Origin of the sequence: Gilliamella sp. wkB18 (assembly GCF_001690875.1) — a bacterium.
Taxonomy (GTDB): Bacteria; Pseudomonadota; Gammaproteobacteria; order Enterobacterales; family Orbaceae; genus Gilliamella; species Gilliamella apicola_A.
Genome location: NZ_LZHM01000076.1, coordinates 1 through 115,343 on the forward strand (window position 1 = coordinate 1; position 115,343 = coordinate 115,343).

The window sequence follows — 115,343 nt, forward strand, 5'->3', positions numbered from 1 at the left end:
TAAAAACTCATATGGATTTCGCATCAACCGCTCAACGGCGGATGCGATTAGCCACGTGCATAAGATATTCTCACGCAAAGGGAGTCAAATGAGACAAACGGCGCAATGGGTATTGGATGCCGACATACAGGGATGTTTTGACCATATAAGCCATGATTGGTTAATTGAAAATATTCCGATGAATAAGCGGATATTAGCAAAATGGTTAAAATCGGGTGTAGTGGATATGGGGCAGGTCAAGCGGACGGAGGAAGGTACACCGCAAGGGGGTATTATTTCACCGACTTTGGCGAACATGGCACTGGATGGTATGGACGAACTATTAACGAAACACTTCGGTGTAGTAGGAAATAGACAACGGCGAGCCAATAAGGTGTATATGGTTCGATATGCGGACGATTTTATTATATCCGGAAGTTCGAAAGAATTACTGGAAAATGAAGTTATACCAGTAATGCGTGAATTTTTGAAAGAGAGAGGATTAACCTTATCTGAAAGAAAGACGCGCATTGTTAATATCGAGCAAGGATTTGATTTCTTAGGGTGGACAGTAAAATCATTTAAAGGCAAATTGTTGATTAAACCAAGCAAAAAGAATGTGAAAGCATTTTATCGCAAGGTAAAAGAGACAATAAGTGCAATGAAGATGGTTAAGCAGGACATACTAATAGCAAAATTAAATCCAATGTTAAGGGGATGGGCTAACTATCACCGTAGCATTGTTGCTAAAGAAACGTACAGTAAAGTAGACCATTTAGTCTGGAAAGCGATTTGGCGTTGGTGTTGTCGAAGACACAGTAACAGACGGAAACGATTTGTAAAAGAGAAATATTTTACAAGGATACAAAACAGGGACTGGATATTTGGCACACACACAATAAATCGACACGGTGAAAAGAAATGGATGGAATTACTGCTGTGCAGTAAGACAGAAATTAAACGTCATGTAAAGGTGAAATCGGAATACAATCCGTTTTTACCTGAATGGGAATTATACGGCGAAACGCTTTACCAAAAACGGATGTACGAAGATTATTCGCACAGAAGTCAATGGCAAAGGCTGTATAAAGAACAAAAAGGGCGTTGTGGATTATGTCAGTTACCTATCACAAAAGAGACAGGTTGGCATGACCATCATATTATATACCGTGTACATGGGGGAGATAATAAGCTGGAAAACAGAATATTATTACACCCTGTATGTCATACTAAAGTTCATGCACTGAAGTTAGACGTATTGAAACCGACTTAGCAATAAGTTAATAGGAAGGCTTGAGCTGTATGCGGAGAAATTCGCTCGTACAGTTCTTAGGGGGCGGCGACACAGTAATGTGTCGTTGCTACCCGACTTTAGTTATCTTAATAATTGAATTGAAATAGCGCCTTTAAGGGCGCTATTTTTTTATTATTTTTGTTGGCATTTGATCAAATTTAATTGAATATTATTCTGATTTGTTCGGTATAATTAACTATATAAAAATTATAGCTGATTAGCATAATCGGTATATGTAATGCATCATCTAAGTTAAAATAAGCTTAAAAGCAATGTGGCAATAACATAGAGAAAAACATTTATGGCACAAAATATTATTATGACAACAAAAGAACCTATTAAAGGTCGTATCCATTCTTTTGAATCTTTTGGTACAGTTGATGGACCAGGTATCAGATTCATTGTTTTTTTTCAAGGTTGTCTAATGCGTTGTTTGTATTGTCATAACCGGGATACTTGGGATTTGAAAGCAGGGCGAGAAGTCACCGTTGATGAGTTGATGAAAGAAATTATTTCTTACAAGAGTTTTATTATGCCAAATGGTGGTGGAGTTACCGCTTCAGGTGGAGAGGCAACTTTGCAATCCGAATTTATTATTGAGTGGTTCGAAGCTTGCCAACAAGAAGGCATTAGCACTTGCTTAGATACCAATGGATATGCAAGGCAATTAGATAATACAATGGACAAGCTGATGGATGTTACTGATTTGGTTATGCTTGACTTAAAACAAGTCAATGATGAAATACATCAAAAATTAGTTGGTGTGCCAAATAAACGAGTTCTTGAATTTGCTAAATACCTGCAAAAAATTAATAAACGAACTTGGATACGTTATGTTGTTGTTCCTGGATGGACTGATGATGATAATTCAGCACATCTGCTTGGTAAATTTATTAAGGGGATGGATAATATTGAGCGTGTAGAATTACTTGCTTATCATAAACTAGGTGCATATAAATGGGATACGATTGGTGATAAATATAAGTTGGAAGGCGTTGAGGCTCCACCAAGAGAAACCCTTGATAGGATCCAAGGTATTTTAGAAAGCTATGGTCATTATGTTACATTTAGTAAATAGTAGATAGGTTGTTTTATAAGAGGCACATTCAATTGTGCCTCTTTAAGTATCTATTGTAATCTTTTTCGTTTTATTGCACGTATAACAAAAATCCCACCTTCAAAAGCTAGAACGCAAACAGATAACCAAATAAATCCATATGACACAATATGCTCTGATGAAACTTTTTCATGCAAAAATAATATTGAAATAACGGTTAGCAATACTGGCTCTACATATCCCAATAAACCAAATAATCCCATGGGCAGTAAGCGACTTGCAACAAAATAGATTGCAAAAGCAATCGCCGTGATGATCCCCAAGGTTGGTATATAAATCGGGAAATGAGCAAGATCACTGGTTATCTTGTCTAAATGATAATTTAAGGCACAATATATAAGACATCCTAGGAAGATAAAGAAAAAGTCAGAAAATGTGCCCACAATGCCATCTATTCGCAATTTGCGCCTTGTTATAAAGTAGATCGGATATCCCAAAGCAATAACAGCGGTTTCCCATGAGAAAGCACCAGTGATGTAAATTTCAATAGCAACGCCTAAAACTGCAAGTGCAACAGCTATTTTTTGTAAGAAGCTGAGTTTTTCTTTATAAAAGATTTGCCCAGAAATCACCATTGCTAGTGGTAATAAAAAATAACCTAGCGATGCCGATAATCCATGTCCGTTAAGTGGTGCCCAAATAAAAATCATCATCTGTATTGTGAGCAAAACAGAAGAAAATAATAACCCTAATAAAAAAAGTGGTTGTTGTTTTATTCGTCTAAAAAGTGCAGTTATAACTGACCACTGTTTTCCAACAATGATTAATATAACTATTGCAGGAAATGAAGTTAGTAATCGCCAACAAAAAATATCAACAACAGATAAGGAGTGTAACAAAACTGGGTAGTAATAAAGTAACCCAAATAGACATGATGCCAGTATTGAAAGCGCTACACCTTTTATCATTTTTTTCACCTTTATTAATAAAAAAATAGCGCTAATAGATAGCGCTATTCTCTAAGATAATGTGAGTTATTTAATAAACTCAACACCATTCATATAAGGTACTAAAACAGATGGAATTTTAATTGAACCATCTGCTTGCTGATAGTTTTCCATAATAGCAACAAGTGTACGTCCAACAGCTAGACCAGAACCATTTAGTGTATGTACTAAATATGTTTTATTATCAGCTTTATTTCGATAACGAGCTTGCATGCGGCGAGCTTGGAAATCCCACATGTTTGAGCAAGAAGAAATTTCTCGGTAAGTATTTTGAGCTGGTACCCATACTTCAAGATCATAGGTTTTACAAGAACCAAAACCCATATCGCCGGTGCATAACACAATTTTTCGATATGGTAATTCAAGTAATTGTAATACTTTTTCTGCGTGAGCAGTTAACTCTTCTAATGCCTTCATCGATTCTTCAGGCTTAACAATTTGAACTAATTCTACTTTATCAAATTGATGCATACGAATTAAGCCACGAGTGTCTTTACCATAAGAGCCAGCCTCAGAGCGGAAGCAAGGAGTATGTGCTGTCATTTTTAATGGTAATACACTTTCATCAAGGATTTCATCGCGCACAAGATTAGTTACAGGTACTTCGGCAGTTGGAATTAATGCATAATTGCTGCTTTCAGTTTCTTCATCAAGCGGTTTAGTATGAAATAAGTCACCTGCAAACTTTGGCAATTGTCCTGTTCCAAAAAGTGTCGCTTGATTGACTAAATACGGTACATAAATTTCGGCATAACCATGCTGTTCTGTGTGTAAATCTAACATGAATTGAGTAATAGCACGATGTAAGCGTGCTATTTGTGATTTCATAACCACAAAACGTGCACCAGTGAGTTTTACCCCTGCTGCAAAGTCAAGATCACCAAAGCGTTCTCCTAATGCAACATGATCTTGAATTGGGAAATCAAATTTTCTTGGTGTGCCAAAGCGAGAAATTTCAACATTATCATTTTCATCTTTTCCATCAGGAACAGAGTCATCAGGAATATTTGGGATAGTGGAAGCGATATCTTTAATTTTGCTTAGTAGGATATCAAGCTCTGCTTTAGCGCTATTGAGTTTTTCACCAAGTTTATTGACTTCTTCACGAACAGCTGTAATATCTTCGCCTCGTGCTTTTGCTTCGCCAATTGCTTTTGAACGAGCATTACGTTCGGCTTGTAAGTTCTCGGTTTCAACTTGTAATACTTTGCGTTTTTCTTCTAAGTGACGAATCGTATTAATATCTAATTTAAAGCCTCGTCGTGCTAATTTGTTAGCAACGAGATCTAATTCATTTCGGAGTAAATTCGGGTCCAACATAAAAAAAGTCCATTGTCATCTATTAGAGGATATCTTTCTACTTTAGTTGTTATTCTAATATAGCTAGTAGAACATTTAAATCAAAAAAGCAGATTGATAATAAATATTAATATTTGTTGGTGTAGTATACTAGATTTATATCGGGATTCAACCGAAATGGCGCACCCGAAGGGATTCGAACCCCTGACCGCTCGGTTCGAAGCCGAGTGCTCTATCCAGCTGAGCTACGGATGCGTGTAAGTTCGTAAAAAAATGGTGCATCCGAAGGGATTCGAACCCCTGACCGCCCGGTTCGTAGCCGGGTACTCTATCCAGCTGAGCTACGGATGCATTTTGAATTTCTTAAAATGGTGCATCCGAAGGGATTCGAACCCCTGACCGCCCGGTTCGTAGCCGGGTACTCTATCCAGCTGAGCTACGGATGCATATTTTAATTTTTAAAAATGGCGGTGAGAGAGGGATTCGAACCCTCGATGCAGCTTTTGACCGCATACTCCCTTAGCAGGGGAGCGCCTTCAGCCTCTCGGCCATCTCACCAAAAACAACTACGACTTCAATTGAACAACAAAATCATAATGTGTGGCGCACATATTACGTTTTACAAAAAATAAGTCAAACATTTTTTTGTTTCCACGTTCTAGTTGTTTATTTCATGCCCAATATTACTCATCGGGCTCAGAATTTTCATCAATTTTGTTTTGCTGAGCTTGATGAATTCTGTTATATATTTCTTCTCTATGAATAGAAACTTCTTTAGGTGCATTGATACCAATTCTTACTTGGTTGCCTTTTACGCCTAAAATTGTAATAACAATATCGTCACCAATAATTAGTGTCTCACCTACTCTCCTAGTTAATATTAACATTAGATCTCCTACTCTCAGTTATTAATATATCCAAATTATTATAAAAGTAGCTTCGTTAGCCACCACCGATAAGAACAAAGATGGATTTTACAGGTTACTCATTTGCTTTTCAAAAACTTGCAAGTTTACTAACCTGCTTGTAATTTTTTACTGATTTCCTGTTTCACAGAAGATAACGCTCCTGGTAATGCCAAAATATCCATTCCACCTGCTTGGGCGAAGTCAGGCCGCCCACCGCCTTTACCACCTAGTTTTAATGCCAATTCAGATACTAATTCGCCAGCTTTAACAATTGTTATTAGATCATTTGTTACACCAGCGGCTAAATTGATTTTGCCATTATTGATAGCAGCTAAAATAATTACTCCAGTTTTCAATTGATTTTTAAGATCATCAACCATTGTACGTAATGCTTTCGCTTCGACATTTTCAAGTTTAGCAATTAGTAAATTTTTATTATTAATTTTTTCACATTGATTGAGTAGTTGAGCACTTTCCTGGCTGGCTTTTTGTGCTTTCAATTGCTCAATTGTTTTTTCTAATACCTTAGTTTGATAAATCAATTGTTCAACCCGCGCTAATACTGTCGATTTATCGCTTTTAACCAGTTGTTCAATCTGATTTAACAAATTGGATTCATGGTGTATGTACTCGATTGCATTTTGCCCTGTTGTGGCTTCAATACGGCGCACACCAGAAGCAATGCTCGATTCAGAAGTAATTTTAAACAACCCAATATCACCAGTTCGATTTACGTGTGTTCCACCACAAAGTTCTATTGAGAAATCACCCATTGTTAAAACCCTAACAATGTTTTCATACTTCTCTCCAAATAGCGCCATGGCACCTTTGTTTTTTGCATCATCTATTGGCATAAATTCGATGTCAACCTGCAAATTATGTCGAATCTGCTGATTCACAAGGTTCTCAATTTCATTAATTTGTTCTGGCGTAATGGCTTGGTTATGTGAAAAGTCAAAACGCAGATAATTTTCATTAACAAGTGATCCTTTTTGATGGACATGATTGCCTAAAATTCTTTGTAAAGCAGCTTGTAATAAATGTGTAGCTGAATGATTACGACGGATACGCTCACGTAACTCAATATCAATTGCTGCTGTGACATTATCACCAACTTTTAAAGATCCTTTGATAACATGGCCCAAATGACCAATACTCTTACCGTATTTTTGGCTATCTAAAACGCTAAATTCTAGATTCGCAGAAGTTAATAAACCTTTATCACCAATTTGACCACCTGATTCACCATAGAAAGGTGTTTTATCTAAGATGACAATAGCATCATCACCGGCATTAATGCATTCAACTTTTTGACCATTTTTAAAAATGGCAATCACTTTGCCTAATGATTCTGTATCTTGATAACCTAAAAATTCTGTTTTATCATCAAGTTTTATAACATTACTATAATCGACACTAAATGAGCTTGATTCACGCGCTCTTTTTCGCTGTTCTTCCATACATTGATTAAATCCAGATTCATCAATAGTAATATTTTTTTCGCGACATACGTCGGCGGTTAAATCTAATGGAAAACCATAAGTGTCATATAGCTTGAATGCAACATCGCCTGGTAATATGGTTCCTGTTATTTTTACTAATTCTTGATCAAGTAAAAATAGGCCACGTTCTAACGTCTTTAAAAATTGTTCTTCTTCAATTTTTAATGTATCTTCGACAATTTTACGATTTTGGTTAAGCTCCGTTGCGGCAATGTCCATTACATCAATTAATGGTTTAACCAGTTTATAAAAGAAAATTCCTTTAGCGCCTAGCATATGACCATGGCGCACTGCACGTCGAATAATACGTCGCAATACGTAACCACGACCTTCATTAGATGGTAAAACACCATCAGATATTAAAAATGCACAAGAACGTATATGGTCTGCAATAACACGTAACGATTTACTTTCAAGATCGCTTGTTTCTATAATCTTCGCTGCTTCTTGGATCAATTTTTTGAACAGATCAATTTCATAGTTAGAATTGACATGCTGTAATACAGCTGCAATGCGCTCAAGTCCCATACCTGTATCTACAGACGGTTTAGGAAGAGGTTCCATAATACCATTAGAATTACGGTTGAATTGCATAAAGACAATGTTCCAAATTTCGATAAATCGATCACCATCTTCCTCAGCACTTCCTGGGGGACCTCCCCAAATATGATCACCATGGTCATAAAAAATTTCTGTACAAGGTCCACAAGGTCCTGTATCACCCATTTGCCAAAAATTATCAGAAGCATAGGGTGCTCCTTTATTATCACCTATACGAATGATGCGTTCTTTAGGTATACCAATTTCATTTTCCCAAATTGAAAATGCTTCATCATCAGTTTCATAAACAGTAACTGTTAATTTTTCTTTAGGAATATTAAACCATTTTTCACTGGTCAGTAATTCCCAAGCAAAATAGATAGCATCGCGTTTAAAATAGTCACCGAAACTAAAATTACCCAACATTTCAAAAAATGTATGGTGTCGAGCTGTATAACCTACATTATCAAGATCATTATGCTTACCGCCTGCCCGTACGCAGCGTTGTGATGTAGTCGCTCTGGTATAAGAACGCTTATCAATACCAAGAAATATATCTTTAAACTGGTTCATCCCAGCGTTAGTAAATAATAACGTTGGATCATTATGTGGAACAAGGGAACTACTAGCGACAACTTCGTGTCCTTTGCTTTGGAAAAAGTCAAGAAAATTTTGACGAATTTCTGCAGTACTTTTCATTTATGCTTCCATATAAAACGATAGATTTTTAAACATAGTATATACCCGTTTACAACTAAAGTTGAAATACAAATATTCTATATATCTGCAGTGAATCTAGCTTATATTACAAGTAAATAAGGAAAAATAAATGACCTAGCGAGCTTTATTCGTAATGGGTATTGTCTTAATTTTGTTGCAAAGTATTTTAGATATTTTATAAGTTCAAGTCAACAAACTGTGCACATTTTTTATATCATCTTGTGTATAGCCTCTTGTTAATAAAAATTGTATGCTTTTTTGCCACAGCTGTTTATTCTTTGGATCAATTTTTTTAAATTTCTTAACTAATTGCTTATAAGCAATATTTGACCATTCTATATTCGACTTATTTAGAAGGTCATAGCTGAGATCTTTTTGTAAACCTCGTTGTTTTAATTCAAGTGCAATTTTATATTTTCCATAACCTTTATTTGCTCGCATAGTAATATACTTTTGAATATATTGACTATCATTTATCCAGTTTTGGCTAACACAGTATTCAATAACATCGTTGATTTCTGTATTAAGTTGATTTAAATGTACTTGATAATCATCGTCATTTGAATGAGCGATTTTGTTGGTAAAATATAATATTATTTTTTTTGTTAATTCATACGATGAATGATCGCGCTGTGCAAGTAATTGCACAGCTTTATTTAAGATTAACTTATTGAGTTTTTTAGTCATTATTCAAAGCTTTTATCCTCTGATGAAATGACCTCATCTTCAGCAGAAAAAATAGCAGGATTATTTAGTAGTAATTCACGTAATTTTATTTCAAGCTCGTTAGCAATCTCAGGATGTTCTTGCAAAAACTTAATTGCATTAGCTTTACCTTGACCTACTTTTTCACCGTTGTAGCTATACCATGCTCCAGCTTTATCTACTAATTTATTTTTTACTCCTAAATCGATCAACTCTCCATATTTAGAAATACCACAGCCGTAAAGAATCTGGAATTCTGCTTGTCTAAATGGTGCTGCAACTTTATTTTTAACTACTTTAACTCGAGTATCACTACCAATAACATCTTCTCCTTCTTTTACTGCACCAGTACGGCGAATATCTAAACGAACAGATGCATAGAATTTAAGTGCATTACCACCTGTGGTTGTTTCTGGATTTCCAAACATGACACCAATCTTCATACGAATTTGGTTGATAAAGACGACTAAGCAATTGGCATTTTTGATATTTGCGGTTAGTTTTCGTAACGCTTGTGACATTAAACGTGCTTGTAACCCCATATGAGAGTCACCCATTTCTCCTTCAATTTCTGCTTTAGGTGTTAATGCAGCCACTGAGTCTACAATAATAACATCAACAGCACCTGAACGAACCAAGGCGTCACAAATTTCAAGAGCTTGCTCTCCTGTATCAGGTTGAGAAACTAATAAGTCGTCAACTTGAACACCTAATTTAGCCGCATAAATTGGATCGAGTGCATGTTCAGCATCAATAAATGCACAAGTTTTACCTTCTTTTTGAGCTTGTGCTATGACTGATAAGGTAAGTGTTGTTTTACCGGATGATTCTGGTCCAAATATTTCGACAATTCGCCCCATTGGTAAACCACCGATACCTAATGCAATATCAAGTCCTAATGAACCGGTAGAAACAGCATCAACGTCTAAAGTTTGAGTATCACCCAAACGCATGATTGAACCTTTACCAAATTGTTTTTCGATTTGACTTAGTGCTGCTGAAAGTGCGCGTTGTTTGTTTTCATTCATATAATAAAATTCCAATGTGTAAGGATATAGTTCTACATTATACTGTATTGTTATACAGTATCAAGTCTTTTTATTTTAAATAAATACCAAATTAGCTAAGCAAATAATTAAGAATACTTATAATAATGCATATTAATAATTATGTTTGAATTTAAAAAATGGTGTTGAAATCGTTATATTCAAGTATGAAGGTGAATAATTATTAATCTTTTTAATTCATTATTAAAATGTTCAAAAAAGGCAGAGGTAAATTGTTATATAGTCTAAATAATATTTTGATTAGAGATTATTTTTTTGTTTAAATTTAGTAAAATTTTTATTAAATCAAATTCTATAGTTTAATTCTGTTGGTTATTTTCTAAAAAATATCATTGGTTCTTATGACAAACAAATTTCCATTTTATAGTAAGCGTATTAATAGAGTTTTACACGTAAGTATTTTAGCAAAAATGTTTAAAGAATCGAACTTAAATGCTATGCTAATCTTAACTATCTTTACATATTAATGTAAGGTTCAAATAAAGGAAAATAATGATACTTGATAAACAACATTACGATTATGTTTTGTGCTCCCACTGCGATTTAGTTGTAGAAGTTTCGGGCGTTATTTTAGAACATAAAGCTGTTTGTCCTCGTTGTAATACGACATTAGCTAAAAATGAGGCTAATATGAAGTTTAAAGCAATTATATATGCCATTTGTTCATTAACAATGATTATAATCGCTTGTAATTTTGTTTTTATTGACATTAGGCTTGTTGGAAATTTTAATGGCGTGAGTATTTTAGATATTCCTGATATCTTATTTTTTGATAAATATAGCTATATTTCAGCGCTTTTTATTCTTTTTGTATTACTTTTTCCTATTGTTAATTTATCAATTATTGCTTTGCTATGTTCTAAAATAAAATTATCTAAGTACCGTAAAAGAGATCTTCTTATTGTTTATAAAAAGCTCCAATACTGGTGTATGCCTGAAATTTTTCTTACTGGTATTTTAGTCAGTTTTGTTAAATTAATGAGTTATGGCGATATCGGGATAACTAGTACTTTTTGGGCATTTTGTTTGTTTGTATTTTTTTATATAAAATCGATAGTTATTTTTTCACCGGAAGCAATTTGGCAAGAAGTTCATCGCAATAATTTTACAGATGGTGTGTTAAAAACTGGTAAAACGGGAATTAGCCAGAATTTAAAACTTTGCGGATGTTGTCAAGCTATTTTACCTGTTTATTATGTAAAATGTCCTAGGTGTAAGCAAAAAAGTAAAATTAGGAATCGTAATAAAATACAATGGACAATTGCTTTATTGGCAACTTCATTGATTATTTATATTCCTTCTAATTTATATGGGATTATGGTTACCGTTGTCTTTGGTTCATCATCAAGTTCAACGATTATGGATGGGGTGATTTATATGTGGCAAGTTGGTGATATACCTGTGGCACTGGTTATATTTACTGCTAGTGTAATAATTCCGATTTTAAAAATCATTTCATTAAGTTGGCTTTGCTATTTTGCTTTGACTGTAAAATGGAAAAATAAAAGTAACTGTCTAAAAATGAAAAAGTTATATAGTGTAGTCGAATTTATTGGCAAGTGGTCAATGATTGATATATTTGTGGTTTCTGTGATTTGTTCTTTAATTAGAAATCAGCAAATGATGGGAGTTTATCCTGATATTGGCGTGACATTTTTTGCAACAGTAGTCATTATTACTATGATTGCATCTCAAAAATTTGATCCTCGATTAATATGGGATCGTAGACCAATTAGAAATTAATGTTATAGGAATAATATGACAAATTCACATAAATTCGCAAGAATAATTAAAATAAGAGCTATTTCAGCAATCTGGATTATTCCGATTGTGACTGCAATTGTTGGGCTTTGGATAATTTATTCCCATTTTGCTGATAGAGGCACTTCATTTATCTTACTTGCTAAAGATGCAAATGGTATTATCGCAGGAAAAACGGTCATTAAAAATCGAAGTGTTGATGTCGGTATTGTCGATGAAGTCACATTATCAAAAGATTATAAACAAGTGGTAATTAAAGGCCGTATTTATAATGATATGGAACCATTATTGAAAAATGATTCTATTTTCTGGGTGGTAAAACCTGAAATTGGTCGAGATGGAGTGACAGGATTAGGTACTATTTTATCTGGGGTCTATATTGAGTTAGCAGCAGGAAACGATACACATAATTTTAAAAATATCCCTTTCATTCTATCGGATAACCCACCATTGTCAGATCCAAGTATAAAAGGGATTCGGCTGAATTTAGAAAGCGATCAAACTGGTGTGATCCCAAGAGGTGCATCTGTTATGTTTCGTGGGTATAGGGTAGGTAACGTTGAGACTTCAGTATTTGATGTGGATGCGCGTAAAATGAAATACCAAATTTTTATAACTCAACCTTACGATGCATTAGTGACACAAAATGTTCGCTTTTGGAAAGAAGGTGGCGTAAATTTAACTTTATCTTCAGCTGGTGCAAGATTAAATGTCCCTTCTTTAGATGTTTTAATGTCAGGTGGTATTAGTTTTGATTTGCCAGATGGCTCTAAGTTAGGTGCGCCAGCAAAACAGTATGCCATATATACATTATATGATGATAAGAAATCGATACAAGAATCACAGTATACGGATTATAAAGAGTTTCTTATTATGCTTTCAGACTCAATATCTGGATTAAATGTAGGTGCCCCTGTTGAATATCATGGTATAAGGCTAGGTACAGTAAGTAAAGTGCCATTTTATACAGATGAAATGTTAAAAGAATCATCAATATTAAATCAAAAAGTTCCTGTATTAATTAAAATTGAACCTGAACGGCTAACAGAATTGGTTGATGAAAAAATCGATATTTCAACATTGATAATGAAAGAACAAGAAAAAGGTTTAAGAGCTTCATTAAAAACATCAAATTTGTTCACAGGAGCTCTTTATATTGATCTCGATTTTTACCCTGATTTAAAAGATCAATATAATGTAAAAACATCAAGGCAGTTTGGTTATGATACTATTGATACAACATCAGCAGGTATCGCTCAGATACAATCAAAAATATTACAAGTGTTGGACAATTTCAATAATTTACCATTAAATAAAACAATGAATCAACTTAATCGATCTTTGGCTTCAACTGAGCACTTGATGAACTCATTAAATCAGATTATGTCTAGTAAAGAGATGCAAAATATACCAAAAGATATGCAAAAAACATTACGATCATTAAGTGATACTTTACGAGAGTTGCAACCTGGATCAGATATGAATAATCAAATAAAAGAAAATCTACAAAAATTACAACAAATGATGGATGAACTTACTCCATTACTTAATACACTTAATGATAAGAGTAATGCACTTATATTTTCAGCACCAACTAAACAAGATGAACAACCAAAAGCAAAAGGTAGAAAATAATGAATAAAATTATGAGAAGATTTTTGGTGATAGTAACTGTTACATCATTAATAACTTTAGTGGGTTGTTCTTCAGGAGGAGTAGATAAAAGCTATTTTCAATTAACTAGTGATGTGAATAAGCAACCTTCTAACACACTAAAAACAGCTAATCGTTTTATTTGGATTGAATCAGTTAATGTTGCTAGCTTTTTGAATAAACCAGGTATTGTTTTACAAACTGAAAATATTAAGTATGTTACTGCAACACAAAATTTATGGGCATCTTCATTATCACAACAGCTAAGTGGGCGTCTGGAGCAAGATTTGACAGTATTTTTGCCTAATTATCTAATTTCAAGTAAATCAATCACTACGCCCACGTTAACAGTTAAATTATTTATTGATGGTTTTCATGGAAGTTATACTGGTGATGCGGTTATAAAAGGGCGCTGGGTAGTCATAGATAGTCATAATAATATTTGGGCTAAATCATTTGAACATTATATTCCTTTAACCAATAACGGTTATGATGCTTTAGTCAAAGCGTTATCAAAAGGTTGGCAGGATGAAGAATTAGATTTTGCAAATTTAATAAAGCACTAATAAAAAATATTAATAAAACAAAATTTTTCAGTCATAATCAATACGGAGGTTTTAATATTAATTATTAAATTATGTTAATTGATTTTTAAATTGATTAAATACATTATCATCGATAGTTACCCATTTGCGAATACTGTTTATAAAAGCGATTTTTTCAGCGAATAAAAGCTCATCTTTTAAAACGGTTTTTTCTACCAGCAATTGATGTTTTTCCAAATAAAATTGTCGCATTGTGCCTGCGAGTAAACCGGATGATGTTTTAGGTGTCACCCATTGATTATTAATTAGTAATGCGATATTACCATTGACAAATTCAGTTATTTCATTGTGTTGATTGAAATTAATAAATTCTTTGCCAACAGTTAACTTAGGAAAATGGTGACGGTTAGATGTCTTATGATATAAATAAACATTATTATTATCAACACAATGTGGTGCTAAGGCAATCTTATTAATACTAATAGGTTTATTTATAAGGTCACTGTCGATACTAAATTGTCCGTTTTTTTTAAGTAACACCCTAATTTTATAACTGTTTTTAGATAAGGAGTTGGTTAAATTTATAAGTGTTAGTTTGATTACATTAATATCACACTTAAAATCAAAATAGTAAGCAGATTCTGCGAGTCTTGCTAAATGTTCATCTAGTAAAAACAGTTCTCCTTCTTCAAGTAATACTGATTCAATTATATTTTCTGGTATTGAAGCTATACGATTTAATATTGCTAATTTTGCCAAAATTTCATTGTATTCATCTTGGGCTGTTGAATCCCATGTAATTCCGCCACCAACACCATAATGCATTTGTTGATTATGAATGGTTAGTGTTCGAATTGGGATATTAAATATCGCTTTTTTCATATATGGTTCAATATAACCAATGGTTCCGCAGTAAACTCCTCTTGGTGAATTTTCAATTTGTGTAATAATTTTCATTGTGCTTGTTTTTGGGGCTCCAGTTATTGAACCACAAGGGAATAAAGCTTGAAAAATTTGATATAAACTTGTGTTTTCTTTCAATTTACCTTGAATTGTCGAAGTTAATTGCCAAACGGTAGGATATTTTTCAATAGAAAATAAATTAGGCACTTCAACAGAGCCAGGGAGTGAAATTTTGCTTAAATCATTACGCAATAAATCAACAATCATCATATTTTCGGCTTGGTTTTTCTCAGATAATAAGTGGACTAATTGTTGCTCATCTTGTTGATTATTCATACCGCGGGCAGTTGTGCCTTTCATTGGTTTTGTTATTATGGTTTTATTATTTAATTTAAAAAATAGCTCTGGTGAAATGGATAAGATATGGGAATCCTCAAATTCAAGGTATGCACAATAATGTGCTTGATTATTTTTTTGTAAAAAATGGTAGTAATCAAGCGGGGTTGCATTAAAGGCTGTACTGAATTGAATCGTATAATTAGTTTGGTAGGTGTTACCCAACTCTATTTGTGAACGAATGAAGTCAATTTTTTTATGATATTCTTCAATTGATGTATCACATTTTAAATCAAATTTAAAAGGATCATAATCGTTTATTATTGTTGATTCAGTAATTGAAAAATTTTGGTATATACCAAATAAAAGTAATGGTAGCCCATTATTGGTTGAATTATGAATAAATTTAGTTCTGTTTGATTTATTGAACCCCATTGCACATTCATAGGTAAGATAGCCCACCGCATAATAACCTTGCTGAGTAAACTTTTCTATCTCATCTAATTGTTGTTTTACAGTTGTATAATCATCTGCTTTTAAAATTTTTATTGGATCACAAAAGCATTTATGCTGACCTTCAAAATCAATATAGATTTTCATATTAATAGCACTTGTGAACAAAGTTATACATCATTTGCAATCCTGATTCGGTTTTTATGGCTTCTGGGTGAAATTGAACTGATTCAATTGGTAGTGTTTTATGACGTAGACCCATGATTAGTCCTTGTTTGTTACGTGCAGTGACGATTAGTGGTGAATTTTTTTGCAAAAGCTTATTGTAAGCAATTAAAGAGTGATAACGTACTACAGAAAGAGGGTTTTTAAGTCCTAAAAATAAGCCTTGCCTATCATGAGTGATTTCATCGATTTTGCCATGCATGGGAGAGGGGGCTTTAGTTATCGAATAGCCAAAATGTTGTGCGATAGCTTGGTGCCCTAAGCAAATTCCAAGAATTGGACAACAGTGAGCAAACGTGTCAACCACTGAAAGTGATATACCAGCATCATTGGGTGTTCCAGGACCAGGTGAAATAACAATTTTAGAAAAAGTTAACTTTTTTAACTGTTCAATCGTCATTTCATCATTTTTGATAACAGCAACCTTAACACCTGCTCGACAAAGATAATCGTAAATATTAAACGTAAAGGAGTCATAGTTATCAATTAATAAGATCAAAATATTTGCCTACTATTTACTTAAATTTTTTATTGCTGTATTGCCAATTAATAGATCTTATTACATTTCTATCTGATTAGAAAATTTTTTTAATTCTTTAATATTTTTATAAAGTTAAATAGATAATAAAATTAATATAAACTTAACCGAGAATATAAAAATAATAGCAAATGCCTTAGAAAAAATGAAGTTATATATGAGGTAGATGATAGAAGAAATACCAAATAGTAATGCCGAGTATTTATTAGGGAAACGTTAATCCGTTGGACAATAGGTATAAAAGGCTACCGACCTGTTGATTATTACTACATGTTTGCAGATATTCCTTTGCATGATTAATAAATTGGATACTACTGTGTGTGGAAAATTAAGTAATCCATTATTAAATGAATAGTGTGATAAAAATAAAAAATTATAAATAAAACCTTTGACCAAATATTATTTTAATGATTATCATATCAAGGTTGGATTATCTAAATAGTGTTAAATTTCTTTACTATTAATTACAAAAATTAAAAGTATAAGAAGCTCATTGAATGAGCGAGTTGTAGTAAATGACATATATGAGTTTTTGATATTTTTAGATGTATTGACATAGTAGATTTCAGTGAGAAATTATGATACGCACAATAAAAGATAACTATGTTATTAATTATATTTAATAACATATTAATAATTAAATTTTTTATTAAATAGTGATTTGGAAATAATTGAATTTTTAAAACTGAATTCATCACTCTTAAAATATAGTTTTCTTAATAGTTTAGATAGATTTTCAATAAGCTAATGGCAAGATTGCTTTAATTGAGAGTAATAACTTGTAGTAAAACATTAAAAATTATGACTAGTTTTATCTAGCTATAAATGAATTATATAGTGCAGATGTTATTTTTTTATGTAGTAGGGAACTAATATTGCGTATTTGGTAAGCTTGTAATATTAGTTGTTATCTTTGTTGTTTAATTGTGGATATATATTAACTATAAGTTTTTTTAAAAATAAAAGTGAATATGCTCTTATTTTAGAAAATTTAGGTGAAAAGAAATAAAAGGTGAAATAAATTATGAACAAAAGTTTTTATCGAATCGTTTTTAATAAAGCGCGTGGATTATTTATAGTTGTATCGGAAATTGCTAAATCACATCAAGTAATTGCAAGCAATAGTTGTAAAGCAAAAACTAATAATATCAAAGAAGACATGACTAAAAGAGCAAAATTATGCGCTTTAAAACCATTGATTTTTCTGTCTTATGCTACATTAGGGATGATCAGTATAGTTGAATCAAGTTATGCTAACAATATTGTTGTCGATTCATATGCAAATCAATATCAACAACCTCATATTCGACAACTGAATAATGGTACCACAATTATCAATATTGCAGCACCAAATAATCGAGGTGTATCGCACAATAAATATACTCAATTTGATGTGTCAAAACACGGAGTAATTCTTAATAACTCTGTTAATAATTCAAATACTCAGTTGGCTGGATCAACTATTGGTAATCCATTATTAAAAAATAGTGCCAAAGTTATTTTAAATGAAGTTAATTCGCGGAATATTAGTAAATTAAATGGGGCTATCGAAGTAGCTGGTCAAAAAGCACAAGTAATTATAGCTAATCCAGCGGGTATAACCTGCGATGGCTGTAGCTTTATAAATGCCGAACGAGCGACGTTAACCACAGGTAAGCCTATATTACAGGATGGAAATTTAAAAGGTTATCAAGTTGATCGTGGGCATATTGAAATTACAGGTAATGGTCTAAAAAATACTGGACAAGATTATACAGATATTATAGCGCGTAGTGTAACTATTAACGCTGATTTATGGGCAAATAAAGAAATAACTGTTGTAACAGGCAGAGGTTATGTAAATGCTGAACTTAATAATATCGAGAAACACGGATTTAATAATCTAGATCAACCAGAGTTTGGTATTGATGTTTCAGCTTTAGGTGGTATGTATGCAGGTAAAATAAAAATGATTGGTACTGAAGATGGAGTAGGAGTGCGTAATAATGGTCGATTAGGAGCAAGTGCTGGTTCAATTTTGATTTCTGCTGACGGTAAAATAATTAATTCAGGCAATATCAATGCAGTACAAGATGTGGAGTTAATTAGTAATAAAGGTATTGAAAACCATGGTAATGCAATAAGCAAAAAAAATATTACTTTTACGAGTAAAGAAGAAATTAAAAACCTAGGTAGTGTTGTTGCTCAAGAAAATCTTGATTTAAAAGCAGGAAGCTGGATAGGAAATCAAGGTAAATTGACTGCAATAAAAACTATTACAACTGATAGTAAAGATTTTACAAATAGTCATAATGGTGAAATCTCAGCAAAAAATATTGCTATTAATAGTGATGTAGGAAAAAATTATGGCGTTATCAAAGCAAATGGTGAAGTTAAAATTACTGCGTCAGAGACCGAAAATAACGGTAACTTATCAGCAGAAAAAATAACCATTTCAAGTGGCAAAATTAAAAATGATTGGTATGGCGTTATTGACTCAATTGATATTAATTTGATAGGAAAAGCTATTGAGAATTATGGTGAGATTAATGCTAGCTCTAAATTAGAGATCCATACAAATGATTTAAGTAACTTTAGTAAGTTATTCTCAAAATTTAATATCGCTGTATATGGTCAAAATATTATTAACCAACAAAAAGGAACGATTTATTCTGAAGACTTTATGACTTTTAATACAGAAAAATTATTCAACGATGGAAATATACATGGTGAAATAATAAAAGTTTCTGATGCTGAAGAGTTTGTTAATGGTAGTCATGGTGAAATTTTAGGCCGACAATTATATATTGATTCTAATAAAGTCAAAAATGAAAACATTCTTAAAGTATCTCAGATTTTGCGTATGACTGGTAATTACTTACTAAACGATTGGTTTGGTAAAATAGAAGCTAATCTTGTTAACTTATTAACTAATAAATTTGAAAATTACGGATTAGTCAGCGGTGTTGATGAAGTACATTTAGACAATAAAGAGCAATATAATTTAGGCGAAATATTGGCAAGAAATAATTTATTAATAAAAGGTAATAACTTTAAAAATGACTGGAACGGCAAATTAAAGGCTAATAACATTAGGTTAACTCAATACGATATGGGGGGGGATTTTAATTTAACAAATTATGGTACATTTAATGCAATTAATAAACTAACTATTGACCTTCAAGATATCAATAATCATGGACAATTATTAGCTAATAGAGATGTTACGATTAAAAGTAATAATTTCAAGAATGATTGGAATGGTGTAATAAAAGCTGATTATATTTCTATAGTAGGTGGAAAATTTGATAATCATAAAGAAGTCAGTGCTGTAAAAGAGCTAAATATCAATGCTTATGATGTGTATAACCAAGGCACATTATCCTCAAATAATTCGTTAGGAATAAGTAGTAATCGATTTAAAAATGATTGGAAAGGTGATGTTATTGGGCAATACATTGATATTATTGGTGGAGTGTTCCAAAACTATAAAAGTATATCTGCTACAAATGATCTAAATATAAATGCTGATAATATATATAATAATGGAGAAATTTTGGCTAACAATAATATAATTGTAACAAGCGATAAATTTAAAAACGATTGGGAAGGAAATATAAAATCGGAAAATATCAATATTAATGCGACAGAGTTCATTAATTATGGCTATATAAATATGGGTAATATGATAAATATTAGTGCAAAGGATATATATAATGAAGGAAAATTACTATCAGATATGCATATCCGTTTAAAAGCTGATAATTTTAAAAATGATTGGCATGGTCTAGTCAATTCGATCTATATTCAATCTAATGTTAAAAATATAATTAATTATGGCTCAATTATAGGTATAGTTAATGAAGAAAACATGTTATAACCAACCCCAATTATTACGTTTATAAATTCTGTTATTTATAAGTAGCATTGAGATTCTAGTTTACCGATCATTTTTATGATCAGGTAAGTTAGAATCTATAACTTTTTGTACAGAAAGATAATTTATTTTAAAAATAGCTTGTTACAATCATTTAAAAGAATATTGGAGGAATAATTAAATATGTTCGTAAATAACCTAAAACGCTATAATTCTCTATTATCCATTTTCCATTTTTAAGTACTAAAGTCGAAGTTGCTGCACTGCTTACATTTGGTATGGAATTTCGTTGTCAGTTACCTTACTTACCATGGCAACATGTCCATAGTTATTTTGAATAATTTATGATTAACACACTGATAATAATAGATTTTTATAAATCCAACATGTTGATGTTTTTGGCCTAAGTTATAACCGTTCTTAGTAATATTTCTTCCAATTACATTATAGATGTTACCGTTATAATAGGCTTTCCACCATTAAATTCATCAATAACTCTGCCAATTTCTTTGTTTAATCAATTTTAGTATTGGCAAAAGAATATGAATCAAAGGTATAGTAGCTTAATATTGAAAATAGCTAAATAAAGAGCAGGCTTTTTCTATATTTTAATAACATTTTTATTTCTATCGTTTTAATTATTTATTCGTGTTTATTTTATTGAGAAATAAATTTAGTTCATAATTAAAAGTTTAGTAATAGTAAAGTTATTAATGAGTTTAAAATTAAACTAGAAATTTAGTATTTATTTTTTATATAAATTATTTACCATGGTAAGAAATTATATTTCGTATTTAGAATCTAAATTAGTATTTTATCATTAAAATAAATATGTTCGAATTATAATAAAATAAGGTTACAAAATGATTAAGAAAGTTAAAATAAATGTTGTCGGTCGTATGTAAGGTGTAGGGTTTCGTTTTTTACTTATCAGTAAACCCAAAAACTAAGTTTAGTTGGTTATGTTTGAAATTTATCTAATGGAGATGTTGAGATTATTGCTCAAAATGATAGCTGACAAATAAACAAATTAATAAAATGGGGATCCTGGTTCTTCGTTCATCTCACATGTTAATAATTTTGATTTATTGCCAAAAAACGATTTAACATTATTTTAATGTTCGATATTAATTTAATAAAAAATAAAGTAGAATAATCGAAGTTTTTATTTTATTAAAATAATAATTTTCCCTAATTTCAATTAACTTTAATTGCGTGATTAACTTATGTTATGAATAAAAAAAATTTAATCTATATTTTACTTCTTATCATAATTATTGGTGCCTATTATAATTATCAAAAAAATGATGATGTAACTACACAACCAACAGCAATTTTACCTAATACGCCGATCTATCAAAGTGATGATATGATTACAAAAGTTTATGATATATCAGGCGAAATTCTTTATGAAATTGAATCTGTCCATGTTTGGTATTTTGATGATACGGAAAATACAGAGTTTGATTTACCTAATTTAACACTTTATGATAAAGATCATGTAGCAACATGGCATATCCGTGCTAAAAAAGCAACGTTAACTAACGATAAACTCATTTACCTTTATCAAGATGTTCAATTGGATAATTTGATTCCCGATGCACAATTACATCAAGTAATTACCGATAATGCGGTAGTTGATTTAACAACACAGCATGTGACATCAAAAGATCCAGTTATACTTAAGGGAGCCGGATTTTATTCAACAGGAATTGGATTAAATGGAGATTTACAAGCCAAAACAGCCGATATTCTAGAAAATATAAAAACATACTATAATACTGAGGTAAAGTAAAACATGAGTTCGCAAAAAAAGGTCGTTATTTCACTATTTTTATTGCTGCCTGTAACATTTAGTTGCTTTGCAACTGATTTTAACAATCAATCACCGGCTGAAAAACAAGAACAAAAAACACTTGTTGATAATAAGCCGATTACCATTGACGCCGACAATCAACAAATTGATATTGAAAAAAATATGATTACTTTTAGTGGAAATGTGCATGTTGTGCAAGAAGGGCTAACCATTATTGCAGATAAAGTCGTTATTACGGATATGCAAGATTCATCAAAACAAAAAATTACTGCTTATGGCAAACCAGTTAATTTTAAACAGATACTCCCTGAAAAGAATAAAATTGTTACGGGGCATTCTGCTCTAATTATTTATGATGTGAAGCAAAATAATGTGACATTAAAAGGTAATGCTGAATTATTTCAACAAGATAATCACATTACTAGTCAACTTATTAGTTATGATGTGAAAAAACAACAAATTTCTGCGCACCCAGGCAAAAATGAAAGAGTAAAAAGTACTATCATCCCAAACCAAATTAAAGAGATGAATAAATAAAATGTCAATTTTAAAAGCGGAAAATCTGGTCAAAGTATATAAGAAAAAACGCGTTGTTGAAAATGTCAGCTTAACTGTAAATTCAGGTGAGATTGTTGGATTATTAGGACCAAATGGCGCAGGTAAAACCACAACTTTCTATATGGTAGTTGGTATTGTTACTTTAAATGCTGGAAAGATTTATCTTGATGATCATGATATTAGCATTTTGCCTTTACATGAACGGGCGCAAAAAGGTATTGGTTATTTACCACAAGAAGCGTCTATTTTTAGAAAGCTTTCGGTTATTGATAACATTATGGCGATTTTAGAAACGCGCAATGATATTGATAAAAGAGAAAAAATTAATCGAGCTGAAGAATTACTTGAAGAATTCCATATTACTCATATTCGTGACAGTATAGGGCAATCTTTATCTGGTGGTGAGAGACGTCGAGTTGAAATTGCTCGAGCATTGGCGGCCAATCCTAAGTTTATTTTACTTGATGAGCCTTTCGCGGGAGTTGATCCGATTTCAGTAATAGATATAAAACATATTATTAAACATCTTAGAGATCGAGGGCTGGGTGTTTTGATTACCGATCATAATGTGCGTGAAACGCTTGATGTTTGTGAACGAGCTTATATTGTCAATAAAGGGCATTTAATTGCTGAAGGTACCCCAAATGATATTCTAAGTAACGAATATGTTAAAAGGGTTTATCTAGGTAATGAATTTAGATTATGATAAAACCAAGTTTACAACTGAAAATTTCTCAACAGTTATCGATGACGCCACAATTACAATTGGCGATTAAATTACTACAGTTGTCAACTTTAGAACTCCAACAAGAAATTCAAACTGCGCTTGAAAACAATCCATTGCTTGAAATTGATGATCAATATGACGAAGTTAACGTTAAACAAAATGATGAAACAGAACACATTGATACGCGTGAGGCTTTAGATAGCAAAGAAATTCCTGATGATATTCCACTGGATGCATCTTTAGATGACATTTATAGCGCTGGAACTCCATCTGGAACTAACTCAGATTATCGTAATGATGAATTGCCTATCTATCAAGGTGAAACTCACGAAACATTACATGATTATCTAGAATGGCAACTTGAACTAACACCCTTTAGCGATACTGATAGGGCGATAGCAGTATCTATTATTGAAGCTATAGATGAGAGAGGCTATTTAACAGTTTCAACAGAAGAAATACTTGAAGAGCAAGGTAATGATGAAATTGAAATCGCCGAAGTTGAAGCAGTATTGAAACGAATATGGAATTTTGATCCTATTGGTGTTGGAGCCAGATCGTTGCAAGAGTGTTTGTCTATTCAAATTCAATATTTAAACACTCCCCCGTTAGCTAAACAAATTATCGATAATCATTTAGACTTATTAGCCATACGCGATTATAGAAACTTAAAAAAGGTGTTAAATACAACAGATGAACAATTAAAGTATGCTATTGATTTTATTAAAAATTTACAACCTTATCCTGGTGATTTAGTTAATACTGCTTCTCCAGACTATGTCATACCTGATGTTATGGTAAAAAAAGTACAAGGAAAATGGGTTGTGTATCTAAATAGCGATACTGTACCAGCTTTACGCATTAATCAGCAATACGCCGATATGGTAAAATTAGCTAATGAAAGTGATGGGCAATATATTAGATCTCATCTGCAAGAGGCCAATTGGTTTATTAAAAGTATCGAAAATCGTAATGAAACCTTATTAAAGGTTAGCCAATTTATTGTTGAGCATCAACAAGCCTTTTTTGAACACGGTGCTGAATACATGAAGCCAATGATTTTGTCTGATGTTGCAACGGCCATTGATATGCATGAATCGACCATTTCTCGTGTAACAACTCAAAAATATCTGCATTGTCCAAGTGGAATTTATGAACTTAAATTCTTTTTCTCAAGTCATGTTAATAATGATTCAGGCGGTGAGGTTTCATCTACTGCTATCCAAGCATTAATTAAAAAATATATATCGACAGAAAATACTAAAAAGCCATTAAGTGATAGTAAATTAGTTTCGATGCTTGAAGAACAAGGTATTATTATTGCACGTCGCACCATAGCAAAATACCGTGAAGCCTTATCAATTCCACCATCAAGTCAACGTAAACAGCTTTAAAGTTGAATTTAAATTTTTGGATATATATCGCTTATTTTAAACATGGGCGCAAATAAGCGCCCAAAAGTTAAAGTTAAGCTAAAAATGAAGGGATCTTATGTTCAAAGTCGCTAATCGCTTCTTCATGTTGTAAAGTTAAGCCAATATTATCTAACCCATTTAACAAGCAATGACGTTTAAATGCATCGATTTTAAATGTATATTGCTTGTCGCCGGCAATGACCACTTCATTAACTAAATCGATGGTAAATTCAATGCCTTCATTTGTCTCGACAATTTTAAATAGCTCATCGATATCTTCTTCGGATAAATTAACCAACAATAATTGATTGTTAAATGAGTTATTATAAAAAATATCGGCAAAGCTTGAACCAATAATGGTTTTAAATCCATAATCAGCAAGTGCCCATGGAGCATGTTCACGAGATGAGCCACATCCAAAATTTTCACGTGTTAATAAAATACTGGCACCTTTATAGCGGGGTTTATTCAAGACAAATTCAGGGTTAGGCTGCTCGCCAGCATCATCTAAAAAGCGCCATTCATGAAAGGCATGTTTACCAAATCCAGTACGTGTTACTTTCTGTAAAAACTGTTTTGGAATGATTGCATCTGTATCAACATTAGCCGCATCCAAAGGAACGACTAGCCCAGTATGTTTTGTAAATTTTGCCATGACAAGTCTCTCCTTAAAATGGTTTGCGAATATCTGTAAAATGGCCAGTAATAGCTGCAGCTGCAGCCATAGCAGGACTAACTAAATGTGTTCTAGCATCGCGTCCTTGGCGACCTTCAAAATTACGGTTGCTGGTTGATGCACAGCGATCTCCTGGTGCTAATTTATCATCGTTCATTGCAAGACACATAGAGCAACCTGGTAAGCGCCATTCAAATCCTGCATTAATAAAAATCTTATCTAATCCTTCAGCTTCAGCTTGTTCTTTCACTGGTCCTGAACCAGGTACAACTAATGCTTGTACACCTTCAGCTACTTTACGACCTTTAGCAATTTGCGCAGCTGCTCGTAAATCTTCTATACGTGAGTTTGTGCAAGAACCAATAAACACTTTATTGATCTTAATATCAGTCATTTTGGTGCCAGCGGTTAATCCCATATAAGCTAATGCACGCTCTGCAGAGTGTTTTTCAATAGGATCAGCAAAATCATTAGGACTAGGTACTGTTGTATCAATTGACGTTACTTGACCAGGGTTCGTTCCCCAAGTGACTTGTGGTGCGATATCTTTTCCTTCTAACGTCACAACTGTATCAAAATGTGCATCTTTGTCGGTTTTTAGCGTTTTCCAATAAGCAAGCGCTTTGTCGAAGTCTTCACCTTTTGGTGAAAATTGGCGATCTTTTAAGTACTCAAAAGTCACTTCATCTGGTGCAATAATGCCAGCTTTAGCTCCCATTTCAATTGCCATATTACACAACGTCATGCGTCCTTCCATTGATAATGATTTAATAGCATCACCACAAAACTCAACTACATGACCTGTACCGCCAGCACTGGTTGTTTTGCCAATGATAGCTAAAATAATATCTTTAGCGGTAATGCCGTCAGCAACATGTCCTTTAACTTCAATTTTCATGGTTTTAGCTCGACTTTGTTTTAAGGTTTGAGTTGCTAATACATGCTCAACTTCTGAAGTACCAATACCGAAAGCTAATGCACCAAATGCACCATGTGTTGCAGTGTGCGAATCACCACAAACAATAGTCATACCGGGTAAAGTCATACCTTGCTCAGGGCCGACTACATGGACAATACCTCGTAATGGACTTTGTAAATCATATAATGAAACTCCAAACTCTTTGGCATTTTTTGCCAGTTCGGTTAATTGAATGCGAGCCATTTCGCTACAGGCACTTAAATCATTACTTTGGGTTGAAGTGTTATGATCCATAGTAGCAAAAGTCTTATTGGGCTGGCGAACTTTACGATTCATTGCACGTAAGCCATCAAAGGCCTGTGGAGAAGTAACTTCATGAACTAAATGACGATCGATATATAAAATAGGCGTTTCATTTGGAGCTTCATAAACGACATGTGCATCATATAATTTTTGATATAGTGTTTTTGACATTGCATATTCCTTATGATTTTTTACAACTGGTATTGGTTTTAAGTTTTGATATTATTTATTAATACTATAATTAATTGAATTAAAAAGGATACAAGGAGCAGTTTATTTTGCATACTTGAGTATCTCTTTACTACACATTTAACATAACTAATTCAATTAAATAAGCTTACAAATAATGTCTCCCATTTCATCAGTTGAAATGGCTTGTTCTTTTTGCGCAAGATCGATAGTACGATAGCCTTGCTCTAATGCTTTATTTACTGCTGTTTCAATAGCTGAGGCAACATCATCACGTTTAAAGCTGTAACGGACTAACAAGGCTAATGACAAAATTTGTGCAGCAGGATTAGCAATATTTTTGCCAGCAATGTCAGGTGCGCTACCACCAGCAGGTTCATATAAGCCAAAGCCTTGTTCATTAAGGCTAGCAGAAGGTAACATCCCCATTGAACCAGTTATCATGGCACATTCATCGGATAATATATCCCCAAATAAATTTGAGCATAAAATAACATCGAATTGAGACGGATCTTTAACAAGTTGCATTGTGGCATTATCGATATACATATGCTCAAGCTCAATATCAGGATAGTTTTTAGCTACTTCATTGACCACCTCGCGCCACAAAATTGAGGTTTGTAATACGTTGGCTTTATCAATTGAAGTTACTTTTTTGCGACGTAAACGCGCGGCTTCAAACCCCATTTTTGCGATACGTTCTATCTCAAAACGATGATAAACTTCAGTATCAAATGCTTTTTCTTGAGCTCCACTACCTTCACGTCCTTTAGGTAATCCAAAATAAATACCGCCAGTTAATTCTCGCATACATAAAATATCAAATCCACGCTCAGCAATATCGGTGCGTAATGGGCAAAGATCTTCTAAGCCTTGATATAAACGAGCAGGGCGCATATTAGCAAATAATTTGAAGTGTTTACGTAGTGGCAATAACGCACCACGTTCAGGTTGTTTTTCAGGTGGTAAATTAGACCATTTAGGACCACCCACTGAACCAAATAAAATAGCGTCAGCTTTTTCACAGCCTTCAAGTGTTTCATTAGGTAATGGGCAACCATGAACATCAATTGCTGCGCCACCCACATCATATTCACTAGTAGTAATAGAAAGTTGATATTTTTGGCGGATAACATCTAATACTTTATAGGCTTGTCTCATTACTTCAGGGCCAATACCGTCGCCGGGAAGTACTGCAATATGGTAGTTTTGTGACATTTTTTATTCCTTTACAATCTAAATTAATTTTCATATTTTGCTGTTAAACCGCAAAACAAATTATTTTTTAGTCATGATGTAATTTTTGTTTTTCTTGTGCAACTTGATTTGCTCTATACACATTATTCAATACATTAATTAAAGCCAAAGCCGATGAGTGAACAATATCAGTTGCAAGCCCCACACCATGGAACTTACGACCTTTATATTCGGCAACAATATCAACTTGTCCTAAAGCATTTTCACCTTGTCCTTTAGAAGCTAATTGATATTTTACAATCGAAATAGGTTCGTCAGTAATACGGTTGATAGCTTGATAAACAGCATCAACAGGACCGTTACCCGTTGCAGCATCAGAATACTTTTTATCACCAATTAACAAGCTAACCGAAGCGGTTGAAACAACCGTCGAACCTGATTGAACATTAAAATAATCTAAAACATAATGTTCTTTTTCATCTTTTAATTGATTGATAAATATTAATGCCTCTAAATCATAATCAAATACTTGACCTTTTTTATCAGCTAATTCTAAAAATGCCTCATAGACTTGATCTAAGTTATAATCTTTATCGTGATAACCAAGTTCTTCTAAACGATGTTTAACGGCGGCTCGTCCTGAGCGAGAGGTTAAATTTAATTGGATTTGATTTAATCCGATTGATTCAGGGGTCATAATTTCGTAAGTTTCACGATTTTTTAAAACCCCATCTTGATGAATTCCTGAGGAGTGGGCAAAAGCGTTACTACCAATAATTGCTTTATTACCTGGAATTGGCATGTTAGTAATTTGGCTAACAATTTGGCTGGTACGATAAATCTCTTGATGATTAATATTTGTGTGAACGTTTAAGATATTTTGACGAACTTTAATCGCCATAATAACTTCTTCAAGTGCGGTATTACCCGCACGTTCGCCTAAACCATTCATCGCCCCTTCAATTTGCCGAGCACCTTCTTGAACCGCGCTAATCGAGTTAGCCACCGACATGCCCAAGTCATCATGACAATGAACAGAGATAATCGCTTGATCAATGTTCGGGACACGTTCAAATAGGGTACGAATAATGCCACCAAATTGATAAGGGACAGTATAACCGACAGTATCCGGAATATTGATCGTTCTTGCCCCTGCTTTAATTGCTGCTTCAACGATACGACATAAGTTATCAATTGGGGTACGGCCTGCATCTTCACAAGAAAACTCCACATCATTAGTATAATTACGTGCACGTTTAATACAGTGCACAGCTCTTTCAATGACATCATCAAATGTCATTTTTAATTTATCTTTAACATGTAAGGTTGATGTTGCCATAAAAGTATGAATTCGAAACTGATCTGCAACTTTTAATGCTTCGGCAGCAACATCAATATCTTTATCAACACAACGAGACAATGCACAAACACAGCTATCTTTAATGGTCTTAGCAATCGTTTGAACTGATTCAAAATCACCGGGAGATGAAATAGGAAAGCCAACTTCCATCACATCGACCCGCATTCGCTCCAAAGCAAGCGCTATTTGTAACTTTTCTTTAACGCTCAAACTTGCTTGTAATGCTTGTTCACCATCGCGTAACGTTGTATCAAAAATAATGACTTGATCGCTCATTGTTTTTCCTTTTATATATTTTAGCGCTATCTCGGTATTTCAAGTTAAAAAAACAAAAAACCCGCACTTTAGCGCGGGTTCTTGTTAATTTGTTGAGTTGTTTATTTAACTACTTCTTTTTACTCCACACACAAGCTATCCGCGCAAGTTGATGCGAGGAGGAAACTGAGGTCGAGTAATAAATAGCTAATAAACATAAAAATCTCTATTTATAAATTCAATGAAAAACTAAATTGGTGATATTTTTATCAAATGATGATGATTGTGTCAACGATTATTTCCTCCTGTATTAATAATTTTCAATAGAAGAATACCTATTAACATAGTCTGCACGTCATTTTAAAAAATATAATCAGTTTGATTAGCACTTAAGTATCAAAATGAAACTATTAGATTAATAAGTTGAGCTAGGAATAATTCTAATTATAATATAAATTATTTTTACATCTTAATGGGGACAAACTATGAACATTGTGGATATTTCCGAAAAACGCTACACAGCTAAACATTATGACGAAACACAAAAAATCCCAGCCGATAAAATAGAACAATTATTAACCGTATTAAGAAACAGCCCATCATCAGTTAACTCACAGCCATGGCATTTTTATGTTATTGATAATAACGCTGCAAAAAATAAAATTTTACCGGCTATTACTGAATTTAACCAATCTAAAGTCACTGGATCTTCACATACTATTGTTTTTTGTATCAAAACCCCATTAGATGAAGCACATTTAGTTAACCTGCTTAATCAAGAAGAAAAAGATGGGCGCTTACCTACAGCAGAATTAAAACAGGCTCAAGACCAAGGAAGACGCCATTTTGTCCAATTAAATAGTGCAACACCCGAATCGCAACAGTGTTGGGAAGGAAAACAGGCGTACATTGCATTAGGACAATTACTTTTTGCTGCGGCAGCGATTGGTATCGATTCAACAGCCATTGAGGGATATAATTCTGAAAAAATGGATGAAATCTTAGATCTTAAAAGCAAAGGACTTAAAAGTATTGTTGTTGCCACATTAGGTTATCGAGCCGAAAATGACGGTAATGCCCATCGACCAAAATCACGCTTACCGAAAGAGCAACTTTTTACGTTTTTATAAACAAGAATAACGTTTTCAAATTATCCCACTTAGTAAAGGTGGGATATCTTAAAATAGCTTTATATTATTTCTGATGATAATTTTTATATTGCTTGAATTTATGCTCCAACACTTGTCATTATTCTGGGGATAAATTATTAATAAAAAAGAATTAATCATTATATTTTTGAGTATAGAATAAATAGCCTTTGTTAAATTTTTCAATTTTATAAAATTAAGGATATTTAAAGAGCCAAGATATGCATTCAGATTGGATTTGAGCAATTTTATATAAATCTACAGTTAATATTATTTAATTACTCATATTATTATAAATAACCCTAGACCCAATACTCAGAATCATTACAATATACGCTATCAATTACACATCAACTGATGTGATTTGCTATTTTAAACAAAATTAACGGATGATGCTTTATGGCGCAATATGTTTATACCATGAATCGCGTAGGGAAGATTGTTCCTCCTAAACGCTATATTTTAAAAGATATTTCTTTAAGTTTTTTCCCTGGTGCAAAAATTGGTGTGCTAGGTTTGAATGGTGCAGGAAAATCAACTTTACTTCGTATTATGGCGGGAGTTGATACTGAAATTGAAGGCGAAGCACGCCCACAACCGGATATTAAAATTGGTTATTTACCCCAAGAACCGAAATTAGATCCTAAACAAACTGTACGTGAAGCCATTGAGCAAGCGGTTAGTGATGCTAAAAAAGCGTTAGCTCGGTTAGATGAAGTGTATGCCGCTTATGCCGATCCTGATGCGGATTTTGATAAATTAGCCAAAGAACAAGCAGAGCTTGAAGCCATTATTCAAGCACAAGATGCGCATAATTTAGATAACCAATTAGAACGAGCCGCTGATGCACTGCGTTTACCTGATTGGGATGCGAAAATTGAAAATTTATCAGGTGGTGAACGCCGTCGAGTAGCAATTTGTCAATTATTACTTGAAAAACCTGATATGTTATTAATGGATGAACCGACCAACCATTTAGATGCGGAATCGGTAGCATGGTTAGAACGATTCTTACATGACTACGAAGGTACGGTTGTTGCAGTAACTCACGATCGCTACTTTCTAGACAACGTTGCTGGTTGGATTTTAGAACTTGACCGTGGTGAAGGCATTCCATGGGAAGGCAACTACTCATCTTGGCTTGAACAGAAAGATCAGCGCCTAGCGCAAGAAGCATCAACCGAATCGGCTCGTCGCAAATCGATTGAAAAAGAACTTGAGTGGGTACGACAAAATCCGAAAGGGCGCCAAGCAAAAAGCAAAGCACGCCTAGCTCGCTTTGAAGAACTCAACAGTAACGATTATCAAAAACGTAACGAAACTAACGAGCTCTTTATTCCAGCTGGACAACGTTTAGGCGATAAAGTGATTGAAGTAAGCAATTTAACTAAATCGTATGGCGATCGTATGTTGATTGATAACTTATCTTTTAGTATTCCTAAAGGAGCAATTGTTGGTATTATTGGTCCAAATGGAGCGGGGAAATCAACACTATTTAGAATGCTATCAGGCAAAGAACAACCTGATTCAGGTACAATTACTTTGGGTGAAACAGTGCAACTAGCATCAGTTGATCAGTTCCGTGACAGTATGGACGACAAAAAAACAGTTTGGGACGAAATCTCAAACGGTCAAGATATTATGCGTATTGGCAATTTTGAAATACCAAGTCGTGCTTATGTTGGTCGTTTTAATTTTAAAGGCGTTGATCAGCAAAAGCGTGTAGGTGAACTTTCAGGGGGTGAACGTGGACGTGTACATTTAGCTAAATTATTGCAAGTGGGAGGTAATGTATTACTACTTGATGAACCAACCAATGATTTAGATGTTGAAACGCTACGCGCACTTGAAAATGCATTATTAGAGTTTCCAGGTTGTGCATTAGTTATTTCGCATGACCGTTGGTTCTTAGATCGTATTGCGACACATATTTTGGATTATCAAGACGAAGGACATGTTGAATTCTTTGAAGGTAACTTTACCGAATACGAAGAATGGAAAAAGCGCACATTGGGTGCTGAAGCATTAGAGCCTAAACGTGCTAAATATAAACGAATCTCCAAATAGAATTAATTTTTATTTTATTCCGCCGATTTATATTGGCGGAATAGTTTTATCTTCTTGATAGCTATTTTAAATATTTTTCAAAATGTAATTATCTAAACTAACCCTTTAGATGAACTAATAATTCTCGAAAAAGTATCCATTAGCAAACGCGGTATTGCGTTTATGCCTCGTGATTTTGCATCGTCACAAACTGCAATGGCTAAATCGGGTTTAGAACTTTTGTGGATTGCTTTTTGAATAATTTGATGTACAGGCAGATCAATATGTTGTGTTGTATTATAAGCGGCGAGTTTATAGACATGGCTAAAACCATGTTTAAATAAGAAATTTTCAATGTCTCGCGCAGGTAAAACTGTTAAGTAATCATTAGGATTTTTATCTTCACCACATAATGATTTTACTGTATCGGCATATTTTTTACCCGCCATATCCCCATCGGCAATTACATACCAATGAATTCCCATTTTATTGGCATATTTTATAAGCGGCTTTAAACCACACTGAGCAAACTCAATAAGCTGAACTCCCTCTGAACTCAGATGATAACCACTTTGTTCTGCTAGTTCACGTAATAACCACACTTCGGTTTCGCCTTCGACTAACAACCAACATCGTGCAAATAAGGCATTTGATCGGCGATAAAGAATATGAAACGCAATACGACGACTATCACTAACGCTTAATGAATGAGGTTCAATGTATTTGGCAATAATTTCATCTGGCAGACGAATTAAGCGATAAAGGTTTTCTAATGAAAATAATGATACCAAATCACTTGAGTTAGACGTGATAATTTTTTGTGTAGGAAAGTTTTTTAGTAAGCGAAATGCAACGGATAAAATGATCGGATGTAACAAACTTTCAGGCTCTTCTAAAATTAAAATAGGCATTGAACTTGGTGAAAGTGAATAATTTCCTTTAGCACCAATAATAGAGCCAAAAATGCCTAAAAATACAGTTCGTAAATAATCATTATCAAGATTATCCAAGACGTCATTAATTTGTTCCAAAACATTCCAATCTTCTGTTCTTGGTGTACTTTTGGCATTTTTTTGTTTGTAATGATTGCGGTGCGCTTGATCAACAAAATAATACTCTATTAATGATCGTGCGGCTTGTAGGCCTCGAGCTAATTCATCTTGGGTTAATTCGGCTGAATGGGCTTTTAGTTGGTTTGAAAGTTGGCTAATGTAGTATTCGGATAATGGTTCGTTAGTAACCGTTAATTGCTCAGGATTAATTGCGTTTTTAAGTGTCATTACTGGATTTAGTTTGATTAATGTTGCAATTAATAATTTTTCGTTTTCTATATTAAAAGGGTTGCCTTGTGCATTAAGCAATTTATGTTGTGTTATTATTTGGTTATCTTGTTTATTAGCAGAAATTTGATAAGTAATTCGATGCAGATTATCTTGGTGTGATTGATACGAAACCGAGCTTAATGGCTGATAATCTTGATTATTTAATTCATGTAAATGCGATTGGCAATAAGTGATTTTAATAATAATATTATCGCCATAACATTGGTATCGGTCATGATAAAAATCAGAATCGACAAATTGATAAAAAATGTTATCCAGTGATAACAATTGCAAAGCGCTGATTAAACTTGACCGCCCCCAACGATTTTCACCCATTAGTACGCTAGAACTTGCATTTAATTTTAAAGATAGTTGACTAATACCTTTAAATCCGGAAATATCAATTTGTTCAATAAACATAGTGTATCCTTATTGTTAAAGATGATACTTTTCTGTCCTTTTACGAATTCGTTCAACTTTTCGATGCATGCTAGCGATTAGCTTAGATTCATTGCGCAAAATTGTTTTTAAAGGCTGATTAAAATACACTTTCAAAAAACGCCAAATATCACGATCGGTTAACCCAATATTCATGGTTGAAAAATAAAGCCCGATTAAATCTTTATCACGCCAACGAACAGGAACTGTTTTACGGATCTGAGCACGGTGTAAATCAATTACAGATAATTTTATTTGCTGATGATTTTCAAAAAGCGGAATATCAAGCAAAAAATGGCATAAATAACAATCACGATGATTAACTCCAGCAGCATGCATTTGAGCAACCATTTTTGCCAAATAAATGACTAAAGAACGCTTCATATGATAGCTAGGAGGGTTAGTTAACCACGATTTAGTCAAATCTTCTAAACTAATTGTCGGATTAAGATCTTTTGTCACAATAAATGAATGACGAGTCAGCGGATTTATCCCTTTACGACCAAATGCTCGCCCATCCATCGTATTAACACCAACTTGCTCCAAACGCTCAATCGCATCCCACTCCTGTTTGGCATCTAAAACAGGTAAACGTAACGAAATGAGATTTTTAACAATCTCTTTAACAGTTGTACCACGATGAATTTTAATAAAATACGATTCATCATCAAGCTCAAAATTCAACGTTTTACGTTGTTTTACTGCACGATAAATTTTCCCCGATATTAACTCAACTTCTGCAAATGGATCTTTACCAGCCCATAATTGCTCAAAAGGTGATTTTAGCTTAATTTCATTCATGATTATCACAACCTAAAATAATCTTTGCAGCACGCTCTGCTAAGTGGTATAAATCAGCCGTTTTACCATAATGTATTGCATTGTAATGCCATGTTAATAACTGATCGTGATTTGTTATGGCATTTTTCACGGTCTCGTTTAACGCTGATTGTGCAAAAGGCTCATCAAGCACAACACCAGCATTGGCATCATCAATATGATAAGCATAGCCTGAAATGCTTGACACAATCACAGGCACCCCAGCGGCTAACCCTTCAATAAGCACCATACCGGCTGCTTCTTGTCTTGCTGGATGCAATAGCAAATCTGCCGCAAACAAAAAATCAGGGATATCATTACGACCTGCAAAAAAACGTACTTGATGCTCAATGCCGAGTTGCTTAGCTAGTTTTTGATAAGCCTCAGGGTTATCCTGCCCCACAACTAAAAAAGTCACTTTTTGTTTTAAATCGCAAGGTAGTGCAGCAATGGCGGTTAAAGATCGATCTACTCCCTTACGCTTAAAATCTGATCCAATTTGCACAACAACAAAATTATTCTCATCAATTTGATTTGCCAGTCTAAATTGTTTACCTTTAGCACTTGATTGAGAATGATATTGGCGATCTTTCGCAATACCAGGTGGTAATAGGTAAAAGCGTGATGGATCAGTATGGTAATAACGCTCAAAGTCACTGATTTGCTGTTTTGTTAGTACCATAACTTTGGTTTGGCTTTGTTGATTAAATACCGCATTTTCAAAAGCTAAATAGTGCTTACAGCGTTTTGACAATTTATACAAAAAGCCTTTGTGTGAAACCTTTTCGGCATAACAAGTATCGCCAGCAAAATAAACATCCAAATCAGGCATTTTATTAAAACCAACCACACAATCAACTGGATTTGCTTGTAAATGAGCCTTCACCCAATGGTAATAAGATTGATTACGACTATGGTTGGATAAGCCCTTTTTAGATACCAAAATAATGTCAAACCCACAAGGTACATCGCCTTGCCAATCCATAACATAAACACGAACATTATGTCCTAGATTTTGACAAGCTTTGGCTATTTGCAAAAAATCACGTTGCAAACCACCAAACTGGAAATATTTATAAATACAAAAAGCCAATTGCATGCAGATTGCCTCAAGTTTGAAAGGAGTATTATATACTTGTCGATAAGTAAGGTGCAAAATAGATTTTTTGTTTGTTTTTTATAAGTCATAATTATTTATGATCTTATCAGAGCTCATTATTTGCTTTCATCAAGCGATTAGGAAATAAAACTTGTCTTAAGCAAGGTCATTATTCAATACAAATTTTTGCACAGATAATTATATAGTCGCCTAAATAAAGGCTACATGATAGCTTGATTTTTTAAATATCCAGTTAAAAATAGATATCAATATTATTGTTTATTAATAAGTTAAAATGAAAGTGTAGAAGAAAATAATAGTATATCAATTTAAACAATTTCTACTTTTACCTTGAATGAAATCTAAAATTGGAATTGACAATCATGTTGTTAAAGTTGATGAAATAAATATCACCCTGTTAGGTTATAAAAAACAAAATATTCCTTAAAAAATATTAGTGCATCTATAGCATATAGGTATTATAACGTTAAAAGGCTATTAATAGGGGCCGTATTAATTCTTTTGGAAGTTAATGCGTTTTTCCATGTTATTTCATCATTTGAAGATTTCTGGGCACTTATTTCTTTGCCATTAGGATTATTTATATTTCTTAACAGTATTATTTTAGGATTAATTATACAACGTAGCGGAAATGATTATTTTACTTCCACTTCGTTTATTGAACAAAAAAAATCACATAAAATTAAATTAAGCTTTAATGAACCATACTATTATCTTTAATAAATTAAATATAAAAATACAGTTTATTCTATAAGTTACTACAATTTAAAACAATAACTATCGCCAATAGCACTACCTTGAGCACCAAACTGGCGTAAATTGTGATCAACGGCATTCATCGATTGCCAATGGTTTTCACACCAATCAGGGGCAAGTAAAGTTGGTTTTCTGGCATTAGCTGATACGCGATGATACAAAATATTAGCTGGAGTTTGGCGAATGATATCGCCAGCAATATCGACATATTCATCTAATGACAATACAGCAATCCGCCCGGCTCGCCAAGATTTTGCCATAATACTGCCTTCAACAATATGTAAAGGATGCAGTTTCAAACCATCCACGCCACTTTCAAGCACACGCTCAAGGGTTATAAAATTATCCTGTTTGGTTTCTTTGGGTAAACCAATAATTAAGTGAGTACAGACCTTAATGCCAAGCTTACGTGCTTTTTGAACGGTTTGATAATAATCATCAAAAGTATGCCCTCGGTTAATATCGTGCAAGGTTTTGTTATGAGCAGTTTGCAAACCGAGTTCTAACCAAACTTCATAGCCATTGGATTGATAATGCGCAAGCAAATCAAGTGCTTCATCAGGAACACAATCAGGACGAGTACCAACACAAAGCCCAACAATATCTGCACTATTCAGGGCTTCTTCGTACATATTTTTTAGAATTTCAACCTCAGCGTAGGTGCTTGTATAAGCCTGAAAATAAGCAAGGTATCGTTTAGACTTTTTCATCTGTTTGGCTTGTGAGGTTAATTGTTCAGAAATTGATTTAACCTGAATAGATTCATCAATGATTGAGGCAACATTACAAAAGGTACAACCACCTTGACCAATAGTACCATCTCGATTGGGACAGCTAAATCCACCGTGCAGAGTAAGTTTATAGATTTTTTCGCCATAACGACGTTGTAAATCGGAACCGAATGTATTAACGACTAAATGGAGTTGCATAATCAGATAAAAATAAAATTTTGTTTATTTTACGAAAATAGCAAACTTACTTCAAGTAATGATAATAATTTTAATATAATTACTTTTGTAATCTATAACAATTTTAGGGTTGTTACCATTATTGCCTTTAACTACATGTTGTTAAATATATATGTAATTATATGATTAAAATTTTAATTTTTTAGAAAAATTAACAAAACAAATTTTATATGTAACTGTGTGATATTAAATGATTTTTATGCGATTATTGGTAATAAATATGATTGTTTATATTGATAATTATTATTATTAGCAATAAGATGCTTGCACTAAATAATTACAAAAATGTCAGAGGTTGCTATGCCGTACATTATTCGTAACTTAGTTGTTGCTTTATTCTCATCAATATTCTTAATGTCTTTTTGTTATGCTGATATTAGATTACCAACACCTCAGACTAGTGGGGGAATGAGTTTATTTGAAAGTTTAAAAAATCGGGGATCAACCTCTGGTGCTGGTTTTCCTATGGGTCAAGTTTCAGATAATGAACTCTCAACTGTGCTTTGGGCTGCGAGTGGTTTAAATCGTGGGGATAAGGGGTGGACAGTCCCAATGTTTAAAGGAAAACCACCTTACGTACGAATTTATGTAGCTAGTGAAAAGGGTTCTTATTTGTATGAATGGGAAGGACACTATTTAAAAGAAATTAATAAAAAAGACATTCGTGCCAATATTGGTCTACAAGCTTTTATTAAGCGCGCGGCTTATTCACTGGTTTTTGTTGCAGAAGAAAGTGCATTTAAAGATGTAAAACCTGAGCAAATTAATAATTTTAGTTATACTGCTGTAGGTGCAATGAGTCAAGATATCTATTTAGCTGCTGCAGCTTTAAAATTAAATGCTCGTTATATCCATTCTATAAAACCAGCAGCTATACGCCAAGAATTACAATTATCTGAAGGCGATAAACCGCTTGCTATGTTTATAATAGGAAAATAAGAAGGTATAAAGTGTGGAGAGATTTTTAACACTTGCTTTGCTCCTTATTGGAAGTTTAATGGCTTTGGTTCCATCATCTTATGCTGCCGAAAAAAAGTATGAAAGTTGGAATGCTATTGTTGACGAAATGGACACCATCTTAAATGATGCTTATGATATCTATTTTATGAAAGATGTTGAACGTGCTAAAGCTCGAGTTAATAATGCTTATTTTGGCTTTTATGAAAAGCATGGGGTTGAGCGTGCGGTTATGTCTTATATTTCGGGTAAACGGGGAACCGATACCGAATATCAATTTGCCAAAATTAAGCGCTTAATGACAGATGGTGCGTCGAACAAAGTCGTTAGAAATGAAATTGATACTATTTTAAAAATGTTACATGAAGATGCTAACGAACTAGATGGTAAGCAAGAGAGCGGTTGGAGCATTCTGTTAGCTTCGTTTATTATCATTTTTAGGGAAGGACTGGAAGCGATTTTAGTGATTGCGGCAATTTCAGCTTATTTGGTTCGTTCTGGACATCTTGCCATGGTAAAAGTAGTTTATATGAGCTCACTTGTAGCTATTTTTGCCAGTATTTTAGTGGCAATTGCTCTTCATATTGTGTTTGATATTAGCGGGGCAAATCAAGAAATCATGGAAGGAATTGCTATGCTCCTTGCAACAGTCGTACTATTTTTTATTAGTAATTGGATGTTTTCAAAGGCAGAAGCTGAGGCTTGGAAAAGCTATGTTGAAGAAAAAGTACAAATTGCAGTGTCATCAGGTAGTCGCTTTGCCTTAGGTTTTGCTGCCTTTTTAGCTGTTTTTCGTGAAGGAGCTGAAACGATCTTGTTTTACCAAGCAATGCTAGTTGAAGCTAAAGAACACATGGATATGGTTTGGTATGGACTAGCTATTGGAACGATAATTCTTGCGATTATTTTTGTCGTTATTCGTTTTGGTACCATGAAATTACCAATTCGCCCATTCTTTATTGGTACTAGTATTTTAATGTATATCATGGCAATAGCTTTTGCCGGTGGTGGAGTAAAAGAATTACAAGAGGCAGATATGATTCCAGTTACCTCTGTTGATTTTATACATTCTGTCGAAGTTTTAGGTATTTACCCAACGGTCGAGACATTAGTTCCACAAATAATTATGGTATTTATTGTGGTAGTTTCTGTCATGTATTACAAAGCTAAACATAGTTGTAAAAAGCAATAATTATTAATATTGCCTACTTGTTTAAAATTGCATAAATGCGGATTTAAAAACTGAGATGTGTTAATGCCAAAAAATAAAAGTAATAAATTTTCAAAAAGTAAAAGAAGGAGTTTTCAATGAAAAAGTTAGTTTTATCAGCAGGTATTGCTTCAATACTTGCCTTATCTTCATTTGTTCACGCAGCAGCACCGGCACCAGGCGAACAAAAAGGATTTGAAGAGTTTCCAATTGGTGATGAAGTAACCGTGGGGCCATTACACATTGGTGCTGTTTATTTCCAACCTGTTGATATGGAACCCGCTGGTATGGGTGGTTTACCAGCCTCAAAATCAGACATGCACATTGAAGCTGATATTTCAGCTGCAGAAGGTAATAACTTAGGTTATGGTGTAGGTGATTTTGTTCCTTACTTAACTGTAAAATATAAAATTCAAAAGCAAGGCAGTGATAAAGTGATTGAAGGTAACTTTATGCCAATGAATGCATCTGATGGTCCTCACTATGGTAATAATATAAAACTAGATGGTGCTGGTAAATATAAAGTAACATTTATGATTGAAAATCCAGAAAAACAAGGTTATTTACTACATGTTGATAAAGAAACAGGTGTGGAAGGACGATTTTGGAGCAAACCTATCGAAGTCTCTTGGGACTTTGATTACATTCCACGCGCATGGTAATGATTTTAAAATAACTAATTATATTAAATAATTAATAATCAGTTATTGGTGAGCATTATGCTCACCAATAATATTTGCAATAGTTAGGCAATGAATATGCTTCAATACCTTATCAATATTACCGATAATACTTTCGTTCCTGCAATGATGATGGCACTACTGAGCGCTGCAATTATAAGATCCACGCCTCATCATATTAAAAAAATTATTTTGTTTGGTTTTGTATTGGGCTTTATTGCTGCATTGATTTATGCCATTTTAAAACGCAACACAGGGTTTGCTGTTCGTGAATATTATGATCTTGGCGTGATCATACCTTGGGTTATTATTGCTATACCGCTGATTGTTGCTATTTGCTTGCAAAAATCCACCCATAATCGAACTGGTAAATTCTTTTTTACAATGTTATTTGTGCTCAGTATTAGCTTGATAAGCGCACAGTCTTTACCTAATTTAATGCTCTATCCATTCGAGTTTTCTGTTGGAATGGACTCTATTTTTAATAATGATTACTTGCTTAAATGGGTTGGTTATGGATTTGCTTTACTTATAATCTTGTTAACTGGGCTATTTACTTTCCGTATATGTGGACGATTATCGACAAAATTTATTTTTGCTATTACTTCACTGTCAATTATTATTTTCACTATTCAAAATAGTATTAATATTTTACAAATTTTAATTGTTAGGCGTTTTATTTCATCCCAACCATGGATGATGGAGTTGGTTATTTTTATTCTTGGTCATGTTAATTTCTTTATTTTTATTTTCATGGCAATAGTGCTTTGTTTAGCCATTGTTTTGTATATCAAATCAAAAACAACTTCGTTAATGGGTAATAACCCTGCTCAAATTCGTAAACTTAAAGCGCAATTACGTAGCGATAGAAGATCTGCCCTAATGATTGTGGCTGGTACAGCAATAACCGCATATACTGTGACGCGCGCACGTTACATTTTTGAAAAAGGCGTAGAACTTACACCGGCAGAGCCTATATCGCCTAATGCTGATGGCTTAATTGTTATCCCTCTCGATAAAGTGAACGACGGTAATTTGCATCGTTATGGTTATCAAGCAACAGATGGAACTTTAGTTCGCTTTATTATTATTAAAAAAAGCGATAATGCTTATGGTGTAGGTTTTGATGCTTGTGATATTTGTGGTGCAAGTGGTTACTACCAACGCGGTGATCAAGTTGTTTGTATTTTGTGCGATGTAGTAATGAACATTGCAACGATTGGATTTTCAGGAGGATGTAACCCAGTTCCACTTAAATACGAAATTATTAACGGCAATATGGTGATTCGTCCAGCTAACCTTGAAGCAGAGAAAAGCCGTTTCAAATAAAAGCGTATTAAAAGGAATATTGTATGTTTTGTAGAATGTTATTAAGTGTTTTAATTCGCCAAAAAAAGAAACTTTTTCTTATTGCCTTAACGGTTGCATTGGGTGTTTCGCTTGCTACTGCTATGTTAAACGTAATGTTTGATGTGGGGGGTAAAGTTAATCAAGAGCTAAAAGCTTATGGTGCTAATCTAAATATAGTTCCTCGTGGTAGTGCAGTAATTAGCGAAATGTATCAACTGGATAATAACGATAAACAGCAGGCGATACAGTATATTAAGCAAGATGATTTAGTCAAAATCAAGATGATCTTTTGGGCTTATAATATTGTTGATTTTGCCCCTTTCCTAACGACGCAAGCCACCTTTAACGATAAACCGATTACAGTTGTTGGTACTTGGTTCAATAAACAACTTAATATTCCAACAGGAGATCAAGTTAATACCGGTATGTTAGCTATGAAATCATGGTGGACAATTGAAGGAAACACCATGACCGATGATAATTTGCAAGGAGCTATGGTGGGTGAATCTGTAGCCAAACAGTGGAATCTAAAGCTAGGCGATACGATAGATATAATTTCAACGAAAACAAACAAAAAGTTTACATTAACTATTAATAATATTTTTCATAGTGGTGGTGCTGAAGATACGCGGATCTATGTATCATTGCCTGTTGCTCAAAATATTGCAGATAAATCAGGACTGGTTGAACGTGTTGAGGTTAGTGCATTAACCACTCCAGAAAACGAATTAGCTCGTAAAGCAGCGCAAGATCCAAACAGTTTATCTAGAACAGAATGGGATACATGGTATTGCACTGCTTATATTAGCTCAATTGCATACCAGCTAGAAGAGTTAATGCCCGATGTGCGTGTGAAAGCTATTATGCAAGTTGCTGAGTCAGAAGGATCCATTTTACAAAAAACACAATTACTAATGTTATTACTAACTATCTTATCATTGATTTGTTCGGCGCTTGCTATTTCGAATTTGGTTACTGCTAACGTTATAGAGCGCAGTACCGAAATTGGTCTATTAAAAGCGCTTGGTGCAACTAATACAGCTGTTGCAATGCTAATATTAACTGAAATCTTTATTATTGCCTTACTTGGTGGATTTTTTGGTTACTTTATTGGTTTTGGTTTTGCGCAAATTATTGGTCATACAGTGTTTGGTTCTTTTGTTGAGCCTAAGATGATAATTATTCCTTTAGCCCTAATTATGGTGGTCTTAATTACTTTTTTAGGTAGTTTACCTGCATTACGTATTATGATGTTTTTGCGTCCAACTGATGTGCTACATGGTCGATAAGGTGAAAGGTAAGTCTCATGATCAATAAAAATAGGCGCTTTATAATTAAAACCGTGTTAAGTTCACTTATCCGACGCCGTTCTCGCATTGCCATTGCCTTGCTTGGCGTTGCTATTGGTGCAACAGTGCTTCTTGGTATGATCACACTTTGTTATGATATCCCAAGGCAAATGGGACAAGAGTTCCGTTCCTATGGTGCTAATCTTCTATTGTTACCTGCTAATAACCAGCCAACGGTAGCAATGACGGATGTTAATAACGCAGTGAGTTTTTTACCGAAAGATAAATTACTCGGCGTAACCCCGTTTCGTTATGCGTCAATTCGCAGTAATCAGCATCCTTATACTATTGTGGGCACTGACTTTAAACAAGTAACAAAAACTAGCCCTTATTGGCACATTGAAGGCGCATTGCCACAAAACCCACATGAAATAATGATTGGTATTGATATTGCTAATTTTGCTAACTTAAGCGTTGGTGGTACTATGCCAATTTCAGGTAAATCTAAGCAAAATTCACGTTTTGATGAGGATCTAAAAATAACTGGCATTGTTAAAACAGGACGAACCGAAGATGGTTTTATTTTTATTGATTTACATGATTTACAACAACTATTAGAAGAAAATGAACAAGCCGAAGTGGTTGAAGTAAGCATTACGGCGACTGAAGCTGAGTTAAAGCAGTATATTGAAAATATCAAGCAACAATCCACTACAATAACACCGCATTTGATCAAATGGGTGACAAAATCTGAAACATCGGTACTTGGCAAATTGTCCTCATTACTTTATTTAGTCACTTTTGTGGTATTAGTACTAACGATGATTTGCGTGGCCACAACAATGATGACAGTGGTAATGGAGCGTCGTAAAGAAATTGGGCTTAAAAAGGCAATTGGAGCTAATAACCAAAGTATCGCCAAAGAATTTTTAGCTGAAGGGATCGTTTTAGGTATCCTTGGTGGCATTATTGGTGCAATTTGCGGGCTTATTTTTGCACAAATCATTAGTACCAATGTGTTTGGCCGTTCAATTATTATTGAGTTTTATCTGATTCCAACCACAGTTATTATCTCAGTGATAGTTACGGTAATTGCGTGTTTAATTCCAGTAAAACGAGCACTACAAGTCGAACCTGCGTTAGTTTTACGTGGCGAATAGGATATAAAGTATGAATATACTCGAAGTAAATAATGTGTCTAAAATTTATGGTTCACTACATGCACTGTCTGAAGTAAATTTAACAGTTGAAGAAGGTAAATGGCTATCAATTATGGGACCTTCTGGTAGCGGTAAAACAACTTTGATGAATATCATTGGTTGTATGGATAAACCTTCACTTGGTTCGGTTATTTTAGACGGGCAAGATATTACTCAGCTTTCTTTGTCACAATTAACTGAAATACGTCGAGACAAAATAGGTCTAATCTTTCAACAATTTCACCTAGTATCGTATTTAACCGCACTCGAAAATGTCATGCTTGCTCAGTATTATCATAGTATGGTCGACGAAAAAGAAGCCATGCAAGCGCTTGAACGTGTTGGGCTTGCAGCTCGTGCTAAACACTTACCAAGGCAGTTATCAGGTGGCGAACAACAACGTGTTTGTATTGCTAGAGCATTGATTAATTATCCAAAATTAATTCTAGCCGATGAACCAACAGGTAATTTAGATGAAAGCAATGAAGCGATGGTCATGAATTTACTGCATCAACTGCACGAAGAAGGCAGTACAATCATTGTGGTTACTCACTCACTAGAAGTGTCAAAACATGCACAAACCACCGTAGTACTAGAGCACGGCAAAGTCGCGCGTGTAATTAACAACTAACCAACAAAAGGTTGTCGTATATGAAAAACCGTCTTATTTCATCAAGTACCTTTATTATTATTGGCGTATTAATTATCTTATTTCCATTATATATATTGCCAGTTTGTCCACCGCCAGAGTCTGTTGTAACACCTGTTGACACTATGGGCCATAGTATGAGTAATACAATGAACGGTGTTAGTGGTGAGCGTGCACATAGTGGACATATGCACGCTAGTACAGGAAAAATTATGAAATGTTTTTGGACAGCAAGGGCTGAAATTGGCATTGGTTGTTTAGTAATAGCCGTCGGAGCATTACTGCTGATTAGTCGTACGGCTTTTGTGAGAATAGGGTTAAGTATGGCGACAGCTTGCATATCGTTGTTAGCCGCTGCAATTCCAACGATCCTAATTGGCGTTTGTTCTAACGAAATGATGCGGTGCAATATGGGCTCTAAGCCTGCCTTAGTATTATTATCGGGTTTATTATTTATTGCCTCAGCAGTTAATATTTATTATTTAAATAAAAAAACAAAAAATCGATAGCCTTTGTTAGCAAACAAATACCATATTTATCTTTACCTGATATAGGTAAAGATAATATTCAAATCCAACAAGCAGGAAAGTCAATATGCACGAAAAACCGATTACCATGGCAAATTTAGCATGGCGAAATATTCAGCGGCGACCATTTAGAAGTTGCTGTTTGATTATCATCATTACGCTTTTTTCGGCAACGCTGTTTGGTGGAAGTATACTGATGAAAAATCTCAGCCTTGGTATTTCAGGCATGGCTAACAGGTTAGGTGCAGATATTCTTATTGTGCCTAATGGTTACGAAAAAAATATGGAGGTTGCCTTATTGCGTGGTGAACCGAGTACTTTTTATTTAAAAGTAGATTTGATTGATAAAATAAAAGGTATCAAAGGTATTGAGGCCATTTCACCTCAGCTATTTATTGCTTCATTAAATGCAGGATGTTGTTCGTCTAAAGTCCAATTAATTGGTTTTGAACAGCATACTGATTTTATAATTAAGCCTTGGTTACAATCACAACTTTCAGAGCCACTTACTGATAATCAAGTCGTTGTTGGTTCTAAAATTAGTTCTGATGTGGGCGATGAAATCTTATTTTTTAATCATCCTTTTAAAATTATTGCTAAAATGGATAGCACAGGGATGGGATTTGATACCTCTGTCTTTATGACTATGCCAGCAGCACAATCATTAATGAAAAATGCAAAATTAATTGAAGGAGATGTTGACCATTTTACTGATTATGCCTCATCGATTTTTATTAAGGTCAATTCAGATTATCAACCTAAAGATATTGTTAATCAAATTATGCCCAGATACGCTATTGACTATAATATTGATTTTATTATGACCAAAGGTATGCTAAGTAATATATCTAAATGGTTAACTAGCTTTTCAACCATTGTATATAGCCTATCAGCTATTTTTTGGGTTTTAGCCATTATTGTGATCTTTGTTATCTTTTCTTCAACATTAAATGAACGCAAGCGTGAAATTAGCTTATTACGGGTATTAGGCGCGTCACGGCGTGATTTAGTTAAAATGTTGCTTCGTGAATCTTTAATAATTAGTGGATTAGGCGGAGTTAGTGGCATTGTTATCGCCTCGGTATTACTTTATGCATTTAGTTTATTAATCTGCCAATCTATTGGTTTGCCGTGTGTAAATATCTCACTATTTGATGCATTATTATATGCAATTGTTGTTTTTATTCTTACGCTAATTATAGGACCTTTATCAAGTATCTATAGTGCCTTATCTATGACTAAATTTGATACTTATAGTACCCTTAGAGAGGGCGAATAATGTTACTGAATGTTAAAAACCTACGTAAAGATTACACAAGAGGGCAACAAACCTTTTCAGCTGTGAATAATGTTAGTTTTTCAATGGCAAAAGATGACTTTATATGCATTATGGGTAAATCAGGCAGTGGTAAAACGACTTTGCTAAATATGATTGCTGGTTTACTTACACCAACGCAAGGAAAAATCACTATTAATAATACAAATTTGTTTGATCATAATGATCAGCAAGTATCTGCCTTTCGTAATCAGCATATTGGTTATATTCCTCAAGGTAGCAGTTTACTACCTAATTTAACAGCAATTGATAATATTCGTCTGCCTTTTTATTTAACCAAGCGAGAAAACCAAAATCCCTTAAATGAAGCTAATAGGTTGCTTGAAAAAGCCAAAATAAGCCATTTGCAAGATGCATACCCAGCTAATATGTCTGGAGGTGAAATGCGCCGTATTGCGATATTGCGAGCACTGATTTGTAAACCACAAATGATTATTGCTGATGAGCCAACCAGTGATCTTGATGAAGAAAGCGCAGCTGAAATCATGCAACTACTGTCTGAAATTCATCAACAAGGTACAGCATTATTAATTGTCACTCATGATCATGATGTTGCTTGTTATAGCCAAAAAATCATGAAAATGTCAGCAGGACGATTTATTGACTAATGGGTCTATTTATTAACTAAATTATTATATTAAAAGTGGATTACAACCCATGTCGATCATAATTTTATTGAGTTTTAATAATGGCAACCCAACTAATGAATTAATATCATCACCTTCAAGTTTATCAAACAGGGTGATGCCCAGTTCATCACATTTAAAACTACCAGCACATTGTAGTGGCTTCTCTTTGCTAATGTAAGCATCAATTTCTGAATCAGTTAAATGCCGAAAAGTCACCTTAAATGGTTCGCAAATAGTGGTTTGTTGTTGTGTTTTGGTATTAATTACTGTCATACCAGTATAAAAATAGAAAGCTTTACCGCTGCTTTGTCGAAGCTGTTTACGGGCATTATCAATTGTATGTGGTTTGCAAACAATATTACCGTCTAACACACCAACTTGATCAGAGCCAATAATTAAACTATCAGCAAACTGCGTCGCTAATGATTGGGCTTTAAGTTTAGCTAACCGAACCACCAATTGCTTAGCTGATTCACCGACTAGCGGTGTTTCATCGCATACAGGCGGTACACACTCAAAAGGGATAGCTAATTTTTCGAGCACTTTTTTACGGGATACAGATGTTGATGCTAATATGATTCTCATATTAAATTCCTCTTATAGATCCAAGATGAAAGATGCGTATTAAATTCGATATGCCCATAATAATCAAAGGTCTGTTATGCAGTAGGATAATTGAACATGTTTGCCACTATTTTTCTTCACTTGTCTTAATTAATTTTTACTGATGCCTTGCCGTTGGTAACATTCATCCATAAAAAGGCTAGCTAGAATAAGTAATATATACAAAATCCGTTAAACAACTTGTAATGCTAATTCGCTTTTCATCATGTCAAGCTATTATAACCAATCTGGCATAATTTGAAATTGTATAGTATCAGTAATAGGAAGGCATTTTCCTAATGGCTATTGGCGATAAAACAGAATAATTTGTTCAAGTGTTGGTTTTATATTAAACCAATGAATGATCGTGCTCTCCCGCTATTAAACTAACAAAAAATATTTTACTTTTTCAAAAAAATTCTAGAATATTATTGTAATGTATTAAGATAGTTAACCATGAAAAGTAATTAAAGATTAAATTTAAAATTAGCATCATACTAATTCAATATTGCTAGTTGACAAAATAGATAGACGATAAATGCTTTAGTTTCTTAAGGGGATAATTATGTACAAACAGATTTTAGTTCCTATTGATGTATTTGAAGATGAATTAACTAAAAAGGTAATACCACATGTAGAGTGTTTAGCTAAATTGTCTAATGCCCATGTAATATTCTTTCATACATTGCCAGTCGCATCAGCTATTGTGAATGCGTTTTCTTTTGGTTTTGATGAATTTAAAGATAAAGCAACCATTGAAACTGAACAATGGTTAAATAACTTGATGGATTTGATAGATTTACCAAAAGAAAATCTATCCTTTTCGATAGCTTTTGGTAACCCACGGGACGAAATCCTAAACTTAGCGGAAGAAATGCAACCCGATTTAATTATTTTGGGATCTCGTCGCCCAAATATTGCTACGCATCTATTAGGATCAAATGCTTCAGGTGTAGTCCGTGGCGCTAAAACATCGGTATTAGTAGTGCGTTAGCGTCAAAAATGACCGCATATTATAAAATAACAAACGTTTTTAAATGATTTTTAAAGATCAAATTAGCTTTATTTCTGAATTTAAAAATCTGAATGCCTCTTTGGTTATTGGTTTAACTGATTTTTGCTGTATCTAAGTTGTATAAAATTTTGATTCAAGGTTTTTTTATTGCCCAAAATGTAAAAACCCCATATCATTAACAAGATTTAATATTAGGAATTATTGTATGAAAAAATTATTATTTATAACCCTATTAAGCTTTATTTTAGGTGGTTGTAATTCAGTAAAATACAATTATGTTGTAGACAAAAAACAATTTAGTTATCCAGCATTAAATGTTATTACTAAAACTTTTGTTGGCGATGACATCGTAAGGCAAGGTACAGTAGCCGCAAGAGATGTGATCGAATTTCCTCATACTACGGTTATTAGCCGAATTGTCGATTATACTATACAAGCAGGGGAATATCCTAAAGTAGGTGAAGACGAAAATTATATGTTTTTTGGTTTGAAAGAGTTGAATTCAGGTGCTGCTGTGGGTAAATCGATTTTTGCTGATATTCCCGCTGGTATTAGAACAGATAAAAGAAATAACGATTTATGTATTATAACCACTAAAGGTGGATCGCTTTGTAACAGCAATATTATATTTTCTTACCATAAGAAAAAAGCTACCAATCAAAATACCTTCCAACAGGTATTAATTTATAATGGAAAAATAGGAAACAAAATTAATATCGCTTATAAAGAATTTAATGATGATTATGCTCGCCCTGCATTTTCGAATAATGTTGAATATGATTTATCAAATTCAAGAAATATCAGATACAAAGGCGTTGAATTAAAAGTTATAAGAGCAACAAATCAATATATTGAATACAAAGTACTAAGTAACTTTAATTTTAAATAACGAATCAATTCACGCATTTTTAAACCCTCATATGAGGGTTGTTGTTTTGATGAGTAAAATATTTATTTCGTTAAGTATTATTAGGTAAGTTTTTATGTTTACTTAAAGAAAATTACCTAACAATACAAAGTATTGAGCTTAATTAAGCTCCCAGACGTTTGGTAAAAATTACAATGATTGATGCTTAATAATAAAGCAACAATGTATTTGCTTGTTGCGTTTAAAATCCAGCGATAGCGTTTTATTGGTAATTTCTTGATAGACTAGCCCTAGGTTTTGCATACCGATACTATCCATTTTAAAACCACGCTTATTATTCGAAAAGATAATCGTTCCATTAGGGCGTATCAAGCGTTTTAAATCGGACATCAATTTTAGATGATCACGCTGAACATCAAAGGTATCGTTCATGCGTTTTGAATTTGAAAATGTCGGTGGATCGATAAAAATTAAATCGAATTGTTCATCAGCTTGAGATAAATAGAGCAAACAATCCGCCTGAATTAATCGATGTTTTTTACCTGTTAAACCATTTTGTTTTAAATTACGATCTGCCCATTCCAAATAGGTGCGAGACATATCGACCGTGGTGGTTGATTTTGCTCCGCCAAGTCCAGCATAAACCGTTGCACTACCTGTATAGGCAAATAGGTTTAGAAAGTCTTTTCCTGCACTCATTTCACCAATCATTTTTCGTGCTAAGCGATGATCTAAAAACAATCCTGTATCTAAATAATCGGTCACATTAACCCAAAATGTGGTTTTGCGCTGATTAATCGGGTATTCATGGACTAAAAAATAGTCCTGTTTTTGTCCTAGCTTTTGGTACTGCTGTTTACCTTTTTGCTTTTCTCTTGTTTTTAATACTAACTGATCGGCGGTAAGCTCAAGCACTGACATGGTGGCATTAATAATATCAAAAAGCCGTTGGCGAGTTTTTTGTGGATCAATGTTTTTCGGCGCTGCGTATTCTTGCATCACTATTTTATCTTTATAACAATCGATAGCGACATTGTATTCAGGCAAATCTGCATCATAAAGCCGATAGCATTCTAGTCGTTCTTGAGCAGCCCATTTTTCTAACTTTTGTTTATTTTTCCGTAATCGGTTAGCAAAATCAGTAGCCGGCATTGTAGAATTTGTGATTGCTTCTTCAGTGTTACGCTTGGCAATGACATAATTTTTTTGTATACAGTCGAGTGGTCCATTTTTTGCTTTGAATTGTCTTTCTGCTCTCATTTGTAAGCAATCTAACAACTGTGGTGCACCGCTAAATAATGATAATCGCCATCCACCAAAATTTTGTTTGATCTGTCGACCAAGTGCCGTATGCAAAGCAATAAGCGCTGGTTCGCTTTCTAAGCGTTCTCCATAAGGTGGATTACTGATGATCATGCCTACCGTTTCAGTTGGCAATGGATTGGTCAGTTGTGTCACATCTTGCATCGAAAAAGTAATTAAATCTCCCACTCCTGCTTGGAGGGCATTTTGTTTGGCCCGTTCAAGTACTGTAGCATTATTATCATAACCGATAAATGGTGTGTTTATTTTGGATACGTTATGCTTTGCGGTGAAAAGTAATTCGTTCCACAATGTCGGATTAAAGCCTTTCCAAGCAAAAAATCCCCACTGTTTACGATGTAAACCGGGAGGGATTTGTGATGCGATCATTGCGGCTTCAATTAGTAATGTACCTGAACCACACATCGGATCGAGCAATGGCTCAGTTATTTTCCAACCAGAACGCATAATAATAGCTGCCGCTAGGCTTTCTTTTAGTGGGGCTTTCCCTGTTTGCTCTCGATAACCACGCTCATGTAAACTATTACCACTTAGATCTAAAGATAGTGTGACACGGTTTTTATTTAAATAAGCATGAAGTCGAATATCGGGATCTTGTTTTGCTACATTAGGACGTTCATTAGTATGACGCAAAAAGTGATCAACAATAGCATCTTTGATCTTTAGCGCACCATATTGACTATTACGGATAAATTCGTTTACGCCAACAAAATTAATCACGAAAGAGTTATCAACAGCAAAAATATCTGGCCATTTAATATTAAACACACAAGAGTACAGATCCAAATCGCTATAGATGTCGAACTCGGCAATAGGTAGTAAAATGCGAGATGCCAAACGCGACCATAATAATGATTGATATAGCGTTTTGTCATCGGCATCAAAATAAACACCACCTTGCGCAATTTTACAATTAATTGCCCCAGTTTGTTCTAACTCTTTTTTTAATAACTCTTCAAGCCCGCGAGATGTACTGGCAAATAGCGTTTTCATGCATAATCCACTTAACAATAAAATTGCTGGCATTATACCGGCTAATTGCAATAGTGGGAAATGAAGACAATTTTTTATTGTTGGTATTAAGGTTAAATTTTTGGTTTTTTTCATTTTTTTAAGATAAAAATATCTATCGATAATCTTTTTTATCTTAAAACATGACCAAGAAAGCCGTTTTTAACACGATTGTTTTGTCCTAATAACATATTTCAAAAAAATCAGCGATGCCTTTACGTCCATCCAATTTGATATCGCGATACTTTATAAGAAAACCCAACAATTTAATGTCTTTGATATTTTAATTATCTATATCATAATTATTGTTCTAAAATAGATTGATTTCGTCTTTGGCTTCATAGCCCAATAGATTGGTAAGTGAACATGTGTTTTCGGTAAACGAGATAAATATATCGGGGCTTTTTCAACTGAAAAGAGACAGTTAAATTAAGTGGCGTGTTGGCATTATTACCGGCGACAAAGGTAAAAAGGATATATTTACGTACAGTTTGCGGCACCTCAAACAATTCACATGTGGAAAAACATTAAATAATCGCGTCGGCATTGTTGTTTTGTTTCTTGTCCTAATTTTTCATAATTCAAAACTGGTTAAATTGATGCAAATTTCTTTGTCTCTTTTGTCCCCCTCAGAATATAAATAATTCCTTGGTGTAAATGGAAAAATTGATTCAAAAATATCCGTATTATATTTAGTTTAGAAGAGGAATGCTATTAAACTACTGACTAAGTTCAAGGATTTTAATGGATTGAGATAAACCTTCACCATATGGCTATTGCCAAATTTTGGTTTGTAATTAATAGGCAAATTTCCTAACAAGCATTGCCAGCCAGATTCAGAGCAATTAATGGTTTGCAAATAGTTATCAACAATTAATGCAGCGAGTGCTGGATTTTGCCTACCTAATAGGCTACACATCATTAATGTTGGCATTGCCAACTAATACATACAGATCATCAATAGTGGTTAATTTGCTATGTACATAGATTTATTTGGTGACAGTGCGGTAGCCTAACAGCTCAAATTAAGTAAGATAACATATTTGTTATACTCTTTTAACTCTATTTTTTGTATTCTTGGTCCATTTTATCGTAATAGATAGGGTCCAATTTTGCCAATCTTTATGTGGTATTTTATTTTTAATCAGTTGTTAATAAATCTATAAATGTTTGCGAATGCGGCTAAGAAAACTATCATGACAAACTACAATAGTTTGTACGGTTTGATGAATGGTAGCCATAATATATTCTGTATTTAATAATCCTTCGGGATATACAGGTATAGTTATATAGACATGAAAAGGTTCAGGCTTAAAGGAAAAAATTACACTGGCAAATTTATTGCTTAATGTTTGAATAATTTTATTTTCAGGCAAGCTATCAGCTGTATTAGATAACAGTGTTGTTGCTCAAGGTTTCAATGGCATTTATGTTATTGTTGCCTCTGATAGTTCATTATTTAATGGATTATTATAAGGGTGCTATATTCAAAAATAACAAATTTATTTTCCAGATAAATATCAGATTGCGGCTTCGATGAAAGATGCTTTTAAAAGATAAGCTGTTTTAAATTATTGATATAAAGGTTTTTTATATATTGGAATATTTTTATTCTAATTAATCAAATAATATTTAACCTAATAATATTATAATTAGCTTGCTTCGGGTGCTTCATGATTGGTTTGATATCAACTAGATACTTGTTAGCCTCTTTAAGCCTTTAATACAGCCAATTTATTCAGCTGTTACTGTTTGCCAAGTTTTGCAGTGGATCAATACCTGTCATTTCAATGTGCTACATGATACGCCAGTAGCTGCATTATCTTCAATATGGACAAACCGACTAAGCTGTTTATAGATAATTTTTGCATGTTATGGTTATAGCCTGCTTTGCTATCTGAATTATATTTAATATCAATATTTATATTAAGTTAAGGTGATTAACAGACATGTTGGCTTTTTCAAAAGATCGATTGCTTGGAATGTAATAATTGTAATGTCACTACCTTATAAGAAAGTAAATTGGTTTCCGAGAATAGCGCAAAATAAAGAGAAGGGAAACAAAGTTTTTATCTTTAAATAGCTAATTATTAAAGAACTGCTAGAATAATGTACAACGATTCATTGAGTCGCGTTTTTTAAGTGTTTAAATTTTTTCTATTCAGTTAAATCCTTGAAGTTCACTGAATAGAAAAATTATGATAGAACCTTTGTTACACCATAGCTAGTGATAGTATCAAAAATACTACACTTAGTTTAAACTTTGTTAGTTAGATTTTATTGGTCGTTTCCAATCAGCAATTTGTCTTTGTTTTACACGACTAACCACCAATTCGTTCTCATTCACATTATTGGTAACCGTTGTTCCTGCTGCAATAGTTGCTCCTTTACCCACTTTTACAGGTGCAATTAATTGCGTATCAGAACCGACAAACACATCATCTTCAATAATAGTTTTAAATTTGTTTGCACCGTCATAATTACAGGTGATGGTGCCTGCACCTATGTTGACGTTACTACCAATTTCGCTATCGCCAAGATAGCTTAAGTGTCCCGCTTTGCTTGCTTGGCCTAGATGTGCTTTTTTTAATTCAACAAAGTTGCCAACATGGGCTTGTTCATCAAGCTGTGAACCAGGTCGTAGACGGGCGAAAGGCCCGATAGTGCACTGTTTAGCGATAGTTGAATCTTCAATAATGCTATACGGACTGATTGTTGAATTGTCATCAATTGAGCAATTTTTTAAGACACAGCCTGCACCAATAAATACGTTATTGCCTAGTTTGACATTTCCTTCAATAATTACATTACAATCAATCGTAACATCTTTACCATGCGATAGTGTGCCTCGTAAGTCAAAGCGATTTGGATCAAGTAGTGTTACACCAGCTAGTAATAAATTCTGAGCTTGCAGTTGTTGATATTGCCTTTCTAACATTGCCAATTGCAGGCGATTATTAACACCTTCAACTTCAAATTGTTGAACTGGGTATGAGGTTAAGATTTCATAACCATCTTGATGCGCAAAAGCAATAATATCGGTTAAGTAGAATTCTTTTTGTGCATTATTGTTGGTTAAACGTAATAACCAATTTTTCAATAATTTTCCATTAACTAGCATTATACCGGTGTTAATTTCGTTGATTTTTTGTTGCTCTGATGAAGCATCTTTTTGTTCAATAATAGCAACAACTTTGCCATTTTTGCGTTCAATGCGCCCATAACCAGTTGGATCTTTAAGAATAACGGTTAATAAAGCGATACCTTGTTGAGGTTTATTAGCAATTAAAGTTTGTAGTGTTTGAGCCGATATAAGTGGGGTGTCACCATATAAAATTAAGATATCTTCGTCATCTTGAATGTAAGATATGGCTTGTTGTACAGCATGGCCAGTGCCGAGCTGTTCAGCTTGATAAATGAGCTGAACATTTTGATCTTTAAGCGCTTTTTCAAGCTGTATTTTGCCATGCCCATAAACAATATTGATATGATTAGTATTAAGTTGTTGAACTGTATCAATAACATGTTGTAACATCGGTTTAGATCCGATTTTATGTAAAACTTTAGGAATGTTGGAATACATTCGTGTGCCTTTTCCTGCCGCCAAAATAATAGCACTCAGTTTTGGTGGTGAAATTGCCATAATTGGTTCCGAACTGGTTAAATTAACTTAACACTATAATCAAAAATTTTAATAAAATCATCCTTATTTTGTTACTTTTTTGATAAAAAAGTATTATTAGAATTGAACAAGTGTTTTTAAGAAGGAAAAATGATGAGCACTGCAATAAAAGTTTTATTACTCTATACAACTCATGAGAAGCAAACGCTTAAAATTATGAAACGCATAAAGAAACAAATAGAAGACCAATGTGATTGTGATGTGATCGAGCTTTTACCTAATACAAAAATCGATTTATCAAAATATCAATCCGTCTTATTAGGAAGTTCTATTCGCTATGGTTTTTATAGTAATGTAATGAAAAAGTTTATTAATGATAATTCTCAAGAATTAAATCAAATTAAATCAGGTTTTTTTGGAGTAAATATGGTTGCAAGAAAACCTAATAAAAATACTCCTGAAACTAATTTATATACTAAAAAATTTTTAGCTAAGATTGCTTGGAAACCAACTTTAACAGCAGTATTTGCGGGCGCTTTATATTATCCACAATATAACTGGTTCGATCGTAATATGATCCGTTTTATTATGTGGTTAGGCAAAGGGGATACCGATGTGACAAAGCCTGTTATTGAATACACAAATTGGGAAAAGGTAGATGAATTTGCGTATCAATTTTATACACAAATAGCAAATTAATCTAAAAACTTTAACAAAAAAATTCAATATTTTTCTGATTTTTTCAAGTTATAAAGTTCTTTTCAATAAACTTTGTGATATAGATCAACATTTCAACTAAAAAGGTGTACAATACTGCGCCTAAAGAATCTATCTCCTAATTGGGATTTTAATTGTGATTGAAAATTTAAGAAATATAGCCATTATTGCCCATGTTGACCATGGTAAAACTACTCTGGTTGATAAATTGTTAAAACAGTCAGGTACGCTTGATAACCTACGTGGCGATGACAATGAACGTATAATGGATTCGAATGCGCTTGAAAAAGAGCGTGGTATTACCATTTTAGCTAAAAATACCGCAATTGATTGGAATGGTTATCGAATAAATATCGTTGATACACCAGGGCATGCTGATTTTGGCGGTGAAGTTGAGCGTGTTATGTCAATGGTTGATTCGGTATTATTGCTTGTTGATGCAATGGATGGACCAATGCCTCAAACCCGTTTTGTAACGCAAAAAGCATTTGCTTATGGTTTAAAACCGATTGTCGTTATCAATAAAGTAGACCGACCAGGAGCTAGACCTGATTGGGTGGTTGACCAAGTGTTTGATTTGTTCGTTAATTTGGGGGCGACTGATGAACAGTTAGATTTCCCTATCGTTTATGCTTCTGCATTAATGGGTATTGCGGGCTTAGAACATGAAAATATGGCTGAAGATATGACGCCACTATTTGAAGCGATTGTTAAACATGTTGAACCACCAAAAGTGGATTTAGATGGTCCATTCCAAATGCAAATTTCACAACTTGATTATAATAATTATGTTGGTGTTATTGGTATTGGACGAATCAAACGTGGTCGTGTTAAACCAAATCAACAAGTGACTATTGTTGATAGTGAAGGTAACAAACGTACAGGTAAAGTAGGACAAGTGCTAGGTCATTTAGGCCTACAACGTTATGAAGCAGAAGTTGCTGAAGCTGGTGATATTATTGCATTAACAGGTCTTGGTGAGCTCGGTATCTCAGACACGATTTGTGATAATAGTTGCGTTGAAGCTTTACCAGCGCTAACTGTTGATGAACCAACAGTAACTATGTTCTTTAATGTTAATAGCTCACCATTTGCTGGTAAAGAAGGTAAATTTGTGACATCGCGTCAAATTCTTGAGCGTTTGAAAAAAGAACTTGTACATAATGTAGCACTTCGTGTTGAAGAAACACCTGACCCCGATGCCTTTAGAGTATCTGGTCGAGGTGAATTACACTTGTCAGTGTTAATTGAAAATATGCGCCGTGAAGGCTATGAGTTAGGGGTTTCTCGTCCTAAAGTTATCTTTAGAGAAATTGATGGTAAAAAACAAGAACCATTTGAACAAGTTACGCTTGATATTGAAGAGCAGCATCAAGGTTCAGTAATGGAAGCACTAGGTTTGCGTAAAGGTGATCTAACAAACATGTTACCAGATGGTAAAGGCCGTGTGCGTTTAGATTACGTCATTCCAAGCCGTGGACTTATCGGTTTCAGAACTGAATTTATGACGATGACTTCAGGTACTGGTTTACTTTACTCTACTTTTAGCCATTACGATGATGTTCGTCCAGGTGAAATTGGTCAGCGTAATAATGGTGTAATGATTTCAAACGGTACAGGTAAAGCATTGGCTTATGCGCTTTATGGCTTGCAAGACCGTGGTAAATTATTCCTAGGTCATGGTGCTGAAGTTTATGAGGGTCAAATTATTGGTATTCATACTCGTTCAAACGATTTAACTGTTAACTGTTTAACGGGTAAAAAATTGACTAATATGCGTGCATCTGGCACTGACGAAGCAACAACACTTTCACCACCAATTAAAATGTCATTAGAACAAGCGTTAGAGTTTATTGACGATGATGAATTAGTTGAAGTAACACCGTTATCTATCCGTCTTCGTAAACGTCATTTGACGGAAAATGACCGAAAACGTGCATTTAGAAGTGGTAACAAAGACTAATTAATATTTGTTCTATCGTAATATGAAAACCTCGCTATTTAGCGAGGTTTTTTTTGGCTTTTACTCTAGCAATGGCATCGGCGATAGACTGTTTTCGGTCGATCGATGTGCTAGTTTTGTTTGCCATCGGTGTGGTCCGAGGAAACAAAATTGTTGGCGGCACCAATTGGTTGTGATTTAATCGCTGTTGCTTTTTCTCAGTTAGCGCTAACTCTTCTGATTCACTTAATACAGTGCCTAAAGTGCTTAATGTAATACAGTCTGTTGGACAGGTATTAATACAATTACTACACGAAGTACATAACTGTGGCAAAATAGTGTGTAATACTTGCTTACTGCCCACTATAGCATCGGTTGGGCAAACACGAATACATTTGCCACAGCCAATACAGTTTTCTTCGTCAATAAATGCTTTATATTGTTCTTGGGTTTGCATAATTACTTCTTGCATTAACTTAAACCTACAATATTACCATCTTTGTCAATATCGATTTGTCTATAAGCAGGATTAGTACCTAGCCCAGGCATGGTCATCACATTACCCGCATAAACACGAATAAAACCAGCGCCGGCAGATATCGCTAAATGACTGATATCGACATCAAAATCGGTAGGAACATTTTTTAAGTTTGCATCAGCACTAATTGACATTGGCGTTTTAGCAATACAAAGTGGCAAATGATCCAGTTTTAATTCTTCGATCTCTTTGATGTTTTCCAGTGCAGTGGCTGATAAATTAGCCTTGTTAGCACCATATTTTTTTACCATGGTTTGAATCTTATCAGCGAGAGGCATATTATCAGGATAAGGCAATTTGATTTCACTTGGCATATCACATGCTTTAATAACATGTTTTGCTAATTTTTCAGCGCCTTTACCGCCTTGAGTAAAGACTTCGCTTACTTCACAGGCAAATGCACCTTGTTCAATCGCATATTTTTGTAAAAACGCTAATTCTTCTTCACTGTCGTGTGGAAAGCGATTAATAGCGACAATTACTTGTAAGCCATAACTTTTGGCATTGTTAATATGCCATGCTAAATTAGCTGCACCAATTTCCAGTAATTCAACGTTGGGTTCTGAAATTTCTTTCGGAATAGCTTGCCCCGGTTTAATATTATACTTACCGCTATTGGATTTTAGGCTTCGCACCGTTGCAACCAATACCACACACGAGGCTTTGATGCCGGATTGGCGGTATTTAATATTAAAGAATTTTTCCATGCCCATATCCGAACCAAATCCTGCTTCGGTCACAACATAATCGGCAAGTTGTAACGCAATACGATCAGCAATGACAGATGAATTGCCATGGGCAATATTAGCAAAAGGACCTGCATGAATTAGTACTGGTGTATGCTCAACAGTTTGCATTAGGTTTGGATTAATGGCATTTTTAAGTAATACCGTCATAGCGCCTGCAACTTCAAGTTGTTCAGCAGTAATGGCTTCGCCTTTCGTATTATAAGCAAGAATAATACGACCAATACGTGCACGTATGTCGTGTAAATCTGAAGCTAATGCCAAGATTGCCATAAGTTCTGATGCCGCAGTAATTTCAAATCCATCTTGGCGTTCAACACCATTAAAGCCACCACCAACACCAACTATAATTTTACGAAGTGCACGATCATTATGATCAATTGCCCTTTTCCAAACAATGCGATTAACATCAATATTTAAACGAGGCAAACCAGTTTGTGCGGTAAATTCATCGCCTAAACGCTCTTCATGATAAAGGCGTGAATCTAATGCGGTCGATGCCAAATCATGCGCCGCAGTAATTGCATGAATATCACCTGTTAAATGTAAATTTAATGTTTCCATCGGTAATACTTCAGCTTGCCCCCCCCCAGCAGCGCCACCTTTAACCCCAAATACAGGACCTAAACTGGGTTGACGGATACAAGCGATTGCTGACTTACCAATATAATTTAATCCCTCACTTAGCCCGATAGTATTAACTGTTTTACCTTCACCAAGTGGAGTTGGCGTGATAGCAGTAACTAATACCAATTTACCTTCAGGTTTGTTTTGGTTTGTTTTAAGAATGGATAAATCGACTTTTGCAGCATGTTTGCCATAAGGTAGGACAAATTCTTCGGGAATGTTGCATTGTTTAGCTATTTCGGTAATTGGTCGTAAAGACATATTTTTCTCATATAACTGTAATTTGGGCTATCAGTATAAATAATTTGATTTGCCGAATAAAGCGACAATTATATCTTTATTGATTTTCGGCACAACTTTCAATTATCTTGTTATAATAACTAAATACATTCAATTAAAGTATATTTCATCAAAGGGTAATAATTAAATGAATTGGTTTTCTATGTATTCACTTTTCTTAGCTGAAACAGTAACAGTGGTTATAGCTATTCTAGCCGTGCTTATTTTTATATTAAGCCAACGCCGTAAGTCCATAACAGCGGCAGGGCGTTTATCAGTTAAAGATATTAGCCAAGAATATGAGCAAGTCAAAGATGATATGTTAATGTCAAGTATGGACGAGCTAGAAGCTAAACTGTTTATGAAAGATCTTAAAAAACAGAAAAAAAATGAGAGAAAGCAAGCGAAATTAGTAGCTAAACAAAAAAAGAAACAAGATAAAAAACAAGAAAAATCTGCCGAACAAACATCGTCAGATAATGTAGTTAAACCAGTAGAAAGTAATACAAACCAACAAGTAAAACCTAAATTATTTGTATTATCTTTCAATGGCAGCATGGATGCACACGAAGTTGAAGAATTACGCCAAGAAATTACTGCTGTATTAGCTGTTATTAAGCCTGAAGATAAAGTTGTCATTAAGCTTGAAAGCCCAGGTGGTGTTGTTCACGGTTATGGTCTTGCTGCATCGCAATTATTACGGTTTAGACAGCGTGATATACCTTTCACTGTAGTGGTTGATAAAGTTGCGGCGAGTGGGGGATATATGATGGCTTGTACCGCTAACAAAATTGTGGCAGCACCATTTGCAATTGTCGGGTCAATTGGTGTGGTTGCGCAGATCCCTAATTTTAACCGCTTACTCAAAAAACATGATGTAGACATTGAATTACAAACGGCAGGCGCTTATAAGCGTACATTGACAATGTTTGGTGAAAATACCGAAGAAGGACGTCAAAAATTCAAACAAGAATTAGAAGAAACTCACCTTTTATTTAAAGACTTTGTTAAAGAGTATCGCCAAAATGTCGATATCGAACAAGTTGCAACAGGCGAACACTGGTTTGCAACACAAGCTAAAAATAAAGGCTTAGTTGACGAAATTAGCACTAGTGACGACTTTATTTTATCTCACTTAGAAACACATAAAATTATCTCAGTCTGTTATAAACGTAGGCAAAGACTATCGGAAAGAATTTCGAAGAACGTGATAAAAAGTGTAGAAAGATTATTTTTTAGACAAGAAAACGGGCTGTAATAGTCCTTTTTTGTGATGAATGTCAACTTTTTAATTGATTTTTTGAGCTAATTATACTGATAGTTATAATTAGCTACCTTTTATCGTTATGGTGTTGATTAGATTAAAGTCTTTTGATGATAATTGAAGTATTTATCCCCCCAAATGCAAAATTGTTGGTTTGAAAATACTCAATATCTAAATTTCGACCGGTTCCTATTATATAGTCAAGCTCACCACATGCTGGATCAATATTATTTAGGTTAATTGTTGGATTGAACCAACCTGAGTGCATCATTTCAAGTGTTAGCCAAGCTTCTAATGCCCCACATGCACCAAGAGTATGACCGAAATAACTTTTTAACGATGAGATAGGTGTTTGATTACCAAATATTTCAGAAGTTGCATTACTTTCAGCTATATCACCGCGATCGGTAGCTGTACCATGAGCACTGATGTAACCAATATCCGCTGGTGATAAATTAGCTTTTTTTAACGCTTGTTCGATACATAGTTTCATTGTTTCTTTACGTGGTTGAGTAATATGGCTTGCATCACAATTTGTCATAAAACCGACTATTTCACCATATATTTTTGCTCCTCGTGCTTTTGCATGCTCGTATTCTTCAAGAATTAAAGCACCAGCTCCTTCACCAATTACCAAGCCATCGCGATCTTTGTCAAATGGACGAGGAGAGCTTTTAGGATTATCATTCTGTTGACTGGTAGCAAATAAAGTATCGAAAACGGCTGCTTCTGAAGGACATAACTCTTCTGCACCACCAGCTACCATTGCTGTTTGTATACCGTATTTGATGGCTTCATAAGCATAACCAATTGCTTGACTACCTGATGTACATGCACTCGACGTTGTAATTAAGCGGCCTTTTAAACCAAAAAATAATCCTGTGTTTACCGCTGTCGTGTGAGGCATCATTTGTATATAAGTGGTTGCTGTAATATTATTGGTATTTTTGTCATTTAACATAGCACCAAAGGCGGCTACTTGGTCAGTACTTCCTGTTGATGAGCCAAATGCAATTCCTGTATCGCCATTAGTTATCATTGGGTCATCTAATAATCCGGCCTTTTCAAGGGCAATTTCTGTGGCTTTTGTTGATAGTAGAGAAACACGTCCCATTGAGCGTATTTTTTTTCGTGTGTAGTGCTCAGGTATTTCAAAGTTGTCAATAGGTGCACCTAACTTAGTGTGCAAACCTTCATAAACTTCCCATTCTGGCATATACCTTACAGCATTTTCTAATTTTTTTAAGCTTGACTCAATACTATTCCAATCATTACCCAAGGAGGTAACTCCCCCCATTCCAGTTATGACAACTCTTTTAGTCATATCATTCCTCCATTGATTGAAATTACTTGTTTGGTTATATATCCTGACAAATCAGACATTAAATAACTAGCCAGACCTGCTACTTCATCCACTTGTCCCATGCGTTTTAATGGGATCATTTTCATTGCTTCTTGTAATGCAATAGGCTCCATATCTAAAATGCCGGTATCAATTAAACCTGGAGCAATACAATTCACGGTTATTTTTCGCTTAGCTAGTTCAAGTGCCAATGCTTTACTTGCACCGATTACTCCCGCTTTTGCTGCGCTATAATTAACTTGGCCACGGTTACCCGCTATACCTGACACTGATGAGACGATAATGATTCTTCCGCCACTACGTAGCCCTATCATTGGCATTACACAAGGATGTAGTACATTGTAAAAACTGTTGAGATCAGTATGGATAACTTTAGTCCAATCATCTTCAGTTAAAGAAGGAAAAGCGCCATCTCGAATAATACCAGCATTGTTGATAACACCATAGTAAGCACCATATTGTTCTATATCGGCGTCGATATTTTGTTTGCACTGTAAACGATTGCTCACATCAAATTGTATTAATCGAGCTGTTCCACCTGCCTGTTCAATGATATGTTGTGTTTCTAGTGCACCTTGTTTATCACTATGGTAATGGACAACAATATCAAACCCATCTTGCGAAAGTTTACAAGCAATAGCTTTACCAATTCCTTTACTTGCACCAGTTACAAGGACTGTTCGTTTCATTATTCTTCTTCTCCTAATCGTGTTTTACCAAATAATTGATCAAGTTCTGATAAAGTTGGTTCGTAAACATTAAGTTTACCTGTCGCTACACATTGTTCATCAATCATTATATTACAGTCAAAATTGGCTAATCTAGCATCGTTAAGCACTAAATTAGTATGTATCATTAAGCGACAATTATGAGGGAAGTTTTGTAATGTTGTTTTTATTGATCGTCCACCTAATAGCATTCCTAAAACTGGTTTACTATTCTTCATTAAGCCATAGTATCCATTCCATACGCCAATTGTTTGAGCCATTAATTCAATGGCGTAAAAATTAGATAACGAGTAATCGCTATTTAAAAATGGTGCTAAAACGCTGGTTTTGCTTACTTGTACACTACAAATACATTGTTCATCTGTGATTAGATGAACCTTTTCTATCATTACCATAGGACTTTCATGTGGTAAATAATAATTTGCTGGAGAATATCGCATTATATTTTTCCAATAATAAGTGATGAGTTGTTACCACCAAAAGCAAATGAATTTGACATTATAATTGGGGTTTTTAACATCATGTTTTCAGTAACTATGTTGATTTCATCAAGATTTTTATCAAATGCTGATTTTGAAAAATCTTGCTGTGGTAAATAAATATCTTGATCTAATAATAGGTAACTAATAGCCAATTCTGTTGCCGCTGCACTACCTAAAGTATGCCCCGTTAAGTGCTTTGTTGAACTACAGGGAGCCAAGTTTTGGCTAAATAACCTATATACCGCTTTACTTTCAGCAAGATCATTTAATATGGTTGCTGTGCCATGTAAATTAATGTAACCAATATCATTTAAGGATAGATTTGCATTATCTAATGCTGCTCGCATGGCTTTTTCTGCCCCTAACCCTTCAGGGTGAGGGGAGGATATATGATAAGCATCAGACGATTCCCCCGTTCCTAATATTGCATAATCACTTGTTTTTTTATTAGTCAGTAAAAATATAGCACTAGATTCTCCAATGTTTATGCCATTACGGCTTTCTGCAAAAGGCATACATGGAGTGGTAGAAAGTGATTCAAGCGCATTAAAGCCATTAATTGGCATTCTTGCTAAACTATCGGCGCCACCAACAATTGCTGCATCAACTAACCCTGCTTCAATCAATCTTTTTCCACTAATAATCGCCCTTGCACTTGAGGTACAAGCAGTTGATATTGTGTAGCTTGGGCCTTTTAATTCAAGTAATGCCGTTAAGAAACATGAAGGATCGCCTAATTCTTGTTGATTATAGGTGAAAGAAGAAGCACTGTTTTGTGTTTGCAAATAATGTTTTACATTTATATCCCCTTCATGAATCCCTGAAGTACTTGTACCCATAATAATAGCAATTCGTTTATGACCATACTGTTTAATAGCTGATTCAATTTCTGATTGAATTTGTAAGTAAGCAGCATAAAGTAATTGGTTGTTGCGTGTTACGTATTTTTGCAAGTGTTCAGGGATGCTAGGTAAATTAGCATTAACTTTTCCTAACCAAGTTTTCTGACCATCTAGTAGCCAACCCTCTTGTTCAATTAAGCAATGTTGAGCACAATAGTTTTTAGTTAAACCCTGCTTAATTTCAGTTAAATTATTACCTAAAGAATTAATTGCACCAACGGCAGTAATATAAACCATTTTAATTTGTGTCCATGCTTTGTATTGTAATTTGATAACCAAATATGTGATGTTCAATTTGAATAGGTTTTCTAATATGCTCTGATGCTTTTTCAGTATAAGTAATATCAACGATAATTTGTTGTTTATCATCGCTTAGTGTTCTATGCAGATCTCTATCAACAAGCTGCCAACCTTGAGGTAACACAGTTTGCCATTCTGAAATCGGTAAGATACTTAACATAATATCTGATAATACTTGTTCAGGCGGGGGGAGCTCTTTAACAAAGATATTATTTTTTGAGTTAATAAGCTCACCATTATATTCAATTTCAAAAAGCCGAATACCAAGAGCTGAAAGACCAACAACTTTTAATTGATTATCGTTTACATCAACTAAAGTAATGATTGAATTTTCCTGATCATTATATTTAAACTTTAATAGCTGTTGATCATGATAATTTTGTTTCAAATTGATCATTGGGAGGTTAATTTTAACTTCTTTCGTTAACCATGCTTCTGATTGAGTTTTGGTTGCACAAGCTGAGACAAGCATTGTTAACAAAAATAAAATTAATATCGTAAATCTTTTCATCCTTAATTACCTGATTATTATTTATTTTAATACACTGTATATTTTTTTATGGCTAGTGGAGCAAATAAAAAAGCGGCAAGAATACCACTGGTTAGCACTAGCCCAAACCCCATGATTGCATTTGTATGACTTATTATAAGTAATCCAAAAGACAATAAAGTTGTTAATGCCGCCATTGTTACAGCTAATAAAGCACTTCGAGTTTGGCTTTTATAATTACTTAAAAAGAGACTATAATCTATACCGATGCCAATGACAAGAATGAGTGCTAACATCGAAAATAAATTAAGTGCTTGATTGATAATACCATGTACAGAAAGTGCAATACCGATTGATAATAATGTTGGTAGCACACTTTTTAATGCAGTTTTTAAACCATATTTACGATTGTGGAAAACAAAACATGAACATATTATTACTACAGCCCCTGTAAGTAGTTGGGATAGATGAATTCTGTAGTTAGTAAACATATTATTAAATTCAGTACGACGATCTAACCAATAAACTCCTTTATTTTCATAAGATAATTCCCTGATTTTATCTAATTTATTTATACCACTGATCGGAATAAGTGTGGCGCTTTTGCCATTTTTTCGCGTTAACCAAAGTAGTTTTCTACCTTGGCTAATTTCACTATTTTCCCATAATGTTGGTGTAATAAGGGTTTTTGTGTCGTTCAAATTTAGTAATTGAGTTTCTATGCCAATTTGTTTAAGTGAAGATATTATTTCAGGCATGTATTGATCGACTAATTCTATATTCTGTTGCTGTTTTGCAATGGACGGTAAATTTATGGATTGATATTGTTTAAATAAACCAGCTTGTTTTGCTTGTTCTAATTTCGGTAAAAATTGTTCCAATCGCTGTAATGTCTGTTCTGCTGTATCACCAAACACAATGAACCATTTTTGATCTGTTGTTTGATGCGTTATATCTATAATAGCTTGTTCTTCTTTTTGTAGTTGAACAGGCAAAGCTTGTAGTTTACCTATATCATCATCTATAGTTAGGTTGTTTATACCATATCCTATAAATATTATTGCTGATAATATCATTGACCATTGAACGCCTTTATTTTGCCAAAGATTAAGCCAAAAGGTCAAAAACTGAGAAGCCACATTTTCGCGAGCAGGTAATTTGGGGGTTAAGAAAGGATACCAAAAAATAACAGTTAGAAATGCACCTATTAATCCAAATATAGCAAAAACTGAAAGCTGCTTTAATCCTGGAAATGGTGCTATTAATAAAATTAAGTAAGCAATAAGGCTTGAGCATAAAGCAATAGTTAATGTTACTAGCAATTTTTTTAAGCTAACATAGGTTGAATCTTGATTACCATGTAATAATCGCTCAGTTAGATAATGTAATGAGTAATCAATTGTAATGCCTATTACACTGGTGCTCATAACTAGCGTCATGACATGGATTTCACCAAAGATGGTTAATACAGCTACTGCACCGCAAACTATACCTATAAAAATGGATAATAGTGACAGCAAGATTGGTATAACAGATCGGAATACTATAATAATTAATATAATGATACCAATTATTGATAAACTGCCTATTGTTGAAATATCTTCTTTAGCAGCTAAACTTGCATTATCGCTATAATATAATACGCCGCGTTTTAAGATTTCTGTATCTGGCCACTTAGCTTTTAATTGCTCACTAAGTTTATTTAGTTGCGTAACAATTTGGTGTGATTGTTGCATATTAAACGATGAGCCATTTAATTCTGCATAGATCATGTACCACACATTACCTTGCTGATCTTGGCTTGATAACCAGCCATTTTTGACGGTTAGGCTACCTGTGTTGCCAAGTTGATTTAATTGCGATGAGCGCGTTAAGAGAAGTGGATCGCTATTAAGCTCTTTTGCGCTTACACCACTAAATGGTGAATATATTTGGCTTTGAATCCAAGCAAACTGTTTATGAGCTTTAAGTCGTTCGATCGTTTTTTCATCCATAAGTTGATAACGATATTGATAAGCAAATATCCCCCAGTTTTGTTGAAATTGCTCATCCATAAGCCCACTGATTATGTGGATAAATGGTTGTTTATTTAGATTTTGATACCACCATTTTACTGATTCTAAATTATTAGGATCGGCAGGTTTAATTAACCATACTAATTGTTTATCAAGTCTGTCTTGAAATCCATTGATAAACTCCATAGGAATATTGTTTGTTTGCTCTTGAGGAAGCAAAGATAATACGCTGCTATTAATCTTACTATTAGAAAAAAGATAAGATGCAGTTAGCAGTAAACAAACTACAGTAATAAGCCATACAATAGCACAATTTTTTAATTTTTTTATATTATTATTTGAATAATGATTGTTCATGTTGTGCTAATTTCGTTGTTTGATGATTCAAAAATTCAAGGGTAGTTTTATCATGTTGCATATCATTTATGGTAATTTTTTCTAAATGTGTTGCTCCAATGAGTATTATTTGTTTAAAAATTTTATTTAATGGTGTTACTTTTGGGGTGAGTGTAAGAATCCAATGTTTATTTTGTTCAGATAATTCGATATCAAAATTAGTTTCTAGCATCTCTTTATCAGCAATAAAAAGACTTGTAAGCAAATTGTTAAACTGAAAGAGTTGGGGTTGGCTTTCAGCAGTGATGATTTGAGGTTTTTGATCTTCAATACTTTGTTCCATTCGTTTTGAATTTATCTTTAAGGTAATGACAAAAGGCGTTTGCTGTTGCCACCATAAACCTAAATCTTGGGATATTATCATTTTTCCAGTTGAATGTAATGGGTTTGGTAAACCATTTATATAGCGATATTGTATAAAATCAGCTCGCATAATTTTATTTTTGCTAAATTGCTGTTGAATATCTTCAAGTGTAATTGCTTGTGCAACAGTCGTAAAAAAAGCTATAAAAAAAGTTAATAAAGCGACTAAGTAATTTTTCATTTTAATAATCCGAACTGTTCTAAAAAAATTGTAGGTGTAACAAAACTCATCTCTTTCGTTGTCATGCATACAGCCACTTGAATGGTATAACCAGACGTTGTTTTTTTACCAGTTTTACTGTCCCTAATGGTATAGTTAATTTTTATTCGATTTTCATACTCTTCTAATTGAGCCGTAATTAGTAGAGTTTGTTCTACAAAAGTTGAATTAGTATATTTGATACGAGCATCAACTATTGGCCAAATATATCCTGACTTTTGCATATCCATATATCCATAATTATATTTCTGGAATAATGCTTCTCTAGCTCTTTCAAAAAGTTTCAGATAATTACCATGCCAAACTACACCCATTGCATCGGTATCATGAAATGATGTTGTATATTCAATTGTTACACTGTGGTTAAAATTATTCTTCATCTTTATTATTACTTATGTGTATGTCATTTGTTTTAGGTTGAGTAAATTGCCAAAAGTCGTAAAAATTAAACCAATCGAGAGGCGATAATAGGCAATAATGTTCTAATCTTTTTGCATAATTTTGTATGATTAAATCAAGTTCAGCTTTACGGTTTTTTCTTGATATTTTTAATTTATCGGCAAAATGCTCAAAGTATATTTGAAAACGTCCGTTTGGTTTTAATCCCCAGGCTAAATAAACAGGAACACCTAAAGCTGAAGATAATATGAATGGTCCTTTTGGAAAAGGAGCTGGTTTGCCTAAGAAATCAGCCCAGCTTACTGATTCATCAAGCATTCTTTGGTGTGGATTGCTTGATGTTCTGTCACCAACAATCGCAACCCATTCGCCTTGTTCTAATTTTTGTTTAAGTAAAATTGCAGTGTCAGCACCAATTGAATCTACTTGTATTAGATTGAAGGTTGATGCTTGATTAGTTTCTTTAAGAATTTGATTAAAACGAGCAGCGTGTTTTCTAAAAACAAGAGTATTAATTTTGATATTATGTGATAGTTGAGCAAGCGCTCTGCATATTTCAACATCTCCGAGATGTGAGCATATTAAGATAATACCCTGTTTATTAGATATTAAATCTAAGTAAGTATCCATATTGGGCGAATAAATATCGTCTATTTTTATGTCTCCTTGCCAACATGCTATTTTATCTAGAAACGATTCACCAAAGCGCTGAAAATGGTGAAAACTAGTGAGCTGATTTTTATTAATAAGAGGAATATTTTTATAATAATTACTTATTATTTCTATATACTGCTTAGATGCTTGACGTTGTTTTTTTCCTGTTAGCCAAAAATAGGTGATAACAGGAAACATAATTAATTTAGAGGTTTTTCTACCAAATATGCGGTAAAACTTCAGAATTAATCTAATTCCAAATAAGCCCTTTCGTTCTTGTGTTTGCGACCAATGAATTTGCTCATCGTTTTTTTTATAATTCCTTTTTATTAACGGTAGTATGCGTGGAAGCATTCCCAAAAATAATTTAGTATGCATCTTGGTAATGAGTAAATTATCTTTAAACGCTTTGAAATGTGATATGCCATCTTTAGGATATGTGACTTTAGTTGGCACAAAAATAGACGGTATACCTTTCCAATATAATTGGACCATGATATCTGTATCGAAATCCATTCTTTTTCCTATATTGGATTGCTTAATAAGATTACATGTTGCTTGTAAAGGATAAACACGAAATCCACACATACTATCTTTTATTGAAAAAGATAAGGTTTCAATCCATACCCAAAAATGCGTTATATATCGGGCAATAAGCCGATGTTTAGGGACACTATTATCATATATTGGACAACCAGATATTAAGGCATGAGGATTTTGTAATGATTGTTCAATAAGTTTTTTTACAATCTGGCTATCATGTTGACCATCCGCATCTACTTGTATTGCATAGGCATAACCTTGGTTATATGCATATTCCAATCCTGTCATAACTGCCGCACCTTTTCCTTGGTTTGTTTTTAAACGGAGTAGCGTGACCCACGGAAACAAGGCGATAATTTGATCCATTTTTTGAACTTCATTAACTGAACTTCCATCATCGACTAAAATGCAATTTATCTCATAAGATGCAAGATGTTTGAGAACACCAAGTAATGCTTCACTGTGGTTATAGCAAGGAATAACAAAGCAATAATTAGAAGGAATAAAAAATGGAACTACCGACATAATGTTAATTTTCCTAAACTTGCTATTTTTGCATTATCATTAGGTGTAATAAATGTGTAAGTAAACTCTAATTTATTAGTATCTTTATCCCATTTCAAATGCAGCATTAAATGATCTTCTGGTAGGACAGGGCATTGAAATTTAATCACATCTACTGATGATAAATATAATGCTGAATCAAAACATTTTTTAGCATAATGTACAACCCAATTAAGCTGAGTTACGCCAGGTAGTAATGGTTGGGATGGAAAATGTCCTTTAAACCAGAACAGATCTGGTGATATATGCAGTTCAATGTCAGCTTGCGTGTCACTAAAATTAATGCTAATTTCCTTTGAAAATTCTTTTTTCATTCTTTTCTCTGATGTTTCAAATAATTTCTTTAATTCAATATAAGTACACTTCCCTTGAGAATTTTTAGGTAAAGAATCAATAAATCGCCATTTTTTAGGCATTTCGTTTAATGATAATGTATCTATCAATAAATGTCGAAAATATTGTGTTAATTTGAAATGATCATTGTGCTTTAGTTGTTGTTTGTATTTCGGCGATAATTCGATAATTGCCCCCAATACTGTTCTATTATTTTGTTCTATTGGGATAATAATTGCCTGTTGTACTTCATTGAGCTGGTTAATTTGGTTTTCAATATAAGTTAGCGAGACTCTATTTTCAGAAATTTTAATAATTTTATCTATTCTACCAATCAAGTGAAAATGGTTATCATCAACCTTTTTTAGTTTATCGTTTAACGGCTCAGGTTGTGCTAATAAAGGTGAAATTAGCTGAGGTCTTTCTGAGATATATTCAATTTTCATTGAAGAAAATAATTGCCAAGCAGTATTAATATGTTCTTGCTGGCGAGTTGCGATAATGCCTGTTTCGCTAGAACCATATATTTCATTTGGGAGTACATTAAAATTTTGTTTACAGAATTGAGCCTCTTCATAAGTGAGTTTCCCTCCAGAAGAAATAACTTTGTCACAATCAATTTTTGGTAATTTACTATCTAAAGTTTTAATAATGGAAGGCGTTGTAATATAAATAATTTTTTTATTATTATAAGTTATGAGCTGTTCTTGGTAGAGTATTGCTTCACAAACAAAAGGTATTTTACTACATAGAGATAACATTATTTTAAATGTTAGACCATACATATGTTCGTGTGAAACTGATGAAAGAAATAAATCATTGTTAAATTCCCCCCAATTGTTTTGGAGTTCTTGAATTTCGTACTCAAGCTGTAAAATTGATTTGTCAATTGATTTAGGTAATCCTGTCGATCCAGAAGTAAATAGTGTTAATGTTTGTTGTTTAAAATCATTGTTAATTAATTGAGAATCCTCTATTAAGTTATTAGAGTTAATTTGATCTATAGTGACAATCTCTTTTTTCAGAAGCTCTTTTTTATTAATCTCTACGTTGTCTGTTAATAATCCTTCAAAATGATGCTGTAATTCTTGATAATGTGGATTAAGTAAATATGGATGTTTACCAACATAGAAAAGAGCAAGCAACCCCGCAACGAAATTAAAACTGTCTTGCATATATAACGCCCAATGTTTATTAGGGTTATGATGTAATGCGTTGCTTAGTAGTAAAACTTGTTTTTTTAAATCACGTATTGATAATGGTTGCTTATTTCTAAAAGCTATAATTTCATGTTCAGGGCGTGATAACTGTTGTGATAGTTTAACTATTGTTGAATTCTTCGACGCAAAAGCCATTCTCCCCCCATAAATACTCCAATTAATACATAACTAATTAAACCATTATAGATTGTCCACCAATATGTATTATTGATTAAACAAGTGATCAAGGCTACTGTTCCATTGAAAACAAAGAATAGACACCAAAATATAGTAACTTTTCTTGTATATTGAATCGCATCAACCGATAAGTCTGGATTCTTGATTCTGGCAAATGTCTCAATAATAGTTTGAGATTGCGATAAAGAGTAGCTAAAAAAAACAAATAATACTACATTGACCATGACTGGATAATAAAGTAGTAATTGATATTTAGAAAATAACCAACTGGTCAATGCTAAGATCATGCCTATACAAGCAATAATCTTAGCCGTCCATTTTATATTAGATATTACATTCGGTAATGTTACTAACCGTATAAGAAATAAAATAATTAAACATAAAATGGCTAAATTTATATGTTTATTTTGCATAGATAAGTAGATAATAAAAGGGTAACAAACGATTAAAATACTTGTTACACATTTTGTTATTAACTTAATTTTTTTCATGCCAATTATTTTGTATTTGATAGATTATATACGGCTTCAACAACATCTTGTACCGTTCTAACTGATTTAAAAGTTTCAGGCTCTACTTTTTTACCAATCAGCTTTTGTAGATGCACAACTAAGTCAACAGCATCAATGCTATCAAGATCTAGTTCTTCAAATAGTTTTGATTCAGGTTTTATGTCACCTTCAGGTAGTTCAAAAATTTGCACTAGTACAGATTTGACTTGTTCAAAAATTTGTTGCTTTTCCATACTATAATGCTCCTTATTGTTTTTGTGATAAGATAAAACTAGCTAATGTCTTGACTGAATAAAACGCTTTTTTAGTTTCGTCACTTTCAGCCGATAAAACAATACCATATTCTTTTTTAATAGCTAAACCAAGCTCTAATGCATCTATTGAATCTAAGCCTAATCCTTCGACGAATAATGGCGCTTCAGTTTCAATATCATCAGGTGTGATATCTTCAAGATTAAGAACTTCAATTATAAGTACTTTAATGTCATGATGTAAGTTTTCCATTAGGTTTCCTTTTTCTATTTGATCAATATTAATTTATCCTACTTTTAGTAAAAAATGAGGTTAAATAGCTGGTTAATCTTCTTGCTGCAATAGTTGTATTTTGATCCATAAAATCATCAATCAAAATCTTTTCTCCAACTGTAATTTTAAAAGAAGCTTTTTGGGTTGGTATGTCATACCACCTTTGATGTTTAATTAGATAAGGTGGATCACATTGAATATGAACTACACGGATGTTTGCATGACAGCGTAAAGCAATATTAGCAGCACCTCTATGTAATTTTATTGGTTGATTAGGGACAGTTCTTGTTCCTTCTGGAAATATTAATATTCGGCCTCCATTTAGTAGTATATTCTGGCACTGTGGTAATATTTTTTCAGATTCAGCATTTAGGATATAGCCTGCTGTTTTAATTATTCGGCTGACAAAAACATTATGAAGTAATGCTCCCTTAACCAAACAATCACAACGAGGCATAACAGATGCTAAGAGTACAAAGTCAAGTAAAGAAGGATGATTAGCAACGATTAAGCAACTTTTATCTTGATTAAGTTTTTCGAGGCCATCAAATTGATATTGAATGACGTTTAAGAATTTTAATATCCTTATAAAAATTCTAAAACTAAAACTGATACTTATTTGAACAATAACGATTCGTTTGTTTTTATTCCAAACAAATAGCCTTAATAAGCTAAACCACAATATTGATAATACAATTAAACCACATAATCCAAAAAGCATGAATCCTAATGCAGTAGCAAATAATCGCCACCATTGGTTGATGCTGTAATTATTTTTTTTTACTAAAGGTTTAATGTCCATTGCCAATCCTGAGTATTTCCTTGTATTGTAAATTGTTTTTGTTTATTCAAATATGCATGCAAAAAAGCAAGAGATTGAGGATAATCGGGCTGATAAATCTTCGGTGTTTTTTTGATGCTTTGGCAATTAATTTCATTACCTTTTGCCAATATATATCCAACTGCATAAGCAGGAACTAACGGTTTGATTTCTTTGTGGTATGCTTCAGGAACCAATCCATCAAAGTCAATCAATAAGACTTTTTTATTTCCTTGATGCAATACTGCAAGAGATTCAATCAAGCCTTGTTGGAAGCTGTCATTATGAGCTGAAAGTGAGCTTATCGGTATCGTTTTATTACTAACGATAGTCAATAATCCAGAGGCGGTATTATGAACAGAAAGAGTAAAATCAGTTGGCGAGATATCTATATTTCGATTCAGTGTAGATAAAATTTTATAGGTTCTTTCTAATTCGCCATGTTGGCTAGTGAAAATAGCTAAATCCAAATTATTATTCTCAATAAGATTAAGCCCTACTTCAACAGCAAATCGTGATGCGATACTCATTCTTCGAGATTGCATCATAGGTATTTTTGTTACTTTAGGTAATGGTAAACTCCAATCATGAACGGGATTTTTAGACCATAATTCCCAATCATGTTTCTTTGATAATCCTGAAGATAAAGCAAACCAACTCTCAACTGCAAAAGAAAAATTCATTTTATTAATATTTTTATTAATTACTTATATTAACTATAATTTGTTAATTTATTGACCAAATTATTACATATATTTATAATTTGTAAATACTACATCAAAATTTAAAAAAGGCAATACTATTGGCTACACAAGAAAATTCAAAATATGGATATGATAAAGATATCTATACCGCATTAGAGGCAATTACTGAAGCGCAAAAAATAGCATTTTCACCAATTTTATTTCAAGCAATTGTTTGCATGAAAAATAAGGGAATTTTGGCGTGTTTAGACCGAGCAGGTCAAAAAGGAATCAGTATTGATAACTTAGTCAAAGAAGTTTCTTTATCTCCTTATGCAATTCAACTTTTGTTAGATGTTGGTTTGAGCATGCATGTTATTTATCAACATGATTCGCATTATATCTTAGGTAAAATAGGTCATTATTTATTACATGATAGAATGACTCATGTTAACCTTAATTTCACTCAGGATGTTTGTTATCAAGGTATGTTCTATCTTCAAGATTCTTTAGAAAGCGGTTGTCCAAAAGGATTAAAGGTTTTTGGAGATTGGAAGACAATTTATCCAGCATTACAGCAATTACCTGAAAAAGCTAAACAAAGTTGGTTTGAGTTTGATCATTTTTATTCCGATCACTCATTTCCTAGCGCTTTTCTTTATGTTAACCAGCTAAACCCCAAACATATATATGATGTTGGTGGAAATACCGGAAAGTGGGCAATTTATTGTGCAAAACACAATCCTGATATTAAGGTGACATTACTTGATTTACCAGAACAAATTACTGTTGCTGAAAAAAATATTAAGCAAATTGGTTTAGAACATCGCATTGATGGTTATGCTGTAGACTTATTATCTGCTGAAAGGCTACCTAATAAAGCAGATGTTTGGTGGATGAGCCAATTTCTAGATTGTTTTAGTGAAGAGCAAATTACAAACATTTTAAAGTTAGTTCACCGTAGTATGAAAGATGATGCTACAGTTTGCATAATGGATATTTTTTGGGATAGACAAGATTTTGAAGCGGGTGCATTAAGCTTGAATGCTTCTTCTTTATATTTTACGTGCTTGGCAAATGGCAATAGTCGTTTCTATCACTCTAAAGTATTTTATAAATGTCTGAATGATGCAGGTTTTCACGTCGAGAAAGATATCGATGGCCTAGGTTTTGGTCATTCATTATTAATATGTAAAAAGCGTTAAGTGAACATAATTAACAATAATTCAAGGAGTAATAAATGAAGTTATTAAAATATTTATCGATACTTTTATTCATCTCATTTTTATTTGGTTGCGGTAATAATAAATATGGCACTCCAAAAAATACTTATACACAAGTGAATGGTCTTACTAAAGAGCAAGTAAAAGCAGCTATTTTAGCATCTGCCACTAAAGAACCATCCAGATTTAGTAATTGGAAAATGACTGTTGCTGATAAAAATACAATTCGTGCTACTTTAGTCAATCGCGAGTATCAAGTTGTTGTTAATATACCTTATTCTGCTGAAGGTTATGCAATTAATTTTGTTTCTGGCAGTACAAATTTAACCAATAATAAAGGTCAAATTCACCGAAATTATAAACGTTGGATAAAAAAACTTGATAATAATATTAAGTTAAATCTTGCTAAGGCGAAATAATTAAGTTTCTTACATTTTATTCACTTATATTTAAGTTGTTTTGAGATATGCAATAAGCCCAATTTGTTATTGGGCTTATTAATATAGTCAACTTTGTTATATCTGTTTTTAAATAAAAAATGCATAATTATTGATTAATCATTTTTCTAACAATGATATCAATTGTTAAAATTGACTTTCTATTCTTTCAATAACAGTTTAGTATAAATACGTATTCATAATATTTTAATGAATATTTTTTAAACCCCTTTTTGTATCTTTTCTTATATTTTTAATTCACCATTTTTAGCACTTGAGGACAATTATTATGTTTCAATGGCTTTCAAATTGGATTTTAGATGGACTAAAACACTCACCGGAAATTCTTTTATTTCTTTCTTTGAGTTTGGGTTATTTAATTGGCAGTATTCGTATAGGTAAATTTCAGCTTGGTGGAGTTGCAGGCTCATTGCTTGTTGCTGTTGCACTAAGTGTTTTTGGCGTTACAGTTGATTCTGGTGTTAAAGCAGTTCTTTTCGCACTGTTTATCTATGCTGTTGGTTTTGAAAGTGGTCCACAGTTTTTTCGATCACTAGGTGTTAAAACATTACGAGAAATCTTTTTAGCATTGTTTATTGCTATAATTGGTTTTGTGACAGTGGTAGTATTAGCAAAAGTTTTCAATTTAGATAAAGGGTTAGCTGCAGGATTGGCTGCAGGTGGGTTAACTCAATCAGCTATTATGGGTACAGCTTCTGATGCTTTAAGTCAGCTGGGTTTAAGTGCCGAAGAGCTCAGGAGATTGCAGGGTAATGTGACAATTGGCTATGCCGTTACTTATATCTTTGGTTCGCTAGGGGCAATCATTGTTTGTGTTAATATTTTACCAAAAATAATGGGGCGAGATATTAGTGATGATGCCATAAAAGCTCAATCAGAACAGCTTAATGGCTCGCTATTATTAGGCGCTAATCAAAATTTCGCTTTATCTGATATTAGTGGTCGTTTATATCATGTAACTAATAAGATTAATCAAAGCGTTTCTGATATTGAAAAAATGGTTAATGGTATTAGCATTGAACGAATAAAACGTGACAATAAAATTTTAGAAGCAACTCCAGATGTTTTAATAAAAGAAAAAGATATTATTTTGGTTGTTGGTCATCGCGATGCCATGATTCAAGCAAATGATCTTCTTGGCACTGAGGTTAATTCTGCCTCAGGGATGGATGTTATTATGAATACGCAAGATGTTGAGATGCGTAACTCTCGTTATGTTGGTGAAAACTTAATGCAGGTGCTTTCCTCTGATGAAGTTATGAAGCTAAAGCATGGTATTTATTTAGTCGCTATTCATCGAGATGGTCAGCCTCTTCCACTTAATAATGATATTGTTTTAAAACTTGGTGATGTGATAACTATTTACGGTGCTGATAGTGATCTTCGGCGTGTAATTGATAAAATTGGTGCACCAATTACCAAAAGCGAGAAAACTGATTGGATATTTCATGGCCTAGGTTTGGTCGTTGGACTTATTATTGGTTTAATTGTTATTCATGTAAGTCATATCCCAATTACATTAGGGGCTGGCGGAGGAGCATTACTTTCTGGTTTATTATTTGGTTGGTATCGTGCTCTGCATCAAACTTATGGAAACATTCCTTCCGGAGCGCTACAACTTTTAAAAGATTTTGGTTTAGCTGGCTTTGTTGCTGTAGTTGGTTTAAGTTCAGGGCTTCAAGCAATTGATACTATAAAAGAACAAGGGATTTCCCTATTTTTAATAGGTGTGATTGTCACATTATTACCAATGTTACTTGCTATCTATTTTGGTAAATATATCCTTGGTTATAAAAATGCGGCAGTATTTGCTGGTGCCTTAGCTGGTTCTCGAAGTGCTAATCCAGCTTTTGGGGAAGTGCTAAATAAAGCCGGCAACTCAATACCAACTAACTCTTTCGCTATTACTTATGCATTAGCTAATGTTTTCTTAACACTTTTAGGTCCATTTGTAGTTGCTTTTGTTTAATTGTAATATCAATTTAAAGGTAAATTCTTATGAAGACTAAATCAGAGTACGCTAAATATGCTAATTTAAGCCCTTTTGAATTAAAAGATAACTTAATTAAACTTGCACAAAGCCATACAGATCATGTGATGTTAAATGCTGGACGTGGAAATCCTAATTTTCTAGCTACTTGGCCAAGACAGGCATTTTTTCAATTAGGTGTTTTTGCGGTGCAAGAATCAGAAATGTCTTATTCTTACTTGAATGAAGGGATAGGGGGCTTTCCAATTAAATCCGGATTAACTGGGCGTTTTGAACATTTTATCTATCAAAACTATAACACCCCTGGTGTCTCCTTTTTAGGTAAGGCCTTTTCTTATATTCGTGATCAATTAGGGCTTGACGAAAATGCCTTTTTACAAGAAATGGTAGAAGGTATTTTAGGGTGTAATTATCCTGTTCCGGATAGGATGTTACAATTTAGTGAAGAGATAGTAAAAGCCTATGTTTTGCAGCAAATGGGAGCTCAATATCTTGATCGTGGTGATATTGATCTGTTTGCTGTAGAAGGTGGTACAGCAGCTATGGCTTACATATTTAATTCAATGAAAGAAAATGGTTTGATTGAAAAAGGTGATAAAATTGCAATAGGAGCACCTATCTTTACGCCTTACCTTGAAATTCCATCTTTAAATGATTATCAATTAGTTGAGATATTAGTTAATTCTGATCCTAACTTAAATTGGCAGTATCCTGAAGCAGAATTACGTAAATTAGAAGATTCTTCTATCAAAGCTTTCTTCCTGGTGAATCCTTCAAATCCTCCTTCTGTGAAAATTGATAGTAAAAGCCTGAAAATTATAGCTGATATTGTTAAAAAACGTCCTGATTTAATTATTTTAACCGATGATGTTTATGGTACATTTGCCGATGATTTTCAATCTTTGTTTGCTGTTTGTCCCCAAAATACTATCCTGGTCTATTCATTTTCTAAATATTTTGGTGCAACAGGTTGGCGTTTAGGAGTTATTGCAATAAATAAAGATAATGTTATTGATAAAACTATTAAAACTTTACCAAGTAAAACAAAACAAATTCTGAATAAGCGTTACAGTTCAATTGTTACTGATCCTGAGAATCTTAAATTTATCGATCGGCTAGTTGCTGATAGTCGTGCTGTTGCATTGAATCATACCGCTGGACTTTCTACCCCGCAGCAGGTACAAATGGTATTATTTGCATTATGCGAAATGATGGATGCCGATGAAAGTTATAAATCTATATTAAAATCATTAATTCGCCGTAGAGCAGCTTCACTTTATCAACATGTTGGTCTTAAACATCAAATAGATGAAAATAGTGTCGATTACTATACATTAATCGATCTTGAACATATTTGCCGAGAACTTTATGACGATAAATTTGCAAAATGGATCTTAAAAAATAAAAATCCTTCTGAAATGCTCTTTAGGATTGCTGATGAAGCAGGTGTAGTTCTTCTGCCAGGTAAAGGGTTCGCTGTTCAACACCCATCAGCTCGTGCATCTTTAGCTAATTTAAATGAGCACCAATATGCTTCAATTGGTTTATCAATGCGCAAACTTGCTCAAGAGTATTATGATGAATATAATGCAAAAAATAGATAACTAATTTATTTGATAATAAATTTTCAATATAAAAAATATAGCCTTAATTAATTTGGGGCTATATTTAAGTTTTTGTATTCTTAATTAAAAAGTGGCAGATGATGAAAAATAAATATTTTTATCATCTTGTTCACTTATTAATAAACTATTCATTTGCTTCTTTAGCTAATTGTTGCCAAAAAGCTTGTTGTGTTGGTAAAACTTCTTGTGACCATAATCGTGTTACATATTCATTTAAATGGCCGTCATGAGAATATGCAATTAACCCTTTGTAAATAGGCCATTCTTTTCTCGATTTTTCATTTAATCCATTTAATGGATCGAAAAAAATTGCTTTTCCATAAATGGAATTTTGAATCATTGCGTTAGCAAATTTTTCTTGATTAGTAATAAATTTCTTACTTTTAAAAGGTTTATTGTGCAAGAAATAAACCATAAATTTTTCATGCTCTTTAACATTTATCCAAGGTGCTTGGGATAGTACAATTGTTTTTTTATTGTATTTAGTTATATTAGTTGCTAAGTAATTAATTATTAAATGTTGTTGTTTACCTTTTTTATTGTAAGAATATGCATTATATCGTCCTGCGTATATTAGAATTTTTGCTTCTTGTATAGCTTTGGTAACTTCTTTACCTAACCTCAAACATTTTCTTTTAAATTCAGAAGGTATTACATTTAACTTAATTTGTTCAGGTAAAAAAGTACAGGCTGGAGAATTAATAATTTTTACAGCAAATCCATATTTCTTCCCTGCTTCATCAAGATAAGGAGAATAATGCCCAGAATGAGAATCACCAAATAATAATATATTTGCTTGTTTTGTTTTATCACCAAAAATACAATTGCCTTTAATTTCACCCATACAAAAATTTTCTGCTGGATTTAAATATTCTGTTTGTAAATAGTAAAGTTGAAGTCTTTCTAGGCTATGTGTATTTAAAAATTTAGTTGATTTTTGTGCATAATAGATAGTTAAAATTACTGTTACAGGTAGAATGTAATAGACAATTAATGAAAATTTAAAACTTCGTTTTTTCAAACGACAAGGTCGTTCAATAAAATAATAAGTTAATATAGATATAAGCAAAGTACCAACTACAATCCAAAAGTATTGCTTTGGTTTATAAAACTGCTCGACAAAAAGGTATTTTCGCGACAGCACAATTATAGGCCAATGCCATAAATATAGAGAATAGGATATTTTACCTATAAAAACAATGGGTTTTAATGATAGCAATCTAGAGACTATAGTTTTAGGGTGGTAAAAATATAAAATCAAACCTGTGCTAATTGTTGGAAAAATAGCCCAAAAACTAGGAAATAATATTTTATCTGAAAATAAAGTAACTGATAAAGATATTCCGATAAAACCTATCAGTGTTAGTACATTATTTTTTGCAAGATTTGTTCCAATATATTTATCTTTATCTCTATATATCGATAAAATGCCCAAAATAGAGCCTATTAATAGCTCACCAGCCCTCCCAGTAAGTAATGAATAATAATTGTATTTAGTTAATAATCGAGCTAATGGTGAAATTTGAGCTAATAAGAAAGACAGAAAAGCGATAATGACAAAAACAATTAATGCTATTTTAGTCGCAGATTGCTGCTTTAACCTTAATAGTAATAATAATATAAATGGTAATATAATGTAGAACTGTTCTTCAACGGCTAAACTCCAAGTGTGCAAAATTGGCATTGATTCTGCAGATGAATCCCAATATCCGCCAGTATGCTTTGCAAAAAACATATTTTCCCAGAAATAAGTTGTTGATTTTAAACTACGAAAAAACAACATAAAATCATTAGGTAATAATATATACCATGAAAAAAATGCAGTGAAGAGCATGACGAAGAAAAAAACCGGTAATATACGATTAATCCGTCTTTGATAAAAGTTTTTAAAACTAAATGTATTATTGATAATTTCACCATAAATTATTTTGGTGATAAGAAATCCTGAGATAACAAAAAATATATCTACACCAATAAAGCCTCCATGTAGCCAATGATGATTAAGGTGATAAGCAATAACTGCGATAACTGCAAATGCCCTAAGGCCATCAATATCAGATCTGTATTTCAATTCCATCTATAGAACCACCGAATTAAGGTTTCTTAATATTATGCTCTTCATACGTATTACTGGGTGTTGCATATAATTATCTTTTTAGATAAAAAGTTAAATAGCAAAACAACGCCACTTTCAAAAAGAGAGTACTTAAAAAAACAATTTTGAAGCATAAAAATTAAAAATCATAACGTTATGTATTAAATAAAAAATTAATTTGTTTGTGAATGTTAATATTCCCCCTATATTTAAAGAAACTATGTGCAAAATCAAATATGGGGGAACAGTATATTATGATACGAGTGATTTATTCATTTGCTTCTTTAGCCAGTTGTTTCCAAAATTCTTTTTGTTTCGGTAAAACTTCTTTGGACCATTGACGAGTTACATACTCACCTAAATGACCATCATAGCTATAAGCAATTAACCCATTATATATAGGCCACTCTTTTTTAGATTCTTCGCTTAAATCATTCAATGGATTGAAGAATATCGCTTTACCTTTTACTTCTTCTTCAATTAGCTTATTTGATAATTTTTCACTATTAGTGATAAAGTGGTTGCTTGTAAAAGGTATGTCCTGTAAATAATTGGCTATAAATCTTTCATGTTCATTTGTATCAATCCATGGAACTTGAGCTAATACAATAAATTTTTTATTAGTTTTATCGATAAATTTGGGCAAATATTTAACAATTAAAGGTTCCCCATCATAATAGTAACCATTATAACGTCCTGCATATATTATTATTTTTGACTCTTCAATTGCTTTAGTGACATCCCTTCGAAGATCTTCACAATCTTTTTTGAATCTAGAGTCGATCAGATTTAAATCATATTGCTCTGGTAAAAAAGTGCAAGCATGTGCATTTATAATTTTTACAGCAAATCCGTATTTTTTACCCGCTTCATCTAAATATGGCGAATAATGGCCAGAATGAGAATCTCCGAATAGTACAATATTAGGTTTTTTAGTTTTATCTCCAAAAACACAATCACCTACAATTCTACTAATACAAAAATTTTCAGATGGATCTAAATATTGTCCTTGCAACTTATAAAGCTCTAATTTCTCTTTATATCGATAATCTAAAAATTTAGTCTCTTTTTGCATATAATATACAGAAAAGATTACTAAAACGGGAAATATATAATAAGTAATAAAAGAATATTTAAAGCTTCTTTTATTAATCCGGCAAGGCCTCTCAATTAAAAAGTAAGATATTATAGATAAAATTAAGGTAATAAGGAAAACAATAACGTATTGTTCCGCTGAGTTAAACTCTTTAATGAAGAGGTATTTTCGAGTAAGAACAATTATCGGCCAATGCCATAAATATAGAGAATAAGAAATTTTACCAACAAAGACTACAGGTTTTAAAGATAACAATCTTGATACAATGGTTTTAGGGTGGTAACAATATAGAATTGTAGCAGCACTAATAGCTGGTATAACTGCCCAAAAACTAGGAAATAGTATTTTATCAGAAATAAAAGTTATAGATAAAACAATTCCAATCAAACCAATAAATGACATTATATTGCATCTAATAAGCAAAGCTTGTTGCTGTGCTGTGTTGTTAAGGTCATTATGTTTGTTATCTATATTAACTGAAATAATTCCAATAATAGAGCCTATTAATAATTCACCAGCGCGTCCTGTAAAAAGAGAATAGTAGTTGTATTTGGTTAAAAATGCAGATTCTGGTGAAATTTGAGCTAGTAAAAATGATATAAACGCAATTATAAAAAAAACGGTCAATACTAATTTAATTGATCGTTGTTTCGTTTTTAAAAGAATTAATAGAATAAAGGGAAGAATAATATAAAACTGTTCTTCTACAGCGAGGCTCCAAGTATGTAGTATTGGCATAGATTCAGCTGAAGTGTCCCAATACCCACCTGTATTTTGCGCAAAAAACATGTTTTCCCAAAAATAGGTAGTCGACTTTAAACTGCGTAAAAATAACATCAAGTCTTTTGGTAAAAAGAGGTACCATGCAAAAATTGAAGTAAGAAGCATTACACAAAAAAAGACCGGTAAAATGCGATTTATTCGTCTTTGGTAAAAATTTTTGAAACTAAATGTATTATTGCAAATTTCACTATAAATTATTTTGGTAATCAAAAAACCAGAAATCACAAAAAATATATCAACACCAATAAAACCGCCTTGTAACCAGTTATTATTTAGATGGTAAATAATTACAGAAAGTACAGCTAATGCCCTAAGCCCATCAATATCAGATCTATACTTTAATTTCATTGCAGCCACAATACCTTGAGTAAAATTGTAGCATTATATACTTTTTTTAATCATATTAGAATACATCGAAAATGTTTTATACTTGCTAATAAAAAATATAAAAGGTGATATTAAAATAACAAGTTAAACCTAGATAAATAATTATTTATATTACACTTCATATAATTCAATTATTAAAGAAACGGTACCAATAATGATGGAGCTTAAAATTTAATCATTTTAAAGTAAAGAATATATTATGTTTTTCGTTAATGTTATTTGGATAAATAAGATGCACCAATTTTATGGATTTGTTTAATTATAGGTTGCTTACTTTAGGTGTATATAATAAACAAATTTATAAAATAGCTTTTTATTAATGTTAATACAAAATTATTTTTGCTATCACTTTACGAATTTATACATTGTTTCTATATAACAGATAATACACAGATATTTGGTTAAGTTTTAGTTGAATAAAAAACAAGGCGAGATGTTATTTGAAATCTAGAAAAGAATATGGCGGAAGCGCAGAGATTCGAACTCTGGGAGGGTCGCCCCTCGCCGGTTTTCAAGACCGGTGCTTTCAACCGCTCAGCCACACTTCCGCAATGGCTGTGAATATTAAAGGATACGAGTTTATTTGTAAATAGCTTTTTCTAAAAAAAAGATTACTTGCTTTAATTTTCATCTATTTTGAGTGTTTTTAGCGTTTCAGCGATAGTTTTGTCATCAAAATTAGTGTTGGAATCAATTTAATTGAGTATAATATCACGCAAATAAAATAGCATACATTAGAGAAATGTTAGAGCAAATAAAAACTGATAATAATGGTTACTTGAAGAACTGGCAGGACTGGTCCATTGATTTAGTTCCGGAACTGGCGTTAAAAGAATCAATAAGTTTAACTGATGCACATTGGGAAGTTATTTTATTTGTTCGCGATTTTTATTTAGAATATAAAACTTCGCCTGCTATGCGTACTTTAGTCAAAGCAATGGAAAAAAAACTTGGTTTAGAAAAGGCTAACAGCCGTTATTTATATAAATTATTTCCTGGCGGACCAGCAAAGCAAGCGACTAAACTAGCTGGCTTACCCAAACCTGTAAAATGCATATAGATAAAGGGAAATAATGAATTCATGATGCGATGGAAATTACCTTTAATCTTACTGATCTTGTTAGGTTACCTTCAATATTCTTTGTGGTATGGAAAGAATAATGTTTATGATTATAAAGCTAATTTGCAAATGCTATCAAATATGCGTCAGTATAATGATAAGCTAAAAATACGTAATGAACAGATGTTTGCCGAAATTAACGATTTGCAGCGTGGCTTAGAAGCAGTGGAAGAACGTGCCCGTAGCCATTTAGGTATGATTAAACCAGACGAATATTTTTATCGAATTATTATTGACTCTAACACTCATCAACAATAAGGCAATTTGTGAACAACCCTTCTAATATTATTGCAATTGTCCCTGCCGCGGGAATTGGTAGCCGAATGAATAGCCAAATACCTAAACAATATTTGAAAATTGGTTCGATGACGATTTTAGAACATACAGTGGATAAATTATTAACACACCCTAAAATAGATAGAGTGATCGTTGTAATTAATTCTAATGATAATTTATTTAATAAACTCCCTATTGCGACAAATGATAAAATTAGTGTAACTTTAGGCGGTCAAACTAGAGCAGCTTCTGTTTTAGCTGGCTTAAAGCTGTTGCATAGTGAACAATGGGCTTTAGTTCATGATGCAGCTAGACCTTGTATCGATCACCATGATATTAATCGTTTGATTGAAGCAGTGATGAATGCAAAACGAGGTGGTATTTTAGCGATGCGAATTAGTGATACGGTGAAACGATCTTATCAAGATAATGATAGCATCATTGAGCATTCGGAAGATCGTACTCATTTATGGGGGGCTGCGACCCCACAATTGTTTAAAGTAGACGAATTAAAGTTTTGTTTGCAAAAGGCGTTAAATGATAATGTCGCAATTACTGATGAAGCTTCGGCAATTGAATATTGTGGGGGGCATCCTTTATTAGTTGAATGTCGACGCGATAATATCAAAATTACACGTTCAGAAGATATTGCATTAGCGACTTTTTATATAAAAAATCAGATTTCAAAAAGGTAGAAAAGCATGAGAATAGGTCATGGGTTTGATGTACATAAATTTGGTGGGGAAGGTCCAATTACCTTAGCTGGGGTAAAAGTATCTTACCCATATGGTTTAGTTGCACATTCTGATGGTGATGTTATATTACATGCAATCACCGATGCTTTAATTGGGGCATTAGCATTAGGTGATATTGGTAAGCTTTTTCCTGATACTGATCCTAAATATAAAAATATTGATAGTCGAATGTTACTCAAAGAGGTATATCAAATTATTCGGGCTAAAGGCTACGAGCTGTGTAACTTGGATACAACTATAATTGCTCAAGAACCCAAAATGCGTCCTCATATCGATCAGATGCGAGTTAATATTGCAGAAGATCTTAATGCTAATTTTGACCAAATTAGTATTAAAGCGACAACGACAGAACAACTAGGTTTTACTGGACGTAAGGAAGGTATTGCTTGCGAGGCTGTGGTATTGTTGACTAAAAAACGTTAAATAGAATAATTTAAATAGTGAGCCAAATAAGTGTTAGTAGAACTTAATTATTTGTATGGAAAACCAGTAACAACAGGGCAATATAAACAACAAAATAAGGATTTTGAGGTAACTGAAGATCTTGGTTTTGAGTTGAAAGGCGATGGTGAACATGTTTTAGTCTATCTACAAAAAAGTGATTGTAATACTGTTTTTGTTGCTGAACAATTAGCCAAATATGTTGGTATTTCAGCAAAGTTTGTTAGTTATGCAGGTTTGAAAGATCGTCAAGCTATCACTAAGCAATGGTTTAGCTTACATATGCCAGGTCAACAAACCCCGGATTTTTCTAATTTTGATTTGCCTGGATGTCAGATCTTAAATGTGACTCGTCATAATAAAAAATTAAAGATTGGTGCATTGAAAGGCAATAATTTTATTATCACTCTGAGAAAATTAACTAATAAAAGAGAACTTGAATCTAAATTAGCATTAATCAAGCAACATGGTGTACCTAACTATTTCGGTGAACAACGCTTTGGGCACGAGCAAAATAATATTATGCAAGCGATCAAATGGGCTAAAGGCGAGATTTCAGTTAAAAATAGAAAAAAAAGAAGTTTCTATCTTTCGGCTGCTCGTAGTGCTATTTTTAATGATATTGTAAGCCAAAGAATTGGGAGCAATCTGCATCAAACAGTCCTTAGTGGTGATATATTACAGTTTGCTCAGCGAGGAAGTTGGTTTGTAGCACAAGATGAAGAATTGCCAGTTTTACAACAACGCTTACTAAGTGGTGAAATTAATCTTACTGCTCCAATGGTTGGTAATTCCCCTTTTGGAACAATATCCCAAGCACTTGAATTTGAGCAAAACTGTTTACAGCACTGGTCAATCTTTTGGGATTTATTAAAAAAAGAACAAGTTGAAACAGCAAGGCGTTCAATATTATTAAGACCAGAAGGGCTTCATTGGCAATGGTTAGACAATGAAAGTCTGCAAATTTGTTTTTATTTACCTGCTGGTTGTTACGCCACAAGTGTGCTACGTGAATTGATAATAGGGAATAATTAACGTAAATGCAAAGTTTAAAAATACAGTCTCTTATTCAATTATTGTATCAGCAAGGAATTAAAGATGAACGTGTCTTAGCTGCTATTGCTTTAATTCCTCGAGAGCATTTCATTGATGAAGCGCTTTCTCATCAAGCTTATGATAACCGCTCTTTACCAATTGGTAGTGGTCAAACTATTTCTCAGCCTTATATAGTTGCAAAAATGACAGAATTATTAAGGCTAGAGCCTCATTCTAAAATATTAGAAATCGGTACTGGTTCTGGTTATCAAACAGCAATATTAGCTAAACTGGTTAATCACGTTTGTTCTGTTGAACGAATTAAAAATCTGCAATGGAATACCAAAAGGCGCTTAAAACAGTTAGACATTCATAACATCTCAACTCGGCATGGTAATGGTTGGCTTGGCTGGCCTGAGCGAGCTCCTTTTGATGGTATTATTGTGACAGCAGCTGCATCAGAAGTCCCTAAACATTTACTTGAACAGCTAGCAGATAAAGGTCGTTTAATCATTCCTGTAGGTGAGCAAAAACAAATTTTACAATTAATAGAACGTAATGGGGATAAGTTTATCACAAAAAATATCGAAGAGGTGAAATTTGTCCCATTAGTCAAAGGTGATATAGCATAGTAGTTACGCTAAAATAAGTAATACAATAGAGAGTATTTACCATTTATAGAAATATAAAATTATTTATTTCATTAAAACGTATGTATGAATAATTAAAAATATAACAAATAGAAAATAAATCATTTATTTTCTATTTGTTGTATTAAAAACTTATGGTAATTATTAGTGTTTCTATGCGTTTATTTATGGCATTTTAATAAGTATTCATCATAAATCGAATATTATGATTAAAATTCTTTATTGTTTTTGTTCAGATTGTTTCCATTCACAAATACCGTAAATGGCATTGAATAAATAAATTAAGTATTGCGTAGCGATAACAATATTATTAGTATAAATATTTAGCCCAATTACTAGCACATTTAATATTATCCATAAATACCAATTAAAAGAATAACGCATCATTAAAAGTAACTGTGCAACAACCCCTAATCCGAAAATAAAGCAATTAGTAACGAGTTGGTAAATTGTGTTTTCTACACCAATAGCGTGAGTTAAATAAATATTGATAAATACAGCAACTATTAAAAAAATCAAAACATATAAAAATGCAGTTTCACTTAATGAGCGGACTTTAACATTTTTATCATTATCTTGATTTTTCTTCCAAGCCATTAGACCAATAATATGTGATCCAAAATAGTAAAAAGTCGGCAAACCAGCCCCGATATTGTTACCTAAGTAATTGGCATAACATTCTGCCATGACCGCAAACATGCCTAACACATTACCCATATTTTTGCGTTTGGCTAGCAAAATCACACATAATAAACCACAGAAAGCACCAATATAAGAGGAAAAGTAACGTAAATTTAAATAAGTAAAAGGATCTGTATATAAAAAGGCTAAAGTGATACAAATGACGCAAAAATAGGGGTAAAATTTGTTGCGCCCAATTAACATAGCAATATAGCTTAATTTATTCATAATTAATACTCTTCATTATTAATAAGTTGATTCACTAATTCGATGCAACGCAAGTAACGCTCTTCATAATTAGGTGAGTCAATTTGGATGTATTTGATATTATTTTTTTCAAGGATTGAAATAAGCAATTGTTGGAAATCCTTACGTTGTTTGCGGCTACCAAGGGATCGTAAACCATCAGCAATCCATGGTGTGTTATTACCTAACAAGATTACCAAATCAAAACGATAGTTGTTGATCATCGCCTGTAAAAAAGGATGTTCTTTACCTTCATATTTTTTACAAAAAGCTTGGGTAGTTACAAAATCCGTGTCGATAAACGATACTTTGTTAGCATGTTTTATCGCAAAATCAATATACTGTGCATGCCCTAATGCAATCTTATCATAGTCTGCATATTGCAAAGCACGCTCATCACCGCCAAGATGAGAAAAAACATAATTGCGTCCATATTCCCATGCGCTAGTTGTATTAAATACGTTTGCCAATTTATTTACTAAAGTTGATTTACCACTGGATTCCCCACCCAAAATGGCGACAGTTCGAACAAAAAAAGGTCTTACTTCTGTTGGAATATATTGCCAATTTTGAAGTGGTGCTTGGCGGATTTGGGTACCACTAACTTGCATAAACTTGCGCTTTGGATCGATAAGTACAGTATCTAAATTAAATAAATCTTTATACATAGCTACATCTTGAGGTTCACTAGAATAGACGCAATTAGGGTGAATGCCTTTATCAATAAATAGCTTTTTGACACGCTCACTCCATTCAAACCAACCGTTAGGGTAGGCAGGAATACCATCTTCTTCTAATAATTCAATATGAATATTTTTTTGATATTTAAATGTTTGTAATAACCAACGAATTCGATCATTAATAGTTGGCTGGCGAGACATCGCACTTTGCTTAAATAGCGCCATATCACGAAGGGTATCTGAACAAAGAATTACATACAGCTCATCAACTTGACTAATGGCACGTTGGATTAAATGAATATGCCCAGTATGTAATGGATAGAACTTACCAAAAATTACCCCTATTTTTTTATTTTTATCTGATTCTTCAATTTGTAAATACTGGTGAAGTGATTGCAATTTTTGAGCACTTGGATTTTTAATTTTATCATTTATTAGTTGGCTCAAATAACCTTTGGTCATTTGGCAGGCATCAGCAACAGTTTGTAACGATAATTTTTTTCTTTTTATTGCTTTTTTCACATAGCTAAAGCTATTCATATGGTCTCCCTGTTTCTTATATGCGACAAAATTTACACCATTTATTTTAAATGTTCAATATAGTAAACAAAAATATTTATATAAGCTCTAAGCTAATTTATCCAAAAGATAATTCTGAGTATATAATTAGGCTATAGATAATATTAAAATAAAGAAAAGATATGTTAACTCAGTGGTTCAATCAATTTAAACAATATAGTCAAATTAATTTATTAGATATACATATAGCCAAATTTTTAACTGACAAAGCCCAATTAACTGATAAACTAACAGCAAAGCGTTTTGGTTTTTTAATTTTGTCCCTGAGTATGGAGGTAAGAGCAGGACATGTTTGTCTGGATCTCTCATGTCTAAACCCACTAAATACAGAGCCTGAAATTTGGCTTGGCTTGGAGTCACCAACGGATAAAGACTGGATGCTTACATTAGAGGCAGCCAAAAATAGGCAAGTAGTAAGTGATGGTAATATTTTATCTCCATTGATTTATACTAACAATAAACTTTACTTTCAACGGATGTGGTTAGACGAAAAGCTAGTTGCTTATTATTTTAATCATACTAAACTTGATCATAATGAATATGATACTTCTAGTTTAAATGCCATTCTGGATCGGCTTTTTAACAATCAAGAATTACAGATTGATTGGCAAAAGGTTGCAGTAGCCGTTGCATTAACACGCAAGGTCGCCATTATATCTGGTGGTCCTGGTACAGGTAAAACTACTACTGTTGCCAAAATTTTAGCTGGACTTATACAAACTAATTCCTCAGCCCGAATTATAACGGCTGCACCAACTGGTAAAGCAGCTTCAAGATTAACTGAATCATTAAGTCGAGCAATTGATAAATTATCACTTGAATCGTTAAATCTCAAAGCAGAATCAGTCACATTACATCGATTATTAGGTGCAAGAACAGATAATCGTGCCTTTATTTATAATAAAAATAACCCGTTGCATGTCGATGTGCTAGTAATAGACGAAGCTTCAATGATTGATTTAAATATGATGGCACGAATTATCGAAGCATTACCTAAGTCAGCACGTTTAATTTTACTAGGTGATAAAGACCAACTATCATCAGTTGAAGCTGGGGCTGTATTTGGTGATCTGTGTTCATTTATTGCCAATGGGTATAGCCAAATACGAGCAGATGAATTAAGCCAGCTAACGGGCTATATGATACCTGCGCATTCACAAGTAGCCTCAATTACCGACAGCATATGCCTATTACAAAAAAGTTATCGATTTAATGATTCATCAGGAATTAGTATATTAGCTAATGCTGTAAAAGAAGGTCAGAGCTCAATGGCAAAAACGTTGTTAACGGATAATTTATTTGATGATATTCGTTATTACTCATTATCTTCTAAACAAGCTTATCAAACAATGCTACAAGATAGCATCGAACATTATAAGCATTATTTAAAATCAATTAATCGACAAGGTAACAATAATGTTGCGGCTATATTAGATAAATTTGCCCAATATCGCTTACTTTGCGCCTTAAGAGAAGGGATTTTTGGATTAGAAGGGTTAAATAAGCAAATTGAATTATTATTGGTTAAAAATAAATTGATTGAACAGAGAAATAAAGAAAATTGGTATATTGGCCGCCCAATTATGATTTTACAAAACAGTGCCACATTAGGGCTATATAATGGTGATATAGGTATTACGTTGCCATCAGAGAAGGATAGTTCAAAAATGCGAGTTTATTTTCCTTTTGCTGATGGGTCAATCAAAGGTTTTTCACCATTTAGGTTACCAGAGCATGAAACAGCTTATGCAATGACAATACATAAATCGCAAGGTTCAGAGTTTAATCATGTTAATATTATTTTACCAACGGATTATTCACCTTTGCTTAATCGATCGCTACTTTATACCGCAATTACACGGGCTAAAAATAGTGTTTCAATTTATGCAAATGACCATGTACTAATGCAATCAGTAAAAACACAAACAGAAAGACATAGTGGATTAATTAATTTATTGCAGAACAATAATTAAATTAGCTATATGTTTTTTTATGATAAATTGGGATGATTTTTGTAGGAATAGCAAAACAGGGCAACAAAGCCCCGTAATTAAATATTAATGGATAATTTTAGCTAAAAAGTCTTTAGCGCGATCAGACTCAGGATTACTAAAGAATTGCTCTTTTGAAGTATCTTCAATAATCTCACCTGCATCCATAAAGATAACTCGATGTGCTACCTTGCGAGCAAAGCCCATTTCGTGAGTAACCACCATCATAGTCATACCTTCATAAGCGAGTTCAACCATAACATCTAGTACCTCATTTACCATTTCAGGATCAAGAGCTGATGTAGGTTCATCAAATAACATGACAATCGGATCCATACAAAGCGCCCGAGCTATAGCAACACGTTGTTGCTGACCTCCTGAAAGTTGTGCCGGATATTTGTTAGCATGAGCAAGTAGACCAACCCTATCTAAAAGTGAAAGTGCTTTTTCGCGAGCCTCTTTATCTGCTCTTCCTAATACTTTGATTTGTGCAAGCGTTAGGTTTTTTAAAATCGTTAAATGTGGGAACAGTTCAAAATGTTGAAAAACCATACCGACTTTAGAACGTAATTTTGCCAAATTAGTTAATTGACTAGTAACTTCGGTTCCATCAATAATAATTTTGCCTTCTTGTACAGGTTCTAACCCATTTACAGTTTTAATTAATGTTGATTTTCCCGAACCAGAAGGACCACAAACAACTACCACTTCGCCTTTATCGACTCTTGTAGTACAGTTTTTTAATACTTGAAATTGTCCATACCATTTTGATACGTTTTCTAAAGAGATCATCGAGTAATCCTTTTCTTAAAATAATTAACTAAGCGTGAAACAGTGAAGCATATGATAAAATATACTGCTCCAGTAAATAGCACCATTTCAACAATTAAACCATCTCTGTTACCCACAATATTTACAGCTCGGTAGAAGAAATCAGCTAAATTTAGCGTATAAATAAGCGTAGTATCCTGGAATAAAATAACACCTTGTGTTAATAAAAGAGGCGTCATAATGCGAAATGCTTGTGGTAAAACAACCATCCGTAGAGCCTGACCTTTAGTCATACCAAGAGCCAGAGATGCACTGATTTGACCTTTAGACACACTTTGAATACCCGCACGAATAATTTCAGAATAATAAGCAGCTTCAAAAAGTGCAAAAGCGATTAGTGCGGACACAAAGCGTATGTCTGTCGTTGGAGGAAGATTTAATAATTTCCCCAAAAGTTGTGGGACAAGTAAATAAAACCATAATAAAACCATCATAAGAGGAATTGAACGGAAAATATTTACATAACACATAGCGAACCAATGCAAAATTTTGATTGAAGATAAACGCATAATTGCCAGTAGTGTTCCCCACACGATACCAAAAATTACTGCAGTAATTGTTATCTCTAAGGTTAATATCATGCCTTTCATGATATAAGGTAAATTTGGTAAAATTTGCCCCCATTCTAATTCCATCATGATTTACCTCCTAAAATCCCAGGAAGTCGTACTTTTTTTTCTATATATTGCATAGCAAACATAATAACCACATTAATAAGTACATACCCTAAGGTAATGGCAATAAATGATTCATAAGGTTGGCCAGCATGCTCTAATAATTGATTAGCCTGTTTTGTTAGCTCAATATAACCTACTGTAGAGGCAACAGCAGAGTTTTTAACCATGTTCAACATTTCGGATGTTAATGGCGGAATTACTCTTCGATAAGCATTTGGCAATAATATATATAAGTAGATTTGTTTTAGTGTTAATCCTAATGCAATTCCAGCATTTTTTTGTCCTATTGGGATTGATTGGATTGCGGCCCTTATTTGTTCACAAATACGAGCACCAGTAAATAATCCTAAGCCAATTGTTGACATTAATAATGTAAATGTCATTGGATCAATATCATTATATAGCCAATCTCTAATTGATTCTGGTACTAATATTGGCACAACTTCAATCCAAAAGAATAAATGAATAATAAGGGGAATATTTCTGAAAATTTCGACATAACAAGTGCCTAACGTTGATAAAAAACGATTAGGTAATGTTCTCAAAACACCAAATAGTGAACCTACGAAAAAGGCTACTAATCCCGATGTAAAAACTAGCAATATGGTCATTTGAAAACCTAACCACAGCCATCCTAAATAAGTTGTATCCCCAAAGGGAGTTGGTTGCAGAAAAATCCCCCAATTCCAACTTGTTGTCATAAATGCTCCAACATATAAAAAATATTTTTTGTAAATAAGGTGATGAGCGCAGCAACCTGCGCTCTTTTGAAAATATAAGTATATTATTAGTCTAATGCTTTATCATTAGGGTGAGCGAAAAGCTCTTTCATCTCGGGAGACATGTCAAAGTTCATGTTTAATCCTTTTGGTGGAATAGGCTCCTTAAACCATCGATTATATGACTTCTCTGCCATACCAGAAGTTTGAAATTCGGCAATGGTTTTATCTACTAATGCTTTAAATTGAGGATCTTGCTTGCGCAACATACATCCATAGGCTTCATAAGATAGTGGTGTCCCGACAATTTCCCAAAGTTCTGGTTTTTTAGCTTTTGAGCGTTCACCAGCTAAAAGTGCATCATCGATCAGGAATGCCGCTGCTCGTCCGCTTTCAAGTGTGCGAAATGCATCACCATGATCTTTCGTTGCAATAATACGAATATTCAAACCTTTTTCAGAATTGATTTTGTTTAGCATAACTTCAGAGGTTGTACCAGAAGTTACGACTACATTTTTACCTTTCAGGTCGTCAATATCTTTGATTTTGCTATTCGTTTTTACTAAAAAGCGAGTACCAACTATAAAAATAGTATTTGAAAAATCTACTTGTTGTTGACGAGAAAGATTATTGGTTGTTGAACCACATTCAAAATCATAAGATCCATTTTGTAAAAGTGGAATACGATTTTGTGATGTAAGTGGTAAATATTTAACTTGTAAATTTGGCATATTAAGTTCTTTTTTTACCGCATCAACGATAAGATCTGAGTAGTCTTGTGAATAACCAATAACTTTTTGATTATCACCATAATATGAAAAAGGAACTGATGATTCTCTATGCCCAACGACAATCATACCATTTTCTTTCACTTTAGCAAGTGTACCATTAAGTTCCTCCGCAACTGCAGAACCAGCCATTAGACCTAGCATTGCAAATGATAACACTAATTTGGTTAATTTTGTCTTTCTGTTCATACTCATCTCCTACGGTTTGATTTGTATCGTATTAAATAAATTTAATATTTTTACAAGCGATGTATATTATAACTTATTTTTAAACATAAAAGTACTTTTTACTGTTTATTTATATATTATAGAAACTAGATACAACTAATAAATAGTGCTTTATAACTCTCATTGAGGTGCTAAAATTTATTCTAAACTAAATAAGCAATAATTATGCCAGTATTCTAGACCAAAATCGTTCTTTTATAAAAAGAAGAATAAACATTAAAGCCATCATGATCCAATAAGGTTGATTTCCCCAACTAGCATAAGGCGTTAAACCTACCGTAGGTGATAATGTTTGTGTTAATACTGTAGTTTCAAATTGTGGTAATTGTTTAATAATCTCACCATGATGATCAATAATGGCAGTGATTCCTGTATTGGTGCTACGAATTAATGGTCGCCCAAATTCTAATGCTCTTGCTTGAGCCATTTGCAAATGCTGTTTTGGTCCAATACTATCACCAAACCAAGCGTCATTGGAAACAGTAAGTAAAAAATCGGTATCAGCGGTAAAGTTTTGCCAAATCAGATTGGATAAAATTACTTCATAACAAATAGCTGTAGTAAACTTAAAGCCTTTCATTTCAAGTTGTGGCTGCTGTTTTTCACTGGATGTCATTGATGACATAGGGATATTAAGTAATTTAGCAATCGGTTTAAGTACGGATTCCAATGGGGTAAACTCACCAAATGGTACTAAGTGGTGTTTTTGATAACGATTCCTAGTTGGGTATTGGTAGGGAGTTTTTTCTCCTAATACTAATAATGTATTATAAATTTTTCCTTGGGCTTCGGAATTACTGTCATCAAAGCGATAGTCAATGATTCCCACCGCAATTTCAGAATCATTTGCTCTTGCTTGCTCATCCAGATAATTCAAAAAAGATTTTTGATTTAATTCAATATCGGTAATGCTTGCTTCAGGCCAAATAATGATCTTATTGCTACTAATGTTGGCCTGAGTTAGCGTTGCGTAGGTTTTTAACGTATTATTTAACTGTTGATTATCCCAACGCAATGATTGTGGAATATTACCTTGAATTAAAGCAAAATTGGCAACACGTTGATGATCGACGGTGGTCCAGTTAATATTTTTGAATGGAATTGGTGCAATAAAAATCGTAAAAAGTGCAAACCCTGCACCAAATATGTACTTTTTATTAGCATGTTGTTTTATTTTGTATAAACAATAAACGAACAGCCCGCACAAAATAGATGTCAATAAATTAACACCATCTATTCCCATAATTGGAAAATAAGCGCGTAAAGGGCTATCAAGTTGACTATAGCCTAATTGTAGCCAAGAAAAACCTGTCAAGATATAACCACGTAAAAACTCAGTCCCTTGCCAAATGATGGGTGCTGCAAAAACTAATTGTTTAAATGAACATTGTGGGGCAAATCGTTGTACTACTCTAAATCTAAGCAAAAAAGCAAATAACATAGGATAAAGTGACAAATAAAGGATAAAAATCCCCAAAATAATGAGCGCCACAAGTGTAGGTAATTCACCATATTGTTTAATACTAATATATACCCAATGAACTCCAGCTGCAAAGTAACCGATACCCCAAAATAATCCAAGTAGGATAGCTTGTTTACTAGATTTATTAGCAATAAGCCATAATAAACCCGAAAATGAGATAAAAGCTAAAGGCCAAAGGTGAAAAGGGGTATAACTGAAAACAGCTATACTACCTAAAATCATACTAGCTAAGACGTATTTAAGCATTTTCTGATAGCTCAAGATTAGGTACAATAGCACCTTCTGGAATAGTTACATGTAATTGGATGATTCGCCTGCGATCAACAATAGTTACTTTAAATTGATATCCATCAATAGTAATACTTTCACCACGTAAAGGTAAACGTCCAAAATGTTGCATTACTAAACCACCAATGGTATCCATGTCATCATCACTAAATTTAGTAGTAAAGATTTCATTAAAATCTTCAACTGGCGTAAGCGCTTTTACAGTATAAACTGATTGAGTTAAGCGGCGAATATCGCGATCTTCAATTTCATCATACTCATCTTCTATATCACCAACAATAAGTTCTAAAATATCTTCAATAGTAACAAGACCTGATACACCGCCAAATTCATCAATTGCCATTGCCATATGATAGCGCTGCATACGAAACTCTTTTAACATATGATCAACACGTTTACTCTCGGGAACGACAACAGTAGGGCGCAGAATTTTTTTGAGATCAAAATTATCAACGCCTTGACGAATAAATATAAGAAGATCTTTGGCTAATAAAATGCCTTCAATATGATCTCTATCTTCACTAATAACAGGATAGCGCGAGTGCCCATGTTCAGAAATAATATCCAGGCATTCATCTAAAGTATAATTATCTTTAATTGTGATAATTTGAGAACGAGGAATCATGATATCTCGGACACGTTGTTCCGCTATATCCATAACACCTTCAATCATATCAAGGGTATCTGGATCGATGAGATCGTTTTCTTCGGCTTCACGAATGACTTCAATCAACTCTTCTTTGTCTTTCGGTTCAGAATTAAATAATTGATTTAACCATAATGCAAACCCTTTTTTAGGGGACCGGTGATTGTCATCACTCATTTGCTCTCTTCCTTTCTTATTTTGCTATGATAAAAAATGTTAATAAAAACAAATAGTGTAATGAATAGTTTCGATTAGTCAACTAGTTGATAAGGATCATCAAATCCTAACTGCTGCATAATACTTATCTCGATATTCTCCATTTCTTTTGCTTCTTCGTCAAGAATATGATCATAGCCAAGTAAATGCAAACAACCATGCACAATCATATGTGCCCAATGTGAGGTTAATGATTTGTGCTGAGCTATTGCTTCTACTTCTACTACTTGTTTACAAATAACCAAATCACCGAGCAACGGTACAGCAATTTCAATTGGTGACTCAAATGGAAAAGATAATACATTAGTAGGTTTATCTTTGTGTCGATAAGTACTATTCAATTGCTGGCTTTCTTGTTCATCGACAATACGGATAGTAATTTCAGCACTATCCATAAATTGTGGCAAAATAACTTCTAACCATTTTATAATTTGCTTTTCAGTAGGTAGGTTTTGGTGATCTTTTGTAGCAACTTGCAGATCTAAAATAATCTCGCTCATTTTTATTACCTAGTTATTATTCACGATGATATGGATGATTAGTGGTTAAGCTAAAAGCTCGGTAAAGGCTTTCTGCCACGATGATGCGAACTAAAGGATGAGGAAGTGTAAGCGGTGATAGAGACCAACTTTGCTGCGCAGCGGCTTTACAAGCAGGAGATAAACCTTCAGGTCCACCAATTAATAAACTCACATCACGACCATCTGCTTTCCAGTGCTCTAACTGTTCGGCTAAATTATACGTTGTGTAAGGTTTACCTGGAATATCGAGCGCCACAATGCGATTACTTTTACCGCAAGCACTTAGCATTGCTTCGCCTTCTTTATCTAAAATTCGTACAATATCTGCATTTTTAGTACGTTTTCCTGCGGGAATTTCAACAAGCTCCAAAGGCATATCTTTAGGAAATCGTGACTGATAATCATTAAAAGCAATAGTAACCCAGTTTGGCATTTTAGTGCCAACAGCAATAAGCTGTATTTTCACGGCATTAACTCCAAAGTTTTTCAAGTTCGTAAAGCTGGCGACTTTCCTCTTGCATAATGTGCACAATCACCGAGTCCATATCAACCACAACCCAATCAGCATCACCTTGTCCTTCACTGCCTAAAACTAGATGACCTTGTTTTTTTGCTTCATCAATTAAATGACCTGATATTGAAGCTACATGACGGTTTGAAGTACCGGTGCAGATAATCATATAATCGGTAATGCTCGATTTACCTCGAACATCAAGGGTAACAATGTCTTTGCCTTTTAGATCATCAATCTTATCAATAATAAAATCTTGTAACGACTGTTGCAAAATAATCTCTCTATCAATCAAAACAAAGCGCTATTATAGCATATTTTTAAGAATAACGGTGTGGATAACATATAAATCCAACACTCCCTTAAAAAACTTATGATTACAAAATATTTAAATAAAAAGTAATTTTAATACAACCAAGTATTGTAAGATCCAATAAATATTATGTTAACTATTAAAGCTAATCCCTTTTTTAGCCTAAATAATGCATTACTTACCAATATAGCGTTCTAATTATTATTAAAAACATCTATTTTAAAGTGAAACAACCCGATCAAACATTGGATTATCCGTTAAACGATGTGTAACCATAATCAATGTTTTACCCTTACATGTCTGCTTGATTAATTGAATAATTTGTTGCTCTGTTTGTTGATCAAGGCTTTCTGTTGGTTCGTCCATTAAAATTAAAGGGGAATTATGCAGTAATGCTCTTGCAATGCCAATACGACGAATTTCACCGCCAGATAAAGTACGCCCGCCTTGTCCAATTAGCATATCTAAACCTTGTTCTGTAATTAGTAATTTGTCCAATTCAACTTGATGTAAAACCTCAATAAGCTGTTGATCCGTTGCATTAGGATTACCAATGAGTAAATTTTGCCGTAAAGTTTCACTAAAAATAGTAATAACTTGAGGAACCATTGCGATGGCTTGTCGCAAAGTTTTTTCATCCAGTTGATTTATTGGGGTATCATTAAAATAAATATTACCGGATCTTGCCTTCCAAGTTCGATTCACTAGACTTAATAAAGTTGATTTACCACAACCAGTTTTACCAATTATTCCAATATGTTCACCTTGTTCAACCGTTAAGGAAAAATCAGTTAATATCGCAAAAGGTTGATTTGGATAGCTGAAATTAATTTGTTCAAATTGTAATTTTGCCGTAGTTAAATCTATTTTTTTACCTTTAGAAACAAATTGAATGTCGGGTGTTTGATTAAAAATAGCTGTTGTGCGTGTGGCAGAAGTAAGTACTTGCCCTAAAAAGATAAATGCGCCAGGAATTGGCATGAGTATTTCAGCACTTGCAAGACTAACAAATACAAATAACGCCACCAAAGGGGATAGGGTATATTGGGTAATTAGCCATAGAACAAGCAACGTTAAAAATCCAGCAATCAGCACAATCAATGCACTTGATAGTGCCATTAATGTTGATTGACGTTGCTGGTTATAAAGCCAGTTTGATTCAAGCTCATCAAGTTTAGCACGATAGCGTGGTTGTGCATTAAATAGGATAAGTTCAGCTTGTCCTTGTAGATAATTAATTAATAATAAACGATATTCACTTTGTTGTTTAGCTAGTGTTTTGCCGAGTTGCTTTCCTGCTTGATAAAAAATGACCGGAACCACAAGTAAAGTGGTTGTAAGGATAATAGTAATAATTAACGCAATAGGTAAGTTTATATTTGCTAATCCAACAAACAAAACAGCAATGGTAACAAGTGCGGTTACAATAGGTGAAAAAAGTTTTAGGTATAAGTGATCAAGTGCGTCAATATCAACAATAAAGCGATTAAGCAAGTCAGCCCGTTGGTAGTGGGCTAATTGATTGGCACTTAAGGGCAAAATCTTACGAAAAGCTAACGTTCTTAAATAAGCTAAGATTTTAAATGTGGTATTATGATCAACTAAACGCTCCATATAGCGGGCAGCGGTTCGAATAATTGCCGCAGCACGAACACCAGCAGCAGGCAACATATAATTGAAAGTATACAAACCTGCAACGCCAACAAAAGCTGTAGAGGCTAAAAACCATCCTGATAATGATAGCAAAAATACGCTGGCAAATAGGGTAAGAATTGACAAAAATAATCCCAATAAAATTTGCCCAAAATAGTGTTTATATAGTGCGATATAAGGGCGTAATATAGCTAGCATAAATCCCCCTTGATATCACAGTGTAGCTTACCATTAGCCAATTGCCAGATCTGTTTAAAATCTTGCATGTCATCTGTTTGATGAGTAATTGTAATGCTATTAGGGGCAATGTGTTGCTGATCCAAATTTTGGATGGTTTGTTTATCTAAACTAGCAGTTGGTTCATCAAGAATCAATAATTGACAAGGTTTTAGCATTGCTCTTGCTAAGGCGATCCGCTGTGCTTGCCCAATTGATAAACGTACCGCATCTTCGCCAACTTGGGTTTCAATGCCTTGTGGTAATTTAGCAATAACTTCAGTCAATTGGGTTTTGGCTATCACGTTATCAAGTTCATGGTTGGTTGCATTTTGTTTACCCAATAAAATATTTTCACGGATAGTACTATTAAGCAAGTAAGGATTTTGACCAATCCAGCTTACTTGCTGTTGCCAATCATTAATATCTAATTGATTAAATTCAATACCATTAATCTTTAATGAACCTTGATAAGGTAAAAATCCGAGTAGTACTTGCATTAACGAAGTTTTACCTTCGCCACTAGTCCCTATGAGAGCTAATTTAAAAGGTGCCTGCAAGCTAAATGATAATGGACCAACGATAGGTTGTTGTTCATTAGATAATATAATTAAATTATCTGCTTCAATTGTTTTTAATGGCTCAGTCAATTTTATGTTTGTTATATTATCATTGATTTGTTTTGGTGCGATTTTTTTACTTAAAAAAGTTTCGATATTATCTGCTGCTGCAATTGCTTCAGCTTTGGCATGATAGTAAGTGCCCAAATCACGTAAAGGTTGAAAGTATTCAGGGGCTAACATTAGCGCAAAAAAACCAGCAAATAGAGTAACAGTTCCATTATATGCACCAAAATCAAATTCGCCTAAATACGAAAATCCAAAATAAACTGCCACAATGGCGATTGAAATAGAAGTAAAAAACTCCAATACGGCTGAAGATAAAAAGGCTATTTTGAGCACTTGCATAGTTTTAATACGAAAATCTTCAGAGGCAATCGCTATTTCGTTAGTTTGTTTTTCACCTTGGTTGAATAGTCGAATGGTATTGAGGCCTTTTAAACGATCTAAAAAATGACCACTTAAATACGCAAGCGCTTTAAAATGACGACGATTAATATCAGCAGCTCCCATTCCCACTAAAATCATAAAAATAGGAATCAAGGGAGCGGTACAAAGCAAAATTGTAGCTGCTGCCCAGTTAAATGGAAAGATAGCAATACAGATTAATATTGGAGCCATACTTGCCAATCGCATTTGGGGCAAATAACGGGAAAAAAAGTCATGCAATTTATCGACTTGTTCAATAAGTAGCGTACTTAGTGCACCTGTGGTGTTTTGGTTTAAATGAGCAGGTCCATACAACTCAAGTTGATCAATTAATTGCTGTCGAACTTGCTGGCGAACTTTTTTGCCTATGGCAAAGTTGATCTTTTCGCGTAGATAAATTAAGCCTGCTCGACCAAGTAACACTGCAACTAGTGCGCCAAAAAAAGGCAGAATATCCACAAAATAGTGTTGTTCAATAATAATTTTTTGCAAAATTACAGCGAGCAATGCAGATTGAATAATAACTAATATAGTTAAAACCAAGCCGGTTAAAATTGAAGCTCGCAAATTAGTTTTATACATTTTTGCTTGCTGTTTTAACCAGCCAAGTAGATAGGTCTGGCGTTTTTTATCTAATGACATAAAGATCTTTACTGCTTATTTTAAATTATCCAAATAATGTTCTGCATCTAAAGCAGCCATACAGCCTGTACCTGCTGAAGTGATTGCTTGACGATAGACATGATCCATAACATCACCAGCAGCAAAAATCCCTTCGACACTGGTTTGAGTAGCGTTGCCTTGCGTGCCTGATTGTACTTTGATATAACCGCCATTTAGTTCAAGTTGACCTTCAAATATAGCGGTGTTTGGTTTGTGACCAATAGCGATAAACACGCCTAAAACCGACAACTCTTCGGTAGTATTAGGATCTTGTGAGCTACGGATTCTAACTCCAGTTACTCCCATGTTATCCCCTAAAACTTCATCAACTACACGATGAGTATGTAGGATAACTTTACCTTCTTTAATTTTTTGAGCTAAGCGAACCATTAAGATTTTTTCTGCTCTAAAGGTATCTCGACGGTGAATTAAATGTACTTCACTCGCAATATTGGCTAAATAAAGAGCTTCTTCTACCGCAGTATTACCTCCACCCACGACAGCTACTTTTTGATCGCGGTAGAAAAATCCATCGCAGGTTGCACAAGCTGAAACTCCTTTACTTTTAAATGCCTCCTCAGACGGTAAACCAAGATATTGTGCTGAAGCACCAGTTGCAATGATGAGTGCATCACAGCTATATTCAGTCTCACTACCGAAAAGCTTATAAGGCTTAGCGCTAAAATCGACACGCTCAATTTGATCTAAAATAATTTCAGTATTAAATCTTTCTGCATGTTCCTTCATCTTAACCATTAATTCTGGTCCTGTTAAATCAGGAGCACCTGCAGGCCAGTTTTCGATATCAGTGGTGGTAGTAAGTTGCCCACCTTCTTGCAATCCTGTAATTAGCACAGGTGAAAGATTCGCTCTTGCAGCATAAACTGCAGCTGTATAGCCGGCGGGACCAGAACCCAAGATAAGTAAACGTGCATGTTTCGATTTCATTTTTAGAACCTTACTGATTGTTAATAACAGTCATTTTATTTTTAATATTCATTAATTAAACTTTTTAATAAACCGTAGAGTCATCAAACAGTTTTTTAAAATAAGGATGATTTATGACACAAAAGTCTATCATTATCAATCTCTTTCTGGCAAAAAAATTGATTATTACAGTAATAGGTAACCACAATAAATTTTTTACTTTTAAAAAAATAGATTATCTTTCCCTTTTCAGTTTTTTTAATTGAATTTATACTTTTTAAAACAACGTTTGTTTTATTTTTTGCTTTTTTTTGTTTAAAATACGTGCTTTTCTTATTCATGACTTATTGTTAACTTAGATAATCTATTTTCAGCCGCTTAGGCATGAAATCCTAACAAAACGGAGGACGTGTAAAATGAATAATCCTTCAAAAGAAAACGTAGAAGCCGTACTACGAAAAATTAATTGGGCACAAGAAATATTAACCTCATTGCAACACAATGTAACTGATCCGCAAATAGGTAATATTTTATCAGGAGTAGTGTTTATTATGAATTCCGCATCTGCGGATACTGAAACATTGTATCAATCGATTGAATAAAATTAAGTGTTGTTTTTTTCATTTTACCTTCAGCGGCTATAAAGCAACTGAAGGTTTTTTTATTTTAATCAGATAAATAAGTTGTTACCTCATCAAGCGACCAACGAGTTTTAGCTCTTGGTTCATTAAGTCGGTAACCGAAAGCCAGACAAAGTCCCACACCAAAAGATTCGCCACTAAACGCTAGTATATATTTTTCTAGAATCTTAATAATGCCATCATGTTGAAATCCACCAATAGCACATGAATCAATACCATAATAAGCGGCTGCGGTTAACATATTTGCGCAAGCTAGGTAGCTTTGCATTTCGGATGAATGATTGATGGTCAACCCACTTGCTAAACCGTGCTCATAAAAATTGATAATTGATTGACAACCAATATCAATAGCGGTTTGATCTTCAGGATTTGGTAAGTTACGCGCAACTGTTCTACGCAAATATTCGCTTTGTGACGTAAAATTATTAGCTTTACGATAAAGCACAATCACAAAATGTGAACAGCTGGTTACTTGCTCTTGATTGTAACAAACAGCACGTAATTCACTTTTAATTTTATCGTTATCAACAACGACAAAATGCCAAGGTTCTAATCCAAATGTAGAAGGGGATAGTCGACCAGCTTCTAAAATAGATTCAATATCAGTATTACTAATTTTTTTGGTACCATCGAATTTTTTGCATGCATGTCGAAAATTAAGGGCTTGTAATAATTTATCCATGCTCTCTCCTAATTTTTTGTGTTCCATGGAGCAACTTTAAACAATAATAACATACCGGGTATGGCAAGAATTGTACATAAACCAAAAAAGGTCGTCCATCCTAAATAATCAACCATAATACCGGTGGTGGAATTAATCAATGTTCTTGGAATAGATGCAATACTCGTAAACAGCGCAAATTGTGTTGCAGTATAAAGAGGATTGGTTGTTTTAGCGATAAACGCTACAAAGGCAGCTGAACCCAAACCAACGCCCAGAGATTCAAAGCCTATGACAATCGCTAATAATATTTTTGCATAAAAGGTAATTTCAGTAAATGGACCTTCTATAGATAGCCACGCAAATCCTAAAATAGAAATAACTTGAACAAAACCAAACAACCAAAGTGCACGATTAATGCCAATTTTAATCATTAAAATACCACCTAATAAAGCGCCAAATATACTCGGCCATAAGGAGGCATTTTTAGCAATCCAACCAATATCTAAAAGAGTAAACCCCATTTGCATATAAAACAGCGTAGCCAATGATGTTGCCATACTATCCCCTAATTTATATAAAAATATAAAAGTTAGAATCAATACAGCTGTCTTAATACCATTTCGTGTAACAAATTCACTAAAAGGTTTAATAATAATATCTTCAAGCTTATATATTTTAGGTGATTGATTTATTGGCTCTTTTACTTTTAATGTCATGATAATTGCAGGCAACATAAATAGAGCAGTAACAATAAAAACACTGTCCCAGGGTAAATACTTAGAAAGAATTAATGATAGTGAACCTGGTACTAAACCAGCAATACGATAGGCGTTAGTATGAATAGTATTACCAAGTCCTTGCTCATTATCCAATAATAACTCTCGTCTAAAAGCGTCAAGAGCAATATCTTGGGTGGCAGAAAACAGAGCAACGATAAAGCTAATAGATGCAATTAACCAAATATTTAATGAAGGAGAAAGGAATCCTAGTATTGCAATAGATAAAACCAATATAACTTGTGAAGTAAGCATCCAGCCTCGCCTTCTTCCCAAATTAAATAAGGAAATATTATCCATAAATGGTGCCCAGACAAATTTCAAAATATAAGGAAACTGCGTTAACGTAAATGCGCCAATAGTTTTGATATTAATTCCTTCACTTTTTAACCATGCAGGTAATAATTGGGATAATAAATAAAAGGGTAAACCAGAAGCAAAACCAGTGAAAATGCAGATAAGCATTTTAGTGGAAAAAATAGTTTTAAAAATAGAGTTTTGCATATGGTTCATGAATTAATCTTATTGGTTGGTTTTTAGCAAGGTGCTATCATAGCATACAATAATCAAAATAATCACTAATGGTTAACACATACTGCTGGTGAATAATGATATTTAGGGTTAAAAAAGTTAAATATTGTTATATAGCTGTTTTATCTATATTATCGTTGGCTATTACCATATAAAATATTATGTATTTTAACTATGATATAAAAATATCTAACCAGTTAAAAAATTAATCAATCACCGTTAAGAGGGGTGTTGTAATATGAAAAGTTCATTAAAAATCGCTGTTTTTAGCAGTAAACATTATGATAAAGAACATCTAGAAATCGCGAATAAAAAGTATGGTTTTGATATCGAATATTTTGAACACAAATTAAGTCATAAAACGGTAGTGACCGCACAGGGTTACAATGCAGTTTGTGTCTTTGTTAACGACGAAATTGATAAAAAAGTATTGCAAAAATTAGCTGATTACGGCATTAAAATCTTAGCGCTCCGCTGTGCGGGGTTTGACAATGTTGATATAACCGAAGCTAAAAAATTAGGTATAACCGTTGTTCGAGTACCTGCATATTCCCCAGAAGCAGTAGCAGAGCACGCTGTTGCTTTAATGATGACACTCAATCGCCGCACTCACAAAGCTTATCAACGCACGCGTGATGCTAACTTCTCACTTGATGGATTAACCGGTTTTAATATGCATAATCGTACTGCAGGTGTTATCGGTACCGGAAAAATTGGTCAAGCGGCTATCCGAATACTAAAAGGTTTTGGCATGCATATTTTAGCTTATGATCCTTATCCAAACGATACTGTTGTTGAGCTAGGCGCAAGATACGTTGAACTTGATGAACTCTATGCACAATCAGACGTTATCACACTTCATTGTCCAATGACACCTGAAAATTACCACCTCCTTAATAAAGAGTCATTTAACAAAATGAAAAATGGTGTAATGATCATTAATACTAGCCGTGGTGCACTACTTGATGCAACAGCTGCTATTGATGCATTAAAGCAAACCAAAATTGGTGCATTAGGCATGGATGTTTATGAAAATGAACGAGACTTATTTTTCGAAGACAAATCAAATGATGTCATTTTAGATGACGTGTTCCGTCGATTATCCTCATGTCATAATGTAATCTTTACTGGTCATCAAGCCTTTTTAACACAAGAAGCATTATTAAATATTTCTGATACAACTTTAAATAATATTAAACTTATATCTAAAGGTGAGTCTTGTTCAAATATTGTTGAATAACAATCAACAATTTATGATAATGACAATTTTTTAACAATTCAAAATTTGGATAGTCTATGCAGCGTATTCTTCTTTTTATTAGTATGATGCTGATGCTTACGTCTTGTAGTAGCAATAATTATTCAACTTCACCAATGCAAGAGCACAGGGGACATTCTAATGTTGAAGGAGGGGTGTATCTGGAACAAGAACATATCCAACCTGAAACTGACAACATTCCTTTATCAACAGATAAAGAGCAGTTTATTGATAAAATGGTGAGTAAGCATGGTTTTGAACGTCAGCAACTTCATAATATACTAGCACAAGCTAATAAGCTTGATTGGGTGATTAATTTAATGGATAAACAAGCACCCAAATCAAGCACTTCAAATGTGCCTAATGGTGCTTGGATTCGTTACAGAAATAAATTTATTACCCCAAGCAACCTTTCTAAAGGCGTTGATTTTTGGAACCAATACGAAAAAGAATTACAGCGTGCTTATAATGAATATGGTGTACCACCTGAAATCATTGTTGGCATTATTGGTGTTGAGACAGGATGGGGCAGGGTTATGGGTAATACCAAAATTATTGATGCTTTATCAACTCTTGCCTTTTATTATCCAAGACGAGCCCAATATTTTACCAACGAACTAGAAGACTTTCTAATAATGTGTCGAGATGAAGGTGTAGATCCTTTTGATCTAAGTGGATCGTTTGCTGGTGCAATGGGATATGGTCAATTTATGCCCTCGGCCTTTAGAAGGCATGCCGTTGATTTCAATCAAGACGGTCATGTAGATTTATGGGATCCCATTGATGCAATTGGTAGTGTTGCTAACTACTTTAAGGCGCATGGATGGCAACGAGGAAAAAAAGTAGCAGTAATGGCACATGGTCAAGCACTAGCGCTTGAAACGGGATTTCATACCAAATATTCAATTGAAAAGTTAGCAAAAGCGGGTTTAAAACCAAAAAGTTCACTAGAAGGGCACAATCAAGTCAGTTTATTGCGACTTGATGTAGGCGATCGTTATCAATATTGGTATGGATTACCCAATTTCTATGTAATAACCCGTTACAACCATAGTTCACACTATGCCATGGCTATTTGGCAATTAGGAAAAGCAGTTAAAGCGGCAAGATAATCGCATCATTCAATTACAACCGGTTATTATGGGATTTTATACTCAACTTTAAGGTCGCAGCAGTGCGATCTTTTATATTTTATTCATTTTTTTTCAATTTGTTATATACCAATTCATTCCCCTGATAATAATTCATTAAAATTACTATATTCATTTGTCAATTATAGTTAGTTGATATATAATGCCCCGTCGATTTCAACCGCCTATTTTTCATGTTCCTTGCTTTCAATGGGTTGCGGTTGCCCCGACAGAAAGCTGATTAATCCGTAGGGAGCGATAATGCGTCATTACGAAATAGTATTTATGGTTCACCCAGACCAGAGTGAACAAGTACCTGGTATGATTGAACGTTATACTGGTACATTAACCACTGATGGTGGTAAAATCCATCGATTAGAAGATTGGGGTCGTCGCCAATTAGCCTATCCTATCGAAAAACTGCACAAAGCACATTACGTGTTAATGAATGTTGAAGCAACTCAAGAAGCTGTTAACGAACTTGAAGATAACTTCCGTTTTAATGATGCAGTGATTCGCAGTTTAATTATGCGCACTAAACATTCTGTAACTGAAATGTCACCTATGCTAAAAGCTAAAGACGAACGCCGTAGTTCTGAAGATGATTTTAGCGAAGTAAATATGGACGATGATTCCGACGAATAATCGTTTAATGTTATCGGGTATTGTTACTAAAACGCCGATACGAAAAATGAGTCCAAGTGGGATTTCGCACTGTCAGTTTTATTTAGAACATGTATCTGAACAAATTGAAGCAGAACTCATAAGGCAAGCGTGGTGCGTCATGCCCATTATTGTTAGTGGACAACAAGAATTAAGTTACAGTATTAAAAAAGGCAGCAAAGTGTTAGTAAGTGGCTTTATCAGTACACACACTAAACGCAATAAAACAAGCCAACTTGTTTTACATGCTGACCAAATTAAACTATTAGGAGAATAGCCAAATGGCACGTTATTTCCGTCGTCGCAAATTCTGCCGTTTTACAGCAGAAGGCGTTAAAGAAATTGATTATAAAGATGTTTCTTTATTAAAAAGCTATATCACAGAAAGTGGTAAAATTGTACCAAGCCGTATTACTGGTACAAGTGCAAAATATCAACGTCAATTAGCTCGCGCAATCAAACGCGCTCGTTACTTGGCATTATTACCATATACTGACAATCATCAGTAATTAGCAACAGAGGGAACATATAATGCAAATTATTCTACTCGATAAAGTTGCTAATTTAGGCAGCTTAGGTGATCAAGTTAATGTTAAAGCGGGTTATGCGCGTAACTTTTTGATTCCACAAGGTAAAGCAGTACCTGCGACTAAAAAGAATATCGAATTTTTTGAAGCGCGTCGTGCTGAATTAGAAGCAAAACTTGCGGATGCATTAAAAGCAGCTGAAGAGCGCGTTGCTCAAATTAATGCGCTTGAAAAAGTAACGATTGCTTCTAAAGCTGGTGACGAAGGTCGTTTATTTGGTTCTATTGGTGCACGTGATATCGCTGATGCAATTAAAGCTCGTGGTATTAATGTATCAAAAAGCGAAGTTCGCTTACCAAATGGTGTATTACGTACAACTGGTGAGCACGAAGTCTGCTTCCAAGTACATAGTGAAGCTTTTGCTAAACTTATTATTGATATTATTCCTGAATAATCATCAATCAATATCGATAAAAAAACCCGTCTAAGTTGACGGGTTTTTTTATTATGTTTTTTTGATATTGATATCAGTAATTTTTATATATTACATACTAATCTACATACCCAATCATTACGGCTAAAAAAGGGTAAATAGCTAGGTAACAAAATTATTTAATAATAAACGCTTTGCCTCTACCTCGAATATCTGAAACGGCTTCGGGTTTATTATTATTAATTCTTATGGCTTGAATATCACCACTAAAATCTTGCTGTTTAAAATGATAACCCATCTGTTTAAGTTTATCTTTTAACTTCTCTGGCACTTTATTTTGAAAACGCTCAATAAAGATAAGATTCGCTGGTAATAGTTGATGATGATAACGTGGGGCATCCATTGCCGCTTTTAATGACATATGATTATCAAAAACATTTGTCACAACTTGAAAGATTGAAGTGAAAATCCTTGAACCACCTGGTGTACCAATAACCATTGCAACTTCTTTATCTTTAATAAAAATACTTGGTGTCATAGAAGATAAAGGACGTTTATTCGGCTCAATCGCATTAGCATCCTTACCAACGACACCAAATTGATTTGCCACACCTGCTTTACTACTAAAATCATCCATTTCATTATTTAATAAAATACCTGTACCTTTTATTACAACTGCCGATCCAAACCAACCATTAAGTGTATAAGTATTGGATGCGGCATTACCCCATTTATCTACAATAGAAAAATGCGTTGTCTGTAATTTTTCATGATTATTATCTAATCCTGGTTTAACTTGTTCAGTAATCGAAATAGTTTTAGGATTAACTTGTTTGGCTCTTTTTGCTAAATAATTACTATCAATTAATTGAGTAACAGGAACAGAAATAAAATCGGGATCGCCCATATATTCAGCCCGATCTGCAAAAACACGTTTTTCTATTTCTGCTAATAAGTGAATATATTGAGGTGAGTTCACTTTAACATGCTTAAAATCATTCGCTAAATTTTGCTTCATTAATAATAGTTGAATTAAACCAACACCACCAGAGCTTGGAGGCGGAGCAGTAACAACTTGCATATCGTGCCAGTTAGCAATTAAAGGTTCTCGCCATTTAACTTGATAATTAGCAAGATCACTTTCCGTAATCAAACCTTCATTCTTCTGCATTTGTTGCGCAATTAATTTAGCTGTTTCACCTTTATAAAACCCATCGCTTCCTTGACTTGCAATACGTTCTAATACTTTGCCAAGTTCAGGTTGTTTAAATCGTTTTCCTTCTTGCATAGAACCAAAGTACTGCTTAAAGTGACCATTAGCTGGTGCTAATTTTTCGGCTTCTTGATAACGAGTAATCAATGCTTTATCTACTATAAAGCCTTCATTAGCATATCGAATAGCCGGCGCCATTACTTCTTGCCAAGTGAGCTTACCAAACCGTTGATGTACAGCCCACATCCCAGCAACTGTACCTGGCACGCCCGATGCTTTATGTGAATAAAGACTTAAATTAGGGATAATATTTTTATTTTTATCCAAATACATATCTTTATCAGCTCTGCTTGGGGCAACTTCGCGATAATCGATAAAATAAGGTTTACCGTCCATCCAAAGCGTCATAAATCCACCACCGCCAATGTTTCCAGCTTCTGGATAGGTTACCGCCAGAGTAAATGCTGTTGCAACTGCAGCATCGGCTACATTTCCACCTTTTTCGAGCACTTCTTCTGCCGCCTTTGCACCATAATAGTCGGGCGAAGCAACAGCTGCAGCTTCAAACTTTTGTGGACTCAGGTTTTTGGCAAGCACTTGCTGATATACCATGATAAATAAAGTAAAACAGCAAAGCTTCACCCACTTACTTTTTAGATAGAACATTTTAAACCTCCTAATAAATACATTGATACCGTCTTACTTTTCTGTTACATAAAAATGAATAAAGCAAAATTCTTGCCAATATGTAAAAGATTTCATAAGAGGGAATTAAAAAATATATCACAGAAAGATTATCAATTGAGTAAATATTGTTCAGCTTTTGTTAATGCGGTTTTACTTGGTGATATCATATAATACATAATTTTTAATAACGAAAATTCACAATAAAACAGCGCCACTCCTTTAAATAAAAGATTATGACGCTAAAAAAGTGAATTTAAAAAAGTTATTACCTTACCTATATTCAATTTTTTTAAGCTTCTTGAGCTTGGCTATCTATTTTCCCTTGTTCTTCTTTATAAAGTTTATTGTCATAAATCTTTATAAAAGGCAGATAAATTACAACAGCTAAAATTGCCGACAAGATAGCAACAAAAATGGCTTTATAATCTCCTCCAGTACCAATAAAGGCACCTAATCCCATTGGTGATGGCCATGGTATTAACGCAATAATTGGATGAATAAGGTTTGAATTAATTGCAAAATAGCCCAAC

The 115,343-nt window shown here is 33.6% G+C and carries 103 protein-coding genes and 5 tRNA genes (1 of these 108 running past the window's edge); 45 read left to right on the forward strand and 63 right to left on the reverse strand.

Going from position 1 to position 115,343, the window contains the following annotated elements; translation table 11 throughout:
• On the forward strand, positions 1 to 1,252 hold a 1,252-nt coding region (locus A9G48_RS07780), incomplete at its 5' end, for a group II intron reverse transcriptase (RefSeq protein ID WP_081299262.1).
• 322 nt (positions 1,253 to 1,574) lie between these two features.
• Positions 1,575 to 2,351: a pyruvate formate lyase 1-activating protein gene (gene pflA, locus A9G48_RS07785; protein WP_141670316.1), complete on the forward strand. Its 777-nt coding sequence runs from the start codon at positions 1,575 to 1,577 to the stop codon at positions 2,349 to 2,351.
• 50 nt (positions 2,352 to 2,401) lie between these two features.
• On the opposite strand, the gene rarD is transcribed toward pflA, so the two are convergent.
• The 10 genes from rarD to recA form a co-directional block, all read right to left on the reverse strand.
• Positions 2,402 to 3,298 (reverse strand): EamA family transporter RarD, encoded by an 897-nt coding sequence (gene rarD, locus A9G48_RS07790; RefSeq protein WP_034943592.1) that lies wholly within the window; start codon positions 3,296 to 3,298, stop codon positions 2,402 to 2,404.
• Positions 3,299 to 3,364: 66 nt separating this feature from the next.
• Complete coding sequence (gene serS / locus A9G48_RS07795; RefSeq protein WP_034943591.1) at positions 3,365 to 4,657, reverse strand: serine--tRNA ligase; 1,293 nt, start codon at positions 4,655 to 4,657, stop codon at positions 3,365 to 3,367.
• Positions 4,658 to 4,814: 157 nt separating this feature from the next.
• Positions 4,815 to 4,891: transfer RNA gene (locus tag A9G48_RS07800), tRNA-Arg, on the reverse strand.
• Between the two features lie 19 nt (positions 4,892 to 4,910).
• Positions 4,911 to 4,987, reverse strand: a tRNA-Arg gene (locus A9G48_RS07805).
• A gap of 18 nt (positions 4,988 to 5,005) precedes the next feature.
• Positions 5,006 to 5,082, reverse strand: a tRNA-Arg gene (locus tag A9G48_RS07810).
• 19 nt (positions 5,083 to 5,101) lie between these two features.
• A tRNA-Ser gene (locus A9G48_RS07815) sits at positions 5,102 to 5,194 on the reverse strand.
• A gap of 125 nt (positions 5,195 to 5,319) precedes the next feature.
• On the reverse strand, positions 5,320 to 5,523 hold the full coding sequence (csrA, locus tag A9G48_RS07820; RefSeq protein WP_034943589.1) for a carbon storage regulator CsrA: 204 nt from the start codon (positions 5,521 to 5,523) through the stop codon (positions 5,320 to 5,322).
• 128 nt (positions 5,524 to 5,651) lie between these two features.
• A complete protein-coding gene (gene alaS, locus A9G48_RS07825) occupies positions 5,652 to 8,285 on the reverse strand; it encodes an alanine--tRNA ligase (protein WP_034943587.1) in 2,634 nt (877 codons plus the stop codon).
• A gap of 204 nt (positions 8,286 to 8,489) precedes the next feature.
• The gene (locus A9G48_RS07830; RefSeq protein ID WP_034943585.1) at positions 8,490 to 8,993 is read right to left on the reverse strand and encodes a regulatory protein RecX; all 504 of its coding nucleotides are present in this window, start codon (positions 8,991 to 8,993) and stop codon (positions 8,490 to 8,492) included.
• Positions 8,993 to 10,039 (reverse strand): recombinase RecA, encoded by a 1,047-nt coding sequence (gene recA / locus A9G48_RS07835; RefSeq protein WP_034943583.1) that lies wholly within the window; start codon positions 10,037 to 10,039, stop codon positions 8,993 to 8,995. The genes A9G48_RS07830 and recA overlap by 1 nt, the downstream gene beginning before the upstream one ends.
• A gap of 531 nt (positions 10,040 to 10,570) precedes the next feature.
• On the opposite strand from recA, the gene A9G48_RS07840 reads away from it, so the two are divergent.
• The 3 genes from A9G48_RS07840 to A9G48_RS07850 are packed head-to-tail and all read left to right on the forward strand — an operon-like array spanning position 10,571 to position 14,058.
• Entirely contained in the window at positions 10,571 to 11,821 is a 1,251-nt protein-coding gene (locus A9G48_RS07840; protein ID WP_034943581.1) for a PqiA/YebS family transporter subunit, read from the forward strand.
• Positions 11,822 to 11,836: 15 nt separating this feature from the next.
• The gene (gene pqiB, locus A9G48_RS07845; protein ID WP_034943579.1) at positions 11,837 to 13,474 is read left to right on the forward strand and encodes an intermembrane transport protein PqiB; all 1,638 of its coding nucleotides are present in this window, start codon (positions 11,837 to 11,839) and stop codon (positions 13,472 to 13,474) included.
• Positions 13,474 to 14,058 carry a PqiC family protein gene (locus A9G48_RS07850; RefSeq protein ID WP_034943577.1) on the forward strand — a complete coding sequence of 195 codons (585 nt, stop codon included), beginning with the start codon at positions 13,474 to 13,476 and terminating at the stop codon, positions 14,056 to 14,058. The genes pqiB and A9G48_RS07850 overlap by 1 nt, the downstream gene beginning before the upstream one ends.
• Positions 14,059 to 14,127: 69 nt before the next feature.
• Here the strand turns inward: A9G48_RS07850 and pabB are convergent, their stop codons facing one another.
• Positions 14,128 to 15,876, reverse strand: a complete 1,749-nt coding sequence (pabB, locus tag A9G48_RS07855) for an aminodeoxychorismate synthase component I (protein WP_034943575.1) — start codon at positions 15,874 to 15,876, stop codon at positions 14,128 to 14,130.
• A gap of 1 nt (position 15,877) precedes the next feature.
• Positions 15,878 to 16,453: an anthranilate synthase component II gene (locus A9G48_RS07860; RefSeq protein ID WP_065576044.1), complete on the reverse strand. Its 576-nt coding sequence runs from the start codon at positions 16,451 to 16,453 to the stop codon at positions 15,878 to 15,880.
• Between the two features lie 1,063 nt (positions 16,454 to 17,516).
• Between A9G48_RS07860 and A9G48_RS07865 the strand changes: the two genes are divergently transcribed.
• From A9G48_RS07865 to A9G48_RS07885, 5 genes are all read left to right on the forward strand, one after another.
• Entirely contained in the window at positions 17,517 to 20,351 is a 2,835-nt protein-coding gene (locus A9G48_RS07865; RefSeq protein WP_034943570.1) for a two-partner secretion domain-containing protein, read from the forward strand.
• A gap of 1,228 nt (positions 20,352 to 21,579) precedes the next feature.
• Positions 21,580 to 22,143 carry an LPS export ABC transporter periplasmic protein LptC gene (gene lptC / locus A9G48_RS07870; protein ID WP_034943568.1) on the forward strand — a complete coding sequence of 188 codons (564 nt, stop codon included), beginning with the start codon at positions 21,580 to 21,582 and terminating at the stop codon, positions 22,141 to 22,143.
• A 3-nt stretch (positions 22,144 to 22,146) separates the two neighbouring features.
• Entirely contained in the window at positions 22,147 to 22,701 is a 555-nt protein-coding gene (gene lptA, locus A9G48_RS07875; RefSeq protein WP_051825025.1) for a lipopolysaccharide transport periplasmic protein LptA, read from the forward strand.
• A gap of 1 nt (position 22,702) precedes the next feature.
• A complete protein-coding gene (gene lptB, locus A9G48_RS07880) occupies positions 22,703 to 23,428 on the forward strand; it encodes an LPS export ABC transporter ATP-binding protein (protein WP_034943566.1) in 726 nt (241 codons plus the stop codon).
• On the forward strand, positions 23,428 to 24,843 hold the full coding sequence (locus A9G48_RS07885) for an RNA polymerase factor sigma-54 (RefSeq protein ID WP_065576067.1): 1,416 nt from the start codon (positions 23,428 to 23,430) through the stop codon (positions 24,841 to 24,843). Before lptB ends, A9G48_RS07885 begins: the two co-directional genes overlap by 1 nt.
• A 73-nt stretch (positions 24,844 to 24,916) precedes the next feature.
• Here the strand turns inward: A9G48_RS07885 and leuD are convergent, their stop codons facing one another.
• The 4 genes from leuD to leuA form a co-directional block, all read right to left on the reverse strand.
• Entirely contained in the window at positions 24,917 to 25,519 is a 603-nt protein-coding gene (gene leuD, locus A9G48_RS07890; RefSeq protein ID WP_034943564.1) for a 3-isopropylmalate dehydratase small subunit, read from the reverse strand.
• Between the two features lie 13 nt (positions 25,520 to 25,532).
• Complete coding sequence (leuC, locus tag A9G48_RS07895) at positions 25,533 to 26,933, reverse strand: 3-isopropylmalate dehydratase large subunit (protein ID WP_065576045.1); 1,401 nt, start codon at positions 26,931 to 26,933, stop codon at positions 25,533 to 25,535.
• A gap of 156 nt (positions 26,934 to 27,089) precedes the next feature.
• On the reverse strand, positions 27,090 to 28,169 hold the full coding sequence (leuB, locus tag A9G48_RS07900) for a 3-isopropylmalate dehydrogenase (protein WP_065576046.1): 1,080 nt from the start codon (positions 28,167 to 28,169) through the stop codon (positions 27,090 to 27,092).
• Between the two features lie 67 nt (positions 28,170 to 28,236).
• Positions 28,237 to 29,784, reverse strand: a complete 1,548-nt coding sequence (leuA, locus tag A9G48_RS07905) for a 2-isopropylmalate synthase (RefSeq protein ID WP_034943558.1) — start codon at positions 29,782 to 29,784, stop codon at positions 28,237 to 28,239.
• A gap of 464 nt (positions 29,785 to 30,248) precedes the next feature.
• Here leuA and nfsB point away from each other — a divergent pair, with 464 nt between their 5' ends.
• Together nfsB and ettA are read left to right on the forward strand one after the other, a co-directional pair.
• Entirely contained in the window at positions 30,249 to 30,893 is a 645-nt protein-coding gene (gene nfsB / locus A9G48_RS07910) for an oxygen-insensitive NAD(P)H nitroreductase (protein WP_034943556.1), read from the forward strand.
• Between the two features lie 417 nt (positions 30,894 to 31,310).
• A complete protein-coding gene (gene ettA, locus A9G48_RS07915) occupies positions 31,311 to 32,978 on the forward strand; it encodes an energy-dependent translational throttle protein EttA (protein ID WP_034943554.1) in 1,668 nt (555 codons plus the stop codon).
• 92 nt (positions 32,979 to 33,070) lie between these two features.
• Here the strand turns inward: ettA and A9G48_RS07920 are convergent, their stop codons facing one another.
• The 4 genes from A9G48_RS07920 to A9G48_RS07940 form a co-directional block, all read right to left on the reverse strand.
• Positions 33,071 to 34,699, reverse strand: a complete 1,629-nt coding sequence (locus A9G48_RS07920; protein ID WP_065576047.1) for a DUF2813 domain-containing protein — start codon at positions 34,697 to 34,699, stop codon at positions 33,071 to 33,073.
• A gap of 15 nt (positions 34,700 to 34,714) precedes the next feature.
• Positions 34,715 to 35,518 (reverse strand): lipopolysaccharide core heptose(I) kinase RfaP, encoded by an 804-nt coding sequence (gene rfaP, locus A9G48_RS07925; protein WP_034943550.1) that lies wholly within the window; start codon positions 35,516 to 35,518, stop codon positions 34,715 to 34,717.
• On the reverse strand, positions 35,511 to 36,635 hold the full coding sequence (locus A9G48_RS07930; protein ID WP_034943548.1) for a glycosyltransferase family 4 protein: 1,125 nt from the start codon (positions 36,633 to 36,635) through the stop codon (positions 35,511 to 35,513). Before A9G48_RS07930 ends, rfaP begins: the two co-directional genes overlap by 8 nt.
• Before the next feature lie 779 nt (positions 36,636 to 37,414).
• Complete coding sequence (locus A9G48_RS07940) at positions 37,415 to 38,341, reverse strand: TIGR01212 family radical SAM protein (RefSeq protein ID WP_034943544.1); 927 nt, start codon at positions 38,339 to 38,341, stop codon at positions 37,415 to 37,417.
• A 339-nt stretch (positions 38,342 to 38,680) separates the two neighbouring features.
• On the opposite strand from A9G48_RS07940, the gene A9G48_RS07945 reads away from it, so the two are divergent.
• From A9G48_RS07945 to A9G48_RS07990, 10 genes are all read left to right on the forward strand, one after another.
• Complete coding sequence (locus A9G48_RS07945) at positions 38,681 to 39,319, forward strand: nitroreductase family protein (RefSeq protein ID WP_034944694.1); 639 nt, start codon at positions 38,681 to 38,683, stop codon at positions 39,317 to 39,319.
• A 13-nt stretch (positions 39,320 to 39,332) separates the two neighbouring features.
• Positions 39,333 to 40,529, forward strand: a complete 1,197-nt coding sequence (locus A9G48_RS07950; protein ID WP_218057856.1) for an FTR1 family iron permease — start codon at positions 39,333 to 39,335, stop codon at positions 40,527 to 40,529.
• Between the two features lie 116 nt (positions 40,530 to 40,645).
• The gene (locus tag A9G48_RS07955; RefSeq protein WP_034943540.1) at positions 40,646 to 41,209 is read left to right on the forward strand and encodes an iron transporter; all 564 of its coding nucleotides are present in this window, start codon (positions 40,646 to 40,648) and stop codon (positions 41,207 to 41,209) included.
• Positions 41,210 to 41,305: 96 nt separating this feature from the next.
• Positions 41,306 to 42,556 carry a Fe-S-containing protein gene (locus A9G48_RS07960; protein ID WP_051825022.1) on the forward strand — a complete coding sequence of 417 codons (1,251 nt, stop codon included), beginning with the start codon at positions 41,306 to 41,308 and terminating at the stop codon, positions 42,554 to 42,556.
• Between the two features lie 23 nt (positions 42,557 to 42,579).
• A complete protein-coding gene (locus A9G48_RS07965) occupies positions 42,580 to 43,866 on the forward strand; it encodes an ABC transporter permease (protein ID WP_034943538.1) in 1,287 nt (428 codons plus the stop codon).
• 17 nt (positions 43,867 to 43,883) lie between these two features.
• On the forward strand, positions 43,884 to 45,026 hold the full coding sequence (locus A9G48_RS07970) for an ABC transporter permease (RefSeq protein ID WP_065576049.1): 1,143 nt from the start codon (positions 43,884 to 43,886) through the stop codon (positions 45,024 to 45,026).
• A gap of 10 nt (positions 45,027 to 45,036) precedes the next feature.
• A complete protein-coding gene (locus A9G48_RS07975; RefSeq protein ID WP_065576050.1) occupies positions 45,037 to 45,696 on the forward strand; it encodes an ABC transporter ATP-binding protein in 660 nt (219 codons plus the stop codon).
• 20 nt (positions 45,697 to 45,716) lie between these two features.
• The gene (locus A9G48_RS07980; protein ID WP_065576051.1) at positions 45,717 to 46,223 is read left to right on the forward strand and encodes a DUF4418 family protein; all 507 of its coding nucleotides are present in this window, start codon (positions 45,717 to 45,719) and stop codon (positions 46,221 to 46,223) included.
• A gap of 85 nt (positions 46,224 to 46,308) precedes the next feature.
• Positions 46,309 to 47,520 carry an ABC transporter permease gene (locus tag A9G48_RS07985; protein ID WP_065576052.1) on the forward strand — a complete coding sequence of 404 codons (1,212 nt, stop codon included), beginning with the start codon at positions 46,309 to 46,311 and terminating at the stop codon, positions 47,518 to 47,520.
• Positions 47,520 to 48,185: an ABC transporter ATP-binding protein gene (locus A9G48_RS07990; protein WP_065576053.1), complete on the forward strand. Its 666-nt coding sequence runs from the start codon at positions 47,520 to 47,522 to the stop codon at positions 48,183 to 48,185. The genes A9G48_RS07985 and A9G48_RS07990 overlap by 1 nt, the downstream gene beginning before the upstream one ends.
• 24 nt (positions 48,186 to 48,209) lie before the next feature.
• Here the strand turns inward: A9G48_RS07990 and A9G48_RS07995 are convergent, their stop codons facing one another.
• On the reverse strand, positions 48,210 to 48,791 hold the full coding sequence (locus A9G48_RS07995; protein WP_065576054.1) for a Maf family protein: 582 nt from the start codon (positions 48,789 to 48,791) through the stop codon (positions 48,210 to 48,212).
• A 583-nt stretch (positions 48,792 to 49,374) separates the two neighbouring features.
• Between A9G48_RS07995 and A9G48_RS08000 the strand changes: the two genes are divergently transcribed.
• Entirely contained in the window at positions 49,375 to 49,803 is a 429-nt protein-coding gene (locus A9G48_RS08000; RefSeq protein ID WP_034943526.1) for a universal stress protein, read from the forward strand.
• Positions 49,804 to 50,029: 226 nt separating this feature from the next.
• Positions 50,030 to 50,713 carry a hypothetical protein gene (locus A9G48_RS08005; RefSeq protein ID WP_034943524.1) on the forward strand — a complete coding sequence of 228 codons (684 nt, stop codon included), beginning with the start codon at positions 50,030 to 50,032 and terminating at the stop codon, positions 50,711 to 50,713.
• 168 nt (positions 50,714 to 50,881) lie between these two features.
• Here A9G48_RS08005 and rlmKL read toward each other — a convergent pair whose 3' ends face one another.
• The 4 genes from rlmKL to glmU all read right to left on the reverse strand — a co-directional run bounded on the left by rlmKL (position 50,882) and on the right by glmU (position 56,663).
• Positions 50,882 to 53,008 carry a bifunctional 23S rRNA (guanine(2069)-N(7))-methyltransferase RlmK/23S rRNA (guanine(2445)-N(2))-methyltransferase RlmL gene (gene rlmKL, locus A9G48_RS08010; protein WP_051825105.1) on the reverse strand — a complete coding sequence of 709 codons (2,127 nt, stop codon included), beginning with the start codon at positions 53,006 to 53,008 and terminating at the stop codon, positions 50,882 to 50,884.
• Between the two features lie 715 nt (positions 53,009 to 53,723).
• A complete protein-coding gene (locus tag A9G48_RS11380; RefSeq protein WP_141672984.1) occupies positions 53,724 to 53,960 on the reverse strand; it encodes a hypothetical protein in 237 nt (78 codons plus the stop codon).
• Positions 53,938 to 54,015 (reverse strand): hypothetical protein, encoded by a 78-nt coding sequence (locus A9G48_RS12210; RefSeq protein ID WP_442903122.1) that lies wholly within the window; start codon positions 54,013 to 54,015, stop codon positions 53,938 to 53,940. Before A9G48_RS12210 ends, A9G48_RS11380 begins: the two co-directional genes overlap by 23 nt.
• A 1,277-nt stretch (positions 54,016 to 55,292) precedes the next feature.
• On the reverse strand, positions 55,293 to 56,663 hold the full coding sequence (glmU, locus tag A9G48_RS08020) for a bifunctional UDP-N-acetylglucosamine diphosphorylase/glucosamine-1-phosphate N-acetyltransferase GlmU (protein WP_442903341.1): 1,371 nt from the start codon (positions 56,661 to 56,663) through the stop codon (positions 55,293 to 55,295).
• Positions 56,664 to 56,801: 138 nt separating this feature from the next.
• On the opposite strand from glmU, the gene hemG reads away from it, so the two are divergent.
• Both hemG and typA read left to right on the forward strand, forming a co-directional pair.
• Positions 56,802 to 57,347, forward strand: coding sequence for a menaquinone-dependent protoporphyrinogen IX dehydrogenase (gene hemG, locus A9G48_RS08025; RefSeq protein WP_051825019.1), 546 nt, complete (start codon positions 56,802 to 56,804; stop codon positions 57,345 to 57,347).
• Between the two features lie 154 nt (positions 57,348 to 57,501).
• Positions 57,502 to 59,328 carry a ribosome-dependent GTPase TypA gene (gene typA / locus A9G48_RS08030; RefSeq protein WP_034943518.1) on the forward strand — a complete coding sequence of 609 codons (1,827 nt, stop codon included), beginning with the start codon at positions 57,502 to 57,504 and terminating at the stop codon, positions 59,326 to 59,328.
• A gap of 34 nt (positions 59,329 to 59,362) precedes the next feature.
• Here typA and A9G48_RS08035 read toward each other — a convergent pair whose 3' ends face one another.
• A complete protein-coding gene (locus tag A9G48_RS08035) occupies positions 59,363 to 59,779 on the reverse strand; it encodes an RnfABCDGE type electron transport complex subunit B (RefSeq protein WP_051634234.1) in 417 nt (138 codons plus the stop codon).
• Entirely contained in the window at positions 59,779 to 61,479 is a 1,701-nt protein-coding gene (locus tag A9G48_RS08040) for a formate--tetrahydrofolate ligase (RefSeq protein WP_051825018.1), read from the reverse strand. Before A9G48_RS08040 ends, A9G48_RS08035 begins: the two co-directional genes overlap by 1 nt.
• A gap of 166 nt (positions 61,480 to 61,645) precedes the next feature.
• On the opposite strand from A9G48_RS08040, the gene sohB reads away from it, so the two are divergent.
• A complete protein-coding gene (sohB, locus tag A9G48_RS08045; RefSeq protein ID WP_065576056.1) occupies positions 61,646 to 62,755 on the forward strand; it encodes a protease SohB in 1,110 nt (369 codons plus the stop codon).
• 103 nt (positions 62,756 to 62,858) lie between these two features.
• Here the strand turns inward: sohB and A9G48_RS08050 are convergent, their stop codons facing one another.
• From A9G48_RS08050 to A9G48_RS08120, 15 genes are all read right to left on the reverse strand, one after another.
• Positions 62,859 to 64,085, reverse strand: a complete 1,227-nt coding sequence (locus A9G48_RS08050) for a beta-ketoacyl-ACP synthase (RefSeq protein WP_065576057.1) — start codon at positions 64,083 to 64,085, stop codon at positions 62,859 to 62,861.
• Positions 64,082 to 64,813: a 3-ketoacyl-ACP reductase FabG2 gene (locus A9G48_RS08055; RefSeq protein WP_034943512.1), complete on the reverse strand. Its 732-nt coding sequence runs from the start codon at positions 64,811 to 64,813 to the stop codon at positions 64,082 to 64,084. Before A9G48_RS08055 ends, A9G48_RS08050 begins: the two co-directional genes overlap by 4 nt.
• Positions 64,813 to 65,292, reverse strand: coding sequence for an ApeP family dehydratase (locus tag A9G48_RS08060; RefSeq protein WP_065576058.1), 480 nt, complete (start codon positions 65,290 to 65,292; stop codon positions 64,813 to 64,815). The genes A9G48_RS08055 and A9G48_RS08060 overlap by 1 nt, the downstream gene beginning before the upstream one ends.
• Entirely contained in the window at positions 65,292 to 66,473 is a 1,182-nt protein-coding gene (locus tag A9G48_RS08065) for a beta-ketoacyl-[acyl-carrier-protein] synthase family protein (RefSeq protein WP_065576059.1), read from the reverse strand. Before A9G48_RS08065 ends, A9G48_RS08060 begins: the two co-directional genes overlap by 1 nt.
• A gap of 1 nt (position 66,474) precedes the next feature.
• Complete coding sequence (locus tag A9G48_RS08070) at positions 66,475 to 67,047, reverse strand: DUF3261 domain-containing protein (RefSeq protein ID WP_034943506.1); 573 nt, start codon at positions 67,045 to 67,047, stop codon at positions 66,475 to 66,477.
• Positions 67,048 to 67,073: 26 nt separating this feature from the next.
• Entirely contained in the window at positions 67,074 to 69,398 is a 2,325-nt protein-coding gene (locus A9G48_RS08075) for an MMPL family transporter (RefSeq protein ID WP_051825017.1), read from the reverse strand.
• Positions 69,376 to 69,981, reverse strand: a complete 606-nt coding sequence (locus tag A9G48_RS08080) for an outer membrane lipoprotein carrier protein LolA (RefSeq protein WP_034943504.1) — start codon at positions 69,979 to 69,981, stop codon at positions 69,376 to 69,378. The genes A9G48_RS08075 and A9G48_RS08080 overlap by 23 nt, the downstream gene beginning before the upstream one ends.
• On the reverse strand, positions 69,978 to 70,400 hold the full coding sequence (locus A9G48_RS08085) for an acyl-CoA thioesterase (RefSeq protein ID WP_034943503.1): 423 nt from the start codon (positions 70,398 to 70,400) through the stop codon (positions 69,978 to 69,980). Before A9G48_RS08085 ends, A9G48_RS08080 begins: the two co-directional genes overlap by 4 nt.
• On the reverse strand, positions 70,390 to 72,141 hold the full coding sequence (locus A9G48_RS08090) for a glycosyltransferase family 2 protein (RefSeq protein ID WP_051825016.1): 1,752 nt from the start codon (positions 72,139 to 72,141) through the stop codon (positions 70,390 to 70,392). Before A9G48_RS08090 ends, A9G48_RS08085 begins: the two co-directional genes overlap by 11 nt.
• Positions 72,132 to 73,868 (reverse strand): ApeI family dehydratase, encoded by a 1,737-nt coding sequence (locus A9G48_RS08095; RefSeq protein WP_034943502.1) that lies wholly within the window; start codon positions 73,866 to 73,868, stop codon positions 72,132 to 72,134. The genes A9G48_RS08090 and A9G48_RS08095 overlap by 10 nt, the downstream gene beginning before the upstream one ends.
• Positions 73,838 to 74,323, reverse strand: a complete 486-nt coding sequence (locus tag A9G48_RS08100; protein ID WP_141672985.1) for a hypothetical protein — start codon at positions 74,321 to 74,323, stop codon at positions 73,838 to 73,840. The genes A9G48_RS08095 and A9G48_RS08100 overlap by 31 nt, the downstream gene beginning before the upstream one ends.
• Positions 74,324 to 74,406: 83 nt before the next feature.
• Positions 74,407 to 74,655, reverse strand: coding sequence for an acyl carrier protein (locus A9G48_RS08105; RefSeq protein WP_034943500.1), 249 nt, complete (start codon positions 74,653 to 74,655; stop codon positions 74,407 to 74,409).
• Between the two features lie 13 nt (positions 74,656 to 74,668).
• Positions 74,669 to 74,926, reverse strand: coding sequence for a phosphopantetheine-binding protein (locus A9G48_RS08110; protein WP_034943499.1), 258 nt, complete (start codon positions 74,924 to 74,926; stop codon positions 74,669 to 74,671).
• A gap of 28 nt (positions 74,927 to 74,954) precedes the next feature.
• Positions 74,955 to 75,749, reverse strand: a complete 795-nt coding sequence (locus A9G48_RS08115) for a lysophospholipid acyltransferase family protein (RefSeq protein WP_034943498.1) — start codon at positions 75,747 to 75,749, stop codon at positions 74,955 to 74,957.
• Positions 75,731 to 76,450 (reverse strand): beta-ketoacyl synthase chain length factor, encoded by a 720-nt coding sequence (locus tag A9G48_RS08120; RefSeq protein ID WP_034943497.1) that lies wholly within the window; start codon positions 76,448 to 76,450, stop codon positions 75,731 to 75,733. Before A9G48_RS08120 ends, A9G48_RS08115 begins: the two co-directional genes overlap by 19 nt.
• Before the next feature lie 119 nt (positions 76,451 to 76,569).
• Here A9G48_RS08120 and A9G48_RS08125 point away from each other — a divergent pair, with 119 nt between their 5' ends.
• The 4 genes from A9G48_RS08125 to A9G48_RS08140 all read left to right on the forward strand — a co-directional run bounded on the left by A9G48_RS08125 (position 76,570) and on the right by A9G48_RS08140 (position 81,725).
• Positions 76,570 to 77,655, forward strand: coding sequence for a methyltransferase (locus A9G48_RS08125; RefSeq protein ID WP_034943496.1), 1,086 nt, complete (start codon positions 76,570 to 76,572; stop codon positions 77,653 to 77,655).
• A 35-nt stretch (positions 77,656 to 77,690) separates the two neighbouring features.
• Positions 77,691 to 78,092 carry a hypothetical protein gene (locus A9G48_RS08130; protein WP_051825015.1) on the forward strand — a complete coding sequence of 134 codons (402 nt, stop codon included), beginning with the start codon at positions 77,691 to 77,693 and terminating at the stop codon, positions 78,090 to 78,092.
• A 307-nt stretch (positions 78,093 to 78,399) separates the two neighbouring features.
• On the forward strand, positions 78,400 to 80,100 hold the full coding sequence (gene aspT, locus A9G48_RS08135; RefSeq protein WP_034943495.1) for an aspartate-alanine antiporter: 1,701 nt from the start codon (positions 78,400 to 78,402) through the stop codon (positions 80,098 to 80,100).
• 29 nt (positions 80,101 to 80,129) lie between these two features.
• Positions 80,130 to 81,725 carry a bifunctional aspartate transaminase/aspartate 4-decarboxylase gene (locus tag A9G48_RS08140; protein ID WP_034943494.1) on the forward strand — a complete coding sequence of 532 codons (1,596 nt, stop codon included), beginning with the start codon at positions 80,130 to 80,132 and terminating at the stop codon, positions 81,723 to 81,725.
• 145 nt (positions 81,726 to 81,870) lie between these two features.
• Here A9G48_RS08140 and A9G48_RS08145 read toward each other — a convergent pair whose 3' ends face one another.
• The 3 genes from A9G48_RS08145 to A9G48_RS08155 all read right to left on the reverse strand — a co-directional run bounded on the left by A9G48_RS08145 (position 81,871) and on the right by A9G48_RS08155 (position 86,655).
• Positions 81,871 to 83,823: an acyltransferase family protein gene (locus A9G48_RS08145; RefSeq protein WP_051825014.1), complete on the reverse strand. Its 1,953-nt coding sequence runs from the start codon at positions 83,821 to 83,823 to the stop codon at positions 81,871 to 81,873.
• 286 nt (positions 83,824 to 84,109) lie between these two features.
• Positions 84,110 to 86,068 carry an acyltransferase family protein gene (locus tag A9G48_RS08150; RefSeq protein WP_065576060.1) on the reverse strand — a complete coding sequence of 653 codons (1,959 nt, stop codon included), beginning with the start codon at positions 86,066 to 86,068 and terminating at the stop codon, positions 84,110 to 84,112.
• 499 nt (positions 86,069 to 86,567) lie between these two features.
• A tRNA-Ser gene (locus tag A9G48_RS08155) sits at positions 86,568 to 86,655 on the reverse strand.
• A 194-nt stretch (positions 86,656 to 86,849) separates the two neighbouring features.
• On the opposite strand from A9G48_RS08155, the gene A9G48_RS08160 reads away from it, so the two are divergent.
• The 6 genes from A9G48_RS08160 to A9G48_RS08185 are packed head-to-tail and all read left to right on the forward strand — an operon-like array spanning position 86,850 to position 90,366.
• Positions 86,850 to 87,167 carry a TusE/DsrC/DsvC family sulfur relay protein gene (locus tag A9G48_RS08160; protein WP_034943493.1) on the forward strand — a complete coding sequence of 106 codons (318 nt, stop codon included), beginning with the start codon at positions 86,850 to 86,852 and terminating at the stop codon, positions 87,165 to 87,167.
• A gap of 21 nt (positions 87,168 to 87,188) precedes the next feature.
• A complete protein-coding gene (gene ftsB / locus A9G48_RS08165) occupies positions 87,189 to 87,485 on the forward strand; it encodes a cell division protein FtsB (protein WP_442902637.1) in 297 nt (98 codons plus the stop codon).
• Between the two features lie 8 nt (positions 87,486 to 87,493).
• Complete coding sequence (gene ispD, locus A9G48_RS08170) at positions 87,494 to 88,198, forward strand: 2-C-methyl-D-erythritol 4-phosphate cytidylyltransferase (protein ID WP_034943491.1); 705 nt, start codon at positions 87,494 to 87,496, stop codon at positions 88,196 to 88,198.
• Between the two features lie 6 nt (positions 88,199 to 88,204).
• Positions 88,205 to 88,681 carry a 2-C-methyl-D-erythritol 2,4-cyclodiphosphate synthase gene (gene ispF, locus A9G48_RS08175; protein ID WP_034943489.1) on the forward strand — a complete coding sequence of 159 codons (477 nt, stop codon included), beginning with the start codon at positions 88,205 to 88,207 and terminating at the stop codon, positions 88,679 to 88,681.
• Between the two features lie 30 nt (positions 88,682 to 88,711).
• Positions 88,712 to 89,734 (forward strand): tRNA pseudouridine(13) synthase TruD, encoded by a 1,023-nt coding sequence (gene truD, locus A9G48_RS08180; RefSeq protein ID WP_034943486.1) that lies wholly within the window; start codon positions 88,712 to 88,714, stop codon positions 89,732 to 89,734.
• Positions 89,735 to 89,739: 5 nt separating this feature from the next.
• A complete protein-coding gene (locus A9G48_RS08185) occupies positions 89,740 to 90,366 on the forward strand; it encodes a protein-L-isoaspartate(D-aspartate) O-methyltransferase (RefSeq protein WP_034943484.1) in 627 nt (208 codons plus the stop codon).
• Positions 90,367 to 90,603: 237 nt separating this feature from the next.
• Here the strand turns inward: A9G48_RS08185 and pnuC are convergent, their stop codons facing one another.
• Positions 90,604 to 91,293, reverse strand: a complete 690-nt coding sequence (pnuC, locus tag A9G48_RS08190; RefSeq protein ID WP_034943482.1) for a nicotinamide riboside transporter PnuC — start codon at positions 91,291 to 91,293, stop codon at positions 90,604 to 90,606.
• Positions 91,294 to 91,295: 2 nt separating this feature from the next.
• Positions 91,296 to 92,531, reverse strand: coding sequence for a multifunctional transcriptional regulator/nicotinamide-nucleotide adenylyltransferase/ribosylnicotinamide kinase NadR (gene nadR, locus A9G48_RS08195; RefSeq protein ID WP_034943479.1), 1,236 nt, complete (start codon positions 92,529 to 92,531; stop codon positions 91,296 to 91,298).
• 161 nt (positions 92,532 to 92,692) lie between these two features.
• On the opposite strand from nadR, the gene recD reads away from it, so the two are divergent.
• Positions 92,693 to 94,543 (forward strand): exodeoxyribonuclease V subunit alpha, encoded by a 1,851-nt coding sequence (gene recD, locus A9G48_RS08200; protein ID WP_065576061.1) that lies wholly within the window; start codon positions 92,693 to 92,695, stop codon positions 94,541 to 94,543.
• An 84-nt stretch (positions 94,544 to 94,627) separates the two neighbouring features.
• Here the strand turns inward: recD and A9G48_RS08205 are convergent, their stop codons facing one another.
• From A9G48_RS08205 to trxB, 12 genes are all read right to left on the reverse strand, one after another.
• Positions 94,628 to 95,353, reverse strand: a complete 726-nt coding sequence (locus A9G48_RS08205) for an amino acid ABC transporter ATP-binding protein (protein ID WP_034943474.1) — start codon at positions 95,351 to 95,353, stop codon at positions 94,628 to 94,630.
• A complete protein-coding gene (gltK, locus tag A9G48_RS08210; RefSeq protein WP_034943472.1) occupies positions 95,350 to 96,030 on the reverse strand; it encodes a glutamate/aspartate ABC transporter permease GltK in 681 nt (226 codons plus the stop codon). Before gltK ends, A9G48_RS08205 begins: the two co-directional genes overlap by 4 nt.
• On the reverse strand, positions 96,027 to 96,770 hold the full coding sequence (locus tag A9G48_RS08215) for an amino acid ABC transporter permease (protein ID WP_034943469.1): 744 nt from the start codon (positions 96,768 to 96,770) through the stop codon (positions 96,027 to 96,029). The genes gltK and A9G48_RS08215 overlap by 4 nt, the downstream gene beginning before the upstream one ends.
• 86 nt (positions 96,771 to 96,856) lie before the next feature.
• On the reverse strand, positions 96,857 to 97,765 hold the full coding sequence (locus A9G48_RS08220) for a glutamate/aspartate ABC transporter substrate-binding protein (protein ID WP_034943466.1): 909 nt from the start codon (positions 97,763 to 97,765) through the stop codon (positions 96,857 to 96,859).
• 202 nt (positions 97,766 to 97,967) lie between these two features.
• Positions 97,968 to 99,533 carry an apolipoprotein N-acyltransferase gene (gene lnt, locus A9G48_RS08225; RefSeq protein ID WP_034943464.1) on the reverse strand — a complete coding sequence of 522 codons (1,566 nt, stop codon included), beginning with the start codon at positions 99,531 to 99,533 and terminating at the stop codon, positions 97,968 to 97,970.
• Entirely contained in the window at positions 99,526 to 100,398 is an 873-nt protein-coding gene (gene corC / locus A9G48_RS08230) for a CNNM family magnesium/cobalt transport protein CorC (protein WP_034943462.1), read from the reverse strand. Before corC ends, lnt begins: the two co-directional genes overlap by 8 nt.
• A gap of 74 nt (positions 100,399 to 100,472) precedes the next feature.
• Positions 100,473 to 100,937 carry an rRNA maturation RNase YbeY gene (gene ybeY / locus A9G48_RS08235; RefSeq protein ID WP_065576062.1) on the reverse strand — a complete coding sequence of 155 codons (465 nt, stop codon included), beginning with the start codon at positions 100,935 to 100,937 and terminating at the stop codon, positions 100,473 to 100,475.
• A 16-nt stretch (positions 100,938 to 100,953) separates the two neighbouring features.
• On the reverse strand, positions 100,954 to 101,424 hold the full coding sequence (rlmH, locus tag A9G48_RS08240; protein ID WP_034944655.1) for a 23S rRNA (pseudouridine(1915)-N(3))-methyltransferase RlmH: 471 nt from the start codon (positions 101,422 to 101,424) through the stop codon (positions 100,954 to 100,956).
• 4 nt (positions 101,425 to 101,428) lie between these two features.
• On the reverse strand, positions 101,429 to 101,746 hold the full coding sequence (gene rsfS / locus A9G48_RS08245; protein ID WP_034944652.1) for a ribosome silencing factor: 318 nt from the start codon (positions 101,744 to 101,746) through the stop codon (positions 101,429 to 101,431).
• Positions 101,747 to 102,001: 255 nt separating this feature from the next.
• Complete coding sequence (gene cydC / locus A9G48_RS08250; protein WP_065574116.1) at positions 102,002 to 103,633, reverse strand: heme ABC transporter ATP-binding protein/permease CydC; 1,632 nt, start codon at positions 103,631 to 103,633, stop codon at positions 102,002 to 102,004.
• Entirely contained in the window at positions 103,627 to 105,342 is a 1,716-nt protein-coding gene (gene cydD, locus A9G48_RS08255) for a heme ABC transporter permease/ATP-binding protein CydD (protein WP_065568744.1), read from the reverse strand. The genes cydC and cydD overlap by 7 nt, the downstream gene beginning before the upstream one ends.
• A 15-nt stretch (positions 105,343 to 105,357) precedes the next feature.
• A complete protein-coding gene (trxB, locus tag A9G48_RS08260) occupies positions 105,358 to 106,311 on the reverse strand; it encodes a thioredoxin-disulfide reductase (protein ID WP_034943457.1) in 954 nt (317 codons plus the stop codon).
• A gap of 395 nt (positions 106,312 to 106,706) precedes the next feature.
• On the opposite strand from trxB, the gene A9G48_RS08270 reads away from it, so the two are divergent.
• Positions 106,707 to 106,892, forward strand: coding sequence for a hypothetical protein (locus A9G48_RS08270; RefSeq protein ID WP_034943454.1), 186 nt, complete (start codon positions 106,707 to 106,709; stop codon positions 106,890 to 106,892).
• 64 nt (positions 106,893 to 106,956) lie between these two features.
• Here the strand turns inward: A9G48_RS08270 and A9G48_RS08275 are convergent, their stop codons facing one another.
• Together A9G48_RS08275 and A9G48_RS08280 are read right to left on the reverse strand one after the other, a co-directional pair.
• The gene (locus A9G48_RS08275; protein WP_034943452.1) at positions 106,957 to 107,613 is read right to left on the reverse strand and encodes an NAD(P)H-dependent oxidoreductase; all 657 of its coding nucleotides are present in this window, start codon (positions 107,611 to 107,613) and stop codon (positions 106,957 to 106,959) included.
• A gap of 8 nt (positions 107,614 to 107,621) precedes the next feature.
• Positions 107,622 to 108,875 (reverse strand): AmpG family muropeptide MFS transporter, encoded by a 1,254-nt coding sequence (locus A9G48_RS08280; RefSeq protein WP_081299263.1) that lies wholly within the window; start codon positions 108,873 to 108,875, stop codon positions 107,622 to 107,624.
• A 265-nt stretch (positions 108,876 to 109,140) separates the two neighbouring features.
• Between A9G48_RS08280 and A9G48_RS08285 the strand changes: the two genes are divergently transcribed.
• The 6 genes from A9G48_RS08285 (at position 109,141) to rplI (ending at position 112,934) form a co-directional block, all read left to right on the forward strand.
• Positions 109,141 to 110,142, forward strand: a complete 1,002-nt coding sequence (locus A9G48_RS08285) for a 2-hydroxyacid dehydrogenase (RefSeq protein WP_034943448.1) — start codon at positions 109,141 to 109,143, stop codon at positions 110,140 to 110,142.
• Positions 110,143 to 110,198: 56 nt separating this feature from the next.
• Positions 110,199 to 111,272, forward strand: coding sequence for a lytic murein transglycosylase B (mltB, locus tag A9G48_RS08290; protein ID WP_065574115.1), 1,074 nt, complete (start codon positions 110,199 to 110,201; stop codon positions 111,270 to 111,272).
• A 279-nt stretch (positions 111,273 to 111,551) separates the two neighbouring features.
• Positions 111,552 to 111,935, forward strand: coding sequence for a 30S ribosomal protein S6 (rpsF, locus tag A9G48_RS08295; protein ID WP_034943444.1), 384 nt, complete (start codon positions 111,552 to 111,554; stop codon positions 111,933 to 111,935).
• Positions 111,919 to 112,230, forward strand: coding sequence for a primosomal replication protein N (gene priB, locus A9G48_RS08300; protein WP_034943442.1), 312 nt, complete (start codon positions 111,919 to 111,921; stop codon positions 112,228 to 112,230). The genes rpsF and priB overlap by 17 nt, the downstream gene beginning before the upstream one ends.
• Positions 112,231 to 112,234: 4 nt before the next feature.
• Positions 112,235 to 112,462, forward strand: a complete 228-nt coding sequence (gene rpsR, locus A9G48_RS08305) for a 30S ribosomal protein S18 (RefSeq protein WP_025314965.1) — start codon at positions 112,235 to 112,237, stop codon at positions 112,460 to 112,462.
• Positions 112,463 to 112,484: 22 nt separating this feature from the next.
• Entirely contained in the window at positions 112,485 to 112,934 is a 450-nt protein-coding gene (gene rplI, locus A9G48_RS08310; RefSeq protein WP_034943440.1) for a 50S ribosomal protein L9, read from the forward strand.
• A 154-nt stretch (positions 112,935 to 113,088) separates the two neighbouring features.
• Here rplI and ggt read toward each other — a convergent pair whose 3' ends face one another.
• Positions 113,089 to 114,738: a gamma-glutamyltransferase gene (ggt, locus tag A9G48_RS08315; RefSeq protein ID WP_442903342.1), complete on the reverse strand. Its 1,650-nt coding sequence runs from the start codon at positions 114,736 to 114,738 to the stop codon at positions 113,089 to 113,091.
• A 364-nt stretch (positions 114,739 to 115,102) separates the two neighbouring features.
• Positions 115,103 to 115,343, reverse strand: the final stretch of a protein-coding gene (celB, locus tag A9G48_RS08320; protein ID WP_034943438.1) for a PTS cellobiose transporter subunit IIC. The gene runs 1,109 nt beyond the window's last position; only the last 241 of its 1,350 coding nucleotides appear in the window; its start codon lies beyond the right edge, outside the window; it ends in the stop codon at positions 115,103 to 115,105.

Excerpts from the sequence above, each read along its gene's own strand:
- pflA (WP_141670316.1), top strand. The coding sequence starts at position 1,575 with ATGGCACAAAATATTATTATGACAACAAAAGAACCTATTAAAGGTCGT.
- rarD (WP_034943592.1), bottom strand. The coding sequence starts at position 3,298 with ATGATAAAAGGTGTAGCGCTTTCAATACTGGCATCATGTCTATTTGGG.
- serS (WP_034943591.1), bottom strand. The coding sequence starts at position 4,657 with ATGTTGGACCCGAATTTACTCCGAAATGAATTAGATCTCGTTGCTAAC.
- csrA (WP_034943589.1), bottom strand. The coding sequence starts at position 5,523 with ATGTTAATATTAACTAGGAGAGTAGGTGAGACACTAATTATTGGTGAC.
- alaS (WP_034943587.1), bottom strand. The coding sequence starts at position 8,285 with ATGAAAAGTACTGCAGAAATTCGTCAAAATTTTCTTGACTTTTTCCAA.
- A9G48_RS07830 (WP_034943585.1), bottom strand. The coding sequence starts at position 8,993 with ATGACTAAAAAACTCAATAAGTTAATCTTAAATAAAGCTGTGCAATTA.
- recA (WP_034943583.1), bottom strand. The coding sequence starts at position 10,039 with ATGAATGAAAACAAACAACGCGCACTTTCAGCAGCACTAAGTCAAATC.
- A9G48_RS07840 (WP_034943581.1), top strand. The coding sequence starts at position 10,571 with ATGATACTTGATAAACAACATTACGATTATGTTTTGTGCTCCCACTGC.
- pqiB (WP_034943579.1), top strand. The coding sequence starts at position 11,837 with ATGACAAATTCACATAAATTCGCAAGAATAATTAAAATAAGAGCTATT.
- A9G48_RS07850 (WP_034943577.1), top strand. The coding sequence starts at position 13,474 with ATGAATAAAATTATGAGAAGATTTTTGGTGATAGTAACTGTTACATCA.
- pabB (WP_034943575.1), bottom strand. The coding sequence starts at position 15,876 with ATGAAAATCTATATTGATTTTGAAGGTCAGCATAAATGCTTTTGTGAT.
- A9G48_RS07865 (WP_034943570.1), top strand. The coding sequence starts at position 17,517 with ATGAACAAAAGTTTTTATCGAATCGTTTTTAATAAAGCGCGTGGATTA.
- lptC (WP_034943568.1), top strand. The coding sequence starts at position 21,580 with ATGAATAAAAAAAATTTAATCTATATTTTACTTCTTATCATAATTATT.
- lptA (WP_051825025.1), top strand. The coding sequence starts at position 22,147 with ATGAGTTCGCAAAAAAAGGTCGTTATTTCACTATTTTTATTGCTGCCT.
- lptB (WP_034943566.1), top strand. The coding sequence starts at position 22,703 with ATGTCAATTTTAAAAGCGGAAAATCTGGTCAAAGTATATAAGAAAAAA.
- leuD (WP_034943564.1), bottom strand. The coding sequence starts at position 25,519 with ATGGCAAAATTTACAAAACATACTGGGCTAGTCGTTCCTTTGGATGCG.
- leuC (WP_065576045.1), bottom strand. The coding sequence starts at position 26,933 with ATGTCAAAAACACTATATCAAAAATTATATGATGCACATGTCGTTTAT.
- leuB (WP_065576046.1), bottom strand. The coding sequence starts at position 28,169 with ATGTCACAAAACTACCATATTGCAGTACTTCCCGGCGACGGTATTGGC.
- leuA (WP_034943558.1), bottom strand. The coding sequence starts at position 29,784 with ATGAGCGATCAAGTCATTATTTTTGATACAACGTTACGCGATGGTGAA.
- nfsB (WP_034943556.1), top strand. The coding sequence starts at position 30,249 with ATGAACATTGTGGATATTTCCGAAAAACGCTACACAGCTAAACATTAT.
- ettA (WP_034943554.1), top strand. The coding sequence starts at position 31,311 with ATGGCGCAATATGTTTATACCATGAATCGCGTAGGGAAGATTGTTCCT.
- A9G48_RS07920 (WP_065576047.1), bottom strand. The coding sequence starts at position 34,699 with ATGTTTATTGAACAAATTGATATTTCCGGATTTAAAGGTATTAGTCAA.
- rfaP (WP_034943550.1), bottom strand. The coding sequence starts at position 35,518 with ATGAATGAAATTAAGCTAAAATCACCTTTTGAGCAATTATGGGCTGGT.
- A9G48_RS07930 (WP_034943548.1), bottom strand. The coding sequence starts at position 36,635 with ATGCAATTGGCTTTTTGTATTTATAAATATTTCCAGTTTGGTGGTTTG.
- A9G48_RS07940 (WP_034943544.1), bottom strand. The coding sequence starts at position 38,341 with ATGCAACTCCATTTAGTCGTTAATACATTCGGTTCCGATTTACAACGT.
- A9G48_RS07945 (WP_034944694.1), top strand. The coding sequence starts at position 38,681 with ATGCCGTACATTATTCGTAACTTAGTTGTTGCTTTATTCTCATCAATA.
- A9G48_RS07955 (WP_034943540.1), top strand. The coding sequence starts at position 40,646 with ATGAAAAAGTTAGTTTTATCAGCAGGTATTGCTTCAATACTTGCCTTA.
- A9G48_RS07960 (WP_051825022.1), top strand. The coding sequence starts at position 41,306 with ATGCTTCAATACCTTATCAATATTACCGATAATACTTTCGTTCCTGCA.
- A9G48_RS07965 (WP_034943538.1), top strand. The coding sequence starts at position 42,580 with ATGTTTTGTAGAATGTTATTAAGTGTTTTAATTCGCCAAAAAAAGAAA.
- A9G48_RS07970 (WP_065576049.1), top strand. The coding sequence starts at position 43,884 with ATGATCAATAAAAATAGGCGCTTTATAATTAAAACCGTGTTAAGTTCA.
- A9G48_RS07975 (WP_065576050.1), top strand. The coding sequence starts at position 45,037 with ATGAATATACTCGAAGTAAATAATGTGTCTAAAATTTATGGTTCACTA.
- A9G48_RS07980 (WP_065576051.1), top strand. The coding sequence starts at position 45,717 with ATGAAAAACCGTCTTATTTCATCAAGTACCTTTATTATTATTGGCGTA.
- A9G48_RS07985 (WP_065576052.1), top strand. The coding sequence starts at position 46,309 with ATGCACGAAAAACCGATTACCATGGCAAATTTAGCATGGCGAAATATT.
- A9G48_RS07990 (WP_065576053.1), top strand. The coding sequence starts at position 47,520 with ATGTTACTGAATGTTAAAAACCTACGTAAAGATTACACAAGAGGGCAA.
- A9G48_RS07995 (WP_065576054.1), bottom strand. The coding sequence starts at position 48,791 with ATGAGAATCATATTAGCATCAACATCTGTATCCCGTAAAAAAGTGCTC.
- A9G48_RS08000 (WP_034943526.1), top strand. The coding sequence starts at position 49,375 with ATGTACAAACAGATTTTAGTTCCTATTGATGTATTTGAAGATGAATTA.
- A9G48_RS08005 (WP_034943524.1), top strand. The coding sequence starts at position 50,030 with ATGAAAAAATTATTATTTATAACCCTATTAAGCTTTATTTTAGGTGGT.
- rlmKL (WP_051825105.1), bottom strand. The coding sequence starts at position 53,008 with ATGAAAACGCTATTTGCCAGTACATCTCGCGGGCTTGAAGAGTTATTA.
- A9G48_RS11380 (WP_141672984.1), bottom strand. The coding sequence starts at position 53,960 with ATGCCAACATTAATGATGTGTAGCCTATTAGGTAGGCAAAATCCAGCA.
- hemG (WP_051825019.1), top strand. The coding sequence starts at position 56,802 with ATGAGCACTGCAATAAAAGTTTTATTACTCTATACAACTCATGAGAAG.
- A9G48_RS08035 (WP_051634234.1), bottom strand. The coding sequence starts at position 59,779 with ATGCAAGAAGTAATTATGCAAACCCAAGAACAATATAAAGCATTTATT.
- A9G48_RS08040 (WP_051825018.1), bottom strand. The coding sequence starts at position 61,479 with ATGTCTTTACGACCAATTACCGAAATAGCTAAACAATGCAACATTCCC.
- sohB (WP_065576056.1), top strand. The coding sequence starts at position 61,646 with ATGAATTGGTTTTCTATGTATTCACTTTTCTTAGCTGAAACAGTAACA.
- A9G48_RS08050 (WP_065576057.1), bottom strand. The coding sequence starts at position 64,085 with ATGACTAAAAGAGTTGTCATAACTGGAATGGGGGGAGTTACCTCCTTG.
- A9G48_RS08055 (WP_034943512.1), bottom strand. The coding sequence starts at position 64,813 with ATGAAACGAACAGTCCTTGTAACTGGTGCAAGTAAAGGAATTGGTAAA.
- A9G48_RS08060 (WP_065576058.1), bottom strand. The coding sequence starts at position 65,292 with ATGCGATATTCTCCAGCAAATTATTATTTACCACATGAAAGTCCTATG.
- A9G48_RS08065 (WP_065576059.1), bottom strand. The coding sequence starts at position 66,473 with ATGGTTTATATTACTGCCGTTGGTGCAATTAATTCTTTAGGTAATAAT.
- A9G48_RS08070 (WP_034943506.1), bottom strand. The coding sequence starts at position 67,047 with ATGAAAAGATTTACGATATTAATTTTATTTTTGTTAACAATGCTTGTC.
- A9G48_RS08075 (WP_051825017.1), bottom strand. The coding sequence starts at position 69,398 with ATGAACAATCATTATTCAAATAATAATATAAAAAAATTAAAAAATTGT.
- A9G48_RS08080 (WP_034943504.1), bottom strand. The coding sequence starts at position 69,981 with ATGAAAAATTACTTAGTCGCTTTATTAACTTTTTTTATAGCTTTTTTT.
- A9G48_RS08085 (WP_034943503.1), bottom strand. The coding sequence starts at position 70,400 with ATGAAGAATAATTTTAACCACAGTGTAACAATTGAATATACAACATCA.
- A9G48_RS08090 (WP_051825016.1), bottom strand. The coding sequence starts at position 72,141 with ATGTCGGTAGTTCCATTTTTTATTCCTTCTAATTATTGCTTTGTTATT.
- A9G48_RS08095 (WP_034943502.1), bottom strand. The coding sequence starts at position 73,868 with ATGGCTTTTGCGTCGAAGAATTCAACAATAGTTAAACTATCACAACAG.
- A9G48_RS08100 (WP_141672985.1), bottom strand. The coding sequence starts at position 74,323 with ATGCAAAATAAACATATAAATTTAGCCATTTTATGTTTAATTATTTTA.
- A9G48_RS08105 (WP_034943500.1), bottom strand. The coding sequence starts at position 74,655 with ATGGAAAAGCAACAAATTTTTGAACAAGTCAAATCTGTACTAGTGCAA.
- A9G48_RS08110 (WP_034943499.1), bottom strand. The coding sequence starts at position 74,926 with ATGGAAAACTTACATCATGACATTAAAGTACTTATAATTGAAGTTCTT.
- A9G48_RS08115 (WP_034943498.1), bottom strand. The coding sequence starts at position 75,749 with ATGGACATTAAACCTTTAGTAAAAAAAAATAATTACAGCATCAACCAA.
- A9G48_RS08120 (WP_034943497.1), bottom strand. The coding sequence starts at position 76,450 with ATGAATTTTTCTTTTGCAGTTGAGAGTTGGTTTGCTTTATCTTCAGGA.
- A9G48_RS08130 (WP_051825015.1), top strand. The coding sequence starts at position 77,691 with ATGAAGTTATTAAAATATTTATCGATACTTTTATTCATCTCATTTTTA.
- aspT (WP_034943495.1), top strand. The coding sequence starts at position 78,400 with ATGTTTCAATGGCTTTCAAATTGGATTTTAGATGGACTAAAACACTCA.
- A9G48_RS08140 (WP_034943494.1), top strand. The coding sequence starts at position 80,130 with ATGAAGACTAAATCAGAGTACGCTAAATATGCTAATTTAAGCCCTTTT.
- A9G48_RS08145 (WP_051825014.1), bottom strand. The coding sequence starts at position 83,823 with ATGGAATTGAAATACAGATCTGATATTGATGGCCTTAGGGCATTTGCA.
- A9G48_RS08150 (WP_065576060.1), bottom strand. The coding sequence starts at position 86,068 with ATGAAATTAAAGTATAGATCTGATATTGATGGGCTTAGGGCATTAGCT.
- A9G48_RS08160 (WP_034943493.1), top strand. The coding sequence starts at position 86,850 with ATGTTAGAGCAAATAAAAACTGATAATAATGGTTACTTGAAGAACTGG.
- ftsB (WP_442902637.1), top strand. The coding sequence starts at position 87,189 with ATGATGCGATGGAAATTACCTTTAATCTTACTGATCTTGTTAGGTTAC.
- ispF (WP_034943489.1), top strand. The coding sequence starts at position 88,205 with ATGAGAATAGGTCATGGGTTTGATGTACATAAATTTGGTGGGGAAGGT.
- A9G48_RS08185 (WP_034943484.1), top strand. The coding sequence starts at position 89,740 with ATGCAAAGTTTAAAAATACAGTCTCTTATTCAATTATTGTATCAGCAA.
- pnuC (WP_034943482.1), bottom strand. The coding sequence starts at position 91,293 with ATGAATAAATTAAGCTATATTGCTATGTTAATTGGGCGCAACAAATTT.
- nadR (WP_034943479.1), bottom strand. The coding sequence starts at position 92,531 with ATGAATAGCTTTAGCTATGTGAAAAAAGCAATAAAAAGAAAAAAATTA.
- recD (WP_065576061.1), top strand. The coding sequence starts at position 92,693 with ATGTTAACTCAGTGGTTCAATCAATTTAAACAATATAGTCAAATTAAT.
- A9G48_RS08205 (WP_034943474.1), bottom strand. The coding sequence starts at position 95,353 with ATGATCTCTTTAGAAAACGTATCAAAATGGTATGGACAATTTCAAGTA.
- gltK (WP_034943472.1), bottom strand. The coding sequence starts at position 96,030 with ATGATGGAATTAGAATGGGGGCAAATTTTACCAAATTTACCTTATATC.
- A9G48_RS08215 (WP_034943469.1), bottom strand. The coding sequence starts at position 96,770 with ATGACAACAAGTTGGAATTGGGGGATTTTTCTGCAACCAACTCCCTTT.
- A9G48_RS08220 (WP_034943466.1), bottom strand. The coding sequence starts at position 97,765 with ATGAACAGAAAGACAAAATTAACCAAATTAGTGTTATCATTTGCAATG.
- lnt (WP_034943464.1), bottom strand. The coding sequence starts at position 99,533 with ATGCTTAAATACGTCTTAGCTAGTATGATTTTAGGTAGTATAGCTGTT.
- corC (WP_034943462.1), bottom strand. The coding sequence starts at position 100,398 with ATGAGTGATGACAATCACCGGTCCCCTAAAAAAGGGTTTGCATTATGG.
- ybeY (WP_065576062.1), bottom strand. The coding sequence starts at position 100,937 with ATGAGCGAGATTATTTTAGATCTGCAAGTTGCTACAAAAGATCACCAA.
- cydC (WP_065574116.1), bottom strand. The coding sequence starts at position 103,633 with ATGCTAGCTATATTACGCCCTTATATCGCACTATATAAACACTATTTT.
- cydD (WP_065568744.1), bottom strand. The coding sequence starts at position 105,342 with ATGTCATTAGATAAAAAACGCCAGACCTATCTACTTGGCTGGTTAAAA.
- trxB (WP_034943457.1), bottom strand. The coding sequence starts at position 106,311 with ATGAAATCGAAACATGCACGTTTACTTATCTTGGGTTCTGGTCCCGCC.
- A9G48_RS08270 (WP_034943454.1), top strand. The coding sequence starts at position 106,707 with ATGAATAATCCTTCAAAAGAAAACGTAGAAGCCGTACTACGAAAAATT.
- A9G48_RS08275 (WP_034943452.1), bottom strand. The coding sequence starts at position 107,613 with ATGGATAAATTATTACAAGCCCTTAATTTTCGACATGCATGCAAAAAA.
- A9G48_RS08280 (WP_081299263.1), bottom strand. The coding sequence starts at position 108,875 with ATGCAAAACTCTATTTTTAAAACTATTTTTTCCACTAAAATGCTTATC.
- A9G48_RS08285 (WP_034943448.1), top strand. The coding sequence starts at position 109,141 with ATGAAAAGTTCATTAAAAATCGCTGTTTTTAGCAGTAAACATTATGAT.
- mltB (WP_065574115.1), top strand. The coding sequence starts at position 110,199 with ATGCAGCGTATTCTTCTTTTTATTAGTATGATGCTGATGCTTACGTCT.
- rpsF (WP_034943444.1), top strand. The coding sequence starts at position 111,552 with ATGCGTCATTACGAAATAGTATTTATGGTTCACCCAGACCAGAGTGAA.
- priB (WP_034943442.1), top strand. The coding sequence starts at position 111,919 with ATGATTCCGACGAATAATCGTTTAATGTTATCGGGTATTGTTACTAAA.
- rpsR (WP_025314965.1), top strand. The coding sequence starts at position 112,235 with ATGGCACGTTATTTCCGTCGTCGCAAATTCTGCCGTTTTACAGCAGAA.
- rplI (WP_034943440.1), top strand. The coding sequence starts at position 112,485 with ATGCAAATTATTCTACTCGATAAAGTTGCTAATTTAGGCAGCTTAGGT.
- ggt (WP_442903342.1), bottom strand. The coding sequence starts at position 114,738 with ATGGTATATCAGCAAGTGCTTGCCAAAAACCTGAGTCCACAAAAGTTT.